The sequence below is a fragment of the Acinetobacter nematophilus genome, assembly GCF_026344175.1.
GTDB classification, from domain to species: Bacteria; Pseudomonadota; Gammaproteobacteria; order Pseudomonadales; family Moraxellaceae; genus Acinetobacter; species Acinetobacter nematophilus.
In genome coordinates this window covers 346,030-461,372 of the sequence record NZ_JAPKMY010000002.1, presented here as the reverse complement: position 1 = coordinate 461,372, position 115,343 = coordinate 346,030, and the positions used below count along the sequence as shown (strand labels likewise).

Genomic DNA, 115,343 nt, shown 5'->3' with positions numbered 1-115,343 from the left:
CTGCCATCTGTACGACAGCTTGCAGCTCAACTCAATTGTTCTGTTTCAACTATTGTAGAAGCTTATGCAAGACTGGTTGCGGAAGGTATTTTGGAATCACGTCTTGGCTCAGGTTATTATGTGCTGGGGAAAACAGATGAGATTTTATTTGTAGAACCTGAAACGCAATACCAACGTGAAATAGATCCTTTATGGATTTCAAGGCAATCCCTTGAGGCAAAAAATGAAGTGCTCAAACCAGGTTGTGGTTGGTTGCCAACCAGTTGGATGCCTGAACATTCTGTACGTAAGGCTTTAAAACAGGCGGCAAAGTCTGATGCAGTGATGTTAATTGATTATGCGATACCTCATGGACACCTTGAATTACGTAAACTCATCGCAAGGAAAAAGGAACTTTATCAACTAAAATCTCAACTGAATCAAATTATGATTACAGATTCAGCAACACAATCAATTGATCTTATTTTCAGATACCTACTGACAGCAGGTGATGTAATTTTAATTGATGATCCTTGCTATTTTAACTTTCGAGCTTTAATTAAAGCACATCATCTCAAAGCAGTTGCTATTCCGTTTACAAAAAATGGTCCAGATGTAGAAAAATTTGAACAAGCATTGAGACTAAAACCTAAAATATATTTAACCAACTCAGGTATACACAATCCAACAGGTACTGTGATTTCATTACAAACGGTGTATCAAATTTCAAAGTTAGTAGAACAAACAGATCTGATGATTATTGAAGATGAAATTTTTGCAGATTTTGAATATACACCCGCACCAAGATATGCGTCGTTTACAGGATTTAAACATGTCATTCAAATTGGCAGTTTTACTAAAACACTTTCAGCAGCAGTCCGTTGTGGTTATATCATTGCTGACCCGAAATTGGTTGAAAGCTTAATCGATCTTAGAATCGCCACTAATTTTAGTCATAGTTTTTTAAATGCAGAAATTATTTATCAGGCACTGATGGACAGCAGTTATCCAAAGCATTTAGATTGGCTTAAGAAACAGTTGCTTAAATTAACTAATGAGATGATTCCGAAATTATCCCGATTGGGAATACGACCATGGATCATTCCTACTGCTGGGATTTTTCTATGGTGTACCTTACCCAAAGGCATACAAGCGGCTGAACTTTCCAAGCTTTGTTTAAAGTATGGTGTAATTCTGGCACCAGGAAATTCATTTAGTCAGATGGATGAAGCAGGGCAATTTATGCGTTTTAATGTCACTCAATGTGTAGATAAAAGAGTTTTTGATACTTTAGAAATGGCAATCCAACAATTAAAAACTCACTAAGCTAAAAGTTAAACTTTGAATAATGAACCATAAGTTTTAACTCATGCTGTTCATATTAAACAGTTGATTTCATAGTGGCATCAGGCTGAATAAATAACTTCGAAAATTTTGAATCGCTTGGATAAGAACTATTACAAACTTTTATTGAATCATTTTCCCTATTGCTAAAAAATATGTCTAAATAACATGCAATTGTTGGTTGTTTTTAAGGAAAAAGGACAATGAATATTCAGGATGTTAGCAGTCCAATTGATTTAAGAAATCCGCAAGATGCTTTACGATGGGCTGAAGAGGTCAATCAGAAACGCCCATGGAGATATGAGTTTTTTGATTATTATGTCAATCTTATTCAGAACTTATACAAAGAAAAGCAGTTTAAAGGTCAGCAAGAGTCAGGCTTTCATGTTTTAGAAATTGGTTCAGGTCCAGGCTTCTTTGCAAAGCATTTATTAAGTCAGTGCCCAGATATTTTATATACTGCTTTGGACTTTTCAGAACCCATGCATGAGCTTTCTAAAAGTAGGCTATCTGCAGCTGAGTTGGCCAGAGCAGAATATCTGATACAGGATTTTAAGCAAGATGACTGGAACAATTCACTGGGTAAATTCGACGCGGTGATTATCCATCAGGCTTTACATGAATTACGTCACAAACAATATGCCAGCCAGTTTCATCAACAAATTAAAAAACTATTAAAGTATGATGCAATTTATCTGGTCTGTGATCATATCTTTGCTGAGGAAGCTATGCAGAACAATGAACTGTATATGTCTAAACATGAGCATTTTCAATGTATAAAACAAGCAGGATATACGGATATCGAACTGGTCAAAGAGATTAAAGGGCTGTGTTTGTTTGAATGTTATTTATAAAATTACTCATTTTATTAAATAAAGCATATCAATTGTCATTACAATAAACTTACATCATCCATTCAAGTGGCAGGTAGGAGACACTATACATCATAAATCTTTGGAATCTGGTGGTTTCCGGATCAACATGATGCTCTAAAATTTTTCCATCAGCTTGGTGATCTAGCCATATGAGTTCGCCTTGAGAATCGAGTCGAAGTTCATAGGCTACAGTTAATAAAGTCTTATCTAGTAGGTGTGAAATTTGCTCTTGTAAGGGATCGGATTGAACCACAAGTCCCACTTCAGTATTGATATTGAATGATCGAGGATCTAAGTTAAAGGAACCAATGAAGACTTTATCATCGATGTTGATAAATTTCGCATGTAAACTGGATTTATTCTTGCCTTTTTTTGGGATGATATTTCCAGTCACCACTTCATACCATGTACGTCGCTTTCGTTCTATATAGGGCTTAAACTCATAGAGTTTTGCACCGTTTTTTAATAGATCAACACGATATTTTTGATAAAAAGCATGTACTAAAGCAACATCATTTGCGACAAAGGAGTTCGTCAAGATCCGAACATTGACATTTTTCTTTGGAAATTGATTGATGAAATTAGTCCCATTTTGAGTCGGTACAAAATAGGCAGCAATTAGATCCATTTCTTGCTTTGGATCACCCAAATGTTGATGGATTTGATGAGAAATCAACTCATTGCCTTGTGCTTGTCCCAGGCTTTTCTTGGGTGAATCTGCTAAAAAATCAGCATAAGCCCAATTGATTTTGTTTTGATTCAACTCATTGGCAAGTTCTTTCTGCTCCAAATTTACCTTTTCATCTGTTGAGTGTTCAGCTTGTTCAAGTTTTTCAAAACTTTTTCTTAAATCAATTAAATCCTGTGCAGTGCCTTTTGAAATAAATTGCTCGATTGGATAACTCAGCTCAAAATTCCAAAATTCAGTAAAGACTTCGTTGGCGCGATTTACTGAGCGACCAAAAAACAAAACATCCATATCTGTGAATTGAAAAGATTCACTGGCATCAAAATATTCACTGCTGATATTTCGTCCGCCGGTCACGGCGATTGCGCCATCAGCAATAATTAATTTATTGTGCATACGATGATTGATACGTTGTGCTCTAAAAAGGTAGTCCATTACACGGAAGTGTCTGAACTTATAAGGGTTGTAGAGTTTGATCGAAATATTGGGATGAGTCTGTAGTGCGCTTAATTGTCGATCTATTTTGGTTCCATTTTGATCATCAATCAATAAACGGACCTTTACACCACGATCAGCTGCCTTGAGTAATTCATGTAGCATGAGATTGCCAATAAAGTCATCAGCCCAAATATAATATTGTAAATCAAGGGTGTACTTTGCTTTTCTAATTAGGTGTATGCGTGAGGCGATGCTTTGAAAAGCATCATTCATTGCGAGATAGGCGGTTAAACCTTGACTCAGCATATTTTTTGCTTGAGGTTCTTTAATCCAATGGTCTAAATATACTTGAGAATGTTGGAGGTCTTTTTGTGATTGATTCATAGGCAAACTACATCCAGTAATTAAAAGAGCCAATACAACAGTAGATATAGATGTTCTTAAATGATTCATTTTTAAAATATCATTTGTATTTTACTAAATCATATCATCAAGTTAATGGTTGAATCTGTAAAGTGAAAAAGGTTACTGTAGTCTAACTGTTAAGATGCAAACCCAAAAGGAAATTTATCGATGAAATCACGTGCCGCAGTTGCATTTGCTCCAGGACAGCCTTTAAAGATTGTAGAAATTGATGTCGCCCCACCACAAAAAGGTGAAGTATTAGTTAAGATTACACATACAGGTGTTTGTCATACAGATGCTTTTACATTATCTGGTGATGATCCTGAAGGTGTTTTTCCAGCAGTTTTAGGGCATGAAGGTGCTGGCATTGTGGTCGAAGTCGGTGAAGGGGTGACCTCAGTTCAACCGGGAGATCATGTAATTCCTTTATATACTGCCGAGTGTGGTGAATGTTTATTCTGTAAATCAGGAAAAACCAACTTGTGTACAGCAGTTCGTGCGACACAGGGTAAGGGTGTTATGCCGGATGGAACGACTCGTTTTTCATATAATGGAGAGCCGATTTATCACTATATGGGATGCTCAACCTTTAGCGAATATACGGTAGTTGCAGAAGTGTCTTTGGCGAAGATCAATCCAGAGGCAAATCCTGAACATGTATGCTTATTAGGCTGTGGCGTAACCACAGGTATAGGTGCTGTACATAACACGGCAAAAGTACAGGAAGGTGACTCTGTTGCCGTGTTTGGCTTAGGCGGAATTGGTCTTGCTGTTGTACAAGGTGCACGCCAAGCTAAAGCTGGCCGTATTATCGTGATTGATACCAATCCTGAGAAATTCAAACTTGCAGAAGAATTTGGTGCAACAGATTTTGTTAATCCCAAAGACTATGACAAGCCAGTTCAAGAAGTGATTGTTGAAATGACTGGATGGGGAGTAGATCACTCGTTTGAATGTATTGGAAATGTCAATGTAATGCGTTCAGCACTCGAGTGTGCACACCGAGGTTGGGGACAGTCTGTGATTATTGGTGTTGCAGGTGCAGGTCAAGAAATTTCTACCCGTCCTTTCCAACTTGTGACTGGACGTACTTGGAAAGGTACGGCATTCGGTGGTGTTAAAGGGCGTTCGCAATTACCTGGCATGGTTGAGGATGCAATGAAAGGTGATATTCAACTTGCACCATTTGTTACACATACCATGGGTTTGGATCATATTAATGAAGCATTTGATTTAATGCATGATGGAAAATCAATTCGTACAGTAATTAACTTCTAAGCACAAAACTATAACTTTGAATAAAAAAACCAGTAATATGTAATATATTACTGGTTTTTATTTGCATGATAAATGTATGAGTTTTATATAAAAATATTTTAAACTTATCTTTTTTTGTTATGTTATGCCTTTAATTCAAACAATCCAGAGTGATCACTTTATGAAAAATATCGCTATTATAGGTTTGGGTATTGCAAGTTTAGCAATTTCTGCATGCTCTTCTGTTCAGACCAATGCTGCGCAAGAGCAATCAGCACAAAATATGCAAACCACCTGTATTGCTGAACGTGCGACACAATTGATTGGTCAAAATGATATGTCTGAAGCCAAAATTAAACAGCTTACACAAGCCACAATAGTTCGTAAGGTTGCTCCAAATCAAGGTGTAACCATGGATTATCGCGTAGAACGTGTGACAGTTACTGTCGATCCAGTGACTAAAAAAATTACTCAAGCAAGTTGTGGTTAATTTTAAACATTTAAATCACTAAGTTCTGATAAAGATTGAATAAATGTTGATTTATTCAATCTTTATTTAGGTGTAAAATAATAAATCTGTTTCATCAATAAAAAATGATCTTTGGGTTAATTTTATCTATAACTGATTATTCTCTTTTTCATATTTAATTGTATGCAAATGATTATTTTAAAAGATTTTATAAACACTAGATGGATATTTAAAATATAAAAGTTGCGAAACAACAGATTATTAATCAGATATCTTTAGACTTTCACAATACGGTTGCTGATGAAAGATAATTCAGTATTGAAAATATAAAAATGCAATCAAGAGATTGAAAATATTCATATTTTTAAGAGGTGGACAGCGAAAATAAAAGAAAATTATTAAATCTATTTAATGACTTTTCATTGTTTTATCAACTTTTGGTTGAAAAGATAAAGATCCGAATTTCTATGAGAATTTATACTGAATGGATATACTAATAAACGCACAATAATGTTAATCCTTTTTTAGATGAATTTTTTAATGAAAGAAAATGCGGAAAATTTAATTGCAGACTTTAAAGAATATGCTTGGAAACTTCCCAACCTTTATGAGAGGCTTTTTGAGTTTATTGATAATGAGGAAGCCGCTTTTATTTTTTGTAGATTATTTCTAATGAATTTCGAAAAAGGGGCAACAATATTTAATGATTCACTCAGCTATGTTGATAAAGCATCTTTTTCTAAGCTTATTGTTAAATCTCTTGACATATTAAAACAACAGCGAAATGAAAATGCAGAAGCAGTAATTGAATATGCCAGTTTACAATTTCCGGAATTACTCCACCCATATTTAGAAACTATTTTTGAATTAAAGCCAAATCAATCTGCATTTTATGCTGAATATCCTTGGAGAAATTTACCAGTAGCACATATACAGCCATTTATTGCGAAAATCAAAGATCCTATGACGCCAAGATCTGATCAGCAAAAACTCTATCGTTGTTTGATTGAAACAAGGGATTTACAAACACTTAACTTTGCTTATCAGTTTGCACGAGAAAATAATATATTTGAAAGCGAAGATTCAGAAGCGTATCTACTTGAAGGTCTAGAATCTGTGGGGTTTACAGTCAGCAATGGACAGATAGAAAATTATTGTCCAAATCCTTTTTATCATTTTAAATTTCCAGAAAATTATTTTCATCACGAACATTTAATTTATCTCAATAAAACACAACATCCGACTTGGCGTTTGAAGCCAATTGATAAAGCCTATGCATTTGGTGGGTTGATCCAAGATGATGAACACAATCCATTTATTCACCTCATCACATTTGATGAAATACCCAATGATTTAAGTATTAAAAGTTTAAAAAGCTTAACGCTTGGGATGCATATTCGAGAACTAAATGAATATAGTGAAATTTTCTATCAACATAATCAGCTGGGTAAACCGACTAAAATGGACAATACAACTGTCGTTGAAAACTATCCAGATTTAGCCATTAAAAACACTCAGATTTGTTTATCAGAAACACCATCCCGTTGGGCATATCAAAGCTGGGGAAGCTCAAATGGTCGAGAAAATCTTTTTAGATTAGGCGGTGAACCTACATGGATACAGGGTGCACAAGTTTTAATTTGTCCAATTTGCAATAAAAAAATGAATTTTCTGATGCAACTTGATAGTGACCTTCCAGCTATGGGGAATGGGGAAGTTTATTTTGGAAGTGGTGGAATTTGTTACGTCTTTTGGTGTGATCAATCACAGGTAAGTGGTTATCTGGTGCAATGTACCTGAAACTCGAATTCAAACCTCAAATATTTAAAATATCTTGAATCTATTCCACCATATGGCAAAAGCCATTGGCGGAGAATTTGTCAACGTTTTTATCTGCCAATCAATGATTCAAAACCAACACTCATGAATCAAGTAAATAGGATGTTTCTATTCCACATTGTTCAATAAAGCATTCATCATGTGAAACCAAAATGACTGCACCCTGAAACTGCGCAATCGCTTGTGCAAGAAGTGCTCTAGATTCGATATCCAAATGATTTTCAGGTTCATCCAATAAAAGTAAATCAATACTTCTAGCTGTATGGCTGATCGCTAATAATGCGACTTTAAGCTTTTCACCACCACTTAATTGCGCCAATTTTAACAGTGCTTTTTCACGGCGAATACGCAATTGACCCAAGAGTTTTCGCCATTCAACTTCTGAAATATCAGGATTAAACATGCCTAGGTTTTCTATTACACTGAGATCATCCTTTAACACACTAAAGTTCTGATCGAGATATAGACAGTCACCATTCAGGAAGATGTCATGATTTTGATGATGTTCAATCATTTTTAACAAGGTTGATTTGCCTATTCCATTTGCACCTTTAAGCTGAAGCTTTTCACCCGCTCGCAGCGACAGTTTGATTTTTTGTGTCGATGCATAGGGCAATATTAAATGATTGATTCGCAAAATCTCACCATGTCGATTGCTGGTCAATTGAAAGTCAAACTTTTGTGGTTTAATTTTTTCTAAAGTGATTTGCTTGTCCTGTAAATCACGTTGCGATTGATCTATTTGACGAAGTTGTTGAGTCCGTAATTTTCCAAAACTTTGTCCTGCTTGCTCCTTTTTAAAATCGAGTAAAATCTTAGCTTGAGAGTTTGAGTCACGCAGTTGTGTGCCTTTACGCTGACGCTTCTGAGCTTTCATTAAACTTGCATGTTGCTGTTGTTTTAACTGTTTCAATTCACGTTTTTCTTGTTGAATCGACTGGGTTAAGGCATTGACATGTTGCTGATGCAGTTCGAAGTAGTCGGTATAATTGCCACCAACATGTTGCAGTCCCAATTCTGTCAATGCATAAATATGCTGAACTTGATCAAGCAATTGTCGATCATGGCTAATCAAGCACACACCAGCAGGATGGCCCAAGATTGATTCGATTAACCAGTGTCTAGATTGCACGTCTAGATGATTACTCGGTTCATCTAACAACAAATAATGATCTGGTTTTAAGAATAAACGACATAAGGCGAGTTTGGTTTTTTGTCCTTCACTCAATTGCTGTATTGGATAATTTAAATCAATGGGTAATTGTGCATTTTGCAAAATTTGCTGCCATTTCTGTGGCAGATCCCAGGCATTTTCAACCAGATCATAATCTTCAAAACTGGCATTATTGTCTTCAATACGCTGAAAAGCGTCATATAACTCATCAACATCTAAGGCTTGCGCAATAGTTTCTGTATCCAGACGTTGCAATTGTGCTAAGTAGTCATGTTGTATATGCCACGAAATTTGACCGCTATACGCTATATTTGAAAGATGCTGTAAATGTAAAATCTGAAAAAGTAATGATTTACCTAAACCATTTCGACCAATTAAAGCTGAAGTTTGACCTGAATAAAGCACAAAATTAAATTGATCAAACATTGTTTGAGCAGGGAAAGTCAAACTCAGATTGGAAATAATACATGCCTGTTGCATGGTATGAACCCTCATATTGAGGATGCACAAAATAGTATGAAATAAAGCTATAAATAACGGAGTTATTCTATTTATCGTAAATGTGGTTTGAGAACCAAAAGATAAGTTTTGCCTTGAGTAAAATCTATTTTGCACATCAAAAATTGAAAATAATAATGATGAGAAAATGACTTACTTCATTGGCGTTACTCTTTCAAAGCAGGATTTAGAAAAACTATTTTATAAAATTAAAGCAAGATGTCAACCTGCCAATGCAAAATGACTACATTTGAAGATTGGAAATAAATCCCCAGCTTTTTTTAAACCAGAGATTTATTTCTAGACTCAGTGCATTGACCCTTGAATCAAGACGTTGCTTTAATCACTTCTGCAACAGAACTTGCAACATAATCAATGTTTTTTAAGTTTAAACCTGCAGCACACATACGACCGCTTCGAACCAAGTAAATCGCATATTGATCTTTCAGGATATCCACTTGTTCAGCAGTTAAACCCGTGTAGCTGAACATACCTTGTTGAGCTGTGAGATAATCAAAATTGCGATCAGGTAGTGCAGCAGATAATTTTGCTTTTAATCGTTCGCGCATTTGAATAATACGTTCACGCATTTCTTTAAGTTCAGCATGCCATTGTTGAGTCAGTGTTGGGTTATTCAATACATTATCGACAACCAATGCGCCAGTAGTTGGTGGGCTTGAGTAAATACGGCGAACAGTGGCTTTAAGCTGACCTAAAACTTTCTGTGCTGTATCTCTATCGTCACAAATAAATGTCAACCCGCCAACACGTTCACCGTAGAGCGAGAAAATTTTAGAGAATGAATTGCTGACAATGAAATTTAATCCAGATTTATCCAAAGCGCGAATTGCATAAGCGTCTTCTTCTAAACCTTGACCAAAACCTTGATAGGCAATATCAAGGAATGGAATTAAATCACGTGCTTTCAACACTTCAATAACACGATCCCATTCAGCAGGAGTTAAATCTGCGCCTGTTGGGTTATGGCAACACGGATGCAGAAGAACTATACCTTTTGCCGGAATTTTTTGTAAATCTTCCAGCATGCCTTCGATGTCAACACCATTGCTTGCTGCATCAAAATAACGATAGAAATGCGAGTTGATTCCTGCGCCATTGAAAATTGCAATATGATTTTCCCAAGTCGGTTGGCTGACCCAAACATCAGATTCAGGGAAATATTTTTTTAGAAAATCCGCACCCACTTTGAGCGCGCCAGAACCACCCAATGTTTGAATAGTGACTGCACGACCATCTTTACGTACTTGGCTGTCTTCGCCCAAGACTAATTTTTGGGTTGCTTCATTATAAGACTTCGAACCATCCATCGGTAAATAAAGCTTTACCTGATTATTGTTTGGTTCAATATTCTTTAATGCCGCTTTTACAGCGTCCAACTGAGGAACGATAGTGTCCTCATTATAATAAAGACCAATACTTAAATTTACTTTGTGTGTCCGTTCATCCTTACCAAAGGCTTCCATTAAAGAAAGAATTGGATCACCTGCATAAGGATCTACATGTTGGAACATGGTTTTAAGTCCTAAATCAAACGAAGATATTCGTGTCTGATCATATAGGTAATTCCAAGTCGGACTCAACAGCAGAATGAAGTTTATTTTTTATTATTTATTCAACTTTAGATGCAGATGAGTTTTGTTTGTTTATATTTAGCACTGAATTTGCCGTCAAGACACAAGCTAGGTCAAAAATAAGTAATTTATGGTGGTAAATGCCAGGCACAAAATATTTTAAAATATGATCTGCTTTTTTAAGTCATATTGTTCTCAGTTGAACATAAAACAATTGTTCTGGATTTATGTTCTTGTCATCATAGTGCAAGGTAAGATTTTAAATTTCCGGATGGTTCAATGTTACTCAATTATCAATACGATCAAGTTCAATCTACAACTGAAAATCAACAAACACTCGTTTTGATTCACGGTTTGTTTGGGAGTTTAAGTAATTTGGGTATTATTGCCCGTGCCTTTCAAGAAAAATTCAATATATTGCAACTCGATGTGCGTAACCATGGGCATTCCGAACACTCAGCAGAAATGAACTATACATTCATGGCATCTGATGTCTTGGAAACACTCGATCACCTCAATATTGATACTTTTGTAACTGTTGGGCACTCAATGGGGGGCAAAATTGCAATGAAACTTGCGGAACTTGCACAGGACCGTATGTTGAAAATGGTCGTTTTAGATATGACACCTTTTGCATATCAAGAAAATCACCATGATCAAATTTTTAAAGCATTATTTGCCGTTGAAAATGCGCAATTGGAGTCAAGAAAAGAAGCCACTGAGCTTATGCGCGAATATTTAGAAGAAGAAATGGTTATTCAATTTTTATTAAAATCTTTTAATAAAGGGAAGTGGCTGTTCAATGTGCAAGCATTATTTAATCATTATGCTGATATTTTAGATTGGCAAAATCAGCCCGTAAATACAGTTCCTGCGTTATTTATTAAAGGTGGAAATTCTCCCTATATTTCAAAGCCGGTGCATTTTAATGCAATCCAATCACAATTTAGTCACAGTCAGGTTGAAATCATACAAGAGGCTGGTCATTGGTTGCATGCAGAAAAACCTGCTGAAGTAAATCAATTGATTTCAGCCTTTATTGAGAAATGATCAGACAAAATTTCATCTTTTTTATTGCACTTTTTTATCTGCCCTCATGAATCATTGCGTTTAGCATTATGAGTAAATACTCATTATGCCATGATTTACTATTAGTTCTAATATTCAAAAATGCTTATTTGAATTGAACATTGCACATGAACTCAAAACAGCTCATCTGGTCAGATTTTGTAATTTATTTAAAACTGACCTGTGTAGCGGTATTATGGGAAGGAACCTTTATCGCAGGACGTTTGATTGTTTGTGACGTCCCGCTCAAATTGCCGTTTTGATGCGTTTTATCGTTGCCTCGGTTTTATTGGTCGCAATTTTGATAAAAGTCGAAGGATCATTTAAAAAGATCAATTTTAAGCAACATTTACTCACTGCAAGTATGGGGCTAACAGGCGTATGTACATATAACATTTTTTCTTTGGTGCTTTATCATACATGGAAGCAGGACGAACAGCTTTATTTGTCAGCCTTTCACCTATATTGACCATTATTGCAGCACGCGTTCTTTTCAAAGAAAAACTTTCTAAGCTTAACTGTTGTGGTGTTATTCTCGCATTTTTTGGAACTCTGCTGGTTGTAACCAAAGGTCATATTTTTCCCAGTTGAATGCTTATTTGGAACTGGTGAATTAATGATGAGTTGTGCTGTACTCAGTTGGGTTGCATACACACTACTGTGTAAAAAAACTACAGGTTTATCACCACTGATCATGACAACCTATTCAACACTTTGAGGACTAATTTTCTTGCTGATAGGTTTTATTGTTGAAATACAGGCATGGCAAATATTTACGTTTCATTCTCGCACTTATCTGAGTATTCTATATTTAGGTGCTTTAGGAACGGTATTGGCATTTGTTTGGTATGCACAAGGCATCTCAAAAATAGGCACATCGAGAACAATCATCTTTAACAATCTCGTTCTTTTATTTGCTGTTTTGCTGGCATTTCTGCTTCTAAATGAACCAATCACACTGTCAATGCTCATTGGAGGCATCTTGAGTTTTAGCGGTGTTTTACTGACCAATATAAAAAATTAAATTGAAAAGGGCGTACCTGTGGAGGATTATATTCACTATGACAGCCATGAAAGAATCAAGGTTAAATTAACAAGGACTAAGCCCTGTAGATTTCAGAACTCAGTCCTTAAAACTAGCTTAATCAAACTGTCCAACTTTATGTGGGAGATCATATAGTTAGATATTTTAATTCAATATCTGACTATATAGAACTTTATACCGTTCTCCTAAACCTCTACCCAAGTATCTTTTACTTCTTGAGAGTCTTTGGTCAGAATAATTTTTTGATCTTGGATTTGCCCCACCCATGAGGTTGGGATGAGATGATGATGTCCATCTCCATGTTTAGTCAGCTTAATTTGATCTGTACCTACGAGATGGTCTACTTCACCGACTTTAGTTCCGCATGCAGCGATAACATCAGCATGATTTTTAATACTCTCAACATTGATAGAAGTCATTTGATTCTTTCCTATTGAAATGTGATTTGAGTATTCACCATAGCTTAAAGATTTCTGTCAGTCTCGAAATGAAAAGGAAACACTACAAGACCATCTAAACACTTACCTAAGGTTTAAAAATAGATACATGGTAATGTCTTGAAATAAAAAACATCGCATTATTTATTTTGACTAGTTTATTGTTTTTATTGGTTATTTTTTATAGAAATTAACACTTTTGTCGAAGTTTTGACAAAACTAAACCTCATTTTAATTGAAGCACTAAAGTGGTCTTGTGTTGTGAAATTAAGACAATAAAGAGAGGTTTTACAGCTAAGAATGACAATGAATGTGAGGTGAAATTGGAGTTTAAGCTTTTAATTCATATATCATTTACTCAATTAAGCACCAGTACACATGTCGCCACATAAACTTTTACACGCCGCTTATTGAGGAGAAATGTGGCAAGATACTGGTAGATGTTCAATAAAATAAAAAATTGATCAAACTACCAGTCTCAAAAAATAATTTCTAATGAATATTCGATAGTCTATATTGAATAGTTAACTTTTAGCTTCAGTAAGGCGATTTTTTAAATAGTTTGGAGGGGGTAAACAGATGTGTTGTAATTTGATCTGCTTGAATTTTTCTAAAAATGGTTTGATAGGTATTAAATTTTGAAACCCGTTTATCTTCAGTATTAGAATAATCCATAATATTGTCCGTAAAACCTTTATGAAATTTCATTTCATGATCTTGAAAAGTATGTAATAAGCCTAATGTGTGGCTTAATTCATGCGCCATCACATCCATGTAGGGTGGAGCATCAGCATAGATAACGACAGATTTTCCCCATTCTATATTCTTTGTTCTGTACAGTGGCTCTATTTCAGGTTCCCGTTTATAAAGTCGAGTATCAGCCTCAAAACTCGCTGATCCTTCAATAACTGATCCGGGTTCAACCATTTTCATAACATCTTTCTTGAGGACAGGATCATAAACCTTTTCATAAATAGGCTCATATCTCATTGCGATCGGTGCAAAAAATACATATCTGTGGGACTCGTAGATTGAATTTATAGGCAATAATTTAAAGTTTTTTGTCTCATATAACTTCAATAATTCAGCTTTAAACTTTTCACTATTGTCCTCAACTAAATAAGTGACTTCTCCATCTTTTGTATTTTTTTTATGAAATTCATTTACTGGAACATATTGCTGCTTTTTATCTCCAATTTTAGTTTCATCTTCAATTTTGATTTTAGTTGACCACCATTTTTTTACAAATGCACGAACTTCGGAATCAGTTTTAGCTAGTCGATCTAAATCAAATACTTCTTTCTTAACCACATCAGCAATCATTAGACATTGGTTAAATATCCTATTTTTTAATTCCCACTCATAATTTTTCGGCTTTTCTAGAATTTTCCCATTTACTTTGACATCAACCATAATTAATTTAATCACAAAAATTTCTTTATTCTTGGCAACTAAAAGCATACCAACATCTTTTATTGTTCCAGACTTTTTTGCTTGTACCAAAATATATTCATTTTGTCTCAATGCACCTCCTGAACAAATAATATTAATGGCTTTTTTCTTTTTATAAGAAAAACGTTTTTGTGTTGCCAACTGTTCTGAAGTTCGACCTGAATTGATAAAATTAGCCAGTGGTTCTTCGACTATTTGAGATTGTTGATTTTTTTCAAAAGTTGAAATTTTTAGACATGGATTTGAAGATTTAAAAATTAAAATAGTGCCATCATCATTCAAAGCACTTTTATCATCATCTGGACTTTGATGAATCTCTATATCGAGATTGGCACCTTGACGATTGATTTGATCGCTGCCTAATGTTCCTGGGCAATTTGTTGCAAAAATGGATAGCCAAGCAGGTAAATAAAGTCCTTCATTAATAAATACACTTCTACCACCATCGAATTGTCTGTTAAGTATACGTCGCACAATATGATCATAATCTTTGATTACGGTATCTTTTTTATTTTCGTCAGCATCGATAATAGTTAATGGATATACATACTCATCACGAATCCAATCAAAACCAAATTCACCATTGTAGTCTACTGCAACAGGCTCACCAATCTTATAAGGACGTCTAAAGTGTACGAAGAAATTTCTTAAACATGTCTGGCAAACACTGCCTTTCTTTGGGCTAGATTCAATGCTCATCATTTTTATTGTGACTCCAATTATTCAATGCTTTTCATATATTCATATTAAACAAAACAGTAATGTAAAAAAATTTAAGTGACTCAGGTGTAAAAAATGTTTGTTATTTTGTTTTTTAGAAAAACGGTATGACCGCATTGATTCATATTTCATTCTGATATTCTCAATGGCATTCACTATTTTCCCTGGTTTTTATTCTATGATTGATATACCCATAGCTCGATTGATCTTTAAACTGGTTGATAAAAGATGAGAGAATGCTCATTGAACAGCTAATTTGGGATTGCAGGCTCCAGACAATAGGGATCTACAAAAACGGCATTAACTGAATTTTCCAAAACTAGATTGTGCTAAGATATTGAAAATACATAGTAATCTAAACTTATGCGCGCTTTTCCTATTCAATACAGACTGAGTGGATTTTACTTTTGGTATTATTCAATTGTCGGTACTTTTTTACCATATTGGAGTTTATATCTTCAAGATCAAGGGTTTAATTACAAAGAAATAGGCTTATTGTCTTCCATTGCGATATTAACACGAATATTTGCACCTTTTATCTGGGGATTCATTGCCGATAAGACAGGGAAGCGAATGCTTTTAGTTCGTATTGCAACCTGGATGGAAGCGACAATTTGGTTGCTGATTTTCATTATTCCCAACAATATGCAATCCATTGCATTGCTTATGCTGATTTTTAGTTTTTTTCAAAATGCAATTCTTGCACAATTCGAAGGAGTGACTTTATTTTGGCTTGGAAATAAACACACGGCAGAGTATGGGAAAATAAGAAAGTGGGGGTCTATTGGATTTATTGTAGGTGTATTCAGTATAGGGGCAATTCTTGACGTTATTGATGTTAAATATTTACCTATCATGCTGTTATGTATCGCTTTTAGTGCTTTTATTTGGTCATTTTCAATTAAAGAACCGAATTCTGCTCCAAGTGCACAAAAAATATTGGAACCTATATGGCCTATAATTAAAAGACCTGTTGTGCTCGCATTCTTTACAATTGAATTCATTATGCTTTTTGCGCAAGCACCATTCTACAGTTTTTACAGTAATTACTTAAAACTCGCAGGATTTACTACCACACAAATTGGCTTTTTGTGGGCTGTGGGTGTTATTGCTGAAATTATCATGTTTAATTACGCCAATTTTTTTCTCACTCGCTTTTCATGGCGAAGTTTAGTGGCTTTATGCTTGGTCATGACCAGTATTCGTTTTGTATTCACTGGTCTATTTTCCGAAAGTTTCTTACTTCAATTCATTTCACAAAGTTTTCATGCATTCAGCTTTGGGCTATTTCATATCATTGCAATGCGAGTCATTCTACAGAACTTTGCAGCACAGCAACAAGGCAGAGGGCAGGCTGTATATAGCACAATGTGGGGACTTGGCGTTGCCTCAGGAAGTATTCTCGCTGGACAGTATTGGGAACAATTGACAGGTGAATATATTTTTATCATTGCTGGGCTGTCAGCATTGCTCGGATTATTGTTGATTCAATTTTTACCCAAAACTTTGCAAGCATTATCTAAGTAAAATGGATCACTTTTATCCATGAGAGAAATCCGTTTCTCTTAAAATGCTAGCCAAGTAAATGTACGATTATGTGAGCCATAAAAGGCCCCACCAATACCATAAAAATACCAGCTAAAACCATGGTTAAACTTGCAATAACACCTTCATCTTTATGGCGCATATATGCTTTACTGGCGCCAAATCCATGCGCTGCATTTCCTAAAGAAGCGCCTTGTGCGAAACTTGATTTAAGTCTTAAACAACCTAAAACCACATCTCCAATGAGCATACCTGTCACCCCAGTGATCATGGTAAATAGAATCACCAGTTCAACTGAACCTCCAATATGAGTACTCAGCTCCATGGCAAAGGGTGTGGAAATCGAACGAGCCATCAAACTATATGTCGTGGTTTGATCGAAGTTAAATAACTTGGCTAGATAAAAAGCACTGATCATTCCTGCAAGCATACCGATGATTACACCCATAGAAATCGAGATGATATGCGCTTTGATGATTTTTCGATGTTCAAAAATGGGAATTGCAAAAGCCACTGTCGCAGGTCCAAGCATCCATATGATCCATTGACTGTCCAGCATATAGGCATCATAAGAAATATGGGTTGTCAGTAAAATTGCAATTAAAACAGTAGGAACCAGAATGGCAGGTGATAGAACAAGATAAGGAAACTTTTGATAAAGTCGTTTAACCAGTACATAGGCAAGCAATGTGATTATAAAACAAAATATTGAAATAATAGACATTATTTTTCTCCATGTACGACATGTGTTGTTTTAACAGCAGTGCGTTGGCTGAGTTTTTTCTCTAACTTAAAGCCAAGATGAACACTGTATGCAGTGAAGACCATCACACAAATTGTACCCAATACCACCACGACAATAAGTTGCCATCCTTCAGTCATAAATAAGTCTTTGTATCTCATTAAACCGATAAAACATGGGATAAAAAATAATACCAATTCACCGAGTATAAAATCTGAACCTGATTTGATCCAACTCAATTTAAACATGCCCGTCATCAGTCCAATCAAAACCATAAATAAACCAATTACAGCGGCAGAGATCGGTAGATTAAATTGTTTTTGAATGATGGAACCCATCCACCAAATCAAGATCAAAAGTCCAATCTGTAAGATGACTTTGTAAATTGATGCTAATGAACGGTGTTGCGTATACGTAGACATTTACAAGCTGATATTTTAAAAAGATGTGTTATTTTAGTTGCAAAGATTGCTGCATATTATGAATAATTAAACCAAAATTATGCTAAATTGGAATAATTTGTGGATATTAAAAACCTTAAAATTTTTGTGGAAATCGTCAATTGTGAAAGCTTTACGCTTGCAGCCGACCGATTGTTTATGACGCAACCGACCATTAGTAAATCAATCAAACATTTAGAAGAAGAACTTGGAACAGCATTGTTTAAAAAGGGTGAAGCTGGCAGAAAAAGGGAAGTAGTACTCACCTATATTGGAGAATTAGTCTACCAACATGCATTAAATATATTAAAAGAACAAAAACAGATATTTGATAATATTGATCAAGTTCAGGAGTTAAAAAAAGGTAAATTAACCATAGGTTTACCACCATTAGGTTCAGTATTGCTCAGTCCATTAATTGCTTTATTTCACCAAAATTATCCAGATATTCAACTAAAATTTCTTGAGGTTGGCGCCAATGGAATTGAAGAAGCAATTGCAGCGAAAAGTATTGATGTCGGCATTTTACTGGGAAATTTGAGACCAAGTTTTGCGGCAATTCCTGTTATAGATTCACCAATGTGTTTGTTGGCTAAGAAAAATTCTCATTGGAATCAAAGAAATACTGTTCATCTAAATGAACTTAAAGAAGAAAAATTTTTACTTTATGCTGATTCGTTTACCTTAAATAAAATGATTATTCAGGCTGCAAACTCTGTAGGTTTTGAACCCAAAGTGGTTTGTAAAAGCAGCCAATGGGACTTTATTACCAAAATGGTAGAATTCAATATGGGAATTGCAATTTTACCCAAAATCTATTGTGATCAGTTAGATTCGGAAAAGTTTTGTTCAGCAATCCTCAATGAACCTAAATTACAGTGGACACTGAGTATGGCTTGGAATATTACTGTAGCGATGAGTCCGGCAACGAAAGCATGGTTGAATATTGTTGAAATGAATCGGGATAAAATCCATTTTTAATGGGGCATCATTAGCATAGTAGATGATACGAGGCAGCAATTTTCCTTTGGTTGAAACAAATTTCTTAGGTGAGGTATGGAATTTACATTAAAAGAATTAAATCAAATTTATTTATTTTTGCTTAATCGTCCTGAAGATTCGGCTGTTAGGTTGATGAAAAAAATAGAGTCCAAGTATAAATTTTGTTGGATGTGTCATCAGTTGGTGTTACCTGAGAAATTTGAAGCTCATGAACACGACCACATAAAACACTTTAGTAGATAGATGTCCGGGAGAAAACTATATATATCAAATTTTTAATTCATGTAATTTCGCATAATGTATATTATGTTAAATCTGATACACCTAACAATAACTTCATCTTTCCCGTTCTCTGACCTCTATTCAATAACTTAAGTGATTTCTATTCTGTTTAAAAAATATGATATGTTGACCTTAATAATACTTCATAAATTTTACTATGTTTGCCCTAAAGACAATTCATTTAGTGAATAGCCACCGATTTTATAAGTTCCTCCTATAGCAATTTTTGGGGCTGTATCTGGGTTGCGTCCAGACAAATGTTTAATTAAGACGGGAGCGCTATCTGGAGCTTTACTCCAGATAGCATCGTGTTCTACATAAAGTACAGTGTTAGTGCGTGCATTCTTAATAAAGGTTTCACGAAGTATTCTAGCTGCTGCACTAGCTATATCACTTTCATCTTCTAAGCCATAAATTTTCATATCTAAGACCTTATTTTGATTAAATTTGGTTAGGCTAACTAATAAGCATAATAAATATTTTAGCTCAAGGTTAATTGATTTTAAAAGACAATTTCCTGACATCCAGTTTAAAATCGAACAATTACGACAAATAAAAAGCAAAGAAATTAATAGCTTAAATGTTAAGATAAAAGCTATTAATTCTTTAAAAGAATATATTTATATTTTATAAAAAATTTTCTTAATAACTGATAATTCTTCGTTTAGGTTCTCCTTTTACGTTCCCATTATCAAGTTCTAATACACTAGAAAATTCTAATCGTTTATTTGGTATTCCGCTACTTTCATAGTAAGAGCCTTCATACCATTTTGCACCAACAGCCGCCCAAAAAACTTTTAAATTATTTTCTTTCAGGAACTTAAGTAAATCTAATTTTCTAATTGCAAAGATATTTTTTATAGAATTTGAACTTATAATTGTAGGATCAAAAGCAATGATTTTATTTGTATCGTCAACCCAAACACCTAACTCCTCAGAATAGTTAATAGCCAGTTTTTTAACTAATAGGTTACATGGTGCTAAAAAGCTATATGCATCTTCCTCTTTAAGTGATTCCCTAAGATGTCTTTCTGCTGTTAGCATTACACTGGTATTATTTGGTAAAAATTTCTCTTCTCCATATTTATATATCTCTTTCCACTCATTCCCTCTTAATTGATCTTTGTAAGAATCATGCCAATAGTATTCTCTACAGAACAGATCACTATATTCATTAACTTCAGGCATCCAATTCCCCATAAAATGTTGATTTTTCAACCAGTTTTCGATTTCCTTGTAATTCTGTTCAACAATAAAGTAACTTCTGAGTTGAATCCACAAATTCTTCTTATTACCTTGGGGATGAACACCAAATTTTTCAGGCTCAATAAAGTTCCAATTTTGATTCAAAATTAACCACTGTTCACCTTCTATATCAAATTCTATACTTGAAGCTATATTTGGAAGATCTTCATTTATTGTCCAAGATGAAAGAGTACCTTCCCAATTATGAAAATCTAATTTTGGTAAAGAGTTTATGTATTTTTTATAATCACTATTAAGTTTATTTGATCTAAATGTAGGATCAATAGGTCTTAGGCATAAGTCATTAATATTTTCTAGCCAAATTAACTCTTCTTGACTGTTCCAATTCCAGTAGTTAGCTGGATATTTATAGTTATCAATTACAATAGCAAGAACTTCATATAAAGCTAACCATTGATATTTCTTTCCAATTCTTTCTTCTCTGTTTTCATGTCGAGAAATGAAACGAACATTGTGATCAAACTCCCCATGTTTCTCAAAAGTATAACCATATTTCTCAAAGATAAGTTGACAAGCAAAATTACTTAATAAATCAACATTTAAAATATTCCGCCATCTATTAAATTTTGCTTGAAAAATATATCTTCCAAAATCACCATAACCACAGACACCTCGGCCATATTCAGTTGCCATCGAGTGTAAAATTTTATTATTTAAGTATTGATATTTATTTAATTTAAGATCATCTTCATTAGGTTTATAGAGTTTATCTATTTCCTCAACTGTAGGAAGTTTTTCAGGTAGTTTGCTATTGTAAGGGACTGATATTCTTTTATTAATATCATTAATATCGCTTTGACTATATAGATTTTTATTTATGTATAAATTATACTTTATAACATTTTTAGCATAATCCCTTACAAATACATTTGGGTAGACTTCCTCGCCCTCCTCTAGCTTAAAAAATAATGTATCAATTTCATTTGCAAGCAGCTGTAAAAGTTCTAATTTATTAGAACTGAGTATAGAGCCGTAAATTGAAAGCAGTACTCGTTCAACCACATATGGATCATTTACATTAAAAAAATGTTTAATTAACTGTAATGAAACATCAAGTCTATCAACGAGTATAGAAGTAAGAGCTTTTGTTACTGAATTTCTAAAAGAAATATTTGTACTTGTAAACAGCCAAGAAATTCCAATAGAAACTTTTAACAATGAGGAACTATCAACAAAACTTTTATTATGTGTATCAAGACACCAATTAATTAATCTTTCAATAGCTGGACATTCATATAACTCTTTGGTTACAAAAACTGTCCAAAAGGAATCTCTATCTGCTAAAGAAGAACTGTTTAAATAACTATGAAGATAATCACCATTAAAAGGATGATCTTCTTCTGCTATAAGCTGATAAATAATGTTGATAAAATTATACCAATTTTCAACAGAAAAATAATTGTTTACTAAAAAACCTAAGACTTTTTCTTTATCAATAGTAGACGGATCTCTCCAAATTAAACTCTCAATAACAATCCCTTTAAAATCAGAAATATTATCATTATTTAATTCAAAAAAATCAAATAATTCAATCTGATATTTTTTAGGTACTACTACACTAAGAGCTTCCCATAATCCTTTGCTATAGTTTAAGTTAATAAAACTTTCATCAGCAGATTTCAACCAATCTAATAATTCAGAAAAAACTTTAAATTTATTAATTAAATAATTTGCAGATATATAATCCCCCATCCTTTCATATGTAAAATATATTATTTCATCTTCTTGATTGTAAATAATGTTTTTTGATAAAACACCCTCTTTAACCATTAAATCGAGGAATTTTTTTGCTTCTATTTCAGGAATATCCTGTATTAAATCCTCTGAAATTAATCTTTTAACTTCCAAGTATGGAAGTGAATTGGATTGCTTTTCTAACTGATATTTTGCAATTAAATTTAATGATCTATTGACAAGTTTTAATGAAGTCTCTTGATCAATTTGTTCTGAAATTATTAAATTTATTCCATTTATATAGCTATCAATTATATTGGATATTCCATTATATCCTTTAGGAATATAATTTAAATTTTTAGATTTAAGCCCTTCACAAAAAATTTTAAGATATAATGGATTGGAAAATTCAGGGTTTAATAAAGGAATTCTTGGTGTTTGAATATTAAAATATTCAAAAAAAACTTTACAAGCATCATATTCTAAACCATTGAATCCAAGATGCCTTATATTACACAGGCTTTCTTTGATATCCGTTGAAAGGTTCGAGGTAATTTGCTTATGATAAGAACTCCGTAAGGATAAAACCAATCCTATTCGTTTATAATTTTTAATTTTTTGAATAAATCCATTTAACTCTTTCTTCCATAATATTCTACCTTCACCTTCATTAATTGCATCTATTATAAAGATAAATCTTTCATTATTTAGTTGAGCATACGTTTCGAAAATTGATAAAAGTTCATCCTCAGAAGAATTTATTCTTAAATTTTTATGTAATATTTGATACCAAATATTAGAGGGTTCTATAAAATCTTGACCTAATAGTAATATATGACCTTTATTTTTAATTTTATTATTAATAAAATCACCTAAAAGATGGGATTTTCCTTGACCTGCATCACCAGTTAAAAAAAGAACTTTTCCATTAAAAAGATCTATGCTTAAAGACCTTATTTCTTTATTTAGGTGAACAAATGAGTTCTCTAGATTATTAAGATTTCTTAATAACTGATCATCTTTTTTACTATTTTCTTCAAAATTTTGCAACTGTTCAATTTTTTTTCTTAACTTACTGATTATTTCTATTATACAACCTGATAACTCAGAACTAGAAACATTTCTTAGTAAATCGTATTTTGTTAGTTCTAATTGGCTTCTAAAGTTTGGCAGAATATCAAGAATAATTTTATATAATTCTACTTCTTGATCCTTAATACTATAGTTTTGTTTATCTATATTAGATAATATTCTATGAAAAATATTAGTATATAGCTCTTTAAACTTCTCAGTTCTGGTTAAAGCCTCTAAATTGATACTTATTGGTAAATCAACATTTACTTTAGGTGTGTATCTATGTCCAAGATCTGATATAGATTTTTTTGTATGATCAATAAACCAATCTATAGTAAGAATTTTTCTTAAAGGATTATCTGAGTACTTTTGTAGCTTCGAAAATTTAATATTTTCTTCTATTAAAAGTTTCTCAATATGCTTAAAAGTTAATCCTGTTAATTCTTTTGATTGATTGTTCTCCAGTAGTTCTTGATTAATTAAACCAATAAAATCACCATCAATTAAGATTGGTGCACCAGAATAACCAGCGTATGTAGATAACTTTTTTTTATGTTCCAACTCAATATCTATTTTATTGTTTCTTAATGAAGTTAGATGTTGATTTACAATATTCCCATTATCTTCAAGTAAATTATCTCCCATAATACTCTTTGACTCAGGATAACCTCTAGAAGTCCATTTGGTACCAGCAGGTATATCTTCATATATAACAAAATTTAAAATATTATAAATTTCAATTTCATGATCTAAAATTAATAATGCAACATCAAGTTTTTTATAATTTTCATCTATTATGCTACTTAATTTTACTTTTATCCTTTCACCAGATATACTAGTTAAGAAGATATCATGATTCTCATAATTATTTACTACATGAAAAGCTGTTATAGCTTTATTCTTACTAATAAGAAATGCTGTTCCTATCTTTGTACCACATTCAACTTTAAAAACTACATTTTCTATTTTCATATATTACTCAAATACTATTTCATTAAGTGTTTCTAAATTAAAATCATAACCATTTATTTTAGCAACCTGCTTAAATTTTTCGACTTTGGGGTGAGGATAGTTCGTAATAATACAGGGATTTTTAAAATTATATGTAATTTTTGCTATAGCTGCTAAATCTGGGTGTTGATGGTGACTTCCATCCGTTAAAAATAAAAATTTCTGACATTTAACTATTTGTAATAATCTATTTGAAATATTTTTATTACTGCCATGATGTGAAACTTTTATTAGATCGAATGTTAAATTATATCCATTACTTCTTAGATCATATAATTTTTTATATATTATATCCTCGTGAGAATCTCCTAAAAATAGTATTCTTGAATCTTTATATTCTAAAATAAAAGCAATTGAAGAGCCATTGGTTGGTGATTTGTCTTTTTCTTCAATTTCAACTAACTTACTAAACTCAATATCTTCTACTTTTGAAATATTTTGATTTAAATATTCCACTGCACTTTCTTTCATGAATAATTCAAATGCATCATCAAATATTTCATCACTATTAATTATAAAACCATATTTCTCAGATTCGAGTTTATCTTTCCACTTTCGAGCTAATAGGTTTAATTTTTCTATATTAGGGGAAATTAATATTATTGAAGTTTCAGTATTAATCTTTATTCTATAATCATCTCCATTGTCGAATACTGCTCCATTTTGAAAGGAGGAATTCCAATTATATGACCCTTCATATAATAATTTTGCTAGCGTGGTTCCTTGCTCAACTGTTACATCATGTAAACCATCAATTTTTCTTCTATATTTATTTTGGTTGATTATTGAACTTAATATATGTACTTCATCTTGTTCTAAAGGTTTACAGGTCTTTTCAAATTGTAAGTGTCTAAAAGAATTAAACCATATTTCATCAATATCAATAATTTTATCTTTTTTATTGTTTTCTTCTAGAAAAGTAATAGCTCCTAAGATATGGTCTTGATCAACATGTGTAATTATCATCAAATTAATTTTTTTACTTTGTGCACTCAATGACTGTAAGTCTTTTTTCATGTAATTTTGATAAGTACCATCATATCCCATATCTATGATTAAGTTGATTTCATCATTTCCTAATCTTACTAATAAAGCATCACCTTCCTTTGCAGGATATATATTTATTTTTAACATTCAAATCTCTAAATTAAAATGAATTCTATTTTAAACTTATTTTATAAAAAATAAAGTAAATTCATTGTATTATATCATTCGAAAGCAAATAAACCTTAAAGTAGAATCAAGATAGGTTATGCTCGCTATTACAAGTTTATCTTTTTTACATTCTCTACAGAGTATTGCTACACATTCTTAAATTTTAGAGTGTCAAATTCTTATCGAAATTAGCACTTTTCATATATAGATAATTTTATTAGCCAAGAAAAGTTTTCTTTTGAACTACTCAATAGCCATCGATTTTGTAGACGCCAATTAGTTGGTGGCTATTCACCCTGCTATTCCAGCGCACATCAATAGGAACATAAGCTGTAATTTTCTATGTTAATTACGCTTAATTCTAAACCCTCTCATTTTCTAACTCACTCAGGGTATAATGATGGTCTACCCAAATATAGTTGATCTACTATGAATGCCTCCAATGACCCTCTACACGGCAAAAAACTTGCTGATATTTTGGATGAGTTATTGGATTATTACGGTGGCTTTGAAGGCTTAAGTCGTAAAATTGAAATTAGATGTTTTTGTATAGATCCAAGTGTTAAATCATCATTGCGATTCTTACGTACCACACCATGGGCACGTGAAAAATTAGAAAACTTATATTTGTCTGTTTTACGCCAAAAAGCCAAACAGAAATTGTAGCTATCAAAACCCTAGCCTAAGCATTTAAATAGTGGTGGACTGTTGCTACACTTTTAGACAAATTTAGTCTGTTCTCAAGGCCTATTTAGTAGGGAAATATGTATTCATAGCTAGATATTTAATCAAGACTAAACATGCATTTTTTTAGAATTTCATTTGCATCTGTGAGTTGTTTGATTTCTTTTTCTAAGTCTAAGATTCACTGTTGCTCAGGAGTAAGCTAGCGTTTGCTTGGAACCTTCAGGATTGGCCATGCAAATCCATTTATCAAGTTTGGCTTGATCAGATTGACTCTAGTCAAATTACTACCAGAAAAATATGGATTATGGATTTTGAATCCAATTTTCACACCACTTCCCTCATGGACAAAAGTTACTATGACTTCAAAATCCTGATTCTTTAAATATACTTAATCGTTTTAGGCTTGCTCAACCAACCATTGTCGAAAAACCTGAAGTTTTGGCATATTACAACACTCTTCACGATATACAATGTAATACGCCAATACGGATGAACATTGCATTGTTGGATATAGTCGGATTAATCGTCCTGTTTTTAAGTCATCTGCTGCCATTACACTTCTTGCCAATGCAACTCCTTGCCCCTCTATTGCAGGTTGTAAAACCGCAGCCGAATTATTGATTTTTAAACCTCTTTGGGTTGGTTCATTGCTAATGTGGTTATACTGCAACCATGTATCCCAAGTGGTAAAGCCTGAATGGGCATCCATAGTTAAATCATGGATTAACGGTAAGTTTAATAAACTCTTAGGGTCTTGTAACTGTTTGTGATACTTCTGATAAAATGCTGATGAACAGACTGGAAAAACTTCCTCATTCATTAACTTCTCTGCAATCAATCCTGACCAGTTGCCTTGTCCATATCGCACCGCAATATCAATACCATGACGACCAAAATCAACAGGTTTCAAATTGGTATCGAGTCGAATATCTATCTCAGGATAGGCTTGCTGAAAACTATCAATTCTTGGTAGTAACCATTTCGCTGCAAAGGCTGGACTGATCGCAACAGTTAATACTCCTGTCGAGGTTTGAGTTTGTAATTTCTCCAATCCAAGTATGAGCCTGTCGAATCCTGCACGAATATCGGGTAATGCTGATAATGCCGTTTCAGTAGCTATTAATCTGGCTTTACCACCGGTACTTCGTTGAAATAAAGTCATACCCAGATAATCTTCAAGACTTTTAACCAATTGCCCCACTGCAGCAGGAGTAACATTGAGTTCATCGGCAGCAGCCGAAAAACTTTGATGTCTAGCACTAGCCTCAAAGGCTCTTAATGCGTTGAGATATACAGGCGTTTTCATTCTAAAGATTTTCTATCAATTATTACAAGATTAACTCGTTTGTTTATATAGGACATGAATCATAAAATCAATTCATGCAAGGCACATACGTTATAGATATGACAAAGCTAAATTCACTTTGATAAAGGATTGTATGGTGAGAAATAGATTTTCTTTGAAAGTTGCAATTATCACAGATAGTAATTCAGGTATTGGAAGTGAGGTTCGACTGGTTTAACTACCGTGACTTTTTACTTAAGCATGTGCCTGATTATGCACAATTAGCACTAGACACCATGCATGGCCTCTCCTTAATGAAAGTTGGTACAAGCAAAATTGGTAAAAATATTTTTAGATTCTATCTCCTGTTGAACTGCATTATTAGTTCAATAGGATATTTGCCTTTTTGAATGGATGAGATGGAAGATGTTGATTAACGCTGATTTTTCCCAAATAGCTGTGGTTAAACCCAACGATTATCAATGGGTCAAATCTCCTGGTGGTGAAGTTGAACGAGTTATGCTGGATCGGGTGGGAGAAGAAACTGCTCGTGCTACCAGTTTGGTTCGTTATGCACCTCAATCTATTTTTCCTAAACATCAACATCCATCGGGTGAAGAAATTTTAGTGCTTTCAGGAACATTCACTGAAAACAATGATCAGCATTATCCAGCAGGCTGGTATTTACGCAATCCAGATGGTTCAAAACATACCCCATCCAGTGAAGATGGCACACTGATTTTTGTCAAACTCATGCAAATGTCCAAGACTAATACTGAGACTTTGCGTATCAATACTCATGATCCTGAAAATTGGCAAACTATTGGTCAACGTCTTATTTGTCGTTTATACCTCTCGCCTGATGAACATACCTATCTCGAAAAACTTAACCCCCATCAAAGCTTTGATGAACACAGTTTAGATGGAATAGAGCTTTTATTGGTGCAAGGCGAATTGATTGCAAATGGAGAAATTTATCCCACAGGTTCATGGATTCGTCTACCCATTCAAAGTCGCCAAAGCTTTCATGCAAGTGATACAGGTGCAACACTGTATGTAAAAACAGGTCATCTTCTATCCGCCCAAAACTTTGTGGAGCAACAGTCATGATACAGACCAAGATTGCTATTATAGGTGCCGGGTTAAGTGGTCTATATGCTGCCTATTTACTGGAACAAGCCAAAATCACCAACTATGTTGTGCTTGAAGCAAGAGATCGTTTAGGTGGTCGTGTCTATTCAGAGCAAGGTTTTGATTTAGGCGCAACATGGATCTGGCCTGAACTCAATCCTGAACTGATGCAACTGGTATATCAACTGAAATTGCCCTTTTCCGAACAGTTTGAAAAAGGAAAGTTAGTCTTTGAAAGGCAAAGAGGCATTCCCCCAGTACAGTTATCAAGCCCTTGGGCATCGACACCCTCGATTCGCCTTGAGGGTGGAATGAGTAGTTTGGTTCATGGCTTGGCCCAACAGATTCCTGCACAAAAAATTCTGACTCAACAGCAGGTTACTCATATTACTCAACAAGAACAAGTACCTATTCATTTAAGTACCCAGAACCCAGAAGGTAGTGAAATAATTATTGAAGCAGATTATGTCCTAATTGCACTTGCACCACGCCTAACTGCTCAACACATTTTATTCAATCCTACCTTACCCCCTGTATTACTGAACCAGTGGAAAGATACTGCGACATGGATGGCTCCTCATGCTAAGTATGTGGCAATTTATTCTGAAGCTTTTTGGAAAAAACAAGGCTTGTCAGGTCAAGCCAGTAGCCATGTTGGCCCTATGGGCGAAATTCATGATGCATCTACATCGAATAGTCATGCTGCCCTATTTGGCTTTTTAGGTATTCCTGCGAGTATTCGCAAAAAAGTCAGTGAAGCAGACTTAATGGCACATTGTCGAGCACAACTGGTACGTCTATTCGGTTCGGAAGCTGCGACTCCTGAATATGAATATATTAAAGACTGGTCAGCAGATAATTTTACCGCCACTGATGATGACTGGAAAACCCCTGCTGTCTCGCATGGAATAGTGCCCGCAAACACCCCGAATGATCAAATTTGGCATAACCGTATTATCGGTATTGCTAGCGAATGGTCACAGCACTATTCAGGCTATTTAGCTGGGGCGATTGATGCTGCTCAGGTGGGTGTTCAACGTATTCAACAACTCTTATAAAATTCAACAGGCACATTTATGCAAAAAACCTATAAAGCCGTACAGGTGAGTCAGTTTGGCAAACTAGAAATGGTTGAACGAATTATTCCCACACCACAAGCAGACGAAGTTCTGATTGCGGTGGAAGCATGTGGCATCTGTGGTGCAGATGCCACTACAGTCGAAAGTAGCAATCCTGATTTTCAATATCCCCGTGTGCCAGGTCATGAAGTCGTCGGGCGGATTATTGCTTTGGCGAATTCCTCAACCTATTGGAAAATTGGTCAGCGTGTCGGGATCAGTCGCTTAGGTGGACACTGCAATCACTGTCCTGAATGTCGTCAGGGTTTATTTAATCTTTGTAATAATCAACCTGTTATGGGGAGTAACTATGACGGTGGCTATGCTGAAATGATGCTTGCCAAAGAAATAGGATTAGTGGCTATTCCTGATGAGCTGAGTTCAGTTGAAGCTGCGCCTTTGTTGTGTGCTGGAATTGCCACTTTTAATGCCTTAAAGAAATCTGGTGCTGAAGCGGGCGATTTAGTTGCAATCTTCGGAATCGGTGGTTTAGGCCATCTAGCAATTCAATATGCTAAACGTATGGGTTTCAAAGTGGTCGCCATTGGTCGTGGACAGGATATTGTTGAACAGGTCAAAACTATAGGCGCACATATTTATATTGATAGTGATCAAGAAAATGCCGTTGAAAGGCTGCAACAGCTGGGTAAAGCGCAAGTCATCTTAACCACGATTACCAATGGTGAAGTGTCATCAACATTATTTGCAGGTCTTGCTCCTCGTGGCAAGTTACTGGTGGTTGGTGTGGGAAAAGAACCTTTAGTCATTCCATCACCATTATTGGTAGGTGCTGAACGGAGTATTCAGGGTTCAATTACGGGTACACCTTACGAGATTGAAAAGACACTGGACTTTAGCGTATTGACCGATGTGCGAGCCAAGATTGAAACATTCCCACTGGAACAGGCACAGCAGGCTTACCTACGAATGAAGTCAGGTCAGGCACAGTTTCGGGTTGTATTGACTGTATCCCCAAATTCTCCTTAGTCACTTAATTTACCAAAATTTAGGTTTTTACTCTCATGTTGCAAAATACTATGCATCGTCAAGTTTTAATTCTGGCGAGTTCACAATCTTTATTCCAGACTGTTTCCGTGATGGTCATGACAATTGGCGGTTTGGCAGGCGCAAACATTGCCAATACTCCTACCCTTGCCACACTACCAATCGCCTCAATGTTCCTAGGTACAGCTATGATGATGTTTCCTGCGTCCATGTGGATGGCAAAGGTTGGCAGACGTAATGGCTTCTTATGTGGCGCTTTATTAGGGATTCTGGGAGGGATTATTGCAGCGATTGGGATTGTATATAGTTCACTTTATTTATTGGCTTTAGGCACATTTTGTGTTGGTGCTTATCAATCCTTCGCCCAGTTTTATCGTTTTGCAGCCAGTGAAGTAGCAGACGATTCCTTTCGTTCCCGTGCGATTTCTTTTGTTATGGCTGGTGGTGTAGTTGCTGCATTGATTGGCCCAGTTTTAGCACGTTTTGGTGGACCATTATTCAATCGTCTGGAATATGTGGGTTCTTTTCTGATTATTACCATCGTTTCCCTGATTGCGATGGGAATTCTATCTAGACTACATATTTCTGATCAAGTGGAAATCAAAACCAGTTTTAATGCTGGACGGCCTTGGCATCAAATTGTATTCCAGCCAACATATTTAGTTGCTTTGCTTGGTGCAATCACAGGCTATGGCATTATGATTTTAGGTATGACTGCAACACCAATCGCCATGCGCAACTCACACCACGAATTAGGTGCCATCACTACGGTAATTCAATTGCATGTATTGGGTATGTTCCTACCCTCATTCTTTACAGGCAGCCTGATTACCCGTTTTGGAGTCTTAAAAATCATGTTTGCTGGTGTTCTATTATTTGCCTGTTATATTGCATTTGCCTTGTCTGGTATAGAGTTTCATTCATTTGCCATTTCTCTGATTCTATTGGGTGTAGGCTGGAATTTCCTGTTTATTGGTAGTACTTCACTATTAACAGGGACTTATACCCATGAAGAAAAAGCTAAAGCACAAGCAATTAATGATATGACGGTTTTTGTAGTGGGATTAATTTGTTCTTTTAGTGCGGGGGCAATATTAGACGTTTTTGGTTGGAAAACTATGAATTTAGCACTAATTCCTTGGTTAGCAATCACAGCATTGTCTTTCAGCTGGTTGACTGTTAAAAACAATCCAATAAAAATGTAAAACATATCTAGAGTGTGATGCGTTTTTACAGAAATAACACTCTGATTTATTTTATTTAAATGTATAAAATTTTTCTTGGTAAGTTGATTAATAAACTTACCAAGTTCATGAATGGCATCTCATTAATTGTATTAATCTAGTACCATAAACTATTGTAAATAAAAATAATATAATTTAAATAATATGAACTAGACTCTAGGTAAGCATAAGTTAAATAAGATACTCTAGACTGTAGCCTAGGCCTTGATTACTTAAAATAGGAATTTCGTCTACTGACATTTTTTGTACAGATAAGATTTAATCATTTCATTTGCTTGTATTTCTAATAATTCATCAGCCACCCAAAAGACAAAAGACTGATCTTGAACAAACACTTTTTTCTTTATATATGTTGTCACTAGGTTAGATGAAGCATTCTTCACTTTAAAAGATTTTTTATAATTTACTTTTCCAAGCAGCTTACTGCCATTCCAAGGTCCACCGATACAAAAATTCATAGTATTTTTATCTATTATTCACGTAATAAGTGTATGATATTTTGTTTAATTTTTATCTTATACTTTGGTCTAAGTAGCCAATAAACCTCTAAGAAGTGGTTTATTTATTTCATATTTTAAGGCGCAAAAAAGTTAAGCTGCTGATTTTTTTGCTGTAAAGGTGCTTTATTTTGCTTTATCAATTGCTTTTGGTAGTCTTGCTCTGAAATTATTCCCCTATTGCGTGCTTGTTGAAGGGATTTTAACTCTTGCTCATAAGTATGTGAGTTTAGAGACTGAGTATCATTGTTTTTTAACAAATACTGTGATTTTTCAAATGGACTCATATTTGAAGTCATGGCTTGATTTTGATTGATTTGGATTACATTTGCATCACGTTGATTGATGCGATCTTTTTCTTGCTGTCTTGAAATTTCAAAAAAATCAACCTGCGTATCATGGTTATTTTCATGTCGTGTTTCATTTTGCAAAAACACATACGATTGAGACTTCTTAAATATATCTTCAGCACTATACACTGAGCATGTGATTATTGGTGTTATAAAAGCGACTAAGAGTTTATTCATCATAGATGTAAAATTTCAAAAAAAAAGTAATCTTTATATTTTATATCGGCTCTATCAATCTTTCAAAGTTAAAAATAATGAACTTGAATTACAATAATTTGCTTATATTTACAATGGGTTCCAACCCCCCATAAAAACTCACTTAGCGTGAGTTTTTATTTCTTGAATTATGATTAATCACAGAAAAATAATCACAGGAAGTCAACTAAAAATAATCTAAAGCTATCACTAAGAATAATAAAATGGTGGATAAAATTAAATATGTATTGATGTTATGAAAGCTCTTAAGATAGTTTAACATTGGTTATCTCCCATAAGAATTCAATAAAATACTACACGGGTGATGATTTCTAAAAAGATCGTGAAAACAAAACTAGACAAAAAAATACGCAATGAAATTCATCACTTGGCTTATGAAACATTTATAGAGATAAGTTAGAGAGCTATGCTTAACTTGCATCACTTCATTTTTACTGAAAATCAATACTTTTTTTTATTTTACATTACAGCAATTAATCACTACTAAACGATAAACCTGAATTCAAATTTTCCTTTATAATCGATTTGATCCAAATAGTCTTTAATTTCATGAGCGATATTTTTAAATGTTTCTAAAACATCGCTTGGTGGATCTATTAGCACTTCAATCTTAAAATTTTCATCATCTTTTTTCGTATGATGGATATAGGTACCATCGCAACTCATTTTTAAAGCCAGATAATCTTCAATTGTGTCAGTAAACTGTTGTGTTACTAACTCAATTTTTGAAAATTTATACATTGCTGTTTTTCCTTAATCTTATTTCGCAATCTGCTAAAGAATCTCGCCTAAAATCCTTCGGGGCTATAAGATCGATCAGTTATAGGGACGATGGCACTTGAGCTATAAGTCTCTATATCGTATTCTTTAGATATATTAATTTAAAGTTAGTATAACAATCAACTTAAAATTTCCGAGAATTATATTATTTTGAGACTTTATATGACTTAATCAGCATTTTATTTATTTTTTTCGACTTGATTCTTATTTATATGGGTGCAACAAACTAAAACGATTTTAAGTTGTTATTATCATCAAATTCACCCATTTGAATCATCCTCCTTGCTCAGATGACTTAAAAATTTTTTCGATAATATGTTTATGTGTAGAAATAAGCCCAGCATTTAACCCAAGTGGTTTGAACACTTAATCAACAACAGATTGAGTAAGTTTTCCTTTATCTTGCTCAATATCGCTCAGCGTACGTCGACTGATACCGACCAGTGCTGCATATTGTTGTTGCAACGTACCCAGTCGGTTTTTCTGAAGATAAGCCAATAAGTGTCACATGCTTACTTGATTCATTAAATATTGTGTATATGAATCAATCAATACTAGTTGGCGATCTTGTGATTGATCTTTAATATTCATAACAGTTTCCATCTTTTTAATATGGCATATTCTATTTGGTATTCCAATTCACAGGGACCTGCCGATCATTTTTCAGGATCTAATATTTTAAGTTCTGCTATATCTAACCAGTGTATTTCTAGCAATGCCTGTACTGTAAAATTCTTAATGAATAGAAATGAGCAGTAATTTACTCATTTTTACAATAAATACAAACACTCTTCTCTGAAGTAGTACGCAATAATTTCGAACTACCTCTCTGGGTGGAGTACATCCAAAGAGACTTTAACCCGATCTAATACAACGGTTGTTTTAAACCATTCAACATTCGAATTGCAATGGAAGAGCTCATCACAGAGTGACTGAAATCGACTCATACTAGGAACAAGAAAGATTAAGATGAAATCTGCATCACCTGTCACATAATAACATTGCTGTACCTCGGGTCTAGAAAAGCTTTGTTTAAGCAGATCAAGATCAGAAATATGGGTTTTATTGACACGAACCTCCACCACTACCGTAATAACTTGATTGAGTTTATCCGGATCTAAAATTGCTGTATGTCCGGTGATATAGCCATGCTCACGTAATTTCTGAATACGGCGTTGTACCGATGCAGTGGATAAGTGTACAGCGTCTGCCAATTCACGTAAGGGGGTTAAGCAGTCTTTTTGCAAGCACATGAGTAAAGCATAATCAAACTTGTCTAAAGTCATATCAATTGATTGAATATTGTGAGAAATTTTCTCATTTATAATAAGAATTTTCAGTAAATTTATCAAACAAGCTGAAATAAAATATCATTTTCCAATTCAAATCGCTTACTCAGATGTCACAGCAATCCAATACCGCTCTAGGTGTAATCTTCAACGTCATCGCTTCAATACTGTTTGCAGTTATGTTTGCCTATACCTCTTTATTAGGTGCATTAGAGGGTAATGAAATCTATGGTTGGCGAATTTTACTCACTTTGCCCTGTTTAACAGTTTTTATTATTGCTCAGGGGAATTGGTCACAGGTCAGACATATTTATAAACGTGTATGCAATGAACGTTTTTTTATATTTACTCGGCTGCTTTCTTCATTTCTGATTGGTTTACAGCTTTGGCTATTCATGTGGGCACCTGGCAATGGGTATGGATTAGATGTTTCTCTCGGTTACTTTATGATGCCAATTATTATGGTTGTTTTAGGAAGAGTTGCGTTTAAGGACAAAATGTCAGGTTGGCAAAAGTTATCCTGTGTCTTTGCGATATTGGCTGTGATTCATATGCTTATTGTGTCAAAAAACCTGACATGGCCAACATTACTGATCTGTTTAGGCTATCCAATTTATTTCTGGCTAAGACAAAAAACCAATACCAACAATATTGGCGGCGTTTGGTTCGATATGATGCTCAGTCTACCTTTAAGCATTTTCTTTATTCTTAAGGGCGATGTTTTTACAGGTGTCTTAGGTTCTCCTTTGAATACTTTTTTGCTGATTTTAGGGCTAGGTCTAATCAGTGCCCTAGCACTAGGATTTCAGTCTCTTTCAGCACCACACTTAAACTTGAGTCTGTTTGGACTTTTGGTCTATGTAGAACCTGTTTTACTATTTATTGTGGCACTCATTCTCGGTGAAACAATTCAACCATCAGAATGGCCAACCTATATTGCGATTTGGATGGCAGTGTCTGTGTTGATATTAGAAGGTCTCATGAGCCTAAAGAAGAAAGCCCATCCTCAAATATAATTTTTTAGGGTTCAAATTACTGCGAGTGATGTCGAGGTCGTTCAGCAGATATTTAAAGCAGAATCAATCTGCTGTTTAGATATGGTTCAGCAAATGCTTGGTTTTGTAAGTTTATCCATGCAAATTATTAATTAAAGCATGCAATCAGTTAAATCGGGACCTCCTTTATAGTTGTCTGAATGTCCAGCAATACGTCGAAATTGAGATTCTAATTGTAATTAATCAGTCGGCAATGGAATCAAGATGTGTGAAGTGAAGTTGTATTGCATGTGATCTAAGTTGGCTATGAGAAATGTAGTGGTCCTAACTATCCGAATATGTAATTTGGATGGTAGGGGCTGGAGCTTTAAGATTCTTTTACCCAATTTGTGGAGTGCAATAAGCGCTTCATTTTTTATTGTTTAGGTAAGCTTAGTTCCCACGGGAGCTAAGCTTGAAATCAAACTTATTTTAATAAAGCCATTGTTGTTTTAGAAATTATAAAAAAATAACATATTCAACAAGCCACTCCATCCTCGATCATCTCCTTGAGCAAAAGAATTTTCATTACCACCAATAAATGGGTCGTTTTTGCTTAATAAATATTCAGTTGCTACTGAAAAATGCCCTTTATCCGCCTGAACACCAAAAACATTTCGGGTAGATGTTTTAAAATATTTAGGATCCTTATGCAACGCACTGTATGTTGCGTATGGGGTCAAAGACCAACCATGAATTACATCTTTAAAAACGTAATTCATGTCGGCAGTGTAAAAATCTCCTTCATTCGCTATATTATAAGAACTATCAAATGAACCGATTACAGAATAATTACGTCCTAAATCATCATGATTAGAAACCTTATTCTTACCAACAGTTAAAGTAACATTTGCATTTTTATAATATATTTTACTAAACAGAGTCCAAGCATTTCTCTGCCCAGTTTCAGAATTCTCTTTATTTTCAATATCTGAATACCAATAAGACGACCCTACATTTAACTTTAAATCGGGATATGCAGATAAAGGAACTTCTTGTTGTACTCGGACAATAAACATATTTTTTTCTTTTACATATGGATCATTTCCATTATCAGGCTCAACATAGTTAGCTGAATAATGGGATGAATCTTTACTACTCCCCGTATAATTTCCTGCATCACGTGCAAAAAATGCAGCATCAAATTTGGTTGTCGTGAAAGGTTTTGTTGAGTAGCTGATTCCCAAATTATGTACATCTTCTAAACCAGCATTAATTAAAACACCACCATACCAGCTAGTAGACCATCCACGTCCAGAACCAAAAGGTATTTCCTGAACACCTAAGGTAATTCTATTATTTTCATTGAACTTGTATCCTAAATTAGCATCAACAAGCGATGAAAAATCGCATAATTTATCGAATTGATAACAACGATATTCAAAATTTCCAAATAGATGATTAGCATCATATTGGACGGCTATTTTTGCTGCATCAAACTTTAGTTTGTGTTCATTGTCAGAATAATCTTTATCCTGAATGTTTGCCCGTAACCAACCAGAAATTGTGATTTCATCAGAATCACCAAATTTTAAAGTATCTGCAAAAAGATAAGGTGAAAGTATAGATAAAGCTCCGCCAAGAAGAAGACTGATTCTCCATTTTAACATTTCATATTTCCTTTAATATCAAGATTATTCTCTTCTTGAATTTCCTTTCTACAGAAGAGAAATAGGGGCTAAACTTTTTGACTCTACATAGGGAAAGCCATGAAGCTCTTTTACGACTACTGTTTTTTTAGAGAAACCAGCTTTTCAATAGGAGGTGTTACTAGGGACGCTTTTTTCTGATCAGCAAACTCTTCCCAATAAGTCGCATTTTTAATACCGACTTCCCTTGGATCAAATACAGGATCTTTTCCAGCTTTACGTTGTCTGTCGTAATCTTTTAATACTTTAATTAATGGCTTGCTTAGCAAGACTAAAGCAACCAAGTTCACATATGCCATTAAAGCAAACGTAATATCACCTAATGCCCACATTGTTTCAGCTGCAGAAATACTGCCCATAAATAATGCTGTAAGGCTTGCAATTTTAGCAATTGTCTTAAAGATTGGATATTTATTCTCACGGTCGAAATAAGCAATTGCTGTCTCAGCAATATAGTAGTAGGTCATTAGTGTGGTAAATGCAAAAACTAGAATTGCTAAAGCAATTAACCAAGCCCCTCCTTCATGGAAAACTGTTTGTAATGCTAAAGATGTCCATTCAGCACCAGCAGCTACACCAGGAACATGTTCAACTAAAGGTACTGTACTACCGGGAGGTGTAACATTATACATACCTGTAATTAAAATCATCAAACCCGAACTAGTTAAGATGAGTGCAGTTTCAAAGAAAATAGAAAATGCCTGAATTAGACCTTGCTTAACAGGATGTGAAGTCATAGCGGCAGCTGAAGCAAATGTAGACTCACCAGCCCCAGCAGCACTGGCAAAAACAGCACGGCGTACGCCCCAATTCACAGCATGACCAATAATTGCACCGAAAACTGCATCCATACCAAATGCACTATTTACAATAAGTGCAAAAGTAGACGGAATCTGATCGTAATGCGAAACTAATAATATTACAGTTGATAGGACATATAAACCTGACATTGTAGGAACAATTTTTTCAGCTGCACGAGCAATACTTTTAACGCCACCCCAAATAATCAATCCTATACCGAGTGTTACTACAATACCTGATAGAAATTGTGGTACATGAAAAGTTGCTTTAAAAGTAGTTGCAATTGTATTCATTTGAATACCAGGCATCATGACAGTATATGCAATAATGAGTATCACTGAAGTTATTGCTGCAAATGGTTTAAGTTTTAGACCTCGATCAATATAGTACTGTACACCACCATAATACTGATCGCCTTCTTTAAACTTATACAACTGAGCCATGGTTGACTCACTAAATGCCAAAGCACCAGCAAGAAACCCCATCATAATCATCCAGAAAACTGCACCTGGGCCACCCATACCAACAGCTAAGGCTACACCTGCAATATTACCAACACCAATACGGCCAGCTAATGCCATAAATAGAGCCTGTCTAGGTGATATTCCTGAATTGTCTTCTTTTTTCTCTCGAATTACACGAAACATCTCACGGAAGTATCGAAACTGTACACCACGAGTGATAAAGGTGAAATAAATGCCAACACCAAGCGCCAAATAAACTAGCGTATCGCTCCATAGATATCCGACTATGGTATGTATTAATTGTTCCATTCCCATTACCTTATTCCATTTTCTTATGCGAATTTGACAGAGTCCAGTTTTTTTTAAATGCAAGAACCCTACATAATGCATGTATATATTTGATCTATATGCCCTTACTACTATTTAGTAGAACTAAAATGGCATAATTGGAAACTTCCTTATCTAGTTGCTATATCCTTCTTATTCTTTTTAGCTCTTGAAATAATCTTCTAGATTTAGGCCATGACAAAATAGTCTTAAGACTTTTGCAGATCGACCTACTTGATTTGAAGAACGATGGGTCTTTCCCCCTGAAAATAATGAAACTTACTAATTGCTTTATCTGTTCTTTCGCACCTATAGATAAATTCTTATTTGAAAAAATCAGAAGGTCTTGTTTGGTCGTCCAACTAGATATTCCGGCTATAGAGCTTTTTAAACGTAATAGGTTTTGACTCATAATAATTCCCTTTATGACTAATTCATGCTTCATATCAAAAATTGATATTTGCACTTGAAAGCATCCAATGCTTTTAAAATTTCACTATTAGACTCATCCCAACAGCGAACTTTCTTCAATATGTACTAACTTAGTTTTTCGCTTATTTTAAGTTGTGTACAATATTGCATACATTAAAAATATAATGATACTTATGACTTGTCAATGAAAAAAGATAAAAAATAAGCAAAAAAAATAAATTAAGTATATGTTTTTAAATAAAAAACTCATACAGATAGTAATAATACAATCTGTATGAGTTTTAGTTGTTCAATAATCTTCAGTATGTTTTTAAGTCACTATACTTATCTGATCAATTAAGTTTTCTTTCATATGCTCCATAAATCGATCTCTAAATAGTAAGGTATGTGCATGTGCCTCACTTTCAGCTTTATCCTGATCTTTATTAACTATAGCTTCTATTAGGCTTAAATGATCACTTTCTAGATTATTAAAGCTAGTCGATTTAGCTAAGTGATCGAAATGTAAATAGAATAGTCGCTGGCCTTCTTCAAGTAAGCGCTCATAGTATTCAATTAAAAATGGATTTCTTCCTGCTTTAGCAATCTCAAGGTGTAGTTGCTTATTTTGTGCAAGCATTAATTGATAGTTACCTTCTCTTGCAGCTTGCACATAAACGATATCAATATCTTTAATTCTTTGAATATCATCGTCAGTACAATTGGCTGCCGCTAAACGTGTTACAGCACGCTGTAAAAGGTCTAAAGCACTAATATACTTTGAGAAATCTTGTAAGTTAAATGGTCGAACAATTGTCGTTCTATTCGGCAGAGTCATTGCTAAGCCTTCAGCAACAAGACGTGCCAGCGCATCACGAACAGGTGAGCGTGAAACTTCAAACCTTTCAGCGAGTGAAATTTCATCTAGTTGAGTATTAGGGCGCAACTTTAGAGTTAAGATTTCTTCACGAAGTTGATCATAGACATATTTTCCATTATGTCTTTTCTTGACCCCGTCTGTTTCTTTTTTTACCACACTATTCATAGGCTAGGCCTTTATCCAATTCTAACTTTAATTTAATTATATACCTTCTCCCCATGTATCACTTACCATAAAACCTTCTGATAATGGGTCTGTTGGATCAACACCCAGTTGATGAATACCATATAGCCATGCGCGGCCAGTGATATGAGGAATGATGGCAGATTTATCGCCAATTTGCACATTACTTGCATACTTCACTTTAAACTGCCCTCCAATAATTGATTGTGAGATTAATTCATCCCAAGGTTGGACAAGTCCACGTTTTGCTAAAGTAGCCAAATTAGCTGAGCTACCTGTTCCGCAAGGTGAGCGATCTACTCGGCCTGGCGGTAAAGTCGTGCACGTCTGAATCGTTCTTTCATCTAATCGATTTCTAAACATGACGTATGCTATTTCATTAATATCCAAATAAATAGGATGTTGAACATTAAACTGCTTATTAATGAGTTTTCTAAGCTCGATACCCAAGGTTGCTAATTTACGAGCATTATCAGGTGAAATCGTCAGATTAACTTGATCAACATTAATAAGTGCATAATAAACGCCGCCAAACGCAATATCGAATTTGATTTTGCCGAATGGTTTAACCTCTATTTCAGCATCTAACTGCTCTACAAATGCAGGCATCATCTCTAGGGTGACACTTTCACAACGACCATCTTTACACTGAGCTTTCGCGCTAACCAATCCAGCTGCTGTATCTAAAACAACATTCGTGACTGGTTCCTGCATTTTTACCATACCCATTTCAAGCAATGCAGTCGTCACACAAATACAGTTACTCCCAGACATTGGGTGAGTCTTATCTGCTTGAAAAATTACAAAAGCAGCATCGGCGTTAGGAACTGTTGGCGGCAACAACAAATTTACAGAAATCTGTAAACATCCTCGAGGTTCTTGGATTACAAAACGACGTAAACTATCATCTACTGTATTCAGATAATTAACTTTTTCAACTATGTTTTTACCAGGAATATTTAATACCCCCCCAGTAATTACTTTTCCAACCTCACCTTCACAGTGAACATCTACAAGTTGAATCGTTTTTTCCCAACGCATGTCATCACCTCCTTATTGAATATACCAAGCCCATGGTTCTTGGCTGTCATAACTGGTAATCTGTTTAACCTCTAGGTAATTTTCAAGCCCCCAGAGACCTAACTCTCGGCCAATACCACTTTGTTTATATCCCCCCCATGGTGCTTCAGTAAATGTTGGTTGAGAACAATTAATCCAGATAATACCGGCTTTTAATTTACGAGCTACACGATTGCAACGATCTACATCCTTTGACATTACTGCACCAGCTAACCCAAATATAGAGTTATTTGCAGATTTGATTGCTTCATCTTCTGCTTTAAAAGAACGAATACTCACCACTGGACCAAAAATCTCTTCCGTCCATAAAGGATGTTCTTCTGGTACGTCAGCAAAAATTGTCGGCTCAATAAAATAACCTTTTGAATGGTTATCAGGTTGTTTTCCGCCACTTAAAAGCGTGATGTTATCTTTAATACCACATTGAATTGCATCCACAACATTTTGATATTGTTTTTGGTTAACGAGCGGACCGAGTTTCACACCTTCTTCAAAACCATTTCCAATTTTAATTTTTTGGCTTTCTTCTATTAACCTATCCATAAGTTTTGGGTAGATACCTTCTTGTACCAAAACTCGAGAGGTTGCTGAACAAACCTGTCCTTGGTTCCAGAAAATACCAAACATGATCCATTCGACAGCAGCTGCGATATCACTATCATCAAATACAATAAATGCAGATTTTCCACCAAGTTCTAAGCTGATATTTTTAACATTTGAAGCCGCTGATTGCATAATTTGCTTACCTACAGGGACACTGCCTGTAAATGCAACTTTATCAATATCAGGATGTTCTGTTAAATACGGACCAATTTCTCGTCCATATCCAGTCAAAATATTTAAAACACCATTCGGTAAACCCACTTTTTCAGCAATACGCCCTAATTCAACAGCTGTAAGTGAAGTTGCTTCAGCAGGTTTAAGAATCATTGTACAACCTGCTGCTAATGCAGGAGCCACCTTCCATGCAGCCATTAATAGTGGGTAGTTCCATGGAATAATTGCACAAGCAACCCCTACCGGTTCTTTTGTTGCTACACAACTGAAACGATCGTCACTCAGCACTATTTTCTCTTCGCTCTTTTCATCAAGTGATTCAGCTAAATTTGCATAAAACTCGAAACAACCAGCAGCATCACTGATATCCCACTCAGCTTCTGGATAAGGTTTACCATTATCTTTAACTTCTAAAGATGAAATTTCTTTTAGATTATCTCGAATTTCTTTAGCGATTGCTCTTAGATAAAACGCCCTCTCTTTACCCGATAACTCAGACCAAGAGCCATTATCAAATGCTTCTCGCGCTGCATGAACTGCCAACTCAGCATCTTCTACAGAAGCACAGGCAACATGAGCAATAACCTCTTCAGTACTTGGATCAATACTTTGGAATGTATTTCCTTTTTGTGTCGGAATCCACTTACCATTGATATATAATTGATTGTAAGTCATATCTACTTATCCTTATTTATTCAATAATTAAAATCTATTTGCTTTAAACGGTGTGAGGTCTATTTGGGGAGGTTGCTGACTTAGCATTTCTGTGACTAAACGCCCTGTAGTTGCAGCTAAAGTTAAACCAAGTTGCCCATGTCCAAACGCTAAAGCAACATTTGGTAAACGTGAACTCATATCAATAATCGGCTTCGTATCTGGTAAAAATGGTCTATAGCCAACGCCAAACTCCATTCCTTCGGTATTTAATTGTGGTAAAACTTTTTTAGCTTTATCTAAAATAATTTCAGCACGTTTCATATTTGGCTTTGCACCAGCAGCTGCAAATTCAATAGTGCCACCTATTTGCAGTCCTCTACTCATCGGTGCAAAACAAAAGCCACCTGACGCATAAATAGTTGAATGCTTAATATCAACTTCAGGTTTTGGTAAAACTACTTGATAACCAGCAATACCAGCTAAAGGCGGATCAATACCAAGTTGTTTTGAAAAAAGTTGAGAGCCAACGCCTGCTGCCACTACTGCATAGTCAAGATCAATAATTTGGTGATTACTTAGAAGAACTTGGCTCAATCTATTGTTTTCTTCACGTAACGTAACAACTTTTGCACGTATCCTTTCACCACCTTTTGCAATAAAACTTTCAGTGAGTGCAGCAATAAAACCTTGAGTATCTTTTACAGCGGTCCAATCTTTAAATAATAAACCATGTTTAAATTTACCCGTAAAAACAGGTTCTAAATCTGAAATTTCTTTTTCATTTAGAATTTGATGTTTGAAACCAAAACTCTGTCTTAACTCTAAATATTTTTTTTCATGCTCAATATCATCAGCACTATCAAAAAGCTCTAAAATAGGTCGTGTACCTATTAAATCTTTATCTGGGCAGTCGTTTAACAACACTGCATAGTCATCATATACATGTTGAGTTAATGAAGCTAAAGAACGAGCTATCTCATTTATACGAGATTCTCTGGCACAATTTAAAAAATGTAAAAACCAAGGAATAATACTTGGAAAAGCAGATGGTCTTAATGCCAAAGGTCCCTGTTGATCTAACAACCAACCAGGGATTTTCATTAGGATCCCTTTTTTTGAAAGTGGAATAATTTCACTCACAGCCATCTGCCCACAACTCCACTTCGCAGTACTTTCACCAGCTTCAGATGGATCAACAACAGTAACTTTAAAACCTTTTTTTTGCAGATAAAGAGCGCAACAGATACCCACTATACCGCCACCAATTACAACAGTATTTTTCAAATTATATTCTATAGACATTGTTACATTCCATTGATTAATTGAGGTTTTATATTGATGAGATATAATTAAAACCTATCCTGCTCTTTAAAAAACTTTATTCAACCTATGAATCCCTTGACTCATAGATGTTTAATTACCACCTACTTATCTATTGCATCGAATGCACATTTAAATTCGGCTTTTTCTTTTTCAGTTAAAGGTAATAGTGGCATACGGGCATTACCGACTTTAAATCCAGCCAGTTCACAACCATATTTAACCTTTTGGACAAATTTGCCTGATTCCATAATTGCCATAACTGGGAATAATTGACGCATTACATCCTGAGCCCCTTTAATATCACCAACATTATATTTATCTATAATTTCAACAACTTTGTTTGGGAAACAGTTCGCTGGACCACAGATCCAACTTGTTGCGCCCCATAAGAAGAAATCCAATGCTTGATCATCTGAACCACATGAAAGCTGGTAGTTATCTTTATACTTTCCACCAATTTCAATAGCACGTAGTAAATTACCACTACTTTCCTTAATACCAATAACACGTGGATGGTCTTTAAAAGCGTCAAGTACTTCGTAACCAACTTCTACATTCGTACGAACAGGATAGTTATATAGAACGATATTAATTTGAGGAAAAGCATCTAAGATTACATTGTAGTGAGCAATCAACTCTTCTTGAGATGGTAAAGCATAATAAGGAGGTGCGATGAGAAGATTGGTATAACCAAGATCAACTGTTTGCTGCACTTGTTCTAATACCTCACGTGTACATGATCCATTTGCACCGGCAATTAGAATGCCCCGATCGCCTACAGTTTCTTTTACTACTTTAAGAATTTGACGGCGCTCCTGATTCGTTAGTGCATAATACTCACCAGTAGAGCCCAATGGTACGAACCCCTTAACACCAGCTTTTAATTGATATTCAATAATATTAACCAACGTTTCATAGTCGACTTGGTTATTTTCATCAAAAGGTGTGACTAAAGCAGGAAGAATACCTTGCAACATTTTAAATCTCTCCATAAATTTTTTAATCTGAATTCCTTTTTTTACATTAAGTTATTGAAATAATTATATTATTTAAATAACTTAAAATATAAAACTTAGTATTTAATTACAGATTGTTTTATTGTGTACAATATTGCATACATAAACAATATTCTCAAATTTTTTAGATGTCAATTATTCTGTAAAAAAATAATTGCTTGTAAAAAGAACAGATTTTCGAAGGATATTTTTTGATTAAAAGATTTTTAATATTGAAATCATCATATTTTGATTTTGACGTGATACTGCAAAATTCATTTTGAATAATTTAGATATATAAATCTTCAAATAGATTTTTGTTTTTAATTTAATATTTTTTTCTATCATAGATCTTTGCAATGTAAGTGTACTCATTTTAAATAAGCCGATTTTGTACCTAAACAATCACGAATTGCTCTCAATAGTTTCACTATTGGCATCAATGAGGATAGTTACATTCGTTAATTTCAAATCAATCATCGTCTAAACACTGAGTTGACAAATTTATTTTTCAATTATAAATTGTATGCAAAATTGCACACAATATATAAATTATTAATAAAAACCATTCGAAAGGAAATAAAATGGCTAGATTCGTTGGAAAAACAGCTTTAGTTACTGGAGCTGGAGGCGGTATTGGTTCAGCAACTGCTCGTCGTTTGGCAGAAGAGGGTGCTACAGTTATAGTGGCAGATGCCGTATCAGAAACAGCTGAAAAAACCGTAAGAGATATTATTAAACAAGGTGGTAAGGCTGAAACTATAGTATTTGATTTGACGAATGGAAACGCATGTCGTCAGGCGATTGCAGATTTAGAAGCTAAGTATGGGCATATAGATGTCTTAGTTAATAATGCAGGTGCCATGCGCCGCGGTGATTTACTGCATACCAATGAAGCTGACTGGTTATTATGTTTAGAAGTGAATGTGAATGCCCTCTTTCACTTATGCCAAGCCGTTTTACCCAACATGATTGTTGCCGGTGGTGGGGCAATTGTAAATACAGCTTCTCAATGGGGATTAACACCTGCTCCAGGTCATATTGCTTACAATGTAAGTAAAGCTGCTGTAGTCGCTTTTACTAAGAGCTTAGCTCGCGATTACGCACCTCACAAAGTTCGAGTAAATGCTGTGTGTCCAGGTGAAATACACACACCAATGCTAGAAAAAGGTATTGCGGAAAAAGGCAAAACAATTGCAGATTTAGATGCAATGGTGCCTTACGGGCGTATTGGTAAACCAGAAGAAGTTGCTGCATTAATCGCTTTTCTAGCATCAAATGAAGCAGCATTTACTTGTGGCGCTTGTGTAGAAATCACTGGTGCCCAAGCTGTAGCCTAAGGAAATACTAATGACACATACTGCTCTAGATCTACAAGATAAAATTATTTTGGTTACAGGTAGTTCACGAGGTATAGGATTGGCTACAGCAAATCTTCTTTATGAACGAGGAGCTAAAGTAGTTATTCACGCACGTTCTTCAACATCCCATTTAGATGGACTATTAAATCAGTTCGGTGAAAATGTTCGTTTAGTATTGGGTGACTTAAGTCGTATAAATGGGGCTGAGAATGTTTGGAGCAAAGCCATCAGCTACTTCGGTCATATAGATGTATTAGTTAATAATGCAGGAGCCTGGTTGCCATCTGATATTACCTCTAGTCAAACTTGGCGTGAAGGATGGGAAAGCAACATCGCTATTAATCTTACAGCTCCAGCGGAATTATGTCGTTTAGCTTTATTACACTTCAAGCAAAGACATGGTGGCATTATTATCAATATTACGAGTCGTTCAGCACATCGTGGTGATGATGCAGAACATTTAGCATATGGAGCGGCCAAAGGTGGTTTACTTGCTTTAACAAAAGGTATTGCCCGGGGTTATGGCCGTGATAATATTCTTGCTTATGCTATTGCCCCAGGATGGGTTGCAACAGATTTAGCAGATGGTGCAATTGAGCTTTCTGTATTAGAAAATCTACCTTTAGGTGAAGTTACTCCTGCAAGTGATGTAGCTGAAATAGTCGCTTTCTTAGCAACTGGTCGTTCCCGCCATACAACTGGAGCAACTATCGATATTACTGGGGCAGATTACGTTCGCTAAAATATAAAATTATTCGAGTATTGGGCTTCTTCCCCCAATACTCTTATTCTAAAAATTAAATTATCTGTTGTTTACTGTCTTTACGAAATAAAAAATCTAGGAGAATTATGGATAATAAAGTTATAGAACCGATAACTCCATAAAGATTCTGTACGGAAATAATATGTTGCTGCACCATTCCATGAAATTACACGTGAGATTTCTTTGGGACCTGCGAGTTGCATTCCCTAAAGAGTCGCTCCTGTACTAACAAAAGCTTTCACTACTACCTAAAAATAGCCTTGAAATTGCGAGGAAGAAAATACTGACTAATGGATACGAAACTATCCAAAGTGCTAAAAAAAGCGAATACTCCACTTAATCCACAACAACTTAGTCCTAAAGAACTACATATTTAGAGCCCTTTCTATCGACAAGTTGACCAGCACTATGGCGGGTCAATAGTGTTGCTAAATATTGTAAACTGATAATTAAGCCAACCCAAAATGGGGAAAAATTAAGATCTTTTACAATAAATTTTGGTAAGACTGCTAATGGCAATCCTACCAACAAATAAGCAAAAGCTGTAAAAATAACAACTGAAATGATTTTCCGTGTCACATCTAAATTAGAATGTTTCCCTAAATTCAATGCTGCCAACTTTTTACTCACTTCTTAGAAAGAACCGTAAATGATTTTAAGAGGCTTAACCAACTACTCATTTGGTGAAACATATTCAGACAGATCGAGTAATTCCCCCATCTACCCGGATATTTTGTCCAGTGATATAACCCGCGCCTGGAGAAGCGAGAAAACTTATTGTTGCAGCGATTTCTTCACTGGTACCATAGCGTTGAAGTGGTATAGATTGGCGACGTTGTTCTGTTTCTGGCAGGCTATCGATCCATCCTGGTAAAATGTTATTAATACGAATATTTTTTGCTGCATATTGATCAGCCAAAATCTTGGTAAACGAAGCCAATCCTGCACGAAAAACCGCTGAAGTCGGGAACATATCACTCGGTTCAAATGTCCATGCACTCGAAATATTAATAATTACTCCAGCATTCTGCTTTTCCATAATCGGGATGACTAAGCGGCTGGCACGAATAATATTCATCAAGTAAGTATCTAAACCTAAATGCCATTGTTCATCTGTGATTTCTAGAATTGGTGCGCGAGGCCCATGTCCTGAGCTGTTTACAAGTACATCTACTCTTCCCCATTTTTTGTATGCTTGTTCGACAAGTTTATTGATATCTGCTGTGGATTGATTGGTACCCGTGACACCAATGCCATTTAATTGTTTTGCCAGCTCTTCGCCTTTGCCTGAAGATGAAAGAATCCCCACATGGTAGCCGTCTTGATGTAATTTTCGTGCTGCTGCAGCACCCATACCACTTCCACCTGCCATGATCAACGCTACTTTTTCTACAGTCATTTGTGTTATCCTCTAAACGTTTTAAAATTGAATATACTTGAAAGGTTTAATTAGAATAGCACTATGCTTATTTGAACTGGTTTGATCTTTTCTCTTTTTTGAGTGTAGAAAAACTACAGTATGAAACAGCTAAACCATCTACCATCCCTCAATGCACTCAAGGCTTTTGAAGCAGCCAGTCGTCATTTAAATTTTAAATTGGCAGCTGAAGAGTTACGTGTCACTCAAAGTGCAATTGCACAACACATACGCCGTTTAGAAGAAGAACTGGGCTTAAAGTTATTTGAAAGGCAAGCGAAAGGCGTTAATTTAACAGCCAATGGTCGAAAATATGCTGCAAGCATTACTCAAGCTTTTAATTTGATTCATGAAGCAACTCAATCATTTTATTATTCAAATCAGCAGATTACTATCAGCGTGACTCCCACATTTGCAGCTAAATGGTTGATCCCTCGGTTGAGTCAATTTACACAATCACATCCTGATATTGATTTACAGATTTTAGCTACAGAAAGGATCTCACATTTTCAGAATGATGGTGTTGATTTAGCGATTCGTTATGGTAAACCGCCATTTGGTGCAGGCTTAAATACTGAATTACTTATACAAGATACATTTATTGCAGTCGCGAGCCCTGAATTGATGAATACAGATCAGCCGTATTTAGATATCCAGAGTTTAGATCAATTTACCTTACTACATGATGCCCATAATCTCTGGACACATTTTATTGAAAAATTAAAATCCCAACATACTCAAAATTTATTTAAAAATATAAGATTTAATCAAACATCTCTTGCGATTGATGCTGCTATTGCAGCTCAAGGCATCACTTTAACCCACCCAATATTTGTTAATTCAGAGTTAGCATCTGGAACATTAGTTAAAGTTTTCCCACAAGAATTAGTCATGGAAACAGGATTTTATTTGGTTTACCCGCGCCATCCGGTTGGTGTTAAAGCCTTATCAGAAGTCCGTCACTGGTTATTTATGCAATTCGATCAAATATAATCATTCAACTAAATTGATGCTTAATATTTGTCTTATTTTATTGAAACTATAGTAATTTTAACTAATTCTTTTCCTTTTATGAACATAAAAATATATATGTTTTTAATTAATACCTCGCTTTATACAGAATTAAATTTTTAAAAGATTATATAAAATAACAGCTTATATTAAAAAATTAATTATTTATTTGTAAATAGTAAAGATAATGATTTGTATAATTTAATGAGAATCATTATTGATAATTAATATTTCATATGTTAACTTTTGTAACGCTTTAATCTGAGTGATAGGGTTTGAAGCAAAAGGAAGACAGTAAATCTGATCGCGCGCATTTTCTATTATGGAATTTATCTTATGTATCACCCCTCTCCCTTAAGACATGCCTTCAAAGTGCATCCTCTTGTACTTTCTATGGCGTTAATCATTCCCTCTCTAGTTTATGCCAAACAAAATACTGAAACAGTCGCTTTACCGACCATCAAAGTAGAAGCGGAAAGTCAGTATTCAGCAATCACAGAAGGCTCGCAAAGTTATACGACCAAAAGTACAAGTACAGCCACTAAATTAAATTTGTCCCTTCGTGAAACCCCGCAATCCGTCAAAGTGTTAACGCGGGAATACTTGGATGACCGAAACATTGATTCATTTCAGGACTTAATGAATACCATTACAGGTGTTTCTACTTCTCGTACCGATGAACGCCAATCTGTGTATGCACGTGGTTTTCAGGTCGATTACTATTTGATAGATGGCATGCCGAGTACCACAAACTTGGGTGCTGGTGATCTGGATTTGGATATTTATGATCGTGTCGAAGTAATTAAAGGTGCAAATGGACTCACTACAGGGGCAGGTAACCCCGCCATGGGGCTCAATATGATACGTAAGCATGCCAATGCCAAAGAGTTGACAGGTAATTTAAGCACCTCATTGGGTACATGGAATGCATGGAGCAGCACTGCTGATATCTCTACCCCGCTCAATGAAGATGGCTCACTGCGTGGACGTATGTTTGTCAAACATTCAGATGAAAAGTCCTTTATGGATTATTATCAAAAAGAGCGCAATGTATTCTACGGTGCGATAGATTATGACTTAAGTGATAGAACCAGCATGTCACTCGGTGCAACGTACCAAGAGTTGCAGCGTGATGGCATTCGTTGGGGAGGAACGCCAGCATTTTATACGGATGGAAGTCGAACCCACTTTGATCGAAGCTTGACTGTAAGCGCGCCGTGGACTTTTTGGGACGTCAATACCACAGCTGTCTTTGCCAATTTAAAGCAGAATTTATTCAACGATGTGAATTTAAATGTGGCTTATACTTTCCGTAAAGAAGATGTAAATACCCAATTACTCTATACAGGTGGACAAGTCGATAAAGCAACCCATACCAGTCCGCTGAAAAATAAGCCAGATCCAAAGACGGGTAAAATCACGGATAACGTTTCAGTATATGGTTCTGAAACCAGAAATGAAGAAAACAATATTGATCTTTTCATCAATGCTCCGTTTACATTGTTCAATCAGCCACAAGAAATTATTATCGGTGGTTCGTGGAATAAAAATGAAAAAACCAAAGATATTTTTGGTGGTTCAAATGCCAACAGTGAAATCGAAAAATATTTAGGTGGTCCGCTTGACTATAACAATATGGCACAACCCCTACTCCGTTCTGTTGTGTTAAATGGAGTCAATGTACTCAATCAAACCACCCAAAGCTCAGCCTATATTTCTGGTAAATTTCAGATTTTTGATCCATTAAAAGTGGTTGCAGGGACACGTTTATCCAATTGGAAATATGAATCTGCAAACGGAGTGGGTAATCGTGAATTTAATCATGAAGTTACACCTTATATTGGCGCTATTTATGATGTTGCTAGAGATCACTCTGTTTATGTCAGTTATACAGACATTTTTAAACCCCAAAACCGTAAAGATGTAAATGATCAGTACCTGGACCCAGCACAAGGTAAGAACTATGAAGTTGGTTTAAAAAGCGAATGGTTTGGGGGGCGTTTAAATACAGCCCTATCGCTATTCCGCATTCAACAATCGAATTTTGCTGAAGCAATAACAGGACAATTTATTGTACGTAATGGTCAACTGACAAATGAACAAGCCTATCGTGGTGTAGATGGTGTTGAGAGTAAAGGTTTTGAGTTTGAAGCAGAGGGTGAAATTAATGATCACTGGGGAATTAACTTTGGTATTGCTAATTTTGAAGCAAAAGATGCAAAAGGTGTCAAAGTAAACCCAACAAACTCACGTACGACATCTAATTTATTCGTAAAATATAAATTAGATCAATGGAGTGCTGGACTTGGTTTAAACTACAAGAGTAAATACTACACTGGCACTGGAAGCACACGTATAGATCAAGATGCCTTTGTCCTTGCTGGCGCGATGTTGGGTTATCAAGTGGATAAAAATATTAAATTTCAATTGAATGTTGAAAATATTTTTGACAAAAAATACTATGAAGGTATTGGGGCAAACGCTATGAACTGGGGAACTCCAAGAAATGCGACATTGAGTGTCCGTTATAACTTCTAGTTTTAATCATAAACCCTCTTCTTATAGAGGGTTTATTTTATCATTCCATCATTTTTACGATTAAAAACTCACAGTCCAAGCAAGTTGTGCTGTTCGGGGTGCGCCAAGAAATAAATAGTCATCACCCAGAAAATTCCCTGCATCTCTCCAATACTGTTCATTGAACAGATTGTCGATATTGAATCGCAAGATATTGTCATAGCCATACGCACGGAAGTTATAGGCTATGCCTAGATTAAATACAGTATAACTCGGCACTTTGACTGTACCCGTTTTATTGGCATATTTACTGCTGCTGTATTGCATACCTGCCAGCAAACGTAATCCTTCTATTTGTTCCACTCGGTAAGAAAGAAAGTTTGCAAAACGAACAGATGGTACATTTTGTGTCTGATGACCTTGATATTCATTAGACTGAATGTTTTTTAAGCGAGAACGTGTCAGTGTCAAAGTGGATAGCAAATCCACATGTTGTCCTAAACGTCCTTGTAAACCCAATTCAAATCCAAGGTTATGCTGTTCACCTTCAGCAATAAAATCCCGTTGAGTATTGGTATATTGATTGTCCTGTTTTAAATCAAATACTGCTGCGCTAAGCAGCAAATCTTGCCACTGTTGTTTGACACCTAACTCATACTGAGTCGAACGTACAGGTGCTAAAGTTTGACTTGGATTGTTGGCAAACCATGGTGCTTGTCCACCATCACTTAAGCCCTTGGTATAAGAAGCATAGATGTTGGTATGTTCCCAAGGTTGATACATCAGCGTAAATTGGGGCAAGAAGCGATTAAAATTGGTATCTCGAATCCTATTTGAGTCGACATCATAGGCATCTTCATTGAGATGGATGAGTTTACCGCCCAACGAGACGGACCACTCAGGATTAAAAGCAATTAAATCGATGATGTTCAATGCAGTTTGTTGACTGTCTAATGATTTATAGTGTTTACCCAAATGCTTCTCTGTAGGGATATAATTTTGCGGATCCTCACCAATATTTCCTGTAGATTCAGCCCCTTCAACTACAGGCAGATTAATTGCATCATATTGTGTATGGCGTTTAGCGGTTTGGGTTAATTCCAAACTCAGCTGATGCTGCAAAAAACCTGTATTGAATGCCCCATTTAAACCAATTTTAAATTGGTTGGTTAAGTAACTATCAGCAGGACTGCGAAAATCATAAATGTCATAGTTGCCATTTTGATCAAAACCATTCCCTAGACCACCAGTCGTTTGACAGATACTGCTATAACACCCCCAAGGAAATGCAGAGTAATCATCGATTACCACACGACTTTGGGATGCTGTAAAATTTGCCTTCCAGTGATCATTGAACTGAAATAAATATTTTAAGCTGGCATTTACACTGTCATTGGTTACAGGTTTACTCCAGCGTTGATAAGCAAGCAAACGATCCCATTTCACATTTTGAGGCAGCATAGTCCCATCGAGTAACTGGTATCCTGCCACTGAACGTTGACGTTGTCGCTGAGATTCTAGATCAAATTCTAACTTTGAACGTTCAGAAATATTCCAATCCACTGCCAGAGAACCGAACAAGCGTTTACCATCGGCATGTTCAACGTAGGAATGAATATCTTCTGTTGCAAGATTGATGCGATAACCCAACTCTTGGAGGTCTCCAAAAAATCCACCTAAATCCGTTGCCACGCGTGAACCACCATAACGGTCTGTTTCCAATGTCACTGAACGAATCTCTTCAGGTCGTTTAGTCACATAATTAATCACACCGCCCGGTGTTGACATACCACTTTGAACGGCACTGATGCCCTTTAAAATCTCGACCTGAGCTTTGTTTTCGAGTGCAACATTCTGTTCGCCACGGATTAAGTTGCCATTCATTAAATAGCTTGATCCAAGATTCAATCCAAAACCGCGTATCATGAAATTCGAATAATAACCGATGGGTGCATATCCATCCCCCACTGAAGCATCGTTCTTAACCACATCAACCAGTGTTTTTGCATGCTGATCTGCCAAGCGATCTGCGGTGATGGTCTGTATTGAGGCAGGAATTTCAGCAATATTAATGGACTGGTTAAAACCAGGTAAATCGATTTTGGGCTGATAATAGGTTGTTTGAGCAGCATCTGTTTCAACATTGACTTTGATGGTTTTCAACTGTTGAGTATTTTCCGCATGCAGCAGTACTGGATTTAATACCAAACATGAAAATGAACCAACTGTCAGTAGGGCTTGTTGTAAATGAGAAAATGGATATGGTTTCACAGTACTTGTCTAACCCCAAGATAATTTCATGCACTAAATTTTAGCGCATGAGTATTCACAATTTTTTCTCATTGAACAAGTAGTTCATCAATTTATTTAAACTTTGTTGATGACTAAGATTAAGTACAATTGATGGTGTCTATTAAAATTGAAAGATTTGTGAGAAAAATTCAAGTTTAGAGATTTGAAAAATTTTCATACTGTTAAACCTAAACATGGTATAGCCTTAAACTCACTATGGGTTTAAATATTGACCATTATTTATATTTTCCATAGCATCAACCCTGTTTGATAACCGGCTCCTAGTGTCCAGAAAACAACTATATCCCCCTTTTTGATTAATCCCTTTTTTAATCTACTTGCATAGGCAATAAATAGGCTATTGGCGCCAGTATAACCGTACTGATCTCCAATATATTCGATTTTATCCCAAGGAATCTTTTTCTTATCCTGTAGTAGTTCAATATTGTATTTTGTAAATTGAGAAAGTAAAAAGCATGAAATATCTTCCATCTTGAGATTATTATTATTCAATAAAGTGTCGAGTGCTTCTGCCGCAAATTCTACACTTTCAATACCACTAAAAATATCCCAATGAATTTTTTCGTTATAAGTTGTATTACTGTTAGAAAAACCATGAGGCGGCAAAACAATTGTGTCTTTAAAACGACTGTCGGTTTGATATACACGGTCGATCATACCAGAGCCAGAAGTGTCATTGGTTTTTTCAAGAATCATAGCAGCAGCTGCATCACCGACAATAGTCGAAGGAATGAGCGTATCTTCACGTCCAATCTTAGTAAGATGATCAGCTGCAACAACCAATGCCCGCTGATAAGAAGTTTTAGAGTTCAATAAAACAGAAGCTTGTTCCAGTGCTAGAAACATCCCCAAACAGTTTGCATTTATATCAAAACATACACATGCCTGTTTTATATTGAGCGCTGCATGTAATAGTAGTGCATTTGTTGGCGATAGATATTCTAGAGTAGTTGAAGCAAAAATAAGAATATCGATGTTACCATCATCAATTTTATAATTTTTTAAGACTTGTTCTGATGCATTTATTGCCATAGTTAAAGCATTTTCACTTTGATCACTAATCACATATCTTTTATTGCGTCCGACTTTTTTAAGTATTTCTATTATTTTATTATTATGTTTAAACTTATCTATATAATAATTATTATCCCGTATGGTTTTTGGATGGTAAATATCTATAGCTGAAATTTTTAGACTCATTTTCTTCTCAATTTTTCATCATAATTAGGTTTTTACTAGTGTTTTTATTCTTATTTAAAAATAATTCTTTCTCAATGGCTAAATAGATCATTGCATTATTTATAATTATCAAATATTTATAAAGATTATTTTAGATTGAAATTTGATTAAACTGAAAATAAAATTAATTAATGTTATGTATTAAATTGATTCTATTAGATATTTAAAATCAACACCTCAATAATAAAGAAAAAATCTGTTTGAAAAAATTTTACAGATAAAATTAATAGTCTTCAAATAAATCACAATCTATAGTTAAATTCAATTGGAAAAATCTTTAATCTACAAATTAAAAACTTTTCCAGATACCAAACTTATATAAAGATTAAGTATTTACTCACTAAACTCTCTGAAATCAGCTTTTCGAATTTTAGCGTGGATTCCTTTGGTCTTATCGACGACTTGGGATACTTCAAAATCAGTTGCAGCACTTAAATATGCATAAGCGATTGCCTCATCAATACCATACTCTTTATTTAAGAAACGAATCGCTTCACGGGTAGACTTTTTCATCGCTTCGTCAAGATCAGCATCCAAGCCAGGTGTAATCCAGAACTCGGCATTTTCTGCTAAAGGTTGTACAATCTCTTGCCCCGGAATCTTATCCTTACCTGCTTTTAACAAAGTAAACTTTAAGGTCGCACGAGCAGAAGCCTCTAATGCAGTTAAAGCCACTTCACCATCACCCTGCGCAAAATGACTATCACCTGTGTAAAACAAAGCACCTGCAACCTGAACAGGATAGTAAGCTGTAGACCCAGCACCTAGTTCATTGATATCAATATTGCCACCATACATTGCAGGTGGGACTGAATGAACGGGTTCTGAAGTATTCGGTGCTACCCCCATGATGCCCATGAACGGGCTCAACGGGAACCGAATTGACTTACCTGATTCCGTTTTTAATACGCCTTCATATTCACCTTTGGTATTTTTTTCGATGGGGGTAAATACTGAAACATTGCCATAGCGTTCAGGATGTTCGGCTGAAGCATCTGCCTGTTGTGGTTTTTTAGGAAACTCACCAACCAAAGCGCCTTTGCCATGACGATTTGAAATGACCCCATAAGGAACACGCGGTTCAACTTTAAGCACCTCAACTTTTAAAATATCACCCGGTTGTGCATCTTGAATTGCAATTGGACCAGTCACGATGTGTGGCCCATCTTTGTGAAAATCATGCTTTAAATGAGATTTGGTAATAGTCTTTGCTTCATCTAAAATATATTCATCTTGAACACCCTTGGATTTAAAAAATTTTTCTGCATCTCGTCCTTGGTCTTCAAGCAAACCTTCATGTGAAACTGTATCGAATGTCACGGTACTCCCCGATGGAACCGAGAGAACAGGTTTAGCATCTTTATTCGGTAGATATCCCCATGTAATCGTGTTCAAGTTTGATGGAACATAATAATTACCTTTATATTCACCATCTTTCAACTGAACTGGTTTATTGGAAAGCTGTTTAAGAACATTAAAATTATCCGCTTGAGCGACTGAAGAACCAAAAGTGGCAAATATAAATAAAGACAGAACCGTGTGCTTAAACATATGACATACCCTTAATCATTGAAAAATAAAAATATTGTGCATATGAAATACAGCAAATTTCATGCCACGCTAAAAACGACAGGAATTAGAGGATTTTTATTTAAAATGCGCTGTTTATAGACATCGCAATGAACCAATAGCGGGCATTTTTAATTTTTGATAAAAAAACAGCAATATGAATAGCGTAAGCTGTCCATATTGCTGAGTTTTTAGATTTTATGAGGATTTAATTTCTTTTTGTGCAAAAGACTTCGCCTTGTTTGGAAATACATCAGGCTTTAAGAATGATGATGCAATGATGGCAATCACAGCAAAACTGACGATATAAGTGATGACCAAATGTGTGCTACCACCACCGATACTTAAAAGTTTTGTCGCAATCAAAGGGGCTAAACCGCCTCCCAGTACACCCGCAAACTGTACAGAGATTGAAATACCGCTATAACGAATTTCCGCAGGGAATTGGCGGGCAAAAAGCTGAGATTGTGGGGCATACATAATTGGAAATACAACGCCAATCGCCAATACAATCGCTGTCCAAACCAGTACGGGGTCTTTCGTATTCAACATGGCAAAGAATGGATAGCTGTAGAGTGCCAATACACATAGACCAAACCTAAACATATTGCGTTGCCCTACTTTGTCTGATAAATGTCCACACAGCGGTGTCATCACCATAATTACTCCAGCACCACAAATTGTTGCAAACAATATCTCTTGTCTTGCAATACCCAACTGTGTAGTGGTATATGCCAAGGTAAATGTTGAAGCAAGATAGAACCATGCATTTTCAGCCGCACGTGACAATATAATGGTCAGTAATTCCTTGGGATGATTTTTAAAGACTTGTAATGCAGGGACTTTAATTTCTTCTGCCTGTTGTTTCACTTTCTCAAAGTCAGGAGATTCAGGCACTTTGACGCGGATATACCAGCCTACTGCCAATAACACAATACTGGCTAAAAACGGTATTCTCCAACCCCAGCTAAATAGTGCTTCCTCAGGTAACAGTGAAACCAGTCCCAAAGCAATCGAAGCCAGCATTAAACCACCACCAGTACTGGCTTGTGGCAGGCTCCCCCAAAAACCTTTATTACCTTCTGGTGCATGCTCGACAGCCATGAGCACTGCTCCGCCCCATTCACCGCCCATTGCCATACCTTGGATAAAGCGCAAGATAATCAAGCAAATGGTTGCCCAATATCCAATCGATTCGAATGTGGGTAAAAGCCCAATCATGACGGTCGGAATACCCATCAACATCAAGGTCACCAACAACATCGATTTACGGCCAATTTTGTCACCAAAATGTCCAAATACGATCCCACCCAATGGCCGTCCAATAAAACCCACAGCGTAGGTTGCAAATGCCGCAAGAACACCTGTCAAAGGGTCCAGGTTGGGAAAGAATAACTTATTAAAAATCAGTGCTGCTGCAGCGCCATAGATAAAAAAGTCATACCATTCAATGGTCGTCCCCACCATACTTGAAATGCCTGCTAAGCGGTGTGATGACTTTTTATTATTCGGATTTGTTCCTTGTACATCCTTCATTGCTCTATTCCTTCTTAACCGTTTTTACATCCATTGAGATATATTCCATATATCCTGTATGATCCTTGGATTCACTTAGAAATTTTTTCTCATTCTCCTTTATTGATGTGCATTCACACATCGTTTTGGCATCATTAGCTTTATGGCTAACCCAATTCAGCCAATATTCTGTCTAAAACTGGATTGCTTTGTTGCCACTTTGGCTGTTTGTCTTTATCGATGATGAGGGCACGCACACCTTCTAGAATATCGCCATGCTCAAACCAGATATCCTGTAAATCACGTTCAAGTTGCATACATTGCTGTAAAGAAAGCCCTCGACCTAAATATTGCAGTCTTAAACTGGTTTGCTTGGCGATTAAGGAACGTTGCTGCAAGATATTTAAAACCTTACTTGCCCATGCTTGTTGTTGTTGATCTGACTCATTGGCAAGGCTTTGTTCAATTTCATGTACGTTTTCAAAACCAAAATGCTTACGAATATTGTCCACCCATCCACTGAGTTCACTTTCTACAGGTCGCGTGATATATTTTCCAATGATCTGATCAATATGGTCTTTGCTTAAATGATCTGTTTGGCTTAAAGCCTCTTCTAGTGCAGGAAACTGTTGACTGGGTACATGGTAATCTATCAAATCTAGATATAAGGCATCGCTGCTACTGATCTGGTCACCTGTAGTCGCCAGATATACGCCAATATCATCCAAACGTGATAAGAAATGTGTGGCTGCGACATCTGGAAAGAATCCAATTGCGGTTTCGGGCATGGCAAAACGTGATTTTTCACTACTGACAATAATATGGCATGCTTGCGCCAAACCAAAACCACCCCCCAAAACATAACCATCCAGTAACACCACAACCGTTTTCTTTGAGGCACGAATACAGTTCAACATGGCATATTCTGCTATGAAATAGCCTTTATGCCCCGCTGTGCCATTTTTAAAATGATCATAGAGATAACGAATGTCACCACCTGCACAAAAGGCTTTCGGACTGTTGGATTTAATCAATATTGCCTGAATCGTCGTATCGTGCTGCCAACTTTCAATTTGTTGGTGAATCCCTGTGATCATATCCAAGGTCAACGCATTCAGAGTCGATACACGATTTAATACAATGATGCCTAGAGCACCTTTTTGTTCAATGATTAAATGATTTTCATTGTCCATGATTTAATCCTTTTATTATTGATTTTTAAATTGCGCTTGGCGCTTTTCTACAAAGGCTTGCATACCTTCTTTTTGATCCAAAGTCGCGAAAATTGAATGAAAACTACGTCGCTCAAAACGTAAACCTTCGGCTAGACTCAGTTCAAAAGCACGGTTAATCGACTCTTTAATCATCATTGTCGCCACTAGAGATTTTTCAGCGATTTTCTCAGCAGCTTGCAAAGTTGCAGCTAAAAGTTCCTCTTTGGGGAAAATGCGTGCAACTAGACCGCTGTGTTCAGCTTCTACCGCCCCCATTTGTCGGGCAGTCAAACACATTTCCATGGCTTTGGCTTTACCAATCGCCAAAGTCAGGCGTTGTGTACCGCCTATACCAGGAATGACCCCAAGCGTGACTTCAGGTAAACCAAACTTGGCATTATCAGCACAATAGATAAAATCACACATCAATGCCAATTCACATCCTCCACCTAAAGCGTAGCCACTGACAGCGGCAATCAACGGTTTACGACGTTGCGCAATACGATCGGCAAGGTTGAAAAAATCATCAAAATAGATATTGGGAAAGTTTAATCCTGCCATTTCTTTAATATCAGCACCTGCTGCAAAGGCTTTTTCTGACCCGGCAATGACCATACAGCCAATATTTTGATCTTTTTCTAAATCGTCCAAAGCTAAATTTAATTCATCAATCAAGATGGAATTCAACGCATTTAGAGCTTTGGGACGGTTAAGGGTAATCAGACCTACACCGTTTCGCTTTTCCAATAAAACTGTTTCAAATTGCATATTTCCACTCCTCATCTTTTGCTACACGATGTTTAATGCCAATTGCCGATACTTATAAACTACGTGCAATGACCAAACGTTGGATATCACTGGTACCTTCATAAATTTGACAAATACGAGCATCACGATAAATACGCTCAATCGGAAAATCTTTTAAATAACCGTAGCCACCAAATACTTGTAGCGCGGAGGAACAAACACGCTCAGCCATTTCGGATGAAAATAGTTTTGCCATAGATGCTTCATTTAGACAGGGTTTGCCTGCTTCTTTCAAACGAGCAGCATGATGTACCAACTGTCGTGCGGCTTCGATTTCTGTTGCCATACTGGCTAAGCGGAATGCAACCGCTTGATGTTCAAAAATTGGCTTTCCAAAAGTGATGCGTTCTTTCGCGTATTGGGTTGCTTGTTCCAAAGCAGCACGTGCTAAACCTACGGCTTGGGCTGCAATACCAATCCGTCCACCTTCAAGATTAGACAAGGCGATCTTCAAGCCTTCACCTTGTTTCCCCAATATTAAGCTTTGGTGAATACGAACATCTGTCAGTGCAATTTGGCAAGTATCTGAAGCGTGTAAACCCAGTTTTTCTTCTGTACGGATGACTTCATAGCCTGGTGTTTCGCGTGGCACAATAAAGGCACTGATCCCTTTTTTACCTGCTTGAGCATCCGTTACTGCAAAGACAATGATGACACCCGCATTGTTGCCAGACGTGATGAACTGTTTAGCGCCATTGATGATCCAATGTTCACCATCTTTCACTGCACGTGTTTTCAGCGCTGCTGCATCAGACCCTGTATGCGGTTCAGTCAAAGCAAATGCACCAATCATTTGACCTTGTGCCAAAGGCAGCAAATATTTTTGTTTTTGTTCATCTGTACCGAATTTAGCGATCGGCACACAACCCACTGAATTATGTACACTCATGATGGTTGAAGTTGCACCATCTGCTGCTGCAATTTCCTCTAATGCGAGCACATAAGCCAAATTTCCAGTATCAGAGCCACCCCATTGTTCAGAAATCAACATCCCCATAAAGCCCAATTGTCCCATGTGAGACAATGCTGTTTTAGGGAACACGCTGTGTTTGTCCCATTCAGCAGCATAGGGTTTAATTTGTTCCTGAGCGAAATTTTTCGCCATATCCTGAATCAATAATTGTTCTTCAGTAAACTGCATTTTTCATTCCTTGATCTGTTACATTCCCTGCATAAGGCGAGTCTGCCTTATGCAGGATTTATCCTAACCGGCATTCTTTTCTAACTGTTGTTTAGCAATCTCTTGATTACGCAGTAAAAAACGTTGAATTTTTCCACTTGGTGTTTTTGGAAGTTCCGTGACGAACTCAACTTGCCTTGGATATGCATGTGCCGATAAACGCTTTTTAACAAATTGTCCCAGCTGCTCTGCTAAGCTCGCAGAGGCCGTTTGATGATCTGCCAAAATTACAAAAGCTTTGACGATTTCAGTTCTTTCAGTATCAGGGACCCCAATTACGGCTGCTTCAATGACGGCCTCGTGTTCAAGCAAAGCACTTTCTACATCGAAAGGACCAATTCGATAGCCTGAAGTGGTAATCACATCATCACTGCGGCCAACAAAACTCATACTGCCATCCGCATGTAATTCAGCCGTATCCCCAGTCAAATAGTAATCTTTTATAAATGGTGATTTACGGCTTTCTTGATAGCCTGTAAACCACATCATTGGGGACTGAGCAATATCCACTGCTAAAATTCCGGGGGTATCTGCGGGAAGCTCATTGCCTTGTTCATCCAACACAGCAACGCGGTATCCTGGACTCGCAAAACCCGCAGCGCCAGCACGTACCTCATGTTCCAAACCATGGTGATTACACACCACCATGCCAACCTCAGTTTGTCCATAATGATCGAAAATTGGTGCATCGAGTACTTGTTTAAACCAACGGAAAACTTCAGGATTTAAAGGCTCCCCGGCACTACTGACCACACGAAACTTACCTTTCAATTGCGCCATTTGAGCTGGATCTGCGGCCATCATCATACGATAAGCGGTTGGTGCGCCTGCCAAATTGGTAATCTTATAATCATCAATAATTTGGCATAAACTTTCTATGCTAAAACCGCCTTCATAAAATAAAGTTGCATGCCCTAAAAGCAATGGTCCTGTGATGCCATAATACAGTCCATATGCCCAACCGGGATCAGCAATGTTCCAGAAGTTATCTTCTTCACATAATCCAATGGCATCTTTCATGTAATTACCGAATGCGATTAAGGCTTTAAGTGGTACTTGTAACGGTTTTGCAGGTCCAGTCGTTCCTGATGTAAACATCAACAAAAATGGTGCTTGAATATTTTGCAGCACCAAATCACAGTGTTCAGACTGCTGTTCAAGCTCTTGCCAAAAATTTAAATCGCCCTCCATAACCCCATGACCATGCTGATCGGCAACCGTCATAATTTGCGGGCATTGGGCGACTTCATCTAATTTGCTTCGATTACCGGGATCAGTCACCACCAATTTACTTTTTGCCAATTGAAGGCGATGTTCAATAGCTTTGGGACCAAATGCAGTAAAAAGTGGCTGATAAACGGCACCAATTCTCCAAGCTCCCAGAATGACAATCAACAGTTCTGGTGTTCTTGGCAATAAGCCTGAGATACGATCACCTGTTTGAACGCCTTGTGATTTTAAAAAATTGGCAAACTGGCTTGACCATTTTTTCAATTGACTAAATGTATATTGTTGTTTACGTCCATCTTTGCCCTGCCAATACAAGGCAATTTTTTCGCTGTTGGCTTCAGCGTGTCGATCACAGCATTCATAACATGCGTTCAGTTGTTCTACTGAGCCCGATAGCAAGTCTTTTACCGCAGCGTCTAAATTAAATGATTTAGCAACATGATGATAATTCAACATATTATTTACTCCAGCCTGGATTTATTGTTATTCATGACACGAGTGAATCAAGAGGTTTCACCATCATTTGATGGTAAAACGTCATATGTATGGATTAATGATTAAGCTTCTTTGGGTAAATATTGCTGGATGATGCTCGAAAAATCGAGCTGTGCATTGCCCTGCATACAGAGTTGTTGATACAGCTGTTGGACCAAACCACCTAAAAGCAGAGGTTGCTTGACCTGTCCGGCTGCCTCGATGGCCAGCCCAAGATCTTTCAGCATCAATTGCGTAGCGAAACCATCGCTATAGCCACGCCCGGCGGGTGCATTGGCAGAAATCCCCGGCCAAGGATTGCAGATTTCAGAACTCCAACAGCGTCCACTTGAACTATTGATCACACCGGCTAAAGCTTGTGGATCAATACCGAGTTTTGCGCCAAGCGCCATGCCTTCAGCAACGGCAGCCATCGAAATACCTAAAATAAGATTATTGCAAATTTTCGCAATTTGACCTGCACCGACTTCACCACAATGCACGATATTTTTACCCATGGGTTTAAGTACAGATTGAACCCGTTCAAAGGCATTTGATTGGGTACCGACCATAAATGTCAGTGTTCCCGCTTGTGCGCCAATCGTACCACCTGAAACTGGCGCATCACATATCTGGATGCCCTGCTTTGCGCCTACGGCTGCAATGTCTTTAATGGTTTGTGGATCAATGGTACTGCTGTCAATACACAAGCTGCCTGTTTTAAGCACAGCCAACACGCCATTTTCACCCAGATAAACTTCTTTGACATGTTTTGCTGCCGGAAGCATGGTAATCACCACATCCGCCCGTTCAGCTGCCGCCTGTGGGTTGGCATATGCAATACCGCCTGCTTCAGTGAAATGAGCAATGGCAACTTCGCTCAAATCAAAGCCATGTACAGTTAAACCAGCGTTGAGGAGATTATGAGCCATCTTTCCGCCCATATTGCCTAGACCAATAAATGCAATATTCATCCTTGAGCTCCTCGATTAACGTAAGCTAATGGTGGTATTCACTTCACCTTTTTCTTGTGTATCTTCAAACCAACGGCTGGTAATGGTTTTGGTCTGCGTATAAAACTGCACGGCTTGTTTGCCATAAGGTCCTAAGTCCCCCAGTTTTGATCCTCGTGAACCCGTAAAGCTGAAGAATGGTACTGGTACAGGAATGGGAATATTGATTCCGACTTGACCGATATCAATATTGTTTTGGAAAGTACGGGCAATCGCACCACTTTGAGTGAACAAACCTACGCCATTTCCAAATGGATTTGCGTTGATCAACTCAATGGCTTGTTCAAGTGTGTCGACATGAATAATCGCGAGTACAGGTCCAAAAATCTCTTCGGTATAAATACGCATGTCGGTTGTGACGTGGTTGAAAATGGTTGCACCGACAAAGTTACCGTTTTCATAACCTGAGACTTTGACATCTCGACCATCGAGTAATAATTGTGCGCCTTGATCAACACCACTATTGATCAAGTCTACAACACGGGCTTTTGCTCGTGGTGAAATCACTGGACCTATATCTGTTTGAGGTTCATGTCCTGCATTGACTTTCAATGTCTTGGCTTTTTCGACCAATTCATCAACCCAATTTTTAGTTTCACCCACCATCACCGCAACAGAAAGCGCCATGCAGCGTTGCCCAGCAGCGCCAAAAGCAGCACCTACCAAAGCATTTAAGGTTTGTTCTTTATTGGCATCCGGCATCACCACAACATGGTTTTTTGCGCCCATCATGGATTGCACGCGTTTCGCATGTTGTCCTGCCAGATTGTAGACATGTGTTCCCACAGCCGTTGATCCGACAAATGAAATTGCTTTAATGTCTTGATGGGTACATAGGCGGTCTACCACTTCTTTCCCGCCATGAACAACATTCAATACACCGGCTGGAACGCCTGCTTGCACAGCCAGCTCAACCAACATCATGGTCGATAAAGGATCTTGTTCAGAAGGTTTAAGAACAAAGGTGTTACCGCACACGATCGCCATTGGAAACATCCATAAAGGAATCATGGCTGGAAAGTTGAATGGCGTAATACCCGCACATACACCGAGTGGTTGTTGCAAGGTATAGGTATCGACCCCACGTGCCACACCTTCGATATATTCACCCATTTGTAAAGTACCAATTGAACAGGCATGTTCAACTACTTCCAAGCCACGTTGGATGTCGCCTTCAGCATCTGCCAAAGTTTTACCTTGTTCAGCGGTCAATACACGTGCAATCTCTTTCATGTTGGTTCGGATTAAATCCTGCAACTTCAACATAATGCGCATACGGGCTTGAATCGGAGTTAAACGCCAAGTTTTAAAAGCTTCCTGTGCAGCTGCAACTGCAGCATCCACTTCAGCTAAAGTCGCCATAGGTACACGACCCAGAACTTCTTGTGTTGCAGGATTTAAAATATCTTGCCACTCTGTGGTATTGGATTCGGTAAATTTTCCATTAATCAATAATTTAGCCGTCGTCGAATGAATATTGGACATCGTGTTCATAACCTCTCCATAGGCACTATTTTTTGTTGTTACTTTCTTAGAAAATAGCCAAAAGCAGTATTTTCATCAGCTCTGTTTCAATTCAAACTAACAAAGAAAATATAGATGACCAATAGAAATTAACGCACAATGAATGTGCAAATATGCACAAGGATGTCAGAAATAATGAAAGTTGATTGGGATCACTTGCAGTTTTTTTTGGTGCTCGCACGGGCAAAAACGCTCACCAATACTGCACGCATCATCGGGGTTGAACACAGCACAGTATCTCGACGAATACAGGCTTTAGAACTTGCTTTAGGTACTCCTTTATTTAGAAGAGAAGCGACAGGCTATGAACTGACAATGGAGGGCTTAGCGCTTGTACCGCGTGTTGAACAAATGGAACAGGCCTTCTTGCAGATTGAAAAACCAAACTTACCCTTACAGGGACATGTGCGAATTGGCACACCTGAGGGTTTTGGTACAGCATTTTTAGCTCAGCTATTGGCAGAATTATCCAGACAATATCCTCTCCTCACCATTGATCTCATCCCCGTGCCTAAAATGATCAAACTTTCGCATCGTGAAGCAGATATTGTTATTTCGATTGATCGTCCTAAATCCGGTCCTTACATTATTACTCGCTTAACAGACTATTGTCTTAAAATTTATGGCAGTAAAAGTTATTTGGAAAGTACACAACCTATTAAAAAACTTGAAGATTTAAAAAATCATAAATTTGTAAATTACATTGATGACTTAATTTACAGTCCTGAACTGTATTGTTTAGAACGCTTGCCTTTACAACTGAATGCTAATTTTCGAAGCAGCAGTATTTTAGCCCAACAAATTGCTGTCAGTGCTGGTGCTGGATTGGCCATTTTGCCCAAATTTTTAGCTGATAATAAACCCGAACTTGAACAGGTTTTAGAAGAAGATGTACGTTTTATTCATACCTTCTGGATGCTGACTTTGGTAGATTTACAGCACGAGCCCCGTATTAAATTGGTCTGGGATTTTTTAAGAGCGCAGGCAGACAAATATCAGAATTTATTAATGGATTGATCATTACGCAGAACAGCGTTTTAGTGAAAAGTGTATCACCAGCAAATTATTTGGTGGTGATACTGTTCAGACACCAATTATTGGTTTGCTAGACCCACCGCTTTAGCACGTGCTTTATGCAATTTTTGATAACTGTCGATCAAACGTAAATGACGGTCTAAACCTTCTAGCTTCATGCTGGTTTCTGTTAAACCATAAAAACGAATGCTTCCCTCCAAAGAACCAATCACGGCATCCATACGCTCATCACCAAACATGCGACGGAAATTCACTTCATAGTCATCGAGATCCATCTCGTCATCCAGTTCAACTTCGAGCATGACATTCATACACTGATAGAACAGACCGCGTTCAACGGTATTGGTGTTGTATTGAAGGAACTGTTCCACCAAATCTTTGGCTTCTTCAAACTGCTGTAAAGCAAGATAAATCAACAGTTTTAATTCAAGAATAGTGAGTTGTCCCCACACCGTATTGTCATCGAACTCAATACCGATCAATGTCACGATATCGGTATAGTCATCGACCTCAACTTCTTCAAGACGCTCAACCAAAGCTTCCAGCTGTTCATCATCCAAACGGTGGAGGTTTAAAATATCTTCACGGAACAACAAGGCTTTATTGGTATTGTCCCAAATTAAGTCTTCAACCAAATAAATTTCAGAATAATCTGGCACAATAATACGACAAGCCGTTGCACCTAAATGCTCATAGACCGCCATGTAAACTTCTTTGCCCATTTCTTCAAGAATGCCCATCATGGTTGCAACTTCATCCGCATTGGCATGTTCGCCCGTGCTGCTAAAATCCCACTCGACAAACTCATGGTCAGCTTGAGCACTAAAGAAACGCCAAGACACCACACCACTTGAATCAATAAAATGTTCAACAAAGTTGTTCGGTTCAGTCACGGCATTAGTGCTAAAGGTTGGTTTAGGCAAATCATTTAAACCTTCAAAACTGCGACCCTGTAATAACTCGGTCAAGCTACGCTCCAATGCGACTTCAAGCTTTGGATGCGCACCAAATGACGCAAATACCCCGCCTGTACGTGGGTTCATTAAAGTCACACACATCACTGGAAACTCACCGCCCAATGATGCGTCTTTGACTAAGACTGGAAAACCTTGTTCCTCCAAGCCTTTGATCCCTTCAACAATACGAGGATATTTTGCTAAAACATCTTCGGGTACATCAGGAAGAGTAATCTCGCCTTCCAGAATTTCTCGTTTAACAGCACGTTCAAAAATCTCAGATAAACACTGAACTTGCGCTTCAGCCAAGGTATTACCCGCACTCATACCATTACTTAAATACAAGTTTTCAATCAAATTAGACGGGAAATAAACAATTTGCTGATCAGACTGACGTACAAAAGGTAACGAACAAATTCCCCGTGCCGTATTGCCTGAATTGGTATCGTATAGATGTGTGCCCAATAATTCGTTGTCTGGATTATAAATGTCTAACGTATATTCATCCAAAATTTCTTTAGGCAATTCGCCATTTGGACCAGGTTGGAACCATTTTTCATCAGGGTAATGTACAAACTCCGCATTGGCGATGTCTTCACCCCAAAACTGATCATTATAAAAGAAATTACAGTTCAAGCGTTCAATAAATTCACCCAAAGCAGATGCCAAAGCACTTTCTTTGGTTGTTCCTTTACCATTGGTAAAACACATGGGTGACTGTGCATCTCGAATATGCAATGACCAAACATTAGGAACAATATTTCGCCAAGATGCAATCTCAATTTTCATGCCCAGGTCTGCCAGAATCCCTGACATGTTGGCAATGGTTTCTTCAAGTGGTAAATCTTTACCCGCAATATAAGTGCTGCTGTCTTGCGCTAAATTTGGCATCAGCAATGCTTGTGCATCAGCATCGATACTCTCGACTTCTTCAATAACAAATTCAGGACCTGTTTGAATGACTTTTTTAACCGTACAACGGTCAATCGAACGCAGAATCCCTTGACGGTCTTTGTCTGAGATATCGGCTGGTAATTCAACTTGAATTTTAAAAATCTGTTTATAACGATTCTCAGGATCAACAATGTTGTTCTGAGACAGACGAATATTATCGGTCGGGATATTGCGTGCAGCACAATAGACTTTAACAAAATACGCTGCACATAGCGCAGATGATGCCAGAAAATAATCAAAAGGACCCGGTGCAGAACCATCACCCTTGTAGCGAATTGGCTGATCAGCAATAACGGTAAAATCATCGAACTTCGCTTCTTGTCGAAGATTATCGAGATAATTAACCTTGATTTCCATGTGGGCACCTAAAGATTCTTATGTGTGAGCATGGACACATAAATTTAAATATTGAAAATAAGCCAAATGACGAAGAGAAATTGACTTAAAAAGAAACTAATACCAACGGATATCAGTAAGAATGGGCGCTATTATAGAATTATTTTATTAAATTGATAATGTTTGTCTGGTTTTAATTGAAAATCTATTCAAAATAACACTAAATCAAAACCAGAACAGTTTAAAATATAATATGAGCTACACAAATTATTGATTGAATTTTTCCTTAAATAAGAAAGTAAAGCTTTCTTTTTTCCCTAAATTTTTTTTGTAATTTACATCTGAAAAGCAAGTCATACTGTGCTTTTTCATCACCTGTTTACGTTATAATTACTTACATTATTTTACCTTCCATAAAATTCTGTTTCTACAGAGTTTGAAGCTCGCTATGTCAAAAAATCTCGCTACGCTGATTGGTTTCAGTGCTATTTTGCAATGGTCATCCATCGTGGGTTTACTGAAAAAAATCAGTTTTAGTATGGGCGCAGATTTAGCAGTATTACTCATGTATAGCTTAAGTACATGTATTTTATTGGTCTTCTTTAAAATTCCAGATTTAAAACTTATTTCAAAAAAATATTTAATCTTCTCTACTTTACTGTTTGTGATTTATGAGCTGTGTTTTTCTTATGCAATTGCCTTGGCACAAACAGCTCAACAAGCGATTGAAGTCAGTTTGGTGAATTATCTCTGGCCCAGCTTAACGGTCGCCATGTTGATTGTATTTAAAGAAATCAAATTTAATATTTTTGTTGTGGTCGGCTTTGCCATTAGTTTAAGTGGCATTGTCATGATTCAAGCAGGACAAGGCGCTTTAAATTGGGCAAATATTCTCTCTAATATTCAAGCCAATCCGATCAGTTATATTCTTGCTTTTCTTGGCGCATCGCTATGGTCGTTATATTGTGTTATTACCAAAAAATACAGTGATGGTCATAATCCGATTTCATTCTTTTTCGTTGCGATCAGTTGTGTACTATGGGCAAAGTATTTATGGTCACATGAATTCAGTTTTAATTTAATCTCTCATCTTGAACTGTCTACCTTTGGACTTTTAACGATGGTGTCTGTGGTTATGGCATTGGGTTATGCCGCATGGAATATTGGGATTATCAAAGGCAATATTACCATATTGGTGACCTTGTCTTATTTTAGTCCAGTCATTTCGACTGTGATATCCATGACGATTTTACAAACTCGGTTGCCTGCAGAATTCTGGTATGGGGTGATTTTAGTGACTTCAGGTTCATTGGTATGTTGGGTTTCAACCAACTGGCAACAACTTAAAGATAAATTACTTGCAGCGCTCAATTAATTTTTTGGTTTTTTTGATATTTACTCATTGATCAAAACAAATGATGTTGAGAGTTGATGCTTCTACTGGGAAAAGCTTAAAAGGACAAACACTTAGGCTGAATATTTAAAACAGGATGATTAAAAGTATATAAAGCATGAAAAAAGCACCCGAAGGTGCAAAGCACAAAACATTAAACAATATAACGCTTGCTTAACCCCCACTCGGCGAGAATCCGACGATACATGGTAGATGAACGGTCTGCTTCAAAATGTGCCTCCATTGAAATATCCAATGGGAGTTCTTCGGGTTTCTGACTTTCTACCATGTCCTGATCTTCCGCAAAAATCTGGGCATTAAAATCATAAACTGCCTGTAAATCTCCTGTTGTATCGAAATTACGTGTGAGTGGTACAAATAAACGGGTTTTGTTAGAAGCAATAGGACAACAGGCATTTAAAATTTTTAAGACACCTTGTCGTGGAAATTCAACCTTTAACACGGCTGAAAATGGTGGATAAATATCAAAAATACGTTTCCATAGAAAGCCCTCTGGTGCTAAATGCTGTAAACCATGCGGGTAATTGCTGACACTACTGATATATTCAGTATGCAAGCCAAAAGAGGTTCGTTCAGTCGTGTATTTAGGTACGATCGGATTTTCAGCATCTGCAAAAGATTGGTGATGCACCCAAGCAAAATGTGCAACATCAATAAAACCTTCGAGCTGACGACCACTAGACCCTGCAATATCAACAAACGGAGGCAGTATTGACTGATGTTGTGGATCCTCCCAAGTATCCAGAACTGGAAAGTTTGCCTGCTCTTCATCACGGCTAAATAGGCTTGTCCAGACCAAGCCATATTTCAAAACCACAGGGAATTTGGTCAAGCTGAAGCGTTCGGAAATTCTGCTCAGTTCTGGTTGTGCCGGAATCTTGGTACATTGACCTTTGGTGTTGTAATGCAAACCATGATAAGGACAAATAATTTCCTCACCCTCTACCCAGCCCTTGGTTAAAGGGACGCCACGATGTGGACAAATATCTCGAACCAACTGAATTGCACCACTTTGTGTCTGGTAGAGTGCCATTTTTATATCCAGTAGTTGTACTTGTTGAGGTTGTATTGTGACATCTTGAATACGTGCCACTGGATACCAGTGTTGAGCAAGTATCTCCCAGTCTTTAGCTTCAAAAGTACTAGATTGCGGTTGGCTAAATAGTTGAAGAACTGGAATGGCATTCATACTAAACTCACAAAATTTATATTTAAATTTATTACCTTACACCATGATTCTGTACCAAATTTCAGTTTTGGCTTCAGGGCTTGTTTTTAAGTTACGGATTTAGTGGGATTCTGTCTATTAGAGTGTTTGATATCGATCATTCTAAAAATTAGAACACCATTCAAAAGCATTATTTAGTTCTAACGCTCAAGATTGGCATAAAAATCGCTTAGTTTTTTACTGATCTGCTTATTTGCTTAGTTTATTCAATGAGCAATATGTCTTTCGTATTACCATGGACAGCGCTATATGCCAATGAATATGACCTTTTCACGATTTTCAGATTATTTTATCGCTGTCGCAAAAACAGGGAGTTTAAGAAAGGCTGCTGATCAGCTGTATATTTCGGTTTCAGCCATACACCGCCAGATTGCTTTAGCAGAAGAAGAATTTGGAATTGACCTATTTGAACGTTTACCCAATGGCTTAAAGCTTACCCTTGCAGGAGAATTACTCTATGCAGATTTGATCAAATGGCAGAAAGAATTCCAACTTACCCGTAATCGTTTTGATGAAATCCAGGGGCTTTCACGCGGAACCATCAACTGCGGATTGATAGCAGCCATGAGTGACGGCTTTGTTCTCGATTCTATTCAATATATGTATGACAACTATCCTTGGATCAATTTTAACTTTCATATCCAGGACAGTGAAAAAGTTTCAGATATGATTATGGATGCTGAAATTGATTTTGGTATTTTATTAAATCCTAAAGGACATCATCAACTCGAGGTTTTAGCATTTGTAGAAATCCCCATCGGATTCGTCTTACCAAAAGCTCATCCTCTGACTAAAACTGAAAAAATCCATTTGTCAGATACCTTAAATGATCAACATCTAATTCCAAGCGCACCATTAATTATTCAAGATTATGTACAAACACTGTATAAACATTATCAAATTGCACCACAACATCAGCTTGAATGTAATGACATTAGAATGATTATGTCATTAATTCATAAGAATTTAGGCATTGGTGTACTGTCTTTTATCGATGCTTATCCGCATTTGGAACAAGATGAGCTGTGCTTTAAACCCATTCGTGAAAAAGGTTTATATCCCTTAACATTGGCATTATGTGTTGCACCAAAGCGACAACTTTCTCGTGTCTCACAAGTGATGATTAAACATTTGATTGAACAAATAGAGCTATTTAAGCTTAAATTGATCACTTATCAATAATCGGTTCAAATCATTCATCGCCATACATTTTTAAAGATATATCTCACGCATAAATATATCTTGTGGCATATTGAAGTCGACATCCTTGTCGGCACTCAATAAGATAAACCCGGATAACAACTAAGCTTCGGCAGTCTGAATCAATTTTGGATTAAGCCTATAAACCGCATATTAATCCAAAGGATTGCCGACGATATTGCTAATAATCCCTCGCATGATATGCGGACCTTGTTCTCGGCGTAAGTCTGCATACCATTCTCTGGTCACTGCCTCGTCTTTCATATGTGTCACATCACAGCGTTTACGGGCGCGCAATACCAATTCATTGGCACGTTCATTACGTTTATTTTGATAACGCTTCAACGCATCTTCCAGTCCCAATGTGTTGATTTGCAGCGCTCTTGCCAAATAGATTGCATCTTCCATGGCTTGACACCCCCCTTGACCAATATCAGGCGTAGTACTGTGTGCAGCATCACCCAAAATCACCACACGCCCTTTGTAAAATTGAGTAAATGGTTCAATATCATGAATTTCTACACGATTGGTAGTTTCTACATCTATGGCCTCAATTAAATTTTGTACAGGTGAGCACCAATTCTTAAAATATTGCTTGAACAATGCTTTATATTGGCTTTTGTTGTTGTCCAAGCCCAAAGGCAATGGCACATCAAAGAAAAAGTAAAAGCGATTTTCAGCAATCGGCATCAGCGAAACGCGTTTTCCATCGCCGACAAATGTTGTCCATTGGTCTGCTTGTGCCAACTGATCAGAAATCTCAACCAAGCCATTCCAATTCACATAGCCCGCATAGCGACGTTCAACCTGCTCACCAAGAACATACTGACGTGTCAGTGAATGCGTACCATCTGCACCAATCACTAATGCGGTGGTAATTTCGGTTCCATCCGCAAAGTTAACCTGAACCTGTTGATCTATTTGTTTTAATGCGACCATTTTTTTACCGAGGTGGATATTGTCTCGACCAAATTCATCCATCAGCATATTTTGCAAATCTGCACGAGATACGGGATAAGGACGTTGTCCCACCTCTTCAATTAAAGGCAACAAGCTAAATTGCGTCATCTTGTCGCCAGTTAAGCCATCGAAATAAGCCAAATGATCCATTTGACCACCAAGTTGGGCAATCTGCTCCGTTAAGCCCAAGTAATTCAAGCATTTTACTCCATTTGACCACAATGAAATTGCAGCTCCTACAGCTCTGATCTGCTGAGTTTGTTCATAGATGGTGACCGAATGACCGAATTTTTTTAGTGCAATACCTGCGGTTAATCCCCCCATACCTGCACCAATAATTGTAATCTCCATCTATTTCTCCTGTGATTTTTTCTAGCACCTCATGTCTAAAATGCTAAAAACGTGCCATTTAGATAAAAATCCATTCATTTTTAGAGAAGAGTTGGCATAGGCTGTGCATGATAAGCCGTATAAGATATTGTTTTTATAAGTGCTTATATAATATTTGTCACTGATAACAACGCTTAGATTAATGTGAATCGTAATATGAATGGTAAATAAATATGGCAACTTTACTTGCACCAGATTTTGAACTTCCTGCACATTTACAGCGATATACAAATTTGGCAGATCCCCGAATTGGAGCAAAAATACTTGAATGTTCAGATGATTTTTTTGCTGAAGCATCACGAATGTTACAATTCAATTCACCTATTTTTGTCGAAGATAAATTTGATGAGAATGGCAAATGGATGGATGGATGGGAGACACGCCGTAAGCGCCATTCGGGCTATGATTGGGCAATTATTGAATTGGCGGTTGCAGGTAAAATCAGTGCATTTGATATAGATACGACTTTTTTTACCGGTAACTACCCTGCATCCGCTGCCATAGAAGCATGTTATGCACCAAATGCGAACTTCAATGATGCACTATGGCAACCCATATTAGCCAATTCTATACTCGGACCAAGTCAACATCATATTTTCAATGTGAAAAGTGAACATGTTTTTACCCATGTTCGATTAAACATTTTCCCCGATGGCGGCATTGCACGTTTTAGAGTTTATGGTGAAGTGAATATTCCTATACAGGACCAAACACAGACTTTAGATTTATTGGCATTGGAAAATGGTGGGCGGGTGATTGCTTATAGTGATGCACATTTTGGACACCCTCGTAACTTGATCAATCCGGGACGCGGAATCAATATGGGCGATGGCTGGGAAACGAAACGCCGTCGAACACCTGGATTTGATTGGTGTATTTTAGCACTCGGCAAAAATGGCTTGATTGAAAAAATTGAAATCGATACAGCACATTTTAAAGGCAATTACCCTGCTCAAGTCTCCATTCAAGCCACTTATATTGAAAATGCGACAGATCCGCAATTAATTCCACAGAGTATGTTTTGGCCTTATTTATTAAATCCTCAAGACATGCAAATGGATCATATCCATCTATACATCCACGAAATTTTAAAGCAAGATAAAATTTCCCATATCCGGGTCAACATGATTCCAGATGGTGGGATTAGCCGGATTCGCCTATGGGGAAAAATCAGTGACTGATCTGATGAAATATATCCAAATTCAGCCACTGAGCAAAGATGCCTTTGCACCTTTTGGTGATGTGGTTACATGTGAAGGCAATGATTTCTTTGCGATCAACTGTGCGCAGACTGAACGTTATCATGCCTTAGCTTTTGCACAGGTCAATACAGGACAAGTCGGCTTCAGTATTTTTCGGAATATTCAAAAAACAACGGTACCTTGTACAATCAAAATGCTTGAACGTCATCCTCAAGGTTCACAAGCTTTTATTCCCATGCATGGTCAATCTTTTTTAATCGTGGTTGCGGCACAACTTGACCAAAACACACCTGATCTTGAGCATATTTATGCATTTATCAGTAATGGAAAACAAGCCATTAACTACCACACCGGGACCTGGCATCATCCTTTATTGACGCTTGAAGCACCGAGTGATTTTGCTGTGGTCGATCGTATTGGAGAGGGTCATAACTGTGATGTTTTTCCATTCAAGGAAAATATTGTGTTAACTTTTTAGTCATTGGCTTATTCCTAACCGATTGGGTTGATTAATAAGCCAATACTAGATAAATTCATACGCCTCAAACGCTATAAAACCATCATTTGATTAACCTCAGCTCGATATGAAAATCTTGGTCAAACATGATACTCGTAAATGTCATCGGCAACTGTTTGAGGCAGGACTATTAGGATCAGATAGTGTTACTTCGCCTGATTAAATATGTTGTGGGTGGCTGACGAGTTTTGCAGTGAGCTACGATTTCGCAGCGCAAGATGATTGCCCTTACGGCGCATCCCTCCTCATCCCGAAAGAAAAGTAGGGCTAGCGGCTGATCCTGAAATTGGGTAAAAACTCAGCAAGACTCCGCAGAGTTTTTTTTCAATAGGTTAAAAATGTGGTTGCTTCGAGCTCACGTAAATTATCATAAAGATCAATATTCTCCATTCATTTTCTCAGGCGTACAATGCATTTAAGTCATTAAAAATGATACTTAATCAATGCACTGACATTATTTTCATCTTTGCCTGAAATACCGTATTTATTATTCCATACAGAATATTCAACCCCTAAATACAATTTAGTATTGGGTGAAATATGTTTACCTGCATTCCATTTCCATTGTGTCGTCCAGTTCAGCTCACTGGCATGATCATCTTCAGCCGTTGACCAATCCAGAAACCCATCAATCAAAAAATCTTCTGAAGCAATGGTAAACGGTACACCAAAGACAAAAGTCAATTGATAGTCATCATCTGTATTTTTATAATTGTCTGCCTTGTAAAAGTTTAATTGGGCATATTGAAAATATGGAATTGCCAAATCCACACCGATCCCATATAAATAATTATTAAATCCCTCTCCACCTTCCCAAGTTGTTGCAATTAAGACATCTTTAATTGGACCAGCTTCTAACTTTCGACCTGAAATCGCCCCTAAGCTCAAGCGTGGTGAAACCTCAAAATAGGTCTGGTTACCTGAAACATCGTTATTGGTACGATCAGCAAATGCAAAAAAATCACCATATTTCAACTTTGCCGTGTACTCAAAAGTTATCGTAGACTGGTCATCTTCTCGAGCAATCAGTTCATAGTTTTTACCGTATAGCCCTGTAATACTGAAATCTTGCCAGATTGGAGCAGCTTGCGTACCCAAAGCAGTACATAACAGTGTTGTAAACGCAGTAAACTGTGTCAATTTCATTTTATAAATTCCCCACAAGAAACAAAGAAAAGCGCCGCAATAGATAAGCAAAAACAAAGCCAAGATTTTTATATTCGGTAAAAAATAGATAAAAAAAGCCCAAATAAATGAGCTTTAAGTGTTTGATAAAATTTGTTTTATCATTCAACTTCCTCGATAGGTAGAGTACGCAAAAGGACTGATTAATAAAGGAATATGATAATGCTGATTAATATCATTCACTGAAAAATAAATCACAACTTTAGGAAAAAAGGTATCTAAATCAAAACGATTAAAATATTCAGCAGTATAAAACACTAGACTGTATTGCCCAGATTGAATATTAGCTAAATTGAAATCTGCAACACGTCCATCATTGTTGGTTTTCGACTCGCCAATCAGTTGTCCCTGTGCATCAAATAATTGGATTACGACATCTGTTGCAGGTTTTCCCAAATGGGTATCTAAAATATGGCTGCTAATCATTGGGTTTCCTCTATGTCCTAAACTCTATTGTCCATTCACTGCCTGAGTTAAACGTAAAAGTGCAATTTCACTTAACTGTTGTTTAACAATGCGTTGTTCTGTTTCAGCATCATTCAACAATCGATAGTTTAATGCCTGTAAGATTTCAGTGTGATCCAAGCCTAAAGCACGAATCAAAAACAGAAATCCAAATTTTTTTTCATAGGCCAAATTGCCTTTTAATAAAGCATCATCTATTTCACTGCTCCGTTTGATTGCAGATTGTTCACGATTGGAAAATTCACGCTCCTGTTCAGTGAGACTCGCTTGAGCCTTTTTTTCACCGATTCGAGGATGATTGTTTAAAGCTGTTAAAATCTCATCCCAAGTCCATGTTGATGCTTGTTTTTTTGCATAATTCAAAAGATCATCTAAACTTATAAATGGACGATCAGAGGAAATTTCATCTGTCCAACGTGGAATCTGTACACAATGCATGAGAAGTTGTTGAGCTTGTTGTGCAGAAATTTGATTAAATTCATTTAAATTCACAAATTATACCTATCCTTCAAAATGGCTATAGATTGAAGCGCTTGCTAAAGCTTTTCAGTCGCTTTTAGAATCGTGTTGAACATTATTGCGCCGGATGATATTTAAACCAATGTGCTGCAATATCTCCACGCCGGCATATCCAAACCTTGTCATGTAATTGAACATAATCTAGAAAACGTTGCAGTGCTTTAAAGCGTCCCGGACGCCCCAATATACGGCAGTGCATGCCAATCGAAAGCATTTTTGGCGCAGTTTCGCCTTCTGCATAAAGCACATCAAATGCATCTTTGAGATATTGATAAAACTGCTCACCACTGTTAAACCCTGCTGGCGCACAGAACTTCATATCATTGCTTTCTAGGGTATAAGGAATAATTAAATGAGGACGGCTTTCGCCTTGAGCATTGGTCAAACTCATCCAAAATGGTAAATCATCCCCATAGTAGTCACAGTCATACTTAATCTGAGGGAATTCAGCCAATAATTGACGTGTATTGGGGCTATCACGACCTGTGTACCAACCAATGGGTGTTTGTCCAAACAATGTTTCAAGCACGCTGATCGCCTGATCCATATGCTGACGTTCAATGTCTATATCGAGGTTTTGATAGTTGAGCCATCGCTGCCCATGTGCAACCACATCATAATCTGCATTTATAATCGCATTGACGACATAGGGGTTGCGTGCCAATGCCATCCCTACCCCAAAAATCGTCATGGGTAACTTTCGTTTTTGAAATTCCTGATGAATACGCCAAAACCCTGCACGAGAACCATACTCGTACATCGAATCCATAGACATATGTTTATCTGGAAAACTTGCAGCACCGACAATATCGGATAAAAACTGCTCAGAACCAGCATCACCATGTTCTATATGATTTTCGCCACCTTCTTCGTAGTTCAGGACAAACTGTACTGCCAGTCGAGCTTGGTTGGGCCATTCAACTTTAGGCAATGAATCGTGATAGCCGATCAAATCCCGTGAATAAGAAGCATTTTGAATTTGATCAATCAGTGCTTGACCGCGTAAATAAGTTTTATTCACTGAAACTGCCTTAACCTTTTTTCAATCATTATTTCTGTATTCATGGTCAAGCAGTTTTTGTGCCAATTTCTGAGATCGACTATTGAATGGGTTGAGAACTTAACCGCAAATGCTGTTTATCTCCACTAAACATATATTGATGCTTCCCGATTTCAAAACTGTAATTAGAATGCTGATCTGTGCTCAACTGATTAAATACAATTTTTGAATTATTTTCAGCTGATCCATCGAATAAAAATTGATAAATTTTCCCATTCATTTGCGGATCTAATAATTTATTCACAATTCTATTTTGAAGATATTGATCTAAACGTTGTATATAAATTTCCATCAAATCTTTATTGCGAGAATTAAAAATTGTTTTGAATTCATTTAATGTAGCAACATTTTTATCGATTATTTTTAATCCTGTTGTTTGTATGGCATTCACTTCAAATTGATCTGTATGCTCAAACACTGCATTTAGGCTTTTTTTAGCATCTGTAAAATTTGGATCCTGATCAGAATATTGCCGATAAATCTCATTAAAGAGCTGCTGATATGTATATGAAATCGAGGCATAATCTGACAATCTAAAATACTGCTTTCGGTCTAAGGAGACTAAATAATCTGAACATTTCTTTCCACATTGTGCTTTCTGTTGTTGGTTTAATGCACTTGTTTGGAGATACTGTTTATAAAGTTGATCGGCATCATCGAGATATTGTGGATTATGCGTCCATTTGTATTTCACTAAACTTGCTTCGCCTGCTGCGAGATAAGTTTCATATCGCAGCATTGTTCTATCCTTAGCTAAGTTTTTCTCCCATAAATCACGATATTGGTTCAAGATTCTAACGCCAGCAATGGTAAAGTCAGAAGCAGCTAAGGCACAATTTTTATGGTTTAAATACCCTAAAAAATCAGAAACAAAAATAACATCCATCTGATAAACATCTATTTTTTCTGAATTATCACCGTTTAAAAATTCATTCAAAACTTTAAGAGGCATATAGTCAACACCCTCACATTGTGTTTGCAGTGGTTGGGCAAGTTGAGTTAAATCCGCTTTTAGCGCGACAATATCTGCATATGTCGACAGTGATATACCGCTCAAAAATCCCAATAAGGCTATTTTTCTCATCATCAATTTCATGATGTTCTTCTCATATTTTATTTATAAATAAAAAACTCAGTATTGTCTAATTGGTGATTGAGTAAATCAAAGCGAAATTCACGCATCAACGCTGAGTTTAATACTCGTTTCTGCGCCATCATGATTCTAAACAGTTGTAAAAACTGACCGTGGCTAAAGACCAGCAAATGTTGATCGGTGTAGTGCGATTTAAGTGCGTCTAAATGTTGCATAAAATCTGTAACGCGGTGATAGAAATTGGCAAAAGATTCAGCATCATCACTTGTAATGAGATTCACATCGGCACGATTCCAATAATCATCTACCCAGGGTTTACGTTCTTCTAAAGTGGTATTTCTACAACGTCGATCTGATAAATACGAAAATTCTTGAATATTCAAAACTTTAGGTATTATTTGATCCCGAAGTAAAATAGGTTCGGCAGTTAGTCGTGTACGCAAGAAGGAGGAAATATAGACGTGTTTGGCTTTTGGTAGAGTATTCGCCAGATTTTGAGCCTGTTGATGTCCATATTCTGTCAAAGGAATACTGGCATGCGATTCTACTCTTTCATTAACGTTACCTAAACTTTGCGCATGGCGAATCAAATAAATGCTCATTACAACTTTGCTCTACTTTGTTTTATTATAAAAATACTTCAGGATTCTTGAAGTTCGCCACTTAAGAAGAAAACATTCAATCAATGTTTTAAAAATAACGCTTTCTCGACCGCTCTGCGGTTGACTAAACCTTGTACAGTTTTTCCACTTGCTTTAATCCATACATCAAACTGCTGACCTGCGCCAACATAATCCAATGTATTTAATCGCTTTAATAAAGTCGAATTCTGAAAAGCACTGATACCAATGTTATACGCCAATGACACCAATGCATCAAACTGATTTTGACTCAATGGCACTTGAACAGCACGACTCACCGCTTGTTCAAAACGGCTAAGGTCAAATTGCATATAGCTTTTTGCTTGTTCAATGGTACATTGGTCACCATATTGAACAGCTTTTCCATTCGGATAGACGGTTGTACCATAGCCAATTGTACACACGCCAGTACCATCATCATAAGCTTTCAGTTCTAAGCCTTCAAAGCTACACATCAAATCAACGCCATTGGAACTTATCTGGGTAATTTTATCTTGGGCAAAACCAATCACATTGGTATCAGAATCAATAGCGGTACCGATAAGTGAATGATTCAAATTAGAATAATCAGCCTTATGTTTATCCGATTTAAATTGTGATTTATTGAAGAATAAGTGAAACCATTTAGACCAAAAATGAGACATGCAGAAAACTCTGAAAATTGATGTGATATAGCTTTGATTTTCATTCTATGTAAAGCTTTATGATGAAATATAGTGCTGTTTGGTAGAATTATTCTCATAAATAAAACTCCTTTTTCAGCAAAAAAGGAGTTTTAAATGAGTGATCAATAAAGATTAAAACAGAAAATAACGCTGTGCCATTGGCAAAACTTCCGCTGGCTCACAAGTCAAATGTACCCCGTCTGCACGCACTTCATAGGTTTCAGGATGTACATCCATGACTGGGCAATAACTATTATGCTTCATGTCTTTTTTACTGATATTTCGGGTATTTTTACATGCAGAAATCAACTTTTTCAGTTGTAACTTCTGTGCAACGCCCTGATCAATTGCAACCTGCGATAAAAAAGTAATACAGGTGTTATGAACACCTCTTGGATATGCGCCAAACATCGGACGATAGTGCACGGGCTGTGGCGTAGGAATCGAAGCATTAATGTCTCCCATCGGAGCAGCAGCAATCATTCCACCTTTGATAATCATTGACGGTTTTACCCCAAAAAATGCAGGTTTCCATAACACTAAATCCGCCAGCTTTCCTTCTTCAACTGAACCCACTTCGTGACTTAAACCATGTGTAATCGCAGGATTAATCGTATATTTTGCAATATAACGCTTTACACGATTGTTATCGTGATATTCATTATCACCCTCCAATGGTCCCCGCTGCACTTTCATTTTATGTGCGGTTTGCCATGTTCTTAAAATCACTTCTCCCACACGTCCCATCGCCTGTGAATCCGATGACATCATTGAGATAGCACCAAGATCCTGTAAAATATCTTCTGCGGCAATCGTTTCCCTGCGAATACGGCTTTCAGCAAAAGCAACATCTTCTGCTATAGCAGGATCTAAATGATGACAAACCATGAGCATATCTAAATGCTCATCAATGGTATTGATTGTATAAGGTCGTGTTGGGTTGGTAGAAGATGGCAACACATTCGCCTGCCCAATCGCTTTTAAAATATCAGGTGCATGTCCCCCCCCTGCACCTTCAGTATGATAAGTATGGATTGTACGATCTTTAAAAGCTGCCAATGTTTCTTCAAGAAAACCGCCTTCATTTAAAGTGTCGGTATGAATTGCAACCTGTACATCATACTCGTCTGCGACGGTCAGGCAATTATCAATTGCAGCTGGTGTAGAACCCCAGTCTTCATGGAGTTTCAGTCCAACCACACCGGCTTGAATCTGCTCTGCAATGGGTGCAGGTTGACTCAAATTTCCCTTGCCCAATAAACCGATATTCATGGGCAAGTCATCTATTGCCTGCAACATGGTTGCAATATGCCACGGACCTGGGGTTACAGTCGTGGCGGATGTTCCTGCTGCTGGTCCTGTACCGCCACCAATCATTGTGGTCGTTCCCGACATCAATGCTGTTTCGACTTGCTGCGGACAAATCCAATGGATATGGGTATCTATGCCACCTGCTGTTAATATTTGCCCTTCACCCGCAATGACTTCAGTTGCCGCACCAAGAGGAATGGTTATGTCTGGCTGAATATCAGGATTCCCTGCCTTGCCTATTTTCCAGATCCGACCATTTTTTAAGCCCACATCTGCCTTTATAATTCCCCACCAATCGACAATCAAAGCGTTGGTAATCACCGTATCAGCAACATCATCTGCCAGAAGTTGTGATTGCCCCATGCCATCACGAATGACTTTACCCCCCCCAAACTTAACCTCTTCACCATAGATGGTTAGATCCTGTTCAACTTCAATGAACAGGTCAGTGTCAGCTAAGCGAACACGATCTCCTACTGTAGGACCAAACATCTCAGCATAAGCACGTCGTGACATTTTCATTGTTATTTATCCTATAGGTCTAATTTGCCCATGACTCGACCTGCGAAGCCATATACTTCACGTTTACCTGCAAGTGCAACGATTTCTACATCACGACTTTGCCCCGGTTCAAAGCGTATCGCCGTCCCTGCTGCAATATTCAAACGAAAACCTTTGGAACGCTCGCGATCAAATTGCAGAGCATCATTGGCTTCATAAAAATGAAAATGCGAGCCCACTTGAATCGGACGATCCCCAATATTTGCAACACTTATTTTCAAAACTTCACGACCAACATTCATTTCAATATCACTGTCAGGGGTGATAATTTCTCCAGGTATCATTGGTTTGCTCCCAATTCAAAAATTTTCTTATTCAATCGGTTGATGAACAGTCACTAGCTTTGAGCCATCTGGAAAAGTTGCTTCAACCTGTACTTCTGCAATCATTTCTGCAACCCCATCCATGACATCTTCACGGCTGAGTAGTGTGGTACCGTAATGCATCAGTTCGCTGACCGTCATACCATCACGCGCTCCTTCAAGCAATGCTGCGGAAATAAAAGCAATTGATTCAGGGTAGTTCAGTTTCAATCCACGGGCTTTACGTCTTTCTGCAACTAAACCGGCTGTAAAAATCAGAAGTTTGTCTTTTTCTGTAGGGTTGAGTTCCATGATCCATTCCTAGCTAATTCATTTGTTGTACATGCAATATCTATGCAACAATATTGAGTGTGATTGAAAATTTTTATGTTCGCCAAATCCGAGGAAATTCTTCATCTAGATCAAACCAAAAGCGTCTTAATTTGGCACGAATGGCAGCAAAAGCATCATGACAATGTCTTACATCATCACCGAGATAACGAGCACAAACCACATCTCCCAATAAGGTTAAAGTGACGGGCAGATTCATTCTCATGATCAATTCTCGGATTAAATCGATGTGTTGATCCAAATAAAAACCTGAACGAAACTTTTCAGGTGGTACAGCCCAAAAACTTCCCATCACCGAATGACGATTCATTCCTAAACAAGAACTTAACCAACGATCATTGCCTTTAAAATGCAGTGTATCTGCAACCAATAATTGTTCATTGCGTTTCAGTTGAAATTTATTTTTATAAGCACCTGTTTGAAATTTTTCCTCCCGTGCCTGTCGGCCAATGACCAACATATCCCATCCAATGAAACTCGACTGTGAAGCGAGTTGAACGATCGTTTCAGAGTGGGCATTTGCACCATCGAACAACATGGTTTCTTGTGGTAACCATTCAAATACCGCGTTATTTTCTACCTGTATGTAGATATGCTGGAACGCTTGTTTGGCATTGGTTCGGTACCATTTTCCTGCACCTGGTGTGGTAACCAATGCATGAGCAGAAGCATCTACATGAATATCGAAGGTTAAATGGTCACCCCCTGCAATACCTGCAGGTGGGTGTACAATAATGGCATGACAAACTCCTGTTCTTTCAGGCCAAAGCATTTTTTGAACACGTACAGGACCATAATGCTTTCGATGTCTCAATACAGTACGATCAGCCTGTACCTTAAAGCCTAATTCTAATTTGGCATACCACAATGGATCATGGCTTGACTGGCTAATTAAATTTGTCATGAAATTTTATACATCAAAGGCATTTGAAGATGCATAAGGCATCACGCCAGTCCAATCACAGCGACGAATGCTGCCAATGTACCAATGATCTTTTTTCCATAAGGGACATATTTTTTTATAAACGCCCCAATACCCAATCCGCCTGCATAGATCAGTGACATCGCTGTGACCATCCCCAAAACTAGAACAATTGCATGACCAGATTGACCTAATTCAGCACCATGGGCGACACCATGAAAACTTGCCAATAAGACTGCTGCGGCAGGCAATACCTGATTGGATTTTGTCCAAAGTGCAATCGCCAATAAAACCAAAGAAGCGATAATGCCGTACTCGGCAACGGTCGATGGGATAATATCTTGACTGCCTATCATAAAGCCACCCACCATTGCGAGAGCAAGACCAATTAAACCCAATAATTTCCAGCGCTGATTTGCTGTCCACATCAACACGCCAAAAGCGATTGCCATCATCAAATGATCTAAGCCCGTAAATGGGTGAATAAATCCTGCCCAAAAGCCTGTGTGATGATCATGCCCAGGATGAGCCAAGGCTAAAACTGGCATATAGGCCATCACTGCAATCAAACTTTTTTGAGTTAAACGCATATCAATTTTCCTTTAATCTTTTATAGGTTTTTGACACTATTTAAGTTGTGAATTAGGCTTTAAATAAGCCTTGTTTTTCTATAAATTCAATAATCTGACTTAAACCATCTTGCGTTTTCATATTGGAAAATAAAAATGGCTTTTCACCCCGCATACGTTTTGCGTCCTGATCCATCACCTCCAGGTTTGCCCCAACCATCGGCGCTAAATCTGTTTTATTAATAATTAATAAGTCAGATTTCGTAATACCTGGTCCACCTTTGCGCGGAATTTTTTCACCACCTGCAACATCAATCACATATAAGGTTAAATCTGATAATTCAGGACTAAATGTCGCAGCTAAGTTATCACCGCCACTTTCAATAATAATCAGTTCTAGTCCATCAAACTTTTCACAGAGATCATCGATCGCTGCAAGATTAATGGAAGCATCTTCACGAATTGCAGTATGTGGACATCCTCCAGTTTCAACACCCACGATTCGCTCAGGTGACATGGCTTCATGACGTGTTAAAAAGTTGGAATCTTCTTTGGTATAAATGTCATTGGTGACGACCGCCATATTGTATTTATTGCGCAGCGCCAGACATAAATTTAAAGTTAAAGCTGTTTTTCCCGAGCCTACAGGCCCACCAATTCCGACACGCAAAGGGCTACGTTCTGTCATGATATTTTCCTTTTTCTGTGCATGGTACTGAGTCATCAAAATATGATTGAAACAGCAAGTGTTAAAATATGATTGAAACAGCAAGTGTTAAACTATGATCTAAATAACCGTGAATATTGAGTTTCATGCGACATGCTTAACATCGCAAACTTGGGCAGAGCACTGCTTAACTCATCATTTTCAAGCTGCACGGCTTGTTCAATGGCTTGAGGAATTAAACGGTGCAAATGCCATAAAATTCTTTGCCCACTCATTTGCCCAAGTGGCACGGTTTTTACTGCTGCAAGAACTTGATTTTCCAAAACAGTAAAAGTATAAGCAGTCAGAACATCATTTAAATTGAGTTGCAGACTACCGCATAAATGTGCATAAACAGGGACAAAGCCAAATTGCTTTTTCACTTCAACTTTTTGCAAAAGTACATCCCGAATCCATGCATTTAAAGAAAATGCCAATTGCTGAGATTCAGCCAATAATTCTCTGGATTCTCGACTGGCTCGATAAAAATTTGCCCACACCAGAAACTGTTCATCATCAGCATAATGCAGCATTAAGCGCTTTAAAATCGGCAATTCAAAACGCACCAAAACCATCTCCAGCACTTCATTAAAATAAGCAATACTTGAAACTTCATCATGAATTAAGCCCTGTTCAATCGCACTTTCCACGCCTTGCGAATAGCAATAGGTGCCTATAGGCAAAGCTGTTGATGACAGTGTGAGTAAACTGAGTAATTGCGATGCATTAGTGATGGACATGATGTAAAGCCTTGATTGGGCTCAAACGATGATCATGTTGATGTTGTGCATAGGCTCCACTTTCGGGTTCAAATGGGTGTTCAACCTCATTTACTGTGAGTCCAAGCCCTAGAATCATCTCAGCAAGCACATGATCTGGTTCAAAATAGAGAGCTGTTGGGGTCAGCATCAAAGGCACATGCCGATTACCTAGATGATAAGCAGCTTTCAATAAATCAAAACTATTTGATGCAGTGACCTGCATCAACTTTTCAGGTTTTGCATCTATCCTGAGTACTTCACCTTGTTCAGTGGCAATATAAGATCCACTGCGCAGGATTCCTGTTCTTGGCAAATCTGCACCAATATCGTGCCCATTATTTAAAGTTGCACGAAAACGGCTCTTTTGCCGAGTATCAAAAGTGAGCGCGACACTGTCTACTTTTTTATCAGGGTGTATGCTTTCTAGACGTTGCGTATAAATTTTCATGGTCATCCACTTTTTATAAGACATCGTATTTAAAATGTTCCAAATTGATGCCAAAAATTTATTCATTCATATTAGCTTGCATTAAATTAATGCATTTATCATGCCAATTTTTGCTTTGTAAAAATCAAAGTCAGCATATCCAGAAAAGTTGGGATAAATAAAATTCAGTATTTTTTATAAAATGCTGCGCTGTGCTCAAATCAAAAATAAAGATTACAAAATAAAACCATAAAAAAAGTATGTATATTTCACAAAATATTGAAATAGCACATGTTTAATCAAATTTGGCTGCAATTATCGAATTGCGGCAATGCCGACAATATGTTATCAATGAATCAACAACGAGATAAAAGGGAGAAACTTATAATGGCTTATCAACATATCCTTGTTGCTGTAGATGACTCTCCTATTTCTTATGCTGCGGTTGAACATGCTGAGAAACTTGCACTTGCTTTTAACTGTAAAATTACTGTAACCAGCGTGATTGCTGTCGACCCATTTAAAGGCGTCGATTTCTATAAAGTTGCGCCAGCAGTGACACAATACCTACTTGAAGCTGAAAAAAATGCCCTTGCCCGTTTAAAAGACATACAGGAAACATTACTGCATCACGGTGTTAGTGCCGTAGACACGAAAGTCGTTCGTGAAGTTCCTCCAGCAACAGGTATTTTAAATGCTGCTGATGAATTGAATGCAGATCTTATTGTCATGGGGTCACATGGACGTACAGGTTTCAAAAAATTCTTTTTAGGTAGTGTTGCTCAGGAAGTTTTATCGATTTGCCCGCTTCCAGTGTTGATTATCAAATCGACCCTCAGTGAAGATTAGTATTTTTCAAACTCAATAATTAAAAGGTGAAACTTATGTCTTATCAAAATATTCTTGTTCCAGTTGACGGTTCAGACATTTCTTTTTCGGCAATCAAACATGCTGCTGCGATCGCAAAAGCATTTGGAAGTAAACTTACTGCGATCAGTGTTGTTGCAGATGATCCATTTGCAGCAGCGGATTTTTATTATTCTCCGGATATGTTAAAAGAATACATTCAAGAAGCCATCAAAAATGCTGAGGAAGCTTTAAGCAAAGCAAGACAACTGGCTGAACAACAAGGTGCACAAATCGAAACTCAGGTGGTGAGAAATTCGGTTTCGGCAGAAACTTTCATTAAAACAGCTGAATCATTCAATACAGACCTTATTGTGATGGGATCACATGGGCGTAAAGGATTTCAGAAGTTCTTACTGGGAAGTTTTGCTCAAGATGTACTTGGACAAACTCAACTTCCCGTACTGATCATCAAGCAATAGCTTTTAAGCATCTTGTAAAATTAAACCCACAAGAATAAGTGGGTTTAATTTTTTAAACCTAAAAATGAATCAATGGGTTGCAATCACTTTGACTAAAATGGTTTGCGACTCTTCAAAATCATCAAAAATTTGTTTGCGATTCAGTTCTTTGGACTTGACCTTGAATTGGTGATTTTGATAATGAATGACATCGGGTATTTGATCAAAATAATCACCTGCCGCATCAACAGTTTCTTCAAATAGAGGTGTGCCAAGCTGATATTCTCTGCTCTTCAAGACAACATATTTCACAGTTGTTTTCATTATTCACACTCCTTTTTCATATGCACTTTATTTTTATTTATATCACTTTTTTAGCTCTATGAAAGATAAAATTTGATAATATTGAATAGTAATTCTCCAAATAGCACAAAAAGGAAAACCCACTGATTAAAAGTGGGTCGACTGTAGATACAGACTTTTACGCTAATTATTTTTTAACTTTTTTAATTATCATTTGTTTTTATTTTGTCTGGGTACAGTATGACAAAAGAATATGACAGTGTTATTTCAATATTACTCAGGCACATTCAATATGGTCGCTTTTCAAGCATAAAAGCACACGAATCAGCAAGTTCATCATTCTTGCTATTATTTCACTATTTATTCAATTGAATATCAGATAATTAAACAAGAGTTCATGACAAATGTCTTTAATACAGTGTTGTAACCTTCTCGAACATAAAGGTTTAAAAGTTGCCTTTATTGAAAGTGCCAGTTCTGGCTATTTATGTAGTCAATTTTCAATTTACAAACATAGTGGTGCTGATATTTTACTGGGTGGATTGGTCAGTTATGATCCTTCTATTAAAGTTTCAGTTTTGAAAATTGATCCTGCACTGATTGAACAATATACGGCTGAATCAGCTCAAGTGACTGAAGCAATGGCTGTGCATGGTAAGCAACTTTTTCCTTTGGCAGATCTTATTGTGAGTTGTACGGGTTTGCTTAAACCGGGTGGCAGTGCAACGGTTGATAAACCCGAAGGTACATTTTTTATTAGCATCCTTTACCAGCAGCAACAATACAGTTATCAATATTTTATTGATGCAACGCCTATCGCCCGCTTGGAGCAGTTAACTGTCCATGTTGCTAGAGAAATTTTGAATATTCTGACAATGGATTAACATCACTGCTTTAAATATAGACGCTGTACAATTTACTGAAATATTTTAATTCACTTTTTTACTAAAAAGCGGTAAATTTTATATACATTATGAACAATCAATAACACGAACGAACTTATTAGGAAGCGTTATGAAACTTCAATTTGCTTTAATTTCTTCTTTAGCATGTTTAACCTTGGCTGGTTGTGCGGGTTCTTATCCAGAAAGAGTTGTGACCAAAGGTCCTTTAATCTGTGAAGCAAATGAAGTCTGCCCTGAACTTTCTATGCGTTGGAAAGATGAAATCCGTGATGGATTTAAAATCACAGCTGAAATCAACAATCCAACAAAATATGATATTACTCAGTTTGTATTTTTAGTCGATGGTCAGCCTTATACGTATTCAACTATCAATGCGACTCAATATGCAGGTACTGTGTCATCAAACTCAATCAATGTTCCTGTAAGCTTTCTAAACTCGTTCCGTAACGGTAAAGAGATCTCACTTAAACTGATTACCAACCAAGGTGATGTTGAACGTTCAATTTTAAAAGCGGACGGGCAACAATCTTCTGCTTATTTGACGTTCTTAAAAGGTTATACAGGTCAGATTGTTGAAAAATAATTGAAATTATAAATAGTTTGAATAAAAAACCAGACTTGTCGTCTGGTTTTTTATTCAGAGAAATCACGTTTTTAACGCCAATTTAATCATTTACTTCAAATCACACAGGATATTTTTTCATTAAAAATATCTTCTGTTGAGCCTATTTAGGCTCGATTGGCGTAAATGGTGCAACCACATCAGCATTTTGCGCACGATGGCGCATAAAGTGATCCATCAATACGATGGCCAGCATTGCTTCAGCAATAGGTGTCGCACGGACACCCACGCAAGGATCATGACGACCTTTAGTCAATACATCCGTATCTTCACGATTCAAGTTGATGGTCTTTCCTGGTGTGGTGATACTTGCTGTAGGTTTAAGAGCAATTGCCACACGAATGGTTTGACCTGAAGAAATTCCACCCAGTATCCCGCCAGCATGATTGGCAAGGAAACCCTCTGTGGTCAATTCATCACGTGTTTCGTGACCAAACTGTTCTGCAACAGCAAAACCATCACCAATTTCTACGCCTTTTACCGCATTAATTGACATCATTGCATGTGCAATATCTGCATCTAGACGATCAAAGACTGGTTCGCCCCAACCAACAGGAACTTTTTCAGCCAGAATTTCAAGTTTTGCACCACAGCTTGTACCCTGTTCACGTAAAGAGGTCACTAAAGCTTCAAAACGCGGTACTGCATTGATGTCACCGCAAAAGAAAGGATTATTAGGGACTTCATTCCAATCCAATGTTTCTGTTTTTTCAGTGCCGATCTGCGTCACATGCCCACGAATCAGAATACCAAACTTTTCAGCAAGGAATTTTTTAGCGATGGCACCTGCTGCAACACGCATTGCTGTTTCACGAGCACTTGAGCGTCCACCCCCCCGATAATCACGGAAACCATACTTTTGCGTATAGGTATAATCAGCATGCCCTGGTCGGAAGGTTTGAGCAATGTTGCCATAATCTTTGGATTTTTGATCTGTATTGCGGATCAACAAACCAATTGAAGTCCCCGTTGTTTTCCCTTCAAAAACGCCTGAAATAATTTCTACTTCATCGGGTTCTTTACGTTGAGTGGAAAATTTAGAGGTACCTGGTTTACGACGATCAAGATCAATCTGTAAATCTTCGGCAGATAATTGCAATCCCGGTGGTACACCATCCACGATTGCCATCAAACCTACGCCGTGAGATTCGCCACAGGTCGTTACACGGAAGAGTTGTCCAATACTGTTGCCTGCCATGCTGACAATTCCTTATGCTTGGAGGGATTGAATGAAAAGATCACGGAAAGTACGGCATTGCTGAGCAGTAAGTGCAAATATGCCTGACCCACCTTTTTGGAACTGTAACCAATAGAAATCGATCGTATTGAAATTCTGTTTCATTGCCCATTCCGAATTACCGACTTCGATGACAATTAAACCATCTTCAGTCAAATAATCTGCTGCCTGAGCCAACATTTTACGCACCAAATCCAGACCATCCTGACCTGCTGCCAATGCCAATTCAGGTTCGTGGTGAAACTCTTCCGGCAAATCTGCCATATCTTCCGCATCCACATAAGGTGGGTTTGAAACGATCAGATCATATTGATTTTCAGCAGGAATTTTTGCAAATAAATCTGATTCAAGTAGTGCAACCTGATACTGTTTATTGTGGTGTTCTGTGTTGATGGAAGCGACTTCTAAAGCTTCTTTAGAAATATCCGTTGCATCCACTTCTGAGTCTGGGAATGCATATGCTAAAGCAATCGCAATACATCCTGACCCCGTACACATGTCCAAAATGCGTTGCGGTGTTTTTGGATTCGGGTTTTCTGGTAAATTGTTTTTAGCCTCCAGAAGCTGACCATTTTCATCCAAACAATAAGGTGCAAAACGGTTTTCAATCAATTCAGCAATCGGTGAACGTGGAATAAGTACACGCTCATCAACATAAAATGGTTTGCCAAAGAAGTAAGACAAATTTAATAAATAAGATGTTGGAATTTTTTCGTTGATTCGACGTTCTAATAAGTTAAGAAACTCAGCTTTTTCACTGGGTAATAATGTCGCATCCAAAATTTCAGCATCCGCATTCCATTCTAAAGACAGTGTCTGTAAAACCAATGCAGAACTTTCTGCAAAATAATCTTCTGTACCTTGACCCAAATGTGCATCGTATTGACGTAAAGCTGTAACCCCAAAACGAATAAAATCACGAATTGTCGAAAGGTTTTCAGCAGCTTCCTGTAAATGTTCAGGGCTAATAGTCGGTCGATCCACTTAAGGTTTCTCCAAGGTCATAATTTCAAACGCCTTATGATACCTTGTTTTCAAGCAGATTTATAATCTTTTACTATAATTTACTTAGCAACTATTTCTATACTTAGACAAAAATTACAGCCGATACGTCAGTTTTTCCAGGCTATTCGCGCGGTTTACAGTTTGTTTCAGTGCGCAATTGTAATATTTCATTTTATAGTCGTCTGAAACAGACTTTTGATCTTTATCACACTGCTGACTACGTTGTTTCAACCATTGCTTTTGATATTTTTTTTGAGCTTTCTTTTCTTTATCTGAATATAAATCAAGCGTCTGTTTAAACAGTGACTTTAAACGATCATCTTGTTTATTAAATTCACTTTGTATGCAGTTAGCAAGACTGGTCGAACCTGTGCCAGCAGAATTCATACACTTTACGTATTCCGCACTATAACCCATCGCTTGAGCATGCATAGGCAATATTAAAATAAGCCCTAAGCCCCAATATTTTAACAACATTCAACTTCCCCAAGAAAAAACTGCCAATTGTCATTTAACCCTTTAAAATACCAGTTTAAAAGATTTAAGATAAATTACAATCACTCTGTATTTGCTTCGATTATTACGATTCCTTTGGTGATTTCAGCAAAACCTTGCAATCAGGCTCAACTTGAAATAATAGGCATTGACCTCTATATATATAAAGGTCCTCAAATTTATTCTGAATTCTGTCAATTTATGAGCTACAAACACAACAACCTCATGGCTATGCGTCAATCATGGTGGGATGATCAATCTACCCCGTCAGTTGCGGCTGAAAAACAATTTTTACAGCAAACACTCAGTGAAAAAGGTGTTTATGCAACACCATCACTTGATGATGTAAAATATTTTTTCTTTAGTCTTCCCAGTATTATTATCGTTAAAGGTTATGCATTAGGATTTACGAGTCAACTTGTCAAAGACATGATCAACCAACACATAGAGATCAATCGACACACGCTATCTGCTCGAAACCAGATTAAGATTCAATTCAGGATGTAAGCATTTATTTTTACTGAATCTGTTTAACTCAGCGAATTTAATTCCCCCATTCAGCGAATTGAACTATTTAAATACAGTCATTCCATGTAATATTCCTTACAATTCATTCTTATTTATCTTTTCGAATCGCTTATAAAGGATTTTATCTTCATGTCAGATCAGAACGAAAAGCTCAAACAGTTAAAAACTTCGTCAATGGATCGCCGTTTATCAATTGCAAAAGCATCTTTATTGGCAGGTACACGCTGGGCGGCTTCAAGTGCGAGTTCAATCTTTTCAAGTGAAGAAGAAAAAGAAAAAAAACGTAAGCAAGCGATGAAAGAGCAAGCCAATTATCTTGTTCAAGAAATCGGCAAGTTAAAAGGTTCAATTGTAAAAATAGGTCAAATGATGGCGCTTTATGGCGAGCATTTTTTACCTGAAGAAATTACTCAAGCACTCAATACTCTCAATAACCAAACCGTCGCACTCGCTTGGCCGGCAATCAAAGAACAATTGGTCAGTCAGTTGGGCTCTAAATTGAATGATCTGACCATTGACCATGAACCCATCGGGACAGCTTCTCTTGCGCAGGTTCACCGTGCAACACGCAAATCTGATGGTTTGGAACTGGTGTTAAAAATTCAGTATCCAGGTGTAGCAGATGCGATAGATTCAGACATGAGTCTATTTAAAAATATGCTTAAACTGACTCGAATGGTACCGCAAACCCGCGAATTTGACCAATGGTTTGATGAAGTTCGTGAAATGATGCATCGTGAAGTGAATTATGAAGTCGAAGCTGCAACTACACGCCGATTTGCGCAACGTTTAAAAGAAGATCCACGTTATGGTGTACCACAAATCATCGATGATTATTGTACCAGTCAAGTGCTGTGCATGACCTTTGAACGTGGCGTGCCAATTAACAGCCCTGTCATGCTTTCATTACCTCAAGAAAGACGTAATCTACTGGGTGAAGCTTCACTGGAAATTGCGGTGCGTGAAATATTTGAGTGGGGTGAAATGCAAACTGATCCGAACTTTGGTAATTATCTGGTTCGTCTGGGTAATGGCGAAAACATCAAAGACAAAATCATCTTGCTCGATTTTGGTGCGATTCGTCAGTTTGACAACCAATTGCTCAAAGTTGCCTGCAATTTGATCAAGGCAGGCTATCATCATGATGCGGAAGCCATGGTCAATGCAATGTCAGGCTATGAATTCTTTGATGCAATGCCGCTGAGTATTAAACCGGATATGGCAAAAGTATTTTTATTGGCGACAGAAGCATTTAGCACACCTTTAAATAATCCTGATTTGCCTGCCGGCGTGATGGATCAAAATAATCGCTATGACTGGAAAAAGAGCCAACTTCACAGTCGTGTCATGCAACGTGCATCTAAATCCATGGCTTCGCGTTATTTCAGTATACCGCCTAAAGAATTCATGTTTATCAGCCGCAAATTTATTGGTGCCTATACGTTCATGACAGTAATTGAAGCAAAAACCAATGTCCGTAAAATGATCACTCCGTTTCTTTAAATATTCAATAAAAGTCCTGTAAAACATATCCGTTAAAAATGTCAATTTTACCAATACCCAACATTTGTTGGGTATTTTTATTTTTAAATAATTAATTACATACAATAACTTAGATAATATTTAAACACCTTATTTGCCATTTATCTAAGGTCAATCACTTTGTCATCTATGACATAGTTTTTTCTTTTTTTGCATGTCAGGATGATTGCATACCAACACTCAAATACAGGGTATTTCGGAATGACCAATATGGTAAATAAAGCTCAGGGGTTGGGCTTAAACTTAATTACAAAAATTGCAGGCAGCGATTTACTTGATCAATTTAAATTGCGAAAATTTATTGAGAAATCACTTTACCAAGGATCAAAGGCAGGTTTTAAAACGCTCAGTACCACACAAAAAGCCTTTAAATCGGACTCAAATGTAAGCAAACAGCGCCTACCCAACCAACAAAAATCACTTTTTGATCTGAGTTTAAGTGAAGAACAGCAGATGACGGTTGACGCAATGGATCAATTTGCGGCTGAAGTACTTTATCCATTGGCACACCAAGCTGACCACCATGAAAAATTCCCTGTAGAACTTTGGCAGCACAGTACCGATTTAGGCTTAAATTACTATGCCTTGCCTGAAGCATTGGGTGGGGTAGCTTCTGAAAAAAATATTGTCAGTAACATATTGATTGCTGAACGTTTGGCTAAAGGTGATTTCTCACTTGCGGCAGGACTGCTTTCAACATTTAGTGTGATTAATGCGATCACACAATGGGGGGCTGAGAAAGTCCAATCCATTTACTTAGCCAGTTTCGCCAATGATCCCGATATTCAAGCGACTTTTGCAGTACAAGAAGCTACCCCTGCCTTTAACCCATTGCGTTTAAAAACCAAAGCAGTCTCGAATAATGGTCAATTTAGCCTGACGGGTGAAAAAACACTGGTTTTGTTGGGTGAAACTGCTGATTTGTTGTTGGTTAGTGCAGATTTCAATGGCAAAGCTGATGTGTTTATCGTCAATCGTGACGCAAGTATCACTGTGAAAAAGTCTCCAGCCATGGGGTTAAAAGCTACAGAAACTGTAACACTTAAATTTGAGAACACACCTGCACTGCGATTGGGTGATGAAGACTTTAACTACCCTGCATTCCTTGATCTGGGCAATTTAATGTGGTGTGCGTTGGCCGTAGGTACATGTGAAGCGGTCAAAGAATATAGTATCAATTATGCCAACGAACGCACCGCATTTGGTGAACCTATTTCACACCGTCAAAGTGTCGCATTTATGATTGCCGATATGGCAATTGAGATTGATGCAATGCGTATGCTGATCTTAAATGCAGCAAGTTTGGCTGAATCAGGTCAATCTTTCCATCGCGAAGCGTATTTGGCACGCTTACTGTGTGCGGAAAAGTCGATGAAAATCGCCACTGATGGCGTACAAATTTTAGGTGGACATGGTTTTACCAAAGAACATCCTGCTGAACGTTGGTACCGTGATTTGCGTGCTACTGCTGTTTTACATTCTGGTTTACATGCTTAAAAGCATATAAAAGGATACTGATCATGAATTTACAAAATCCAAAAAAATTCAAAATGCTTTTAGACCAAGCACATGAAACAGCAATCAATGTGTTACGTCCAATTTCACGTAAATACGACAAAGCAGAACATGCCTATCCCAAAGAGTTAGATATGCTTGCCTCTTTGCTAGATGGTATGAATGATGGGGGTGATGGCTTAAATGCTGGTGCTGCAATCAACAAACGTGGTGACCATGACAATAGCAATAAAAATGGCACCAACATGTCCACGGCATTGGGCATTATCGAAATGTGCTATGGCGATACCGGTCTGCTTCTGTCTATGCCACGTCAAGGACTGGGAAATTCGGCGATTGCTGCGGTTGCCAATGATGAACAGCTTGAACGCTTTAAAGGTACATGGGCAGCAATGGCGATCACTGAGCCGGGATGTGGTTCTGACTCTGCGGCCATTCGTACAACTGCAACTCAAGATGGTGATGAATATATTCTCAATGGTGAGAAAATCTTTGTGACTTCAGGTGAACGTGCAGATTCTGTGGTGGTCTGGGCAACATTAGATAAAAAGTTAGGTCGAGCTGCAATCAAGTCTTTTGTTGTACCTAAAGGTACACCGGGGATGAAAGTTGAACGTTTAGAACATAAACTGGGAATTAAAGCATCGGATACTGCTGCGATCAGTTTCATTGATTGTCGTGTTCCTGCTGCCAATTTGCTTGGAAATGCTGAGATTGACGTCGCAAAAGGTTTTGCAGGTGTCATGGAAACCTTTGACAACACCCGCCCTCTGGTTGCTGCAATGGCGGTAGGTTGTGCCAAAGCCTCTTTAGAACGGATCAAAGAAATTTTTAAAGATGAACTGGATGCTGACTATGCTACACCTTACTTGCAAAGTTCGAATCTAGCAGCGCAAATCTACCGAATGGAGGCAGAATGGGAAGCTGCACGTTTACTCACCATTAAAGCAACTTGGATGGCGGATAATAAAAAACCGAATTCTCGTGAAGCCTCAATTGCCAAAGCCAAAGCTGGACGTATAGGCAATGAAATTACATTGAAATGTGTAGAACTTGCAGCCAGTGTCGGTTACAACGAAGATGAACTACTCGAGAAATGGGCACGCGACTCAAAGATTTTAGATATTTTCGAGGGTACACAACAAATTCAACAGTTGATTATTGCACGTCGTGAGTTAGGTAAATCATCCAGTGAACTGAAATAGTTTTGAATGATTGATTAAATCTTAACTGCTAGAATTTTGATCAGTCAAATTTTCAACTGATCACAAAAGATAGAATTTTTGTTATAAAAATTCTATCTTTTTTATTTTCATATCTATATGTATCAAATTCGGACTATACAAAGACAAGATAACGCAGCTATTGCACAGGTCATTCGGGAAGTATCTAAAGAATTTGGTCTTGCGGCTGAATCTGGCTTTGCTGTCGCCGATCCTGTTCTGGATGATTTATATCAGGTATATGCACAAGAAAGTGCGAAATATTGGGTAATTGAGGATACCAATCATCGAATTGTAGGTGGTGGGGGGCTTTCACCGTTACAGGGAGATTCCTCTATTTTAGAAATTCAAAAAATGTATTTTTTACCTGAACTTCGCGGGCACGGGTTTGCAAAGAAAATTCTTGAACAATGTTTTGAATTTGCTCAGCATCATGGCTTTCAAGCCTGTTATTTAGAAACTACTGAAAATCTGTGGCAAGCCGTAAAACTCTATGAAAAATTAGGTTTTGAGCGTTTGTCTGCACCTAAAGGCAACACAGGTCATAGTCATGCTTGTGAATTTTGGATGCTCAAAACATTATAGAAGTCCACTTCATTCACTTTGGTCGTATTTGCATTGCTTTAAAGTCATTAGACAATGCGAAGATTAGAATCATTTAAAACTGAAATGTATTTTTTAATACGGCTTAAAAAATTGAAACCTTGGCAAAACAGTCATTGAAATTGCATAACGGTAATTTACAATGAAAATGTTTAGATAATTTAATTTTTATACTTAGAAATTCATGATTTTATAAGTATCGTTTGAAATTAAGGGAATGTATAAACAATGTTGTATCTGGAAGATTTAAACGTAGGTGATCATTTTAAAAGTCGTGAATACGAAATGACTTTGGATGAAGTTTTAGAATTTGCACATAAGTATGATCCACAAGTTTTCCATACAGATGCTGAAAAAGCCAAAGATCACCCTATTTTTAAAGGATTAGCTGCAAGTGGCTGGCATACATCCGCTGTTACTATGCGTCTTTGGACTGAATGCTTCCCCGTTGCGTATGGACTGATTGGTTCAGAATCCAGCTTACGGTGGCCTAGACCGACACGAGTCGGTGATCGCATTCATGTCGATGTTGAAATTGTTTCGATTACCCCTTCTAAAACTAAAAATGATCGTGCTATTGTGACTTATATCACACAAGCTAAAAATCAAAATGATGATGTATTGCTTATTTCAACCACCAAAATTGTGGTATTTAAACGTAATTTTGATGCGCATTAATCCTGAATTTGTCTTACAATATTTAAGGGTTTTTCCATATCATGACAATATGATGAAACAAGTAAAAGCAATGTTCAGAGCAATGGAAAGCACATGAAAACAGTCTCAGCTCGCCAAGATCAGGGAATTCCTGGTGTTTATGGACTACTATTATTAGATATCGTTTCGCGTTGGGGATATAGTGCGGAAACATTATTTGCACCGTTTAACTTTACCAGTGAACAGCTCGCTGAACCTGATTGCCGTATTCCTACACCACTTGCCAATGAACTCATTAAACATGCGCTGAAACTCACGGGTGAAAGTACCTTGGGTTTTCACCTTGGAACGCAGATGCGTATTTCAATTCATGGATTTATTGGCTATGCCATCATGACCGCGAATGACATCACTGATGCATTGGTACTGGCAAATCGATTCATTCAATTGCGTATGCCCTTTTTGCAATTATACTTCTCTACATTCGGTGAAAAAGCCACATTGCAATTGCAGTGTGATATTGAAATCGAACCTTTGCGTACTGAAATTGTGATGGGGCTGACTTTTGGGATCATGACCATGGCGAAGGCATTAACTGGGATTAATGACCTGCATGGCGATATTGATTTTGATTTTCCAAAACCTGATGGTTTTGACAAATATATTGAAAAATTATCTAAACAATACACCATGCGTTTTGAACAGCCTCATTTGATTGCAAGTTTTGACAAGTCATATTTAGGTTTGAAAATGGTCAATGCAGACCCGATTGCCAGTCAAATTGCCATTAACCAATGTGAAGCTGAACTTTCAGCTTTAGGTGAAAGACGCCGTTTAGCTATGCGTGTACGCGATATTCTGACTCATTCAGAGCAGCATTATCTGAGTATTGAAAATGTTGCAGATCGCCTGCATATGTCAGACCGTACATTAAAGCGTCAGTTGGCTGCTGAAGGTACTTCTTTTTCGACTTTGGTCGATGAAGTGCGTTATCGCCATGCGACTTCGCTACTTTCTCGTACCGACTATACCCTTGAGCAAATCGCGGATGAACTTGGTTATAGTGATGTGGCAAATTTTAGCCGTGCATTCAAACGCTGGAGTGGACGCAGTCCTAGCAGTTGGCGTAAAGATCCGTACTTATAATATGTTTTACACTGATTATTGATTTATATGAATAAGTTTATCAGTATCTCTGCTTTTTGTTTTGTTTGAAAAAGCGGTATAAATCGTGGCAAAAATAAATGGATTAATGGAGTCATTATGAATCATCCTTCTGATTTGAAATATGCAGCTACACATGAATGGGTAAAAATTGAAGGTGATCTTGTGGTTACTGGTATTTCTGACCATGCTCAAGATGCTTTAGGTGATCTTGTTTATGTGGAAGCACCAGAAGCCGGCAGCCGTGTAACTGCAGGCGCTCAGGCAGGTGTCGTTGAATCAGTGAAAACAGCATCGGATATTCATGCTCCTGTTTCTGGTGAAGTGGTCGAAGTGAATACTGCGCTTGAAGATGATCCTGATTTTGTCAATGAAGACCCATATGGCAAAGGTTGGATTTACAAGATTAAACCAGACAATATCGCTGATGTTGAAAAGTTACTCAGCAATTCTGAATATGAAGCTGGGCTTTAATTTTCAGATTTTAACCGTACAATTAAAAAGACCAGAATATTCTGGTCTTTTATTTTTCTTAAATTAGGTGACATAATTTGTTATTTTCTTAGGTCTAATCTAGTTAATACTGGATATTGACCAAAGCAACCATTTGCCCAACCACTAATCACAGTTTGAGCATGAAATGCAGATAGTAAAGCTGCGTACATTTCTTTAAAAAGATAGTGATCTTTTCTTAAAACGACAGCGTTTGACACACCACAATTTTCACCATTAGCTACTGGACTTTTTAATTCAATAATAAACACATTCCATGAATCATGAATTGTGATTGCACTAATTTTTGAGTTATAGAAACCACTATTGGCAAATACAGAATTGCAAAGTAGTAGGTTAAAGCATAATACGATAAATATTTTTTTCATATTTTGACCAGTTTTTATATTTTAAGTTATTATAACAAGAATAATTCAATTATCAATTTATACTATAAAGTATAAAAATATTTTATTTGAGTTTTATAATGAATCAATATGATGAAAAGGTGATCCGAGCTTATCAAACTGACTCTACCATTAGAGTCTATCAAGCCTTTTCAGATGAATTGGCATCACTGGCGCTTAAGCATAATTCTTTTAAAGATAATCCACATTATTATCCATAAAAACATAACCCATGCCTAACATTAATGCGAACTCTTCCTTATTAGCCTCAGCCAACTTTAATAATTCAAAACCAAAATTCTGATTATTTTCGATATTAAGCCCAAGAGTTTTCTTTAAGCTCCCCACACTAATTCTTTTAAACACATGATCTTCAAGTGCTTTTTCTTGTTCAACATTCAACTTCATAATAGAACTCCTAAAACTATCTTTGATTTTTTTAAATTTTATAATGTTTTGATAAAATTCATATCAATACTTTTTATCAAATAAGTTTTTAAAATTAAATTCAATCAAAAATAAACCAAAAATAGTAATAAGGCTTGCAGGTAAAAGATAAATCCATCCGTCCTTCATTTCTTTAAAAAAGCTTTTTGAATATAAATAACCAAAACCTAATCTGCCATCATGATAATAAACTGGAATCCAGATAATAAAAATAAATGAAAAAGAAATAAAATAAAACAATTTCTTATTTTCCTTCTTGGATGCATATAAATAAAATATCAACAATATTACATTAATATAAAAATTCAAATAAGGCATATACAATCCAATGATTAGACTATGTAAAAAAGTCAAAAAAACTCCAAAAATGATAGCAATAAAATCCATTAAATTATTAATCATGCTTGCTCCATATTACTATTTAATATTAATTTTATACTCACGTCCTGTTGCCGTTTTCAAAGCTGATTTTGTAGCATCATACCATATATTATTAATTACTTTATCAGACCCCCACCCCAAAGATTGGAGCTTACCTGTACCCTCACCATAATTATGAATCAATACATTACCCCCTCCTAAATCCTGAACCCCTCTAATAACTATTCCTGGATATAACGAATGATCTGGTCTTGTAATATTTACAACCCATGAAACACCACTATTTCCTGTTCTTAAAAATGAATATACATTATCGGGAACATCATGTATTAAAGTCTTAGATGTTGCCATGAATGTTCTAAAATTAAATCCACTAGGATTCGCAAGATTAAAAGTTCCACCTATTGTTGCTGGTTGAGCATTATCATTTGGTGTTGGATGTTGTATCAAATAAAATCTTAAATTTAAGATTTCCATTTCGCTCAATCCACTAACAAAAACACTTCTATTGTAGATATGATAATCAATGTTATTTTTCAAATAGCTAAATCCTGCTTTTGCACTAGGAACGCTAAATGTTGATAAATCATAAAAATCCGTATTGAATTCAGTTTGGCCAAGATAGTCTCTTGCCTCTTTTCCATCAGGATCTCTAAAACTATAACTATCATTCCACCCATATTGATAACGATTGGTCTGCCCATGCCCTTTCATAATAAAAGTCACGGGATCAGGCTGATAAAATCTTCCTAATACGGGGTTATAGTGACGTTGCTTTAAATAAACCAAATCATCAGCATCTTGAACCCCACCAACAAAAGCATTTGGGTTCTTTAAATTGCTTGGCTTCTTATATTGTAGTTGTTGACCAAAAGGTGCGTATTGATAAGACTGACTGACTACACCCTGTTCATTGATCACTTTTAAAGTTGAGCCATCAAAGTTCTGAACATGATATTGAATTTTTTACAGTGATATTATAATAAATCCTATATTAAATCTCTTCTCTTACCATTCTTTATTTCGTGCTCCAAATCTTCATCACGAATAAAATCATTTTTTTCTTTATTATAAATATAAATATGTATATTTTTATCTATTGCTAAAATTTTAAATTTACTTCCTTCAAAATGTGTACTTTCCTCCTTTTGAGAATCATTCATTTCTAAGAAAGTGATATTAATAGAATTACCAAACCTATGGAATAGAACCTCCATAAGCCAATTTACATCTTCGATAATTAATGATCGTTTATTGTAATAATAGCATTTAACAATTACATCATAATTATTACTCATTATTTATCCTTCCAAACTAATCCAGTAGTATTAGTAGCAAATTGTTTAATTGGCATTGTTTTAACAACGCCTCCCGCAGGATCCCAGTATCTCACTATTCCTCCTGAAACGGACTGAACTGTTACAAAATGTCTTTGACTATGCCCTAACATCGCAATATAGCTTCCATAAGAACTATAAAGACCTTGGATATCTCTTACTTCTGGTAGTGCTTGCACTCCTTTCCAACCAGATTGATAACTATTGATATTTTTTGCTAATTGTTCTGGACTTAAACCTTTATAAAATCCCTTTGCTAGATTAGATTGGAATACTTCAATTCCACGCTCACTTAATACTTTTTGTCCACATGCCATACCACATGCATTTGGAGTTAATTGCCCCTGTTTTCCTGCTATACCGCTACCAGCATATGCTATCGGATTTGTACCTCTTGAAAGCATTACTGATACCATTGTGAATATATTTTCAGTAGAAAATAAAGAGGGTTCACTATCTTTTCTTATCAATAACCCATACATTTGTGCATTTTGTGAATATGCTTCAAATGTTATCTGTCCTCTGAAATAAGCCTGTAAATCCTTATCTAACGCTTTATAATATTCATCAGGATTTAACCCATTCGGATCACTAAACGTATAAGTATCATTCCACCCATACTGATAACGATTGGTCTGCCCATGACCGCCGCTTAAAAAAGTGATTTGATCAGGCTGATAAAACCTCCCCAACACAGGGTTATAGTGTCGTGCCTTTAAATAAACCAAATCATCTGCATCTTGAACCCCACCCACAAAAGCATTAGGGTTCTTTAAATTGCTTGGCTTTTGTATTGTAGCTGTTATAAGATTATTATTAAGATTTTGTTAAACGCTCCCTTTTCGTTCATTAAATTTCCATTAATAAATTAAATTTTTTAATGTTTAATATTACTACGTCTAATATAATCCTGATCAACATCCTCAATGAGGATTTCAGATGGCGTATATTCATAAAACTCTTCAATTTTCCAATTACATTTAGGTATTCTTTCAATTAAATTTATTGGTAAATCTTTATATTTAAGACTTACCAAAACCATTTTTCCTCTCGATAAAATCATTATTCATGATAAACTGCAAGGTGGATCACCAATAAAAGAAACATTATGATCTATTAAAATATTTAATATTTCTTAAAAATAAAATAATAAATTTACTCATTATTTAATCTCTCTATATCTTGGTTTATCGCCATCATAATACAAGTTGAATTGATGAACCATTCTATGCCATATTATAATAAATCGACGTAAATTAATTTAAAATTTTCTATTTAACACTTTGTAAAAATGACACTACTTAGACTTCAACCAATAATTAATTTAAATTATTTCCCGTTAATAATTTTTCTAATGTTGGCAGTAAAATATTAATTAATTGACAATACGCTTTTACATTAGCATATACTCTAATTTTAGCTTCTTCACATGATGCATTTTTGAATTTAATGCTATATTTTTTAAATAATGAATCCGTTAAGAGAAAAGATAATTCTGGTGGATATATTTTTTTGCTTTTATCTTTTAATAAATTAATAGTTAAAATTATTCCAAAATAAAAAACACCATAATTTTTTAATAATTCATTAATATTTAAAATATTATCTGGATTTATTTCAATCTTTATAATATAATCACCAACTACTTTAAATACATAAAATTCATTATCATCAAATTCAGCTTTAAAATTCTGAAGCTCACTTTTAAATATTGCATTTAAAAAAAACATCCAACCTTGCGTATTAAATATACCACTATAAGCTAAAGCTATCTCCTTATTTTTTTTTCCTTTAATTAATTTTAAATCAAATTCATTTTTAATTAAATCAAAATTATTTAAGTGTAAAAATTCAGAATATCCTACACCTATTCTATCTAACCAAACTTTATACATGGAAGTGAATTTTAAAGAACTTTCTTTCTCTAAATCATTAAGCTCATTAATTTTCAAACCTAGATCACCTAAAATTCCATCAGGTGGTCTGTTATTAAAGTCATCAAAAAACCAATAATCATGACTTACTTTCTTTAAATGACTGTAAAAGTCTTCCTCATATTGTGTTAATAATAAATACAAATTTATATAGGTAAAATTAAATTCATGTTCCAATTCAATAGAACGTATAAATATAGATAAATTTTTAAATATTTCATTTTGATACGTAATAAAATTTTCCTGAATTTTATCTTTCAAACTATCCATATAATTTCCAATTAATAAGCAGGTAAAAAAGGAGGCATTCTTCCTGAGGGAATTTTTCCTCTACTTGCATAATTTAGTAATCCAATAGCACCTAATGTTATTGCAGCAGCAGAAGAATATTTCAATCTTTCATCTGGAGTTAGTTTATCTCCTCTTTCTTTAGTATAGAATATTAAACCATTAATTGGTGCACTCGTAGTATCATAGCGTATCGTATACCAATAACCATCAAGGTAAGGCATTTTGAAATTCTGTACTGTATTTGGTAATACTCCACTTGTATTAACTTGTCCAGTGAAATTGATTCCAGCTACTAATTTATAAGTACGTAATTGCTCTAAAGCACCATTATAAAGTGATTTGTCATATAAATAGGATATTGGTTTAAGCTCAACTAAATTCATACCCGCACTATCAAAAAAAGATCTTTCAACACCATCAGGTTTAAAACCGAGCCCCCAAGCTGACCAAGAAACTCCGCCTTCCCAATTGCTTGCACTAGAATCTAATTGATAAGCAAAAACATTATGTACGATGGTTCCAAAAACCCATGGCATCCATACATTTGGTTCCTTTTCAACAGATGTACCTTGAGGGTCTCTGAAAGTATAACTATCATTCCACCCATACTGATAACGATTGGTCTGCCCATGACCTTTTTCTAGAAAAGTCACAGGATCAGGTTGATAAAACCTCCCCAACACAGGGTTATAGTGACGTTGCTTTAAATAAACCAAATCATCAGCATCTTGAACCCCACCAACAAAAGCATTGGGGTTCTTTAAATTGCTTGGCTTCTTATATTGCAGTTGTTGACCAAAAGGTGCGTATTGATAAGACTGACTGACTACACCCTGTTCATTGATCACTTTTAAAGTTGAGCCATCAAAGTTCTGAACATGATATTGAATCCGATCCTTCGCCAGTGTGAGCTGACTAAGGAGTAAAACAAAACTCAACAACATCAATTGAACAGCAGATGACCAAACTTTGTTTGACTGCATATTTTTATTTTTCATCGCTTTTATCATTTTTATTCTCATGATTTTCCCCTTAGTCATCTTCCAAGATCATATCTAAGATTGCAGGTAACCAAGCTGCCATATCTTCGTCAGGATCAGGTTCATTCGGATGAATCAGAGGATCTAAAACGCCTTTAGCCCCCAATAACTTATATTCATAACCATCCTTGTAACCATCACCATCTGAATCTGGATTATTTGGATCAGAACCAATAAAACGTTCAAGATAATCAGGTAAGCCATCATCATCGCTGTCCACATAACTGTCTAACAAGTTATTGATACCAAACTCTGCGCCTTCAAAATCATTCATCAAGTCGAAGCCTTTACTGTTGGTATCTGGATAACGCTCTAATGTTGCAACTAATTTTCCAGCGACATAAACATAAGCTTTGTTATAACCAGATTGATGGTTAATGTCATAAACGAGATTACCTGCGGAATCATAGATATAGTCAGTAATTCCATCATCACGTACAGCACGAACACGTAAGCCTTCAGTATTATAAATATAGCTTTCATTTCCATTTTTACTGATACGATAGTAAGCGTCATAATCCAAAGCACGAATACCATCATTGGTGACATTACCCATGGCATCATAACTAAAGTTATAAGGTGAGCCATTCACATTAGCTAAACGTGATGTTCCGTTTACATAATTATAGGTATATGAAGCAGGTGCAACGATTTGACTCTTGGAGGTGATATTGACTGAACTAATATCATCATTGTTATAAAAATACTGATACCGTGCCTGATCAAGCTCGACTTGTTTCATTAAGCCTGTACCATAGCGATCAATGACAGCGTTATAAGTCGCCCCACAATAATCACTCATTCTATTGATACGATTCAAAGCATCATAACCATAACCAATATTCAGCACACATTTATTTAAACTGGTCGAACTTACCCCAGTAGGTAAGCCACTGTTGGAGTACGCATATGTCCAAGCCACATCTCCATTTGCTTGTACCGATGTCAGTTGATTCATCGCATTATAGTTAAGTCCCTGAATCACGTTCGGTATCGAATAAACTTCACCAAAGGCATTTTGATCAGACAAGTTCACAGACTTACCATTTGGATAAATAATAGAAACCACTTGATTGAGATTGTTGTAACCAAATGTCGTGGTATAGCCATAGTTGGCATTGTTGGAATTAATATTTTGTGTCAATGAAACAACACGACCAAAGCCATCACGACCATAACCTTGAGATGTATTGGCATTACTGCTTGAGTTTAAACGACCTGCTAAACTATACCCATAATTGGTTGTTACACCACGCCACGTACGAGAACTGATCAAATCATTGATTGGATAATATTGGATTGTCTCAACTGAACCATCTTGGTGGCTGATCGTTTTGATTCTACCTGTCGCATCATAGCCATAAACTTTTTGACCATTGATGCCATTATCACGTTCAGTCGCTAAAGAACCATTACTGTTATAGCTATAACTTTGTGTAGACGCTCCTGATGTAGCTACAGTAGGTTTTAATAAACCTAGATTGTAGTCTGTAGAGGTCGTAAACACAGAACCATCATTACCTTTGCGGTTGACCAGTGTTTTAAGATTTGCACTAAAATCACCGACCGCTAAATAATCAGATTCAGTCGTTCCATAAGCATCAGAACTGAGACTGATTGCACCCGTACGTCCACTACAGGATTGATAACAATAGTTAATCGTTACACCGTTGTCGTTTACGGTCAATGGTCGATCAAAAATATCATAACTGGTTCGTACGCCTTCACTTGTGCCGTTCGTTGAAGGGTTTGAACTAAAGGTCACGTTGCCAAAAGCATCATAGCTATTAGAATTCACCACTGTTTTATTTGAAGTGTTTTCTGATGAATAAATAAGAAGTCCATCACCATTGTATTTTTCAGACTTACTATAACTACCACCATTTTGCATGGTTCTGGTAATGTTTAAACCATCATAATTAATATGGGTATAACTCAAACCAACAATTGGCGTTTCAACAATTAATCGACCTGCATCATCATATTGCTTTTGTGAACGTATACCATCTGCGTCAGTATGAAAGATAATATTACCAAGATCATCAACTGTATTCGTTTCTTGGCCACCATTGGCTAAACGTATATTGTTTGGTATACCCTTTTTATAACCTGAGTATTGTGTAATTTGCTGACCATTTCCAGCATCTACTTCTAAAGGTAAACCTGTATGTTTTTCTCCTGTCATATAACCAGAGAAACAGCTCGCAAATTTAGACCAAGCAAAGTCAGCTAAATTCCCAAGGCAAGTACTAAAAGAAACGGTTTCATATTTAAACTTGGTTGTACGTCCTTCTTTATTTTCTGTGGTAATTGCACCTTGAACATCGTAATCAATCGATTGCGTTGTATAACCATTCGAGGTCTTTTGACGAGGTAATCCCGTTATCCAAGGTAAATTGCCATCATTTACGGCACTATTGTTTGGATCTGCATTAAAATAACTGACACTGACACTTGGTAACGATATAGCGCCTGTACCTTTTAGCCCTGTGGACTCTATGGTTTGAGCATTTCCATATTGATCAAAATCTCTGTAAATCGTACTGTAAGTACCATAATGATCGACTGTTTTTTTAGACATCCTGATCAGTGAAACATCTTCGTTATCCGTATAATTATCATTGGTTGTTTTTGGTTTTTGCCCAATGAGATTAAGTAATGCCCATTCATAGGATTCAGTTCGTGAATCAATCGTTACTCGCTTAAGTAAACCATGTAAAAAGCTTTCAGCAATTCCACCTTCAAAAGCATTCATGACATAAACATATGCCTTCGTAACGCCTGTAGTTGTATCTTTGGTTGTTACAGTAGTTGTTTGTTCTTTTGCATCTTTATTACGGCTGTATCTATATGTAATTTGTAAGGGATTAATATCTATTCCACTATAGTTAGAATTATTCACTTTAAAAGATTTATTTTCACTAAAACCAGGTCGTGAATCATTGACTAAAGAATATGCCCAACCTGCAGATTTGACGTTAATAAGACCATTGGATGAAGCTTTATAATATTTAATTCCAGTGAGGTCACTATAAAACCACATATAGCCTTGCGAAGTTATTCCATTTACTGACTTTGGGTGATTTCCTACGATCCGATATGGTCCTCCATATTCATAAGTAATCGCATCGCCACTAATATCTCCTGCTGTTCTTAAGTAAACATTTGCTGTTTGTTTAGTTTGAACCTGACCAACTGTATTGGTACTTCCTGGGATAGAATCATTATTTAGATAACTACTCATACTTCCTGGATAATAGACATAAGCTTTCCAAACCAAATATTTATTATTCATAAAGCGTTGAATACTATTTAAAACAACATCACCAGAATAATTAGAAAAATCTTCCTTATACCCTGTAAGTATTGAACCATTTTTATATTTTGCATATGTTAAAATTAGCTCATCTTTTGTAGAAATGTCTTTTCCATCAAGTTGGTGTTTTACACTTTCTAAAAAGAATTTAGATGAATTATTGTATCCTTGATAAGTTTTATTCGTATTTTCCATCTTATGATAATTCATGAGATAAGACTCACCAAACTGATTTTCGACTTTAGATGCATAAATGCTTACACGCCCAGCTATATATTGACTTGAAAATACAGTTGGAAAACCTGTTTGATTTTCTCTATTTTGAATTGGAAATAGATAACTCGTTCCATTTGGTGCTCGTACTTTAAAGTCATTACCACCATTCTCACAGGAAATAAACCAATTATCTTGTGAGATATACTTTGCTGATTGAGGGTATCCACTTACACCACTTTTAATTGGATAGAATGTAATATTTTTTTGCCCTGGAAGATATAAACTAATTGGTCTTTGACGAGGATCAACTTGTGAATACAAAGAATAGTCCGGTCTATTTACATAAGTTCTTGTGAATTCCCAAGGATGCTCACTAATATATTGGTTATATCCATTCCACTTTTTTTCTAGTAAAGCTAACATTGTATTTGCATATGCATTAGTTTGAAATAATATATTTAACTGTGCTACGCTTAATGACATGCCATCGTTATCTTTTAGAATAATTGGCTTACTAGAACCTACACTATAAAAGTTAACTGTTAGACTTTTTGCTGTTAATATTTGCGTATCAAAACTGCTAATTACTTTTTCAGCAAAAGGTCTAAAATTTGTGTAATCGTTATCGCCTTTATAAAGCACTCTTTCAAAACCATCTGCTGTAATAATAACTTTATTTATTCTTTTATTAAAGAAAAGGCTGTTAAAAGTAAAAACTGATAAATTTAAATGTGTAATCAGAGCATTAATTACAGCTTGATTATTTTTATTATTTTCAAATATTAAAGAATCTCGATTATTCTTGACAGAATCTGGAACTGCAATTTGTACACCCTGTATACTGCCTAATATATTGTAGGGAATATCAGAATATATTTTTGAAGAAATATTAACATTATAAAAAGAATTAGGGTCTATTCCTCTTTGTTCAGCTGTAGATATAGAAATCGCATAAGCTAAATTTTTAAAATAATTAGAATTAGCTAATTGCCAGAGTTCTTGTACAGTTTCACTTTTATATCCACTATCAATAATAGTTGTATCATAAACAGGTTTACCGTAACTATCATTTCCAGTTTTAGCATCGCCATTGGCTATGCATATACCTGCCCCGTCATCACCTTGAAGTTTTGTAGATGCCCCTGTCATCATCACCAATCTTGGTGACTCTAACTCCCAATTCCCCATAGAACGAAAACCATTATTGACCTTTCCATAAGAACGGGAAAGTGTAAAATTCAACCCTCGCTCGCCCTTTAAAGTAACTTCTGGAATATCATAGACAAGGTTTCCACTCATTAAGTCAACATAACCATTCGGTGTTTTTTCTTGTCCTGTATCCCCAACACTTTGATCAGAAGGAAATGAAGTCATTGCAACAGACCAGTCAATTGGTCCTGCATAGAGGACCGAACAAAATAAACTACATATCAAACTAAGTATTATTTTCATAAGAATTGTCCATTTTTATAATTAGATTGTATTTAGAATTAGCGTTCTACACTAATCATACTTATATCTTCACCATCACCCCAACGACTACAAGTACCTGCCCCATCTATCAACACAGTTTTATTAGTAGCCTGAGCCATCATCAAAAGTGCTAATTGTCTTTTCCCTGCTGAACTATTTTCATTTTTAATCATCATGTACCAATTCGTTGCGCAAGCTGGTCTATTTCCTGTACGTTCACCTGAGATATACACCCAAACTAAACCATCTTCATCTCTCACGTTAATCGCCTGAACTTTCCCCTTGTATGTACTCGCTAAAGCATTTCCAACAAAGATCAGTTGAAACACGATAAAAACAACGGATAATATTTTTTTCATTTCAACCCTGTTTACTTTTTCTAATAAGTCGTATATAAAAAATACATATTTTTAAGAAAAAATACAATATCCACACAATTAATTCATAAAATTTATTAGAGAGGCTTCAAATGCTGAAGAAATTTTTTTTTGGTTTACTTCTATCAATATCAATATCGCAAATAGCTTTCGGTATAGAAGGAGTCATTGGTAGGAAAATTGTGCATGTTGGATGCAATGCTTACAACGGAACCTGTTTTATAAAGCTAAACGGAAGCGCTATCGGTTCCACTTTGAAATGTTTAGTAGGAGAAACTAATGAATTTCGCTTTGATTCTTCAACAACAGTAGGTAGAAGAACGTACGCGTCTTTATATGGTGCATTTATAGCAAAGAAAACTGTTGATGTTCATCTTGATGGCTGTTTTGATAATAAACCAACTTTAGTTTGGTTTCACATTTATTAAGGGATAGACATGAAAATAATTATTATTTTTATTACTGTGTTTTTCTGTACTCAATCTTTCGCAATAGTTAATTGTGGGCCTTATAAAGTGATGCAAATTCAGACCCAAGAAACAGATTTATTAGCTTTGCTTAAATCTCAAAGTGGTCAAGAGTCGTGGAAACAAATTGGTTCATGGTCAAAACCGTCTACAAAACCATATTTAGCGATTCTCATGCAAGCCTATGCAATGAAAAAGAATATTACTTTGCGTTACATTACTGACAGTTATAACTGTGATGAAACTGATTATATAACTGTTCCATGGATGGTTAGAATGTCTTAGGTTTAATTGAAATTGTAAAATTTTATATAAACAGTAGTTTTTAAACTTGTAGCCCAACTATTATCATGTCAAATAAGGTGATAAAAATGAAAAGAATTATCTTTTTACTACTGATTTTGCTCAACCAATCTGTTTTTGCTGCCGATATTATGTGCACTGGAAAAGTAAGTGGTGTGTCAATAAATCCACGTACTGGTGGACTTTTAGCGAATACTGTAGGTGGTTTAAGTAGCCCTATATTGTGCAGTACATCAACAACATTAAATGAAATTTCTCCTTCAAATTGTAGTAAGTTATTTGCTGTATTACTTACTGCTCAAATTACAAAAAGAACGGTTACTTTGTATTTTTCTGGAGCTCAGAGTTGTTCCGATTTTCAACCATGGACTTTAGCTGGAGGATTTTATCATTATATTTTAAACGATTAATTGACTACAAATGCATTCTAAAATTCAAACAATAACATTTAAATCAAGGAAATACAGCGATGAAGAAAATATTATTATTGGTGATTCTACTTACCCAGCAAACTTTTGCAGCTGAAACATATGTATCTGGAAGAGTTTCTGATATTACAAGTATAACTGATGGATTACTAATACGATTAGAAACTAGAGAGGTTCCTAGAATTTGCGAAAATAGAAATCCTTGGGGTTACTTAATCATACCGCAAGCCAGAAAAACTATTCTAGCAGCATTCTTAATGAATTGGGCTAGAAAAAAACCTCAAGTAACGCTATATGTTGATGAAAATCAAGGAAGTGCATCTTTTTGTACCATTAAACAAATTGATCATCAAAGTTAAAAACTAATTTCCTTATTCAAATTATTAAGTTCTTTTTGCTTAATCAACTTAATATAGATTTCGAAATAAAGTAAATTTGAAGTTTTTTCAATCAATTAAGTTTACTCGTTTTTTGTACCAATCAAAAAAATAAATGTTCAATTACAGCTTATAGGTCGACTAGATTAACACATTGCTAATCTAGTATAGCCTTTATAAAAATTACATATTGTATTTATGCTGTACACGCTAAACTCTTTTCAGAAAGCTGTTCAGCCACATCTAAGAGTAACTGCTCAGTTTTACTCCAACCTAGACAACCATCCGTAATAGATTGACCATAGGTCATATCACAAGAAATTTTCTGATTGCCATCAACCAAATGACTTTCCAACATGACACCACGTACATGGGTTAAATGTCTTTCTTCAATAATCTGCTGTAAAACCAATGGTTGTT

The 115,343-nt window shown here is 36.5% G+C and carries 105 protein-coding genes and 4 pseudogenes (2 of these 109 only partly in view); 41 read left to right on the top strand and 68 right to left on the bottom strand.

Features of this window, described 5'->3' with window-relative positions:
* Both OSH00_RS05880 and OSH00_RS05875 read left to right on the top strand, forming a co-directional pair.
* Window positions 1-1,305, top strand: the 3' portion of a protein-coding gene (locus OSH00_RS05880; protein WP_266129652.1) for an aminotransferase-like domain-containing protein. 81 nt of this gene lie to the left of the window's left edge; only the last 1,305 of its 1,386 coding nucleotides appear in the window; its start codon lies beyond the left edge, outside the window; it ends in the stop codon at window positions 1,303-1,305.
* A gap of 221 nt (window positions 1,306-1,526) precedes the next feature.
* Window positions 1,527-2,177 (top strand): class I SAM-dependent methyltransferase, encoded by a 651-nt coding sequence (locus OSH00_RS05875; RefSeq protein WP_266129651.1) that lies wholly within the window; start codon window positions 1,527-1,529, stop codon window positions 2,175-2,177.
* Window positions 2,178-2,226: 49 nt separating this feature from the next.
* Here OSH00_RS05875 and OSH00_RS05870 read toward each other — a convergent pair whose 3' ends face one another.
* Entirely contained in the window at window positions 2,227-3,708 is a 1,482-nt protein-coding gene (locus OSH00_RS05870; protein ID WP_266129650.1) for a phospholipase D family protein, read from the bottom strand.
* Between the two features lie 189 nt (window positions 3,709-3,897).
* Between OSH00_RS05870 and OSH00_RS05865 the strand changes: the two genes are divergently transcribed.
* The 3 genes from OSH00_RS05865 (at window position 3,898) to OSH00_RS05855 (ending at window position 7,255) form a co-directional block, all read left to right on the top strand.
* Entirely contained in the window at window positions 3,898-5,007 is a 1,110-nt protein-coding gene (locus tag OSH00_RS05865; protein WP_266129649.1) for an S-(hydroxymethyl)glutathione dehydrogenase/class III alcohol dehydrogenase, read from the top strand.
* A 160-nt stretch (window positions 5,008-5,167) separates the two neighbouring features.
* Complete coding sequence (locus OSH00_RS05860) at window positions 5,168-5,476, top strand: I78 family peptidase inhibitor (RefSeq protein ID WP_266129648.1); 309 nt, start codon at window positions 5,168-5,170, stop codon at window positions 5,474-5,476.
* 519 nt (window positions 5,477-5,995) lie between these two features.
* Window positions 5,996-7,255 (top strand): hypothetical protein, encoded by a 1,260-nt coding sequence (locus OSH00_RS05855; protein WP_266129647.1) that lies wholly within the window; start codon window positions 5,996-5,998, stop codon window positions 7,253-7,255.
* A gap of 121 nt (window positions 7,256-7,376) precedes the next feature.
* Here OSH00_RS05855 and OSH00_RS05850 read toward each other — a convergent pair whose 3' ends face one another.
* Complete coding sequence (locus OSH00_RS05850; RefSeq protein WP_266129646.1) at window positions 7,377-8,948, bottom strand: ATP-binding cassette domain-containing protein; 1,572 nt, start codon at window positions 8,946-8,948, stop codon at window positions 7,377-7,379.
* Window positions 8,949-9,292: 344 nt separating this feature from the next.
* Window positions 9,293-10,498, bottom strand: a complete 1,206-nt coding sequence (locus OSH00_RS05845; RefSeq protein ID WP_266129645.1) for an amino acid aminotransferase — start codon at window positions 10,496-10,498, stop codon at window positions 9,293-9,295.
* Window positions 10,499-10,837: 339 nt separating this feature from the next.
* Here OSH00_RS05845 and OSH00_RS05840 point away from each other — a divergent pair, with 339 nt between their 5' ends.
* Together OSH00_RS05840 and OSH00_RS05835 are read left to right on the top strand one after the other, a co-directional pair.
* Complete coding sequence (locus OSH00_RS05840) at window positions 10,838-11,608, top strand: alpha/beta fold hydrolase (RefSeq protein WP_266129644.1); 771 nt, start codon at window positions 10,838-10,840, stop codon at window positions 11,606-11,608.
* A gap of 146 nt (window positions 11,609-11,754) precedes the next feature.
* Window positions 11,755-12,650, top strand: a pseudogene (locus OSH00_RS05835) (DMT family transporter).
* 206 nt (window positions 12,651-12,856) lie between these two features.
* Here OSH00_RS05835 and OSH00_RS05830 read toward each other — a convergent pair.
* Together OSH00_RS05830 and OSH00_RS05825 are read right to left on the bottom strand one after the other, a co-directional pair.
* Window positions 12,857-13,090 carry a DUF2171 domain-containing protein gene (locus OSH00_RS05830; protein ID WP_196077538.1) on the bottom strand — a complete coding sequence of 78 codons (234 nt, stop codon included), beginning with the start codon at window positions 13,088-13,090 and terminating at the stop codon, window positions 12,857-12,859.
* 555 nt (window positions 13,091-13,645) lie between these two features.
* Window positions 13,646-15,262 carry a hypothetical protein gene (locus OSH00_RS05825; RefSeq protein WP_266129643.1) on the bottom strand — a complete coding sequence of 539 codons (1,617 nt, stop codon included), beginning with the start codon at window positions 15,260-15,262 and terminating at the stop codon, window positions 13,646-13,648.
* Window positions 15,263-15,643: 381 nt separating this feature from the next.
* On the opposite strand from OSH00_RS05825, the gene OSH00_RS05820 reads away from it, so the two are divergent.
* Entirely contained in the window at window positions 15,644-16,807 is a 1,164-nt protein-coding gene (locus tag OSH00_RS05820) for an MFS transporter (protein WP_266129642.1), read from the top strand.
* Between the two features lie 46 nt (window positions 16,808-16,853).
* Here OSH00_RS05820 and OSH00_RS05815 read toward each other — a convergent pair whose 3' ends face one another.
* Window positions 16,854-17,549 carry an LrgB family protein gene (locus tag OSH00_RS05815; RefSeq protein WP_266129641.1) on the bottom strand — a complete coding sequence of 232 codons (696 nt, stop codon included), beginning with the start codon at window positions 17,547-17,549 and terminating at the stop codon, window positions 16,854-16,856.
* Window positions 17,549-17,989, bottom strand: a complete 441-nt coding sequence (locus tag OSH00_RS05810) for a CidA/LrgA family protein (RefSeq protein WP_266129640.1) — start codon at window positions 17,987-17,989, stop codon at window positions 17,549-17,551. The genes OSH00_RS05815 and OSH00_RS05810 overlap by 1 nt, the downstream gene beginning before the upstream one ends.
* 99 nt (window positions 17,990-18,088) lie before the next feature.
* Here OSH00_RS05810 and OSH00_RS05805 point away from each other — a divergent pair, with 99 nt between their 5' ends.
* A complete protein-coding gene (locus OSH00_RS05805; RefSeq protein WP_266129639.1) occupies window positions 18,089-18,988 on the top strand; it encodes a LysR family transcriptional regulator in 900 nt (299 codons plus the stop codon).
* A 458-nt stretch (window positions 18,989-19,446) separates the two neighbouring features.
* Here OSH00_RS05805 and OSH00_RS05800 read toward each other — a convergent pair whose 3' ends face one another.
* The 3 genes from OSH00_RS05800 to OSH00_RS05790 all read right to left on the bottom strand — a co-directional run bounded on the left by OSH00_RS05800 (window position 19,447) and on the right by OSH00_RS05790 (window position 25,450).
* Complete coding sequence (locus tag OSH00_RS05800; protein ID WP_266129638.1) at window positions 19,447-19,713, bottom strand: hypothetical protein; 267 nt, start codon at window positions 19,711-19,713, stop codon at window positions 19,447-19,449.
* Window positions 19,714-19,933: 220 nt separating this feature from the next.
* Window positions 19,934-24,277: a serine protease gene (locus tag OSH00_RS05795; RefSeq protein ID WP_266129637.1), complete on the bottom strand. Its 4,344-nt coding sequence runs from the start codon at window positions 24,275-24,277 to the stop codon at window positions 19,934-19,936.
* A gap of 3 nt (window positions 24,278-24,280) precedes the next feature.
* Window positions 24,281-25,450 carry an MBL fold metallo-hydrolase gene (locus OSH00_RS05790; RefSeq protein ID WP_266129636.1) on the bottom strand — a complete coding sequence of 390 codons (1,170 nt, stop codon included), beginning with the start codon at window positions 25,448-25,450 and terminating at the stop codon, window positions 24,281-24,283.
* 450 nt (window positions 25,451-25,900) lie between these two features.
* Between OSH00_RS05790 and OSH00_RS05785 the strand changes: the two genes are divergently transcribed.
* Window positions 25,901-26,137 (top strand): VF530 family protein, encoded by a 237-nt coding sequence (locus OSH00_RS05785; RefSeq protein ID WP_266129635.1) that lies wholly within the window; start codon window positions 25,901-25,903, stop codon window positions 26,135-26,137.
* Window positions 26,138-26,555: 418 nt separating this feature from the next.
* Here OSH00_RS05785 and gcvA (OSH00_RS05780) read toward each other — a convergent pair whose 3' ends face one another.
* Window positions 26,556-27,464, bottom strand: coding sequence for a transcriptional regulator GcvA (gcvA, locus tag OSH00_RS05780; RefSeq protein WP_266129634.1), 909 nt, complete (start codon window positions 27,462-27,464; stop codon window positions 26,556-26,558).
* 405 nt (window positions 27,465-27,869) lie between these two features.
* Here gcvA (OSH00_RS05780) and OSH00_RS05775 point away from each other — a divergent pair, with 405 nt between their 5' ends.
* From OSH00_RS05775 to OSH00_RS05760, 4 genes are read left to right on the top strand one after another with little or no spacing between them, the layout of a single operon-like run.
* Window positions 27,870-28,553, top strand: a complete 684-nt coding sequence (locus OSH00_RS05775) for a cupin domain-containing protein (RefSeq protein ID WP_266129633.1) — start codon at window positions 27,870-27,872, stop codon at window positions 28,551-28,553.
* Window positions 28,550-29,632, top strand: a complete 1,083-nt coding sequence (locus OSH00_RS05770; protein WP_266129632.1) for a flavin monoamine oxidase family protein — start codon at window positions 28,550-28,552, stop codon at window positions 29,630-29,632. The genes OSH00_RS05775 and OSH00_RS05770 overlap by 4 nt, the downstream gene beginning before the upstream one ends.
* A gap of 18 nt (window positions 29,633-29,650) precedes the next feature.
* Window positions 29,651-30,679, top strand: a complete 1,029-nt coding sequence (locus OSH00_RS05765; RefSeq protein WP_266129631.1) for an alcohol dehydrogenase — start codon at window positions 29,651-29,653, stop codon at window positions 30,677-30,679.
* Window positions 30,680-30,714: 35 nt separating this feature from the next.
* Window positions 30,715-31,902 carry an MFS transporter gene (locus OSH00_RS05760; RefSeq protein ID WP_266129630.1) on the top strand — a complete coding sequence of 396 codons (1,188 nt, stop codon included), beginning with the start codon at window positions 30,715-30,717 and terminating at the stop codon, window positions 31,900-31,902.
* A gap of 269 nt (window positions 31,903-32,171) precedes the next feature.
* Here OSH00_RS05760 and OSH00_RS05755 read toward each other — a convergent pair whose 3' ends face one another.
* From OSH00_RS05755 to OSH00_RS05735, 5 genes and pseudogenes are all read right to left on the bottom strand, one after another.
* Window positions 32,172-32,399: a hypothetical protein gene (locus OSH00_RS05755; RefSeq protein WP_266129629.1), complete on the bottom strand. Its 228-nt coding sequence runs from the start codon at window positions 32,397-32,399 to the stop codon at window positions 32,172-32,174.
* A gap of 116 nt (window positions 32,400-32,515) precedes the next feature.
* Window positions 32,516-32,875 (bottom strand): hypothetical protein, encoded by a 360-nt coding sequence (locus OSH00_RS05750; RefSeq protein ID WP_266129628.1) that lies wholly within the window; start codon window positions 32,873-32,875, stop codon window positions 32,516-32,518.
* A 612-nt stretch (window positions 32,876-33,487) separates the two neighbouring features.
* Window positions 33,488-33,745, bottom strand: coding sequence for a hypothetical protein (locus OSH00_RS05745; RefSeq protein WP_266129627.1), 258 nt, complete (start codon window positions 33,743-33,745; stop codon window positions 33,488-33,490).
* A gap of 312 nt (window positions 33,746-34,057) precedes the next feature.
* A pseudogene (locus OSH00_RS05740) lies at window positions 34,058-34,375 on the bottom strand (helix-turn-helix domain-containing protein).
* Between the two features lie 230 nt (window positions 34,376-34,605).
* On the bottom strand, window positions 34,606-35,070 hold the full coding sequence (locus OSH00_RS05735) for an Lrp/AsnC family transcriptional regulator (protein WP_266129626.1): 465 nt from the start codon (window positions 35,068-35,070) through the stop codon (window positions 34,606-34,608).
* 113 nt (window positions 35,071-35,183) lie between these two features.
* Between OSH00_RS05735 and rarD the strand changes: the two genes are divergently transcribed.
* Window positions 35,184-36,089 (top strand): EamA family transporter RarD, encoded by a 906-nt coding sequence (gene rarD / locus OSH00_RS05730; RefSeq protein ID WP_266129625.1) that lies wholly within the window; start codon window positions 35,184-35,186, stop codon window positions 36,087-36,089.
* Window positions 36,090-36,559: 470 nt separating this feature from the next.
* On the opposite strand, the gene OSH00_RS05725 is transcribed toward rarD, so the two are convergent.
* The 7 genes from OSH00_RS05725 to dapA all read right to left on the bottom strand — a co-directional run bounded on the left by OSH00_RS05725 (window position 36,560) and on the right by dapA (window position 45,651).
* Window positions 36,560-37,717 (bottom strand): hypothetical protein, encoded by a 1,158-nt coding sequence (locus tag OSH00_RS05725; protein ID WP_266129624.1) that lies wholly within the window; start codon window positions 37,715-37,717, stop codon window positions 36,560-36,562.
* Window positions 37,718-37,833: 116 nt separating this feature from the next.
* Window positions 37,834-39,330 carry an alanine/glycine:cation symporter family protein gene (locus OSH00_RS05720; protein WP_266129623.1) on the bottom strand — a complete coding sequence of 499 codons (1,497 nt, stop codon included), beginning with the start codon at window positions 39,328-39,330 and terminating at the stop codon, window positions 37,834-37,836.
* 760 nt (window positions 39,331-40,090) lie between these two features.
* Window positions 40,091-40,804: a GntR family transcriptional regulator gene (locus tag OSH00_RS05715; RefSeq protein ID WP_266129622.1), complete on the bottom strand. Its 714-nt coding sequence runs from the start codon at window positions 40,802-40,804 to the stop codon at window positions 40,091-40,093.
* 36 nt (window positions 40,805-40,840) lie between these two features.
* Window positions 40,841-41,863, bottom strand: coding sequence for a proline racemase family protein (locus OSH00_RS05710; RefSeq protein ID WP_266129621.1), 1,023 nt, complete (start codon window positions 41,861-41,863; stop codon window positions 40,841-40,843).
* Between the two features lie 12 nt (window positions 41,864-41,875).
* Complete coding sequence (locus OSH00_RS05705; protein ID WP_266129620.1) at window positions 41,876-43,354, bottom strand: aldehyde dehydrogenase family protein; 1,479 nt, start codon at window positions 43,352-43,354, stop codon at window positions 41,876-41,878.
* Between the two features lie 27 nt (window positions 43,355-43,381).
* Window positions 43,382-44,638, bottom strand: a complete 1,257-nt coding sequence (locus OSH00_RS05700; protein WP_266129619.1) for an NAD(P)/FAD-dependent oxidoreductase — start codon at window positions 44,636-44,638, stop codon at window positions 43,382-43,384.
* 122 nt (window positions 44,639-44,760) lie between these two features.
* Entirely contained in the window at window positions 44,761-45,651 is an 891-nt protein-coding gene (gene dapA / locus OSH00_RS05695) for a 4-hydroxy-tetrahydrodipicolinate synthase (RefSeq protein WP_266129618.1), read from the bottom strand.
* A 587-nt stretch (window positions 45,652-46,238) separates the two neighbouring features.
* On the opposite strand from dapA, the gene OSH00_RS05690 reads away from it, so the two are divergent.
* Both OSH00_RS05690 and OSH00_RS05685 read left to right on the top strand, forming a co-directional pair.
* Window positions 46,239-46,994, top strand: a complete 756-nt coding sequence (locus tag OSH00_RS05690) for an SDR family NAD(P)-dependent oxidoreductase (RefSeq protein WP_266129617.1) — start codon at window positions 46,239-46,241, stop codon at window positions 46,992-46,994.
* A 10-nt stretch (window positions 46,995-47,004) separates the two neighbouring features.
* The gene (locus tag OSH00_RS05685) at window positions 47,005-47,757 is read left to right on the top strand and encodes an SDR family NAD(P)-dependent oxidoreductase (protein ID WP_266129616.1); all 753 of its coding nucleotides are present in this window, start codon (window positions 47,005-47,007) and stop codon (window positions 47,755-47,757) included.
* A gap of 378 nt (window positions 47,758-48,135) precedes the next feature.
* On the opposite strand, the gene OSH00_RS05680 is transcribed toward OSH00_RS05685, so the two are convergent.
* Window positions 48,136-48,396 (bottom strand): hypothetical protein, encoded by a 261-nt coding sequence (locus tag OSH00_RS05680; protein ID WP_266129615.1) that lies wholly within the window; start codon window positions 48,394-48,396, stop codon window positions 48,136-48,138.
* 76 nt (window positions 48,397-48,472) lie between these two features.
* Entirely contained in the window at window positions 48,473-49,177 is a 705-nt protein-coding gene (locus OSH00_RS05675; RefSeq protein ID WP_266129614.1) for an SDR family oxidoreductase, read from the bottom strand.
* A 120-nt stretch (window positions 49,178-49,297) separates the two neighbouring features.
* Between OSH00_RS05675 and gcvA (OSH00_RS05670) the strand changes: the two genes are divergently transcribed.
* Complete coding sequence (gene gcvA / locus OSH00_RS05670) at window positions 49,298-50,188, top strand: transcriptional regulator GcvA (protein WP_266129613.1); 891 nt, start codon at window positions 49,298-49,300, stop codon at window positions 50,186-50,188.
* 354 nt (window positions 50,189-50,542) lie between these two features.
* On the top strand, window positions 50,543-52,744 hold the full coding sequence (locus OSH00_RS05665; RefSeq protein ID WP_338150150.1) for a TonB-dependent siderophore receptor: 2,202 nt from the start codon (window positions 50,543-50,545) through the stop codon (window positions 52,742-52,744).
* A gap of 60 nt (window positions 52,745-52,804) precedes the next feature.
* On the opposite strand, the gene OSH00_RS05660 is transcribed toward OSH00_RS05665, so the two are convergent.
* From OSH00_RS05660 to OSH00_RS05615, 10 genes are all read right to left on the bottom strand, one after another.
* On the bottom strand, window positions 52,805-54,994 hold the full coding sequence (locus OSH00_RS05660; RefSeq protein ID WP_266129612.1) for a TonB-dependent siderophore receptor: 2,190 nt from the start codon (window positions 54,992-54,994) through the stop codon (window positions 52,805-52,807).
* A 261-nt stretch (window positions 54,995-55,255) separates the two neighbouring features.
* Window positions 55,256-56,236 (bottom strand): 3-oxoacyl-[acyl-carrier-protein] synthase III C-terminal domain-containing protein, encoded by a 981-nt coding sequence (locus tag OSH00_RS05655; RefSeq protein WP_266129611.1) that lies wholly within the window; start codon window positions 56,234-56,236, stop codon window positions 55,256-55,258.
* A 372-nt stretch (window positions 56,237-56,608) separates the two neighbouring features.
* Entirely contained in the window at window positions 56,609-57,826 is a 1,218-nt protein-coding gene (locus OSH00_RS05650; protein ID WP_266129610.1) for an acetamidase/formamidase family protein, read from the bottom strand.
* Window positions 57,827-58,042: 216 nt separating this feature from the next.
* Window positions 58,043-59,380: an MFS transporter gene (locus tag OSH00_RS05645; protein ID WP_266129609.1), complete on the bottom strand. Its 1,338-nt coding sequence runs from the start codon at window positions 59,378-59,380 to the stop codon at window positions 58,043-58,045.
* A gap of 146 nt (window positions 59,381-59,526) precedes the next feature.
* Entirely contained in the window at window positions 59,527-60,552 is a 1,026-nt protein-coding gene (locus OSH00_RS05640; RefSeq protein ID WP_266129608.1) for an enoyl-CoA hydratase/isomerase family protein, read from the bottom strand.
* A 15-nt stretch (window positions 60,553-60,567) separates the two neighbouring features.
* Window positions 60,568-61,341 (bottom strand): enoyl-CoA hydratase, encoded by a 774-nt coding sequence (locus OSH00_RS05635; protein ID WP_266129607.1) that lies wholly within the window; start codon window positions 61,339-61,341, stop codon window positions 60,568-60,570.
* A 52-nt stretch (window positions 61,342-61,393) separates the two neighbouring features.
* On the bottom strand, window positions 61,394-62,521 hold the full coding sequence (locus OSH00_RS05630; RefSeq protein ID WP_266129606.1) for an acyl-CoA dehydrogenase family protein: 1,128 nt from the start codon (window positions 62,519-62,521) through the stop codon (window positions 61,394-61,396).
* A 63-nt stretch (window positions 62,522-62,584) separates the two neighbouring features.
* Window positions 62,585-64,246 carry an AMP-binding protein gene (locus OSH00_RS05625; protein ID WP_266129605.1) on the bottom strand — a complete coding sequence of 554 codons (1,662 nt, stop codon included), beginning with the start codon at window positions 64,244-64,246 and terminating at the stop codon, window positions 62,585-62,587.
* A 101-nt stretch (window positions 64,247-64,347) separates the two neighbouring features.
* Window positions 64,348-65,238, bottom strand: coding sequence for a 3-hydroxyisobutyrate dehydrogenase (mmsB, locus tag OSH00_RS05620; RefSeq protein ID WP_266129604.1), 891 nt, complete (start codon window positions 65,236-65,238; stop codon window positions 64,348-64,350).
* A 15-nt stretch (window positions 65,239-65,253) separates the two neighbouring features.
* Entirely contained in the window at window positions 65,254-66,771 is a 1,518-nt protein-coding gene (locus OSH00_RS05615; RefSeq protein WP_196077245.1) for a CoA-acylating methylmalonate-semialdehyde dehydrogenase, read from the bottom strand.
* 165 nt (window positions 66,772-66,936) lie between these two features.
* Between OSH00_RS05615 and OSH00_RS05610 the strand changes: the two genes are divergently transcribed.
* A complete protein-coding gene (locus OSH00_RS05610) occupies window positions 66,937-67,818 on the top strand; it encodes a LysR family transcriptional regulator (RefSeq protein ID WP_266129603.1) in 882 nt (293 codons plus the stop codon).
* Between the two features lie 77 nt (window positions 67,819-67,895).
* Here the strand turns inward: OSH00_RS05610 and OSH00_RS05605 are convergent, their stop codons facing one another.
* Window positions 67,896-70,103 (bottom strand): OsmC domain/YcaO domain-containing protein, encoded by a 2,208-nt coding sequence (locus OSH00_RS05605; RefSeq protein WP_266129602.1) that lies wholly within the window; start codon window positions 70,101-70,103, stop codon window positions 67,896-67,898.
* 427 nt (window positions 70,104-70,530) lie between these two features.
* Between OSH00_RS05605 and yddG the strand changes: the two genes are divergently transcribed.
* Window positions 70,531-71,457: an aromatic amino acid DMT transporter YddG gene (yddG, locus tag OSH00_RS05600; RefSeq protein ID WP_266129601.1), complete on the top strand. Its 927-nt coding sequence runs from the start codon at window positions 70,531-70,533 to the stop codon at window positions 71,455-71,457.
* A 172-nt stretch (window positions 71,458-71,629) separates the two neighbouring features.
* Here the strand turns inward: yddG and OSH00_RS05595 are convergent, their stop codons facing one another.
* Window positions 71,630-72,685: an aromatic ring-hydroxylating oxygenase subunit alpha gene (locus OSH00_RS05595; RefSeq protein WP_266129600.1), complete on the bottom strand. Its 1,056-nt coding sequence runs from the start codon at window positions 72,683-72,685 to the stop codon at window positions 71,630-71,632.
* A gap of 294 nt (window positions 72,686-72,979) precedes the next feature.
* Between OSH00_RS05595 and OSH00_RS05590 the strand changes: the two genes are divergently transcribed.
* The gene (locus tag OSH00_RS05590; protein ID WP_266129850.1) at window positions 72,980-73,906 is read left to right on the top strand and encodes a LysR family transcriptional regulator; all 927 of its coding nucleotides are present in this window, start codon (window positions 72,980-72,982) and stop codon (window positions 73,904-73,906) included.
* A 171-nt stretch (window positions 73,907-74,077) separates the two neighbouring features.
* On the opposite strand, the gene hpxO is transcribed toward OSH00_RS05590, so the two are convergent.
* A complete protein-coding gene (hpxO, locus tag OSH00_RS05585) occupies window positions 74,078-75,235 on the bottom strand; it encodes an FAD-dependent urate hydroxylase HpxO (RefSeq protein WP_266129599.1) in 1,158 nt (385 codons plus the stop codon).
* A gap of 212 nt (window positions 75,236-75,447) precedes the next feature.
* Between hpxO and alc the strand changes: the two genes are divergently transcribed.
* On the top strand, window positions 75,448-76,455 hold the full coding sequence (gene alc / locus OSH00_RS05580) for an allantoicase (protein ID WP_266129598.1): 1,008 nt from the start codon (window positions 75,448-75,450) through the stop codon (window positions 76,453-76,455).
* A gap of 4 nt (window positions 76,456-76,459) precedes the next feature.
* Window positions 76,460-76,954: an ureidoglycolate lyase gene (locus OSH00_RS05575; protein ID WP_266129849.1), complete on the top strand. Its 495-nt coding sequence runs from the start codon at window positions 76,460-76,462 to the stop codon at window positions 76,952-76,954.
* 462 nt (window positions 76,955-77,416) lie between these two features.
* Here OSH00_RS05575 and OSH00_RS05570 read toward each other — a convergent pair whose 3' ends face one another.
* From OSH00_RS05570 to ureE, 15 genes are all read right to left on the bottom strand, one after another.
* Window positions 77,417-78,139: an outer membrane protein OmpK gene (locus tag OSH00_RS05570; protein ID WP_196077238.1), complete on the bottom strand. Its 723-nt coding sequence runs from the start codon at window positions 78,137-78,139 to the stop codon at window positions 77,417-77,419.
* Between the two features lie 144 nt (window positions 78,140-78,283).
* On the bottom strand, window positions 78,284-78,604 hold the full coding sequence (gene uraH, locus OSH00_RS05565; protein ID WP_266129597.1) for a hydroxyisourate hydrolase: 321 nt from the start codon (window positions 78,602-78,604) through the stop codon (window positions 78,284-78,286).
* Between the two features lie 24 nt (window positions 78,605-78,628).
* Entirely contained in the window at window positions 78,629-79,135 is a 507-nt protein-coding gene (gene uraD, locus OSH00_RS05560) for a 2-oxo-4-hydroxy-4-carboxy-5-ureidoimidazoline decarboxylase (protein ID WP_266129596.1), read from the bottom strand.
* Between the two features lie 82 nt (window positions 79,136-79,217).
* Entirely contained in the window at window positions 79,218-80,183 is a 966-nt protein-coding gene (puuE, locus tag OSH00_RS05555) for an allantoinase PuuE (RefSeq protein ID WP_266129595.1), read from the bottom strand.
* A 79-nt stretch (window positions 80,184-80,262) separates the two neighbouring features.
* Window positions 80,263-81,159 carry a hypothetical protein gene (locus OSH00_RS05550; RefSeq protein WP_266129594.1) on the bottom strand — a complete coding sequence of 299 codons (897 nt, stop codon included), beginning with the start codon at window positions 81,157-81,159 and terminating at the stop codon, window positions 80,263-80,265.
* A 176-nt stretch (window positions 81,160-81,335) separates the two neighbouring features.
* Window positions 81,336-81,917: a histidine phosphatase family protein gene (locus tag OSH00_RS05545; RefSeq protein ID WP_266129593.1), complete on the bottom strand. Its 582-nt coding sequence runs from the start codon at window positions 81,915-81,917 to the stop codon at window positions 81,336-81,338.
* Between the two features lie 80 nt (window positions 81,918-81,997).
* A complete protein-coding gene (locus tag OSH00_RS05540) occupies window positions 81,998-82,600 on the bottom strand; it encodes a lysozyme (RefSeq protein WP_266129592.1) in 603 nt (200 codons plus the stop codon).
* Window positions 82,601-82,753: 153 nt separating this feature from the next.
* Window positions 82,754-84,454, bottom strand: a complete 1,701-nt coding sequence (ureC, locus tag OSH00_RS05535; RefSeq protein WP_266129591.1) for an urease subunit alpha — start codon at window positions 84,452-84,454, stop codon at window positions 82,754-82,756.
* Window positions 84,455-84,465: 11 nt separating this feature from the next.
* A complete protein-coding gene (locus OSH00_RS05530; RefSeq protein ID WP_266129590.1) occupies window positions 84,466-84,777 on the bottom strand; it encodes an urease subunit beta in 312 nt (103 codons plus the stop codon).
* 27 nt (window positions 84,778-84,804) lie between these two features.
* Window positions 84,805-85,107 (bottom strand): urease subunit gamma, encoded by a 303-nt coding sequence (gene ureA / locus OSH00_RS05525; RefSeq protein WP_004830684.1) that lies wholly within the window; start codon window positions 85,105-85,107, stop codon window positions 84,805-84,807.
* Window positions 85,108-85,180: 73 nt separating this feature from the next.
* Window positions 85,181-86,050, bottom strand: a complete 870-nt coding sequence (locus tag OSH00_RS05520; RefSeq protein ID WP_266129589.1) for an urease accessory protein UreD — start codon at window positions 86,048-86,050, stop codon at window positions 85,181-85,183.
* Between the two features lie 41 nt (window positions 86,051-86,091).
* Window positions 86,092-86,658 (bottom strand): HupE/UreJ family protein, encoded by a 567-nt coding sequence (locus OSH00_RS05515; protein WP_266129588.1) that lies wholly within the window; start codon window positions 86,656-86,658, stop codon window positions 86,092-86,094.
* Window positions 86,659-86,710: 52 nt separating this feature from the next.
* Window positions 86,711-87,325, bottom strand: coding sequence for an urease accessory protein UreG (ureG, locus tag OSH00_RS05510; protein WP_266129587.1), 615 nt, complete (start codon window positions 87,323-87,325; stop codon window positions 86,711-86,713).
* Window positions 87,326-87,417: 92 nt separating this feature from the next.
* The gene (locus OSH00_RS05505) at window positions 87,418-88,083 is read right to left on the bottom strand and encodes an urease accessory protein UreF (protein WP_266129586.1); all 666 of its coding nucleotides are present in this window, start codon (window positions 88,081-88,083) and stop codon (window positions 87,418-87,420) included.
* Entirely contained in the window at window positions 88,070-88,552 is a 483-nt protein-coding gene (ureE, locus tag OSH00_RS05500) for an urease accessory protein UreE (protein WP_266129585.1), read from the bottom strand. Before ureE ends, OSH00_RS05505 begins: the two co-directional genes overlap by 14 nt.
* Window positions 88,553-88,918: 366 nt before the next feature.
* On the opposite strand from ureE, the gene OSH00_RS05495 reads away from it, so the two are divergent.
* On the top strand, window positions 88,919-89,380 hold the full coding sequence (locus tag OSH00_RS05495; RefSeq protein ID WP_266129584.1) for a universal stress protein: 462 nt from the start codon (window positions 88,919-88,921) through the stop codon (window positions 89,378-89,380).
* Window positions 89,381-89,415: 35 nt separating this feature from the next.
* A complete protein-coding gene (locus OSH00_RS05490; RefSeq protein WP_266129583.1) occupies window positions 89,416-89,859 on the top strand; it encodes a universal stress protein in 444 nt (147 codons plus the stop codon).
* Window positions 89,860-89,928: 69 nt separating this feature from the next.
* On the opposite strand, the gene OSH00_RS05485 is transcribed toward OSH00_RS05490, so the two are convergent.
* A complete protein-coding gene (locus OSH00_RS05485; protein ID WP_196077645.1) occupies window positions 89,929-90,162 on the bottom strand; it encodes a hypothetical protein in 234 nt (77 codons plus the stop codon).
* A gap of 383 nt (window positions 90,163-90,545) precedes the next feature.
* Here OSH00_RS05485 and OSH00_RS05480 point away from each other — a divergent pair, with 383 nt between their 5' ends.
* Window positions 90,546-91,025, top strand: coding sequence for a CinA family protein (locus tag OSH00_RS05480; protein WP_266129582.1), 480 nt, complete (start codon window positions 90,546-90,548; stop codon window positions 91,023-91,025).
* A gap of 130 nt (window positions 91,026-91,155) precedes the next feature.
* Window positions 91,156-91,629, top strand: coding sequence for a hypothetical protein (locus OSH00_RS05475; RefSeq protein WP_196076645.1), 474 nt, complete (start codon window positions 91,156-91,158; stop codon window positions 91,627-91,629).
* Window positions 91,630-91,771: 142 nt separating this feature from the next.
* Here OSH00_RS05475 and aroC read toward each other — a convergent pair whose 3' ends face one another.
* The 3 genes from aroC to OSH00_RS05460 all read right to left on the bottom strand — a co-directional run bounded on the left by aroC (window position 91,772) and on the right by OSH00_RS05460 (window position 94,387).
* Window positions 91,772-92,866, bottom strand: coding sequence for a chorismate synthase (gene aroC, locus OSH00_RS05470; RefSeq protein ID WP_266129581.1), 1,095 nt, complete (start codon window positions 92,864-92,866; stop codon window positions 91,772-91,774).
* A 12-nt stretch (window positions 92,867-92,878) separates the two neighbouring features.
* Window positions 92,879-93,889, bottom strand: coding sequence for a 50S ribosomal protein L3 N(5)-glutamine methyltransferase (prmB, locus tag OSH00_RS05465; protein ID WP_196076647.1), 1,011 nt, complete (start codon window positions 93,887-93,889; stop codon window positions 92,879-92,881).
* Between the two features lie 114 nt (window positions 93,890-94,003).
* On the bottom strand, window positions 94,004-94,387 hold the full coding sequence (locus tag OSH00_RS05460) for a lysozyme inhibitor LprI family protein (RefSeq protein ID WP_266129580.1): 384 nt from the start codon (window positions 94,385-94,387) through the stop codon (window positions 94,004-94,006).
* 219 nt (window positions 94,388-94,606) lie between these two features.
* On the opposite strand from OSH00_RS05460, the gene OSH00_RS05455 reads away from it, so the two are divergent.
* The 8 genes from OSH00_RS05455 (at window position 94,607) to gcvH (ending at window position 102,111) form a co-directional block, all read left to right on the top strand.
* A complete protein-coding gene (locus OSH00_RS05455; RefSeq protein ID WP_266129579.1) occupies window positions 94,607-94,912 on the top strand; it encodes a hypothetical protein in 306 nt (101 codons plus the stop codon).
* A 150-nt stretch (window positions 94,913-95,062) separates the two neighbouring features.
* Complete coding sequence (locus OSH00_RS05450) at window positions 95,063-96,436, top strand: ABC1 kinase family protein (RefSeq protein ID WP_196076650.1); 1,374 nt, start codon at window positions 95,063-95,065, stop codon at window positions 96,434-96,436.
* A gap of 249 nt (window positions 96,437-96,685) precedes the next feature.
* On the top strand, window positions 96,686-97,972 hold the full coding sequence (locus OSH00_RS05445; RefSeq protein WP_266129848.1) for an acyl-CoA dehydrogenase family protein: 1,287 nt from the start codon (window positions 96,686-96,688) through the stop codon (window positions 97,970-97,972).
* Window positions 97,973-97,995: 23 nt separating this feature from the next.
* Window positions 97,996-99,195, top strand: coding sequence for an acyl-CoA dehydrogenase family protein (locus OSH00_RS05440; protein ID WP_196076651.1), 1,200 nt, complete (start codon window positions 97,996-97,998; stop codon window positions 99,193-99,195).
* A gap of 117 nt (window positions 99,196-99,312) precedes the next feature.
* Window positions 99,313-99,798: a GNAT family N-acetyltransferase gene (locus OSH00_RS05435; protein WP_266129578.1), complete on the top strand. Its 486-nt coding sequence runs from the start codon at window positions 99,313-99,315 to the stop codon at window positions 99,796-99,798.
* Window positions 99,799-100,044: 246 nt separating this feature from the next.
* On the top strand, window positions 100,045-100,494 hold the full coding sequence (locus tag OSH00_RS05430; protein ID WP_004830661.1) for a MaoC family dehydratase: 450 nt from the start codon (window positions 100,045-100,047) through the stop codon (window positions 100,492-100,494).
* Window positions 100,495-100,587: 93 nt separating this feature from the next.
* The gene (locus tag OSH00_RS05425; RefSeq protein ID WP_196076653.1) at window positions 100,588-101,619 is read left to right on the top strand and encodes an AraC family transcriptional regulator; all 1,032 of its coding nucleotides are present in this window, start codon (window positions 100,588-100,590) and stop codon (window positions 101,617-101,619) included.
* 117 nt (window positions 101,620-101,736) lie between these two features.
* Window positions 101,737-102,111: a glycine cleavage system protein GcvH gene (gene gcvH, locus OSH00_RS05420; protein WP_266129577.1), complete on the top strand. Its 375-nt coding sequence runs from the start codon at window positions 101,737-101,739 to the stop codon at window positions 102,109-102,111.
* An 80-nt stretch (window positions 102,112-102,191) separates the two neighbouring features.
* On the opposite strand, the gene OSH00_RS05415 is transcribed toward gcvH, so the two are convergent.
* Complete coding sequence (locus OSH00_RS05415; protein ID WP_266129576.1) at window positions 102,192-102,518, bottom strand: hypothetical protein; 327 nt, start codon at window positions 102,516-102,518, stop codon at window positions 102,192-102,194.
* A gap of 98 nt (window positions 102,519-102,616) precedes the next feature.
* Between OSH00_RS05415 and OSH00_RS05410 the strand changes: the two genes are divergently transcribed.
* On the top strand, window positions 102,617-102,757 hold the full coding sequence (locus tag OSH00_RS05410; RefSeq protein ID WP_266129575.1) for a DUF4291 family protein: 141 nt from the start codon (window positions 102,617-102,619) through the stop codon (window positions 102,755-102,757).
* Here the strand turns inward: OSH00_RS05410 and OSH00_RS05405 are convergent.
* The 9 genes and pseudogenes from OSH00_RS05405 to OSH00_RS05365 form a co-directional block, all read right to left on the bottom strand.
* Window positions 102,729-102,944, bottom strand: coding sequence for a hypothetical protein (locus tag OSH00_RS05405; protein ID WP_266129574.1), 216 nt, complete (start codon window positions 102,942-102,944; stop codon window positions 102,729-102,731). The two genes, OSH00_RS05410 and OSH00_RS05405, sit on opposite strands and share 29 nt — an antisense overlap.
* 63 nt (window positions 102,945-103,007) lie before the next feature.
* Window positions 103,008-103,385, bottom strand: a complete 378-nt coding sequence (locus OSH00_RS05400; RefSeq protein ID WP_266129573.1) for a hypothetical protein — start codon at window positions 103,383-103,385, stop codon at window positions 103,008-103,010.
* Window positions 103,386-104,000: 615 nt separating this feature from the next.
* A pseudogene (locus OSH00_RS05395) lies at window positions 104,001-104,330 on the bottom strand (RHS repeat-associated core domain-containing protein); the annotation flags it as partial.
* Window positions 104,331-104,353: 23 nt separating this feature from the next.
* Window positions 104,354-104,662, bottom strand: a complete 309-nt coding sequence (locus OSH00_RS05390) for a hypothetical protein (RefSeq protein WP_174762723.1) — start codon at window positions 104,660-104,662, stop codon at window positions 104,354-104,356.
* 608 nt (window positions 104,663-105,270) lie between these two features.
* A pseudogene (locus OSH00_RS05385) lies at window positions 105,271-105,495 on the bottom strand (RHS repeat-associated core domain-containing protein); the annotation flags it as partial.
* Between the two features lie 525 nt (window positions 105,496-106,020).
* Window positions 106,021-106,905: a hypothetical protein gene (locus OSH00_RS05380; RefSeq protein WP_266129572.1), complete on the bottom strand. Its 885-nt coding sequence runs from the start codon at window positions 106,903-106,905 to the stop codon at window positions 106,021-106,023.
* Between the two features lie 11 nt (window positions 106,906-106,916).
* Complete coding sequence (locus OSH00_RS05375) at window positions 106,917-107,948, bottom strand: RHS repeat domain-containing protein (RefSeq protein WP_420909506.1); 1,032 nt, start codon at window positions 107,946-107,948, stop codon at window positions 106,917-106,919.
* A gap of 10 nt (window positions 107,949-107,958) precedes the next feature.
* Window positions 107,959-112,950, bottom strand: a complete 4,992-nt coding sequence (locus OSH00_RS05370) for an RHS repeat domain-containing protein (protein ID WP_266129571.1) — start codon at window positions 112,948-112,950, stop codon at window positions 107,959-107,961.
* Window positions 112,951-112,988: 38 nt separating this feature from the next.
* Window positions 112,989-113,330: a hypothetical protein gene (locus OSH00_RS05365; protein WP_266129570.1), complete on the bottom strand. Its 342-nt coding sequence runs from the start codon at window positions 113,328-113,330 to the stop codon at window positions 112,989-112,991.
* Window positions 113,331-113,440: 110 nt separating this feature from the next.
* Here OSH00_RS05365 and OSH00_RS05360 point away from each other — a divergent pair, with 110 nt between their 5' ends.
* The 4 genes from OSH00_RS05360 to OSH00_RS05345 all read left to right on the top strand — a co-directional run bounded on the left by OSH00_RS05360 (window position 113,441) and on the right by OSH00_RS05345 (window position 114,905).
* Complete coding sequence (locus OSH00_RS05360; protein ID WP_266129569.1) at window positions 113,441-113,776, top strand: hypothetical protein; 336 nt, start codon at window positions 113,441-113,443, stop codon at window positions 113,774-113,776.
* A gap of 90 nt (window positions 113,777-113,866) precedes the next feature.
* Entirely contained in the window at window positions 113,867-114,100 is a 234-nt protein-coding gene (locus tag OSH00_RS05355) for a hypothetical protein (protein ID WP_266129846.1), read from the top strand.
* Between the two features lie 86 nt (window positions 114,101-114,186).
* Window positions 114,187-114,528 (top strand): hypothetical protein, encoded by a 342-nt coding sequence (locus tag OSH00_RS05350; RefSeq protein ID WP_266129568.1) that lies wholly within the window; start codon window positions 114,187-114,189, stop codon window positions 114,526-114,528.
* A 59-nt stretch (window positions 114,529-114,587) separates the two neighbouring features.
* Window positions 114,588-114,905 carry an ABC transporter ATP-binding protein gene (locus OSH00_RS05345; RefSeq protein ID WP_266129567.1) on the top strand — a complete coding sequence of 106 codons (318 nt, stop codon included), beginning with the start codon at window positions 114,588-114,590 and terminating at the stop codon, window positions 114,903-114,905.
* A gap of 214 nt (window positions 114,906-115,119) precedes the next feature.
* Here the strand turns inward: OSH00_RS05345 and OSH00_RS05340 are convergent, their stop codons facing one another.
* Window positions 115,120-115,343: the end of a 3-deoxy-7-phosphoheptulonate synthase gene (locus OSH00_RS05340; protein WP_266129566.1), read on the bottom strand. Its footprint extends 832 nt past the window's final position; only the last 224 of its 1,056 coding nucleotides appear in the window; its start codon lies off the right edge, out of view; it ends in the stop codon at window positions 115,120-115,122.

Coding starts and splice junctions, on each gene's coding strand:
- OSH00_RS05875 (WP_266129651.1), top strand. CDS start 1,527: ATGAATATTCAGGATGTTAGCAGTCCAATTGATTTAAGAAATCCGCAA.
- OSH00_RS05870 (WP_266129650.1), bottom strand. CDS start 3,708: ATGAATCAATCACAAAAAGACCTCCAACATTCTCAAGTATATTTAGAC.
- OSH00_RS05865 (WP_266129649.1), top strand. CDS start 3,898: ATGAAATCACGTGCCGCAGTTGCATTTGCTCCAGGACAGCCTTTAAAG.
- OSH00_RS05860 (WP_266129648.1), top strand. CDS start 5,168: ATGAAAAATATCGCTATTATAGGTTTGGGTATTGCAAGTTTAGCAATT.
- OSH00_RS05855 (WP_266129647.1), top strand. CDS start 5,996: ATGAAAGAAAATGCGGAAAATTTAATTGCAGACTTTAAAGAATATGCT.
- OSH00_RS05850 (WP_266129646.1), bottom strand. CDS start 8,948: ATGCAACAGGCATGTATTATTTCCAATCTGAGTTTGACTTTCCCTGCT.
- OSH00_RS05845 (WP_266129645.1), bottom strand. CDS start 10,498: ATGTTCCAACATGTAGATCCTTATGCAGGTGATCCAATTCTTTCTTTA.
- OSH00_RS05840 (WP_266129644.1), top strand. CDS start 10,838: ATGTTACTCAATTATCAATACGATCAAGTTCAATCTACAACTGAAAAT.
- OSH00_RS05830 (WP_196077538.1), bottom strand. CDS start 13,090: ATGACTTCTATCAATGTTGAGAGTATTAAAAATCATGCTGATGTTATC.
- OSH00_RS05825 (WP_266129643.1), bottom strand. CDS start 15,262: ATGATGAGCATTGAATCTAGCCCAAAGAAAGGCAGTGTTTGCCAGACA.
- OSH00_RS05820 (WP_266129642.1), top strand. CDS start 15,644: ATGCGCGCTTTTCCTATTCAATACAGACTGAGTGGATTTTACTTTTGG.
- OSH00_RS05815 (WP_266129641.1), bottom strand. CDS start 17,549: ATGTCTATTATTTCAATATTTTGTTTTATAATCACATTGCTTGCCTAT.
- OSH00_RS05810 (WP_266129640.1), bottom strand. CDS start 17,989: ATGTCTACGTATACGCAACACCGTTCATTAGCATCAATTTACAAAGTC.
- OSH00_RS05800 (WP_266129638.1), bottom strand. CDS start 19,713: ATGAAAATTTATGGCTTAGAAGATGAAAGTGATATAGCTAGTGCAGCA.
- OSH00_RS05795 (WP_266129637.1), bottom strand. CDS start 24,277: ATGAAAATAGAAAATGTAGTTTTTAAAGTTGAATGTGGTACAAAGATA.
- OSH00_RS05790 (WP_266129636.1), bottom strand. CDS start 25,450: ATGTTAAAAATAAATATATATCCTGCAAAGGAAGGTGATGCTTTATTA.
- OSH00_RS05785 (WP_266129635.1), top strand. CDS start 25,901: ATGAATGCCTCCAATGACCCTCTACACGGCAAAAAACTTGCTGATATT.
- gcvA (WP_266129634.1), bottom strand. CDS start 27,464: ATGAAAACGCCTGTATATCTCAACGCATTAAGAGCCTTTGAGGCTAGT.
- OSH00_RS05775 (WP_266129633.1), top strand. CDS start 27,870: ATGTTGATTAACGCTGATTTTTCCCAAATAGCTGTGGTTAAACCCAAC.
- OSH00_RS05770 (WP_266129632.1), top strand. CDS start 28,550: ATGATACAGACCAAGATTGCTATTATAGGTGCCGGGTTAAGTGGTCTA.
- OSH00_RS05765 (WP_266129631.1), top strand. CDS start 29,651: ATGCAAAAAACCTATAAAGCCGTACAGGTGAGTCAGTTTGGCAAACTA.
- OSH00_RS05760 (WP_266129630.1), top strand. CDS start 30,715: ATGTTGCAAAATACTATGCATCGTCAAGTTTTAATTCTGGCGAGTTCA.
- OSH00_RS05755 (WP_266129629.1), bottom strand. CDS start 32,399: ATGAATTTTTGTATCGGTGGACCTTGGAATGGCAGTAAGCTGCTTGGA.
- OSH00_RS05745 (WP_266129627.1), bottom strand. CDS start 33,745: ATGTATAAATTTTCAAAAATTGAGTTAGTAACACAACAGTTTACTGAC.
- OSH00_RS05735 (WP_266129626.1), bottom strand. CDS start 35,070: ATGACTTTAGACAAGTTTGATTATGCTTTACTCATGTGCTTGCAAAAA.
- rarD (WP_266129625.1), top strand. CDS start 35,184: ATGTCACAGCAATCCAATACCGCTCTAGGTGTAATCTTCAACGTCATC.
- OSH00_RS05725 (WP_266129624.1), bottom strand. CDS start 37,717: ATGTTAAAATGGAGAATCAGTCTTCTTCTTGGCGGAGCTTTATCTATA.
- OSH00_RS05720 (WP_266129623.1), bottom strand. CDS start 39,330: ATGGAACAATTAATACATACCATAGTCGGATATCTATGGAGCGATACG.
- OSH00_RS05715 (WP_266129622.1), bottom strand. CDS start 40,804: ATGAATAGTGTGGTAAAAAAAGAAACAGACGGGGTCAAGAAAAGACAT.
- OSH00_RS05710 (WP_266129621.1), bottom strand. CDS start 41,863: ATGCGTTGGGAAAAAACGATTCAACTTGTAGATGTTCACTGTGAAGGT.
- OSH00_RS05705 (WP_266129620.1), bottom strand. CDS start 43,354: ATGACTTACAATCAATTATATATCAATGGTAAGTGGATTCCGACACAA.
- OSH00_RS05700 (WP_266129619.1), bottom strand. CDS start 44,638: ATGTCTATAGAATATAATTTGAAAAATACTGTTGTAATTGGTGGCGGT.
- dapA (WP_266129618.1), bottom strand. CDS start 45,651: ATGGAGAGATTTAAAATGTTGCAAGGTATTCTTCCTGCTTTAGTCACA.
- OSH00_RS05690 (WP_266129617.1), top strand. CDS start 46,239: ATGGCTAGATTCGTTGGAAAAACAGCTTTAGTTACTGGAGCTGGAGGC.
- OSH00_RS05685 (WP_266129616.1), top strand. CDS start 47,005: ATGACACATACTGCTCTAGATCTACAAGATAAAATTATTTTGGTTACA.
- OSH00_RS05675 (WP_266129614.1), bottom strand. CDS start 49,177: ATGACTGTAGAAAAAGTAGCGTTGATCATGGCAGGTGGAAGTGGTATG.
- gcvA (WP_266129613.1), top strand. CDS start 49,298: ATGAAACAGCTAAACCATCTACCATCCCTCAATGCACTCAAGGCTTTT.
- OSH00_RS05665 (WP_338150150.1), top strand. CDS start 50,543: ATGTATCACCCCTCTCCCTTAAGACATGCCTTCAAAGTGCATCCTCTT.
- OSH00_RS05655 (WP_266129611.1), bottom strand. CDS start 56,236: ATGAGTCTAAAAATTTCAGCTATAGATATTTACCATCCAAAAACCATA.
- OSH00_RS05650 (WP_266129610.1), bottom strand. CDS start 57,826: ATGTTTAAGCACACGGTTCTGTCTTTATTTATATTTGCCACTTTTGGT.
- OSH00_RS05645 (WP_266129609.1), bottom strand. CDS start 59,380: ATGAAGGATGTACAAGGAACAAATCCGAATAATAAAAAGTCATCACAC.
- OSH00_RS05640 (WP_266129608.1), bottom strand. CDS start 60,552: ATGGACAATGAAAATCATTTAATCATTGAACAAAAAGGTGCTCTAGGC.
- OSH00_RS05635 (WP_266129607.1), bottom strand. CDS start 61,341: ATGCAATTTGAAACAGTTTTATTGGAAAAGCGAAACGGTGTAGGTCTG.
- OSH00_RS05630 (WP_266129606.1), bottom strand. CDS start 62,521: ATGCAGTTTACTGAAGAACAATTATTGATTCAGGATATGGCGAAAAAT.
- OSH00_RS05625 (WP_266129605.1), bottom strand. CDS start 64,246: ATGTTGAATTATCATCATGTTGCTAAATCATTTAATTTAGACGCTGCG.
- mmsB (WP_266129604.1), bottom strand. CDS start 65,238: ATGAATATTGCATTTATTGGTCTAGGCAATATGGGCGGAAAGATGGCT.
- OSH00_RS05615 (WP_196077245.1), bottom strand. CDS start 66,771: ATGAACACGATGTCCAATATTCATTCGACGACGGCTAAATTATTGATT.
- OSH00_RS05610 (WP_266129603.1), top strand. CDS start 66,937: ATGAAAGTTGATTGGGATCACTTGCAGTTTTTTTTGGTGCTCGCACGG.
- OSH00_RS05605 (WP_266129602.1), bottom strand. CDS start 70,103: ATGGAAATCAAGGTTAATTATCTCGATAATCTTCGACAAGAAGCGAAG.
- yddG (WP_266129601.1), top strand. CDS start 70,531: ATGTCAAAAAATCTCGCTACGCTGATTGGTTTCAGTGCTATTTTGCAA.
- OSH00_RS05595 (WP_266129600.1), bottom strand. CDS start 72,685: ATGAATGCCATTCCAGTTCTTCAACTATTTAGCCAACCGCAATCTAGT.
- OSH00_RS05590 (WP_266129850.1), top strand. CDS start 72,980: ATGAATATGACCTTTTCACGATTTTCAGATTATTTTATCGCTGTCGCA.
- hpxO (WP_266129599.1), bottom strand. CDS start 75,235: ATGGAGATTACAATTATTGGTGCAGGTATGGGGGGATTAACCGCAGGT.
- alc (WP_266129598.1), top strand. CDS start 75,448: ATGGCAACTTTACTTGCACCAGATTTTGAACTTCCTGCACATTTACAG.
- OSH00_RS05575 (WP_266129849.1), top strand. CDS start 76,460: ATGAAATATATCCAAATTCAGCCACTGAGCAAAGATGCCTTTGCACCT.
- OSH00_RS05570 (WP_196077238.1), bottom strand. CDS start 78,139: ATGAAATTGACACAGTTTACTGCGTTTACAACACTGTTATGTACTGCT.
- uraH (WP_266129597.1), bottom strand. CDS start 78,604: ATGATTAGCAGCCATATTTTAGATACCCATTTGGGAAAACCTGCAACA.
- OSH00_RS05545 (WP_266129593.1), bottom strand. CDS start 81,917: ATGAGCATTTATTTGATTCGCCATGCGCAAAGTTTAGGTAACGTTAAT.
- OSH00_RS05540 (WP_266129592.1), bottom strand. CDS start 82,600: ATGTCTCATTTTTGGTCTAAATGGTTTCACTTATTCTTCAATAAATCA.
- ureC (WP_266129591.1), bottom strand. CDS start 84,454: ATGAAAATGTCACGACGTGCTTATGCTGAGATGTTTGGTCCTACAGTA.
- OSH00_RS05530 (WP_266129590.1), bottom strand. CDS start 84,777: ATGATACCTGGAGAAATTATCACCCCTGACAGTGATATTGAAATGAAT.
- ureA (WP_004830684.1), bottom strand. CDS start 85,107: ATGGAACTCAACCCTACAGAAAAAGACAAACTTCTGATTTTTACAGCC.
- OSH00_RS05520 (WP_266129589.1), bottom strand. CDS start 86,050: ATGACAAATTTAATTAGCCAGTCAAGCCATGATCCATTGTGGTATGCC.
- OSH00_RS05515 (WP_266129588.1), bottom strand. CDS start 86,658: ATGCGTTTAACTCAAAAAAGTTTGATTGCAGTGATGGCCTATATGCCA.
- ureG (WP_266129587.1), bottom strand. CDS start 87,325: ATGACAGAACGTAGCCCTTTGCGTGTCGGAATTGGTGGGCCTGTAGGC.
- OSH00_RS05505 (WP_266129586.1), bottom strand. CDS start 88,083: ATGTCCATCACTAATGCATCGCAATTACTCAGTTTACTCACACTGTCA.
- ureE (WP_266129585.1), bottom strand. CDS start 88,552: ATGAAAATTTATACGCAACGTCTAGAAAGCATACACCCTGATAAAAAA.
- OSH00_RS05495 (WP_266129584.1), top strand. CDS start 88,919: ATGGCTTATCAACATATCCTTGTTGCTGTAGATGACTCTCCTATTTCT.
- OSH00_RS05490 (WP_266129583.1), top strand. CDS start 89,416: ATGTCTTATCAAAATATTCTTGTTCCAGTTGACGGTTCAGACATTTCT.
- OSH00_RS05485 (WP_196077645.1), bottom strand. CDS start 90,162: ATGAAAACAACTGTGAAATATGTTGTCTTGAAGAGCAGAGAATATCAG.
- OSH00_RS05480 (WP_266129582.1), top strand. CDS start 90,546: ATGTCTTTAATACAGTGTTGTAACCTTCTCGAACATAAAGGTTTAAAA.
- OSH00_RS05475 (WP_196076645.1), top strand. CDS start 91,156: ATGAAACTTCAATTTGCTTTAATTTCTTCTTTAGCATGTTTAACCTTG.
- aroC (WP_266129581.1), bottom strand. CDS start 92,866: ATGGCAGGCAACAGTATTGGACAACTCTTCCGTGTAACGACCTGTGGC.
- OSH00_RS05460 (WP_266129580.1), bottom strand. CDS start 94,387: ATGTTGTTAAAATATTGGGGCTTAGGGCTTATTTTAATATTGCCTATG.
- OSH00_RS05455 (WP_266129579.1), top strand. CDS start 94,607: ATGAGCTACAAACACAACAACCTCATGGCTATGCGTCAATCATGGTGG.
- OSH00_RS05450 (WP_196076650.1), top strand. CDS start 95,063: ATGTCAGATCAGAACGAAAAGCTCAAACAGTTAAAAACTTCGTCAATG.
- OSH00_RS05445 (WP_266129848.1), top strand. CDS start 96,686: ATGGTAAATAAAGCTCAGGGGTTGGGCTTAAACTTAATTACAAAAATT.
- OSH00_RS05440 (WP_196076651.1), top strand. CDS start 97,996: ATGAATTTACAAAATCCAAAAAAATTCAAAATGCTTTTAGACCAAGCA.
- OSH00_RS05435 (WP_266129578.1), top strand. CDS start 99,313: ATGTATCAAATTCGGACTATACAAAGACAAGATAACGCAGCTATTGCA.
- OSH00_RS05430 (WP_004830661.1), top strand. CDS start 100,045: ATGTTGTATCTGGAAGATTTAAACGTAGGTGATCATTTTAAAAGTCGT.
- OSH00_RS05425 (WP_196076653.1), top strand. CDS start 100,588: ATGAAAACAGTCTCAGCTCGCCAAGATCAGGGAATTCCTGGTGTTTAT.
- gcvH (WP_266129577.1), top strand. CDS start 101,737: ATGAATCATCCTTCTGATTTGAAATATGCAGCTACACATGAATGGGTA.
- OSH00_RS05415 (WP_266129576.1), bottom strand. CDS start 102,518: ATGAAAAAAATATTTATCGTATTATGCTTTAACCTACTACTTTGCAAT.
- OSH00_RS05410 (WP_266129575.1), top strand. CDS start 102,617: ATGAATCAATATGATGAAAAGGTGATCCGAGCTTATCAAACTGACTCT.
- OSH00_RS05405 (WP_266129574.1), bottom strand. CDS start 102,944: ATGAAGTTGAATGTTGAACAAGAAAAAGCACTTGAAGATCATGTGTTT.
- OSH00_RS05400 (WP_266129573.1), bottom strand. CDS start 103,385: ATGATTAATAATTTAATGGATTTTATTGCTATCATTTTTGGAGTTTTT.
- OSH00_RS05390 (WP_174762723.1), bottom strand. CDS start 104,662: ATGAGTAATAATTATGATGTAATTGTTAAATGCTATTATTACAATAAA.
- OSH00_RS05380 (WP_266129572.1), bottom strand. CDS start 106,905: ATGGATAGTTTGAAAGATAAAATTCAGGAAAATTTTATTACGTATCAA.
- OSH00_RS05375 (WP_420909506.1), bottom strand. CDS start 107,948: ATGAGAATAAAAATGATAAAAGCGATGAAAAATAAAAATATGCAGTCA.
- OSH00_RS05370 (WP_266129571.1), bottom strand. CDS start 112,950: ATGAAAATAATACTTAGTTTGATATGTAGTTTATTTTGTTCGGTCCTC.
- OSH00_RS05365 (WP_266129570.1), bottom strand. CDS start 113,330: ATGAAAAAAATATTATCCGTTGTTTTTATCGTGTTTCAACTGATCTTT.
- OSH00_RS05360 (WP_266129569.1), top strand. CDS start 113,441: ATGCTGAAGAAATTTTTTTTTGGTTTACTTCTATCAATATCAATATCG.
- OSH00_RS05355 (WP_266129846.1), top strand. CDS start 113,867: ATGCAAATTCAGACCCAAGAAACAGATTTATTAGCTTTGCTTAAATCT.
- OSH00_RS05350 (WP_266129568.1), top strand. CDS start 114,187: ATGAAAAGAATTATCTTTTTACTACTGATTTTGCTCAACCAATCTGTT.
- OSH00_RS05345 (WP_266129567.1), top strand. CDS start 114,588: ATGAAGAAAATATTATTATTGGTGATTCTACTTACCCAGCAAACTTTT.